The organism is Brevibacillus fortis (assembly GCF_003013395.1).
In the GTDB taxonomy this organism is placed as follows: domain Bacteria; phylum Bacillota; class Bacilli; order Brevibacillales; family Brevibacillaceae; genus Brevibacillus; species Brevibacillus fortis.
In genome coordinates this window covers 1-115343 of sequence record NZ_PXZM01000038.1, presented here as the reverse complement: position 1 = coordinate 115343, position 115343 = coordinate 1, and the positions used below count along the sequence as shown (strand labels likewise).

Below are 115343 nucleotides of genomic sequence, written 5' to 3'. Positions count from 1 at the left end.
TGAAGGTCAAACACATAAGTGCGCTCCCTCACTACCATGTTTGCCAATTTCCCTTTGTCTAAACCTACTCCAAAAAGAAATCATTCATTCCTTGGAATTCTCATCAGCTTCGGTCAAATCGACGGCGAGTTTCAGCGTGGCCTTCATCTTTTTTCCCTTGATGATTGTATACTCATCGACTTGTTTGGATTGCAGCTGATTAATGGCTTCCGCCAGCTCCTGTTGGTCTCTGTATGGTTCGATGGTCAGTAAGCATTCATCGTCACTAGCCTCTTGATAAATGAGAAAAAAACGTTCCCCTGCCATGGCAAGCCTCACTTTCGAAAGTTATCCACAATGTTATGCACAGGTTGTGCACAAAAACATTTGTTCGTGGGATATATTTTTTTTCCTTAGTCTGGTCATGTTTGGGGAGAGAATTACATAGGAAATGTATGGAATATAAAAGAAGGAAAAAGTTGATTTGTGTCGAACCTTACAAAATTGGAATTCATTTCATGATATTTAAGGGGTGTTTATTATGCTTCGCAAGTTTTCGACAATGATGCTGACAGCAGCTCTTCTAACAGGGAGTGTAGCGGCAACAGCTGCGTTTGCCCAAACTGCTTCTGCACCTGTACAGCAACAAAAAATCAAGGTTCAGCTAAACGGTAAGGAGTTCCCATTCCCACAAGAAATCGTTACTGAAAATGGTGTTGCGTATGTTAATTCGAGTACATTGGCGATTGCTTTGGGTGGTACTGCAGCATGGGATAGCACGACCAAATCTCTGCTGATTGCCAAAGACAACCAGTATGCACTGCGCATGTACGAAAACAAAAACTTTGCTTATAAAAACGGCAAAGAAACCAGTGTAGCAAATCCGCCACGTCCAGTGACCGGAGCAGTACTCGTTCCGCTCGTATTCATCGCTCAAGAACTGGGTGCAAAAGTAGAGTACAATGCAAAAACACTCACTTACAAGCTGAGCATTCCAATTAATTCCTAAATAAATGGTTTCTTCTCATCAAGATAGCCACTTCTATGCGTAGAAGTGGCTATTTGCTTCATGCAACTTGTGTTACACCTCTATTAGCAGACAGCGATAGAGGTTTTTTGATTGATTCTTCTTTCAATGATTTCTATTGCAAATTTTCTAAAATATCCTACAATAAGATTGTGATTCATAGTTTGCTCATAAATAAAGAGGGGGATGTTTTGCTATGAAAAAACAGAAATCATTGTCGATACTGGCTGCGACATTTGCTCTGAGCACATTGCTCGCGGGCTGCGGTGGAGGTACGGGTACTGGGAGCGCGACACCACAGCCGAGTAACAATAGCGGAGGAAGCACGGGCGGAGCTACTGAAAAGCTCGTGATTGCTGTAGTTGGTCCGATGTCTGGACAGTACTCCGATTATGGAAGCACAGCAAAAGCTGGTGCGGAATATGCCTTGAAAGAAAAGTTGGAGGCATTCAAAGCACTTGGCTTTGACGTTCAATTGTCCGCTCAAGACGACCAAGCTGACCCGAAACAAGGGGTAGCAGTCGCGCAAATGTTGATTTCGAATCCTGATGTAGTCGGAGTAGTAGGCCATGCTACAACAGGTGCTTCAATTACAGCAGCAGCGCAATACGAGCAAGAGAAGCTCGTGATGGTATCTCCTTCCGCAACGGGATCTGATTTGACTGAGCAAGGCAAGAAGATCGTACACCGCATTTGTGCGCGTGATGATCAACAAGGCTCCAAGGCCGCTGTTTTTGCCAAAAATCAGTTGAATGTAAAAACGGCTTTCGTCATGCATGATAAGGCTGCTTATGGGCAAGGTCTTGCGGAAGAAGTGAAAAAGCAATTTGAAAAAGACGGTGTACAAGTTCTCGGCTTTGAAGGGGTAACAGCAGGAGAGAAGGATTATAGTGCGATCATGACTCAAATCCTTGCGAAAAATCCAGAGATGATCTACTTCGGTGGATATTACTCTGATGCAGGGATCATCGTGAAGCAAGCACGTGAAAAAGGCTTCAAAGGTGTCTTCATGGGTGGCGATGGCTACGACTCCGCTGACATGGTGAAAATTGCTGGTGCGGACAATGCCAATAACGTAGTCTTTACTTCTACTGTTGGCGATATTGGTGCTACCGAAGAAGGTAAGAAATGGATCACTGACTTCGAGAGCGCGACTGGCAACAAGGTAGGGATCTTCACTTCGTTTGGTTATGACTCCATGGGCGTTATGCTGAACGGTCTGGAAGAAGCGATCAAAGCAAACGGTGGCAAAAAGCCAACTCGTGAACAAGTGCTGGAAGCTGTTCACAAAACCAAAGATTACAAAGGTAAATTCGTCAACGTAACGTTCAACGAAAAAGGCGACAACGACTTTGCTTCCGTATACGTGTACAAGTATGAAGATGGCAAGAAAGTATTCATGGGTGAAGCGAAGTAATTCTTCATTATGAATGAGCTGTTTGGGACATACTACGTTTGGCATGAAGACCAGAATGAAAAGGAAGGGATTCTGATGTCAAACAATCGAAATACGAAAAATGGCGGTAACCAAGGACACAGCAGCAAGACGCAAGGCACCCAGAAGCAAAAGTCCGAAAGAGATCGTAACCTGAATAAGCAAGATCCACAATAACAAGCAAAAAACCCACCTGGCCCGGGAGTGAGCCCGCAGGTGGGTTTTTGCTTGGTTATACTCGTTGCTTGCTAGGCAGACGCTGTTCCGGATGACCATAGCCTTGATGTTGTCTGTTTCGCAGGTTTTTCGCTTGGGATTCGCGAATTTTGGCCACGAACTCACTCGTGCTCATTTTTGTGAAATCCATAGGGCACCTCCACTGATGATGGGATGTAGACCTTTCTAGGATGACCCAATTTCGTCCTGTACAATCGGCAGTGTAATCTCTACCACTGTACCTTCGTGCTCTCTGCTTTTAATTTCCAGGCTGCCGTTATGGTCTTTCATGATTTTGCTGCTGATCATGAGGCCAAGACCTGTTCCGTTTTCTTTTGTTGTGAAAAAGGGGGCACCCAGCTTGTGAATCATTTCTTCGGAGATTCCACAGCCAGTATCTGTGAGCGAAATGAGCACCTGATGATTGTCTTTTAAAGAGGTGGCAAGATGAACCTCACCATGTCCTTCGATCGCTTCGATCGCATTTTTAATGATGTTGATAAAGACCTGCTTGAGCTGGTTCTCTTCTCCTTCAATGATTGGATGGTAAGCAAATGCGGTACGGAAATCGATGTTTTTCAAATTTGCTTCCGAGCTCAATAGTGCCAAGACGCTTTCCAGCAAAGGGATGAGCGGAAGATGCTTGATTTGAATGCTATGTGGCTTTGCCAAGACTAGCAATTCACTCACAATAAAATTGATCCGGTCCAGTTCAGAGAGCATGATATCAGCGTACTGTTGGTTATCATTCATGCTCGGATAAAGAAATTGGATAAAGCCCTTCAAGGATGTGAGCGGATTGCGAATCTCATGGGCGATTCCAGCAGCCAGCTCCCCAATCACGGACAGCTTCTCAGCCTTCCGAAATAACTCCTCGTTATTTCGGCGTTCTGTAATATCCCGCGATACGATGATAAAGCCATCACAATCTCCCGTTTTTGTCAGGATGGGGGTACCCTTTGATTCGAGAACGATCCATTTGTTATTTTTCGTTTGGAAACGGAACTCGCATATCTTTGGTTCTTGGGTCGCCAGCAAATGATGAAAGTGGTCAATGACAGTCTGGCGATCTTCTGGATGAATGTCAGCAAAGGTGAGCTGACGGCAATTTTCACTCGTTTCGATTACGCGTGAATGAGAAGGGGAGAGATAGAGGATATCTCCGTGTTTGTCTGTAATTAGAATGAGATCATCTGTGTATTCCGAGATGATTTTGTTCGTTTTCTCGCTTTTAAACAAGGCAGCCTCAGAGTATTTGCGTTCCGTGACATTACGCGAGACTAACATAATGTTTTGGACGTCCCCTTCCGCGCTTAGAATGGGGATACCACGTGTTTCGAAGGAGGCCTCACTTCCATTCTTATCCATACAGCGCATCTCGAAATGGACGGGTTGTTTTGTTGCCATGATCTCTTGAAATTTGTCCTGGAACAGAGGGATATCTTCTGGATGTGTGAGTTGCAGATTGTTAGGGGAGGTAACCTCGGCTGGAACAAATCCCAATTGCTCGATTGATGGGGATGCATAGATGCGTCGCATGGATAAATCATAAATCGTCACGATATCCTGGGTATGATCGATGAGGAGACGATATTTGGCTTCGGTTTGACGCAAGGCCTCTTCAATTTTTTTGCGATCGGAAATGTCACGGGTGATGCAGGAAGCTCCAATAATTTTTCCCGTTTCGTCTTTAATCGGAGCTGCAGACAGAATGACATCCATCTTACTGCCATCTTTTCGCTGCCTGATCGTTTCATAATTGGTTAATAAAACACCCATGCTCCTGACCGCATCAAATAACTGTTTGGTCTCACTTCTGTACTCGTCTGGAATAAAGCAAAGCGGTGAAGCGTAAATCTCCTCCATGGACCAACCGTAGTATTGCTCAAAAGCATGATTTACCAAGACGATATTGTTATCGAGATCACTAATCGAGATGGCATCCGTCGTAAAGTGAAAAAATGCTTTTAATATTTGATCTGGAAACAACACTTGTGTGAGTTCCTTTTTCGATCGTTTCTTTTTCCATGAGAAAGGGGTATTAAGCTTGTTCATCAGATTTCCCCCGCATAGTCTATCAAGTATTTGAATGAGATAGCGTTGTCGTAACTATTCGAGATATAGGAGCCATTTTCCTATCAATTAATTTGGAATAGTTTGTTAGTGCATAATGAATGGTTATGCATGAAGGTTCTGACTCGCATGGAAATCAGCTATAATGAGAGTTAGAAAAAAATCGGGGGTGTATGCATGACAACGGGTTTTATCGTTGCGTTGGTGCTTATTTTTATCATCATCATCGGTGCGACGATATTGGTTACAAACAAAGCTTATTCGCGTAAACCTGAACAAATAGATCCGATTCTGCCCAGTAAGGATACGGGGAATAAGGAACTCGATCAATAATGCCATGAGGCAAAAGAAAAGGAGTGGTTATCTTAACCACTCCTGCTTTATTGACGGTATCGGAAAGTATATTACCTACAGTTTGGAGAAGCGTTCTACGATGTCATCAACAAGTAGTTCAGCAGAAAGAATACCGCCGCCTACGTTCCAGATCACTTCGTCAACTTGGAATGCTTTGTTATTTTTCGCTACATTCAGCTTTTGATAGAGCGGATCTTTCATCCATTCCTCGGTGTATTTATTGGCAGATCCATCACCGGAATAATCGCCGATCCAGTAAAACATGACGTCGCCATCCATTTCAGCCATGAGCTCTTTTGGAATGTCTTTTTTAAACTCATCGATGTCTTGGGAGGCTGGTCGAGCAAAGCCGAGTTGACTCAGAACGACGCCAGAGAAAGTATCTTTCAAGTAAAGACGAGTTCTGCCTGCTACGAAACGAACGACAGAGACTTTTGTTTTCGTCTTGTCACCAAGCTTTCCTTTCGCATCTTCAATCTTCTTATCAAAATCAGCCATCAGCTTGTCGCCTTCAGCCTTTTTGTTCAGAGCTTCGGAGTAAAGGGCAAAGTTGATTTTCCATCTGCCTACGAGATCCTCAGAGAAGACGGTTGGGGCAATTGCGGAAAGCTGAGCGTATACCTTTTCTTGCCCTTGGCGTCCTTTTGTTCCCAGAATCAGATCTGGCTTCAGGCTGGCGATCAGCTCAACGTTTGGTTGGTTCTCGTCACCCAATTCAACTGCGTCCTTCATTTTTTCTTTAATATGTGGATGCCATGGATCACCAGGTTTACCCAGACCACTCATGACAGCCCCAACTGGCGTAATCCCTAATGCGAGAACGGCTTCTGTGCTTTCACTGGTGAGAGCGACGACACGCTGAGGAGTCCCTTTTATTTTTGTCGACCCCATGAAGTGTTTTACTTCTCTCTCTTCAGTCGCTGCCGGTGTAGGTGCTGGTGTAGTTGATGATGCCGCTGGAGTAGAAGAAGACGAGCTGGATGAAGGTGTTGCTTGTCCTCCGCAACCTGTTACGAGCATCACAACGGACAGCATTGCCCCCAGCATCAAACGCAAGGAAGTTTTGCGCATGATGGAAAATCCCCCTTTTAACTGATAATGATTATCATTTTTCTCCACTACTGTATATGCTTATATGACGATGTGTCAACATATTTTTCCAAGTATGATAATAAAAATCAATATCATTGACTTGCCTTATCTCCAAGCTTACACTGATTGGTGGGAGAAATTAACACCGTTCCTTACCATATATGAAATAGACAGAATAGGTAGAATGCAACTGAAAGAAGGGGACAGGCGTGAATGTGATTTTGTCCAGTTGTCTGCAAAAGACTACTGTACTCTTTATAGGATTAGTCGTCTTAGCTGTGGTGATGGTAGCTAGCATTCTTTTCGGAATCAATCAGTATTCGCTCACTACCGCAGTAGAGGCATACACCCAATTCTCAGGTTCGGAGGAACATTTGATTATTACGACTTCCCGAATGCCGCGTACACTGACAGCGGTAGCAGTGGGGAGCAGTCTCGCTGTAGCAGGTGTTTTGTTGCAGGCGTTGACTCGCAACCCTTTGGCTTCCCCATCGCTTATCGGTGTGAACGCTGGAGCTGCAGCAGCTATTGTGACGACAATTGCTGTTTTTGGCTCGCAATTCCCGGTGTCGCAAATGATGTGGGCAGGGTTTATCGGAGCGGGTGTAACTGCTGTGCTTGTGTACGGGTTGGCTTCCGCTGGGCGGGGAGGCATGACTCCGATCAAGCTGACACTTTCGGGTGCAGCAGTAGCTGCTTTTGCTTCGTCTGTGACTTCTTTGTTCATGCTGCTGCAAGAAAAGACGATGACCGAGGCGTTTTACTGGTTAATTGGTTCCGTGGAGGGAAGACAGCTCGATCATCTTTTCATGATTATTCCTTATCTGATTGTAGGCTGGTTAGGCGCTATGCTACTGACCGGCTCATTAAACTTGATGGTACTTGGTGATGATGTAGCGACTGGCCTTGGCCAAAAGATTATCTTGGTAAAAGCTACAGCGATATTGATCGTGGTGCTCTTGGCAGGTGGGAGTGTCGCGCTCGCTGGACCGATTGCATTTGTAGGCATCATCATACCGCATCTTTGCCGTTTTTTAGTCGGCCTTGATCATCGATGGTTGATTCCATATTCGCTTGTCTTCGGCGGAGCTTTTCTGGTTTGCGCTGATTTGCTTTCTCGTCTTGTATTGATGCCTATGCGTTTGGAAGTACCAGTAGGCGTAGCAACCGCCATGATCGGAGTGGCTTTTATCATTCCGCTGGTCAGGGGGAGGGCGTATGCATAGACATATAGTCATTCGGACCAAAAAACCGGCGCTCTCGTTTCATGTAAATAAGCGGGCGTTAGGAATTAATTTCATCCTATTTTTGCTGTTATCTGTTGTGATTGTATTGAGTATTGGCTTAGGAAGTTTGCATATTCCTGTGTGGGAAGTCATCAAAGCTTTTGTGGGAGCGGGCAGTGAACAGAATGAATTGATCGTGCTCGATTGGCGGTTGCCTCGCGTTGTCGTTTCGGTCATGGTGGGGGCTTCCCTAGCAGTATCGGGGGCCATCCTGCAGTCCTTGGTGCGAAATCCGTTAGCTTCGCCTGATTTGATCGGGACTACAGCAGGAGCAACGGCAGCAGCAGTTGCATTTATCACATTCGCAAAAGATGTAAGTGTCCAATGGATGCCATTAGTGGCCTTGATTGGTGGATTATTTACCGCTACGCTTACGTATCTAACTGCGTGGAAGGAAGGGGTCTCTCCTTTTCGCCTCGCGCTTGTCGGTGTATGTATCTCAGCAGGCATGGGGGCTTTGACCATCTTTTTTCTGGTGATCACCCAAACCCACAAAGCCTCAAACGCACTCGGGTGGATGACTGGAACGGTGTACGGTATGTCTTGGGTAAATGTCATGACGTTGCTTCCGTGGACGGTTTTGTTTCTCGTGGCTACGATTTTCCAAATTCGTTATTTGAATGCGCAGGAGCTCGGTGATGATATCGCCAAAGGCATCGGCGTAGCGATTGATAAGAAACGGTTGCTCTTGATTGCGATCAGTGTGGCACTGGCAGGTGCCGCGGTTGGTGTGGCGGGAGGAATCAGTTTTATCGGTTTGATGGCTCCACACATTGCGCGCAGGCTAGTTGGCTCTGCGTATGGCTACTTGCTCCCGGCTTCCGCTGTTTTAGGCGGGATGCTCGTCGTTTTGGCTGATTTAATTGGGCGAACGGTGTTTTTACCGCATGATTTGCCAGCAGGGATTTTTACCGCAGCGATTGGAGCGCCGTTTTTTGTTTATCTGTTGTATAAAACGAGGAATCATCAGTAGGTAATCGAAGTGTGTTTATCTATAGTTGAGTGAGAACCCTGGAGGAAAGTAATGCTCCAGGGTTTTTTCGTATTCACCATTCAGCAATTTATTACAAAATATTACAAATATCGAATTTACAAAACGCTTTAAATATGGTAAACATTAGTAGAGTTTACAATTATGATAATCGATGGAATTAATCGTGAAGGGATTTCTTGTGCATGGTCCCCCAAATATATGAGGAATAGCAAAAATCGATAAATGTCGAGTTTATTCTTGCTTAATCACCAAATTATTGCAAAATTTTACAAAACTAATATTTACAATTGAGTTATAAAATGGTAAAAAATAATAGTACCTATTATCACAGCTTTTGGAGGGATTTATTCGTGAAAAAAGTCGTAGCAAGTCTATTGAGCCTGTCACTCGTATTATCTGCTTCTGTATCTGCACTGGCTGCAGAACCTGTAAAAATCTCGAAATCATCTCAAAAAGCTGCCTCGGCAAATGATCCTTATGAGCCAAATGATGATCCTGCATTTGCTTCCTACATCAATTCGAATGTTTCATATACTTCAGCGATCTCTCACAATAAAGATTTTGACTATTATAATTTTTACGCAAAACCAGGTGAAATTAAATTTGCATTAAGTAAATTATCTTCTGACTCTAAGGTTGTAGATATCACTATCTTTACACCAGATATGAAGACGTTAAAGTATGTGAATGGGAAGGCAAACATTAACTTCTCAGCAAACCTCCCAGTGGAAGGAAATTATAAGATTCTAATTGCCCATTACGATGGAGGTTTTAATCCAACGATCCCAATTACGCCAATTCCGTACACATTCAAAGCAATATTTAATCAGTAATAAAAAGTTACTCGATTAATTGATAAAAGGGGAGCGATTGCTCATGAAAAAAGTTGTAGTTAGTTTGTTGACCCTCGCAGTAGCTTTATCCGCATCTGCTTCCGCATTTGCAGCAGAACCAGCTAAAAATATGAAGTCTTCCCAAAAAGCTGCTGCTTCGGTGACCGATCCATATGAACCAAATGACAGTCCTGCATTTGCTCCTTATATTAATGCGAATACCGCATATACTGCAGCGATTAATCACAATAGAGATGCTGACTATTTTAATTTTTATGCGAAACCTGGAGATTTTACATTGGCATTCAGTAGATTATCTGCAAGTAACCACACGATTGACATCTTGGTGAGAAAACAAGGCGGAGAGACAATAAAAAGCCAATTTCGTATTAAGGGCAATACAACTTTATCAGTAAATATCCCAGAAGAAGGGAGTTATTACATCTATATTGTATCCGCAGATGCAGCTTTCGATTCGACCCCAATAACTCCTATGCCTTATACATTTAAAGCCATTTTTAATCAATAAGATCACTTACAAATACTCACAATTCCGTACCAAGTTATTAGGAGGCAACATTCATGAAAAAAGTCGTAGTTAGCTTGTTGACACTCGCAGTAGCTTTATCAGCATCTGCTTCAGCATTTGCAGCAGAACCAGCTAAAAATATGAAGTCTACCCAAAAAGCAGCCGCTTCTGTAACCGATCCATATGAACCAAATGATAGTGTTGCATTCGCTCCATATATTAATTCGAATGTTTCATACACAGCTGCGATTAATCACTATAGAGATTCTGATTATTTTAATTTTTACGCAAAACCAGGAAAGTTTAATTTTGCATTCAGCACCCTGTCATCAAGTTCTGAGCCGATTACAATCTTGGTGAGAAAGCCAACAGGAGCGTTTCTACATAGAGTTGTTACCAAAGGTAATACATCTTTTTCAGTAGATATCCCGGAAGAAGGCCAGTACAGCATTTATCTGGGGACGCCAAATGCAATATTAGATAATAGACCAATAGAACCAATCCCTTATTCTTTCAAAGCTATTTTTAACCAATAAATGTAACGCAAGAAAAACAGTCCTTAATCGGGCTGTTTTTTTGTTTTCATCTGGGATTCAACATAAAAAAGCGACCTCTTGAAATCCAAGAGATCGCTTTTTGTTTGCACGTATGGTACGCCTGAAGGGAATCGAACCCCCGCACATGGTTCCGGAGACCATTGCTCTATCCACTGAGCTACAGGCGTATATTGTGACGACAACTTTTATTATAAAACATCGAGAATCTCAATGCAAACGAAAAAAAGTAGTTCAACGTAAAAAAACTAGCGATAAGGTAAGCGAGAGTGAAAAAGTCCTTTGGTGAAGATCTTTCGACATTTTTTGTGCTCTGCTTCATCAAATTGGCAGGAAAATTGCATGAGAGAACGAATATAATGAAAATAAAGAGTCATCGAGCAGCAAGAGCAAGTGCGAAGGAGGCGAGCTTCATGAACATGGGATTGGGGTTATTTCAAGAACAAACACTGAAATTAGTGATGACGCCGGAACTACGCCAAGCGATTACCATATTGCAGTATTCAGCCATTGATCTCATCTCCTATTTGCAGGATCAGGCAAATGAAAATCCTGTTTTCGACCTTGAAGTGGCTGGAGAAGTCGCTTCTGCAAAAGCAGAGAAACCAGCTCCTGAGATTGACTGGAAAGAAATTGTGGGCAATCGTGCGACAGGTGAGTACCCTTCGTCGAAAAATGAAAGCACTTACAATCCGCTGGATTACGTCCAGCAAGGTGCGGAAACGCTGTACGAACATCTGGAGCGACAACTCGGCTATGTAAAAGGATTCTCGTCGCTGCAAAAACAGATCGCTCTCTTTTTGATCGGGAACCTGGATGAGAAGGGATATTTGGAGATTACTCTGGAGGAAGCGAGTGCGCGCCTAGGTGCTGAAGTGCTCGAGATTGAGGATGTATTGTCCGTTTTGCAGCATTTTGATCCGGTAGGAGTAGCTTCACGCAGCCTAGAAGAATGTCTTTTGCTGCAGCTCGGGCATTTGGCCCTCGATGACGAAAAGATCGTTCAGGTCGTTCGCAACCACCTGCAAGATTTAGCGGACAATCGCTATCAGCGGATCGCAGACAAAATCGGCTGCACGCCACAAGAGGTGCAGGCGATGGCAGACCTGATCCGTACGCTGAATCCGCGCCCAGGGGCGGCCTTTTCCACCGTAGAGACAAGATATGTCATTCCAGATGTGACGGTAGAGAAAGTCGGGAATGATTATGTGGTATTGGTCAATGATGTCGCTGCACCGCGGCTGAAAATCAATAGCTTCTATGAAAAAATGCTGAGCCAACAAAAAAGTCAGGATGAAGCCAAACAGTTCATTCATGATAAGCTGAATGCCGCTATGTGGTTGGCAAAAAGTCTGGAGCAGCGCCGCATGACGCTCATGCGCGTAACGCAGGCCATTCTCGATATGCAACGGGAGTTTTTTGATCGGGGGATTCATTATTTAAAGCCGATGACACAAAAGGAAATAGCAGAGCGGGTTAGCCTGCACGAATCGACGATCAGTCGGGCAACCAGCAACAAATACGTTCAGACACCGCGCGGAATTTTTGAGCTGAAGTATTTCTTTACGTCAGCACTCTCTACTTCCAGCGGGGAAGCGACTTCTTCTGAGAGTGTGAAGCGCAGAATCAAAGCGCTGATCGAGCAAGAAGATCGTAAGTCTCCGTTATCTGATCAAAAGCTGGGTGAAATGCTGCTTACAGAAGGGATTGAAATCTCCCGCCGCACGGTTGCCAAGTACCGGGAAGAGATGCTGATCCCATCGTCTGCGAAACGAAAGAGGTTTTAATAGTAATGAATGAAAAGACTTTTGAAATTGTTGTGTACGGACGAAATAAATGCCATCTGTGCGATGAGGTGGGGCTCTACATCCGCAGTCTCGCGGAGGAGTTCCCCCTTCGTATGCGCATCGTTGATATTGAAAGTGATCCAGTCTTGCATGAGGAAATGATGTTTATCATTCCAGTAGTCGAGATTGATGGAGAGATTGTGTTTCGTTCCATTACACATGTGGTGACACTAGAGGAGCTACGAAACGAATTACATAGACGTGCCGCTCGATCATGAGTGGCTTGGGGTAACTTGCAAGATATTGTTAAATATGATACATTCAAGTTGTAGCAAGTGATCTTTTTTTTTGCACCAAGCGGGACAAAAAATGTATATACAGGGACAGAAAGAGTCCCGGAAAAACAATTTGTAACCAAGGAAGAAGGCAAAATGCGACGTTTACTGGAACTGCAACAAAAATTGTTGCCTGACTTGATTCAGGTTTTGCGTCAGCGGTACATGTTGCTTCGATCCATCTATCATTTGCAGCCGATTGGCAGAAGAGGTCTAGCTCAAGCCATGGATACCACTGAGCGTATTTTGCGGGCAGAAGTGGAACTGCTAAAAGAGACGGGGCTCCTTCATGTAACGGCTGCGGGAATGAGCCTGAGTGAAGAAGGACAACAAGTTTTGGACGACATGGAGCCTCTCGTCGGAGAGCTTTTCGGCCTTACTGACTTGGCGGAGCGCCTGCAAAAAAAGCTAGGCATATCAGAAGTCATTGTGGTGCAGGGCAATGCAGACCAATCGCCTTGGGTAAAGGAAGAGCTGGGACGGGTAGGAGCAAGAGTACTCAAACAGGTCGTGCAAGAAGGAGACATTGTAGCGGTAACAGGTGGTTCATCCATCGCCAGCGTAGCAAGTCATCTAACGCCTTCCGCTTCGTTCAAAAACGTTCAGTTTGTCCCTGCACGCGGTGGCTTGGGAGAACGCGTAGAGCTACAAGCGAATACGCTCGCTTCCGCCATGGCAGCGAAAACAGGTGCTTCTTATCGGCTTCTTCACGTACCGGATCGCCTCCATCCGGAAGCCTTGCAGACATTGGTCAAAGAGCCGCAAGTGCAAGATGTGCTGTCGCTCTTGGGCGAGACCCGAATCGTTTTGCATGGAATCGGGGATGCCGTCACGATGGCAAGAAGGCGGAATTATTCGGAGGAAGAACTCGAAGAATTAGTGGAGACGGGTGCTGTATCAGAAGCATTCGGCTACTACTTTAATGAAGCGGGAGAAACAGTCCACAGAATGCCGACCATTGGTTTACAGCTAGAGGAAGTGCACAAAGCAGAAAGGGTGCTCTCCATTGCGGGGGGCGAAAGCAAGGCAAAAGCGATTCTTTCCTTTGCTAAGCAATCGTGTCAGAATGTACTCATTACGGACGAAGGAGCAGCTCACACGCTGTTGTCCACACGATTGTAACGGAAGGAAGTCGGTCGCATGTCTATCACATCGGTCACACCCATCTTGGCAATGATCGCTGGCATCATTTTGAGCCTATCGCTCGGTTTTCCGATCGCATGGGGGATTGTTTTTGCGATCTTGGTCACACTGGTTAGTGTAAAAAGATTGGGTTATCCGTGGAAGCAGCAGTTCGCGTTTGGCTGGGAAGGTGTCCAAAAGGCAAAGCCCGTCCTTACGATTCTGTTTTTAGTAGGACTCTTGATTCCGCTACTCATGATGGGAGGAACCATTCCCGCCATCATTTACTACGGATTGTCGATTGTGAATGTCGAGTATTTGTTCGTTCTCTCTTTTCTGTTGACCGCAGGCGTCAGTTATTTGTTGGGTACGTCAATCGGTACGCTAAGTACGATTGGGCTGTCTCTGATGGGCATTGCACACGCAGCAGGGATATCACCTGCGATCATAGGTGGTGCGCTCATCTCTGGAGCGATGGTGGGGGAACGCTTCTCGCCGATTTCTAGCAGTCGATTACTGGTGCTTTCCAATGTTGGGATGACAGAAGAACAAGAAAGAAGAACAAGGCGTCCTGCTTTACTTGCGGTAGCGATATGCGCGTTACTTTTCCTGATCCTCGATCTTTTTCGACCGCAGGCGAACTCAACGGATACCATTCAGATGTACCAAGAGCTGTTAGTCAGTTATTTTTCGGTACATGGGAGCTTGATGCTGCCGCTCGTCGTGTTAATTGCTTCTTTTGCACTGAGAGTCAAGGCGGTCAAGGCATTGTTTTACGGTATCGGAGCCAGTGCGATTCTAGTCGGGATCAATGGGAATATGGATGTGAAGACGTTTTTTACATCGATGCTAGTCGGATTTGAGCTTCATTCAGGAACGCCGCTGGATCAACTGGTCCATGGGGGCGGGATGTTCGCCATCTTCAATGTTCTGGCGTTAATCATTCTCGCAGGCTTTTTAAACGGCATATTGAACAGAGCTAATTTATTAACCCCCATCGTAGACAAAATGATGGGACATACAAAAAATAAGACGATCTTGGTAGCGAAGGCAGCGGCATTGTCGTTGTTAGTGGTCATCATTAGCTGTAATCAAACCATTCCAATACTGGTTCTCGGCTCTACTCTTCTCGGGCGTTTCTCCCAATGGGAGGGAGGGCGCGAGCTGTTGGGCAAGACGATGCTAGACTCCACAGTTGTCATGCCTGTACTGATCCCGTGGAACGGACTCTCCATGATGATGGCGCTCACGTTAGGTGTTTCGACGATCCAGACATTACCCTTTGTGTTTTTTCCAATCTTATTACCGATTGTTACGATATTATCGACCCGCTGGTTTTCGCCAGAGGGCAGGTTTCTCACAATGAAGAATAAAGCTAGCTAATGAGCAGGAGGTATTCATTATGGTAAAAGTAGGTATTAACGGATTTGGTCGTATCGGTCGTAACGTATTTCGTGCAGCATTGAACAATCCAAATGTAGAAATCGTGGCGGTCAATGACCTGACAGATGCGCACACACTGGCGCACCTTTTGAAATATGACTCTGTTCATGGTGTTCTGAACGTGAGCGTAGAAGCTTCCGAAAACACGCTCATCGTTGACGGCAAAGAAATCAAGGTGTTGGCAGAGCGCGACCCAGCTCAACTCAAGTGGGCAGATTACGGTGTTGAAATCGTTGTAGAATCGACTGGACGCTTTACGAAGCGCGAAGATGCAGCGAAACACTTGGAAGGTGGCGCGAAAAAAGTCATCATCTCCGCTCCAGCAACTAACGAAGACATTACAGTCGTAATCGGTGTAAACGAAGACAAGTACGATCCAGCCCAACACACTGTGATCTCCAACGCGTCCTGCACAACGAACTGCTTGGCGCCATACGCGAAGGTTCTCAATGAAAAATTCGGTATCGTACGCGGATTGATGACAACCGTTCACTCTTATACCAATGACCAACAAATTCTCGATCTGCCGCACAAAGATTTGCGCCGTGCCCGTGCAGCTGCGGAAAACATTATTCCAACCTCTACAGGGGCAGCAAAAGCGGTAGCACTCGTACTACCTGAGCTGAAAGGCAAACTGAATGGTTTCGCGATGCGCGTTCCAACTCCAAACGTATCCGTAGTGGACCTGGTAGTTGAGTTGAAGACAGACGCAACAGTGGAAGAAATCAACAACGCACTGAAGGAAGCAGCAGAAGGCCCACTCAAAGGCATTCTGGGCTACTCCGAAGAGCCGCTCGTATCGTCTGATTACAATGGAAATCCTGCATCCTCCACAATCGACGCTTTGTCCACTATGGTACTGGAAGGAAACATGGTGAAAGTCGTTTCCTGGTACGATAACGAGTGGGGTTACTCCAATCGTGTCGTAGACTTGTGTCATTATGTTGCACAGCGCGGCTTCTAACACGTAAAATAGAACTGTTGTGGAAAAAAAGGGAGAGCGATCTCCCTTTTCCCATATCTGTTTTCCGAATAAAAAGCCAATGATTTGGGAGGATCGTTCATGAACAAGAAATCTATCCGCGATGTTGAGCTGGCAGGCAAGCGCGTATTCTGCCGTGTCGACTTTAACGTGCCAATGCAGGACGGGGTAATCACCGACGATACACGCATTCGTGCTGCTGTACCTACCATCCGTTTCATGATGGAGGCAGGAGCCAAAGTAATCCTGGCGAGCCATTTTGGTCGTCCTAAAGGCCAAGTAGTGGAAGAGATGCGTCTTACCCCTGTGGCAGCCCATCTATCCTCGTTGTTGGGCAAGGATGTTCACAAGCTGGAGGATTGCCATGGTGCGGTTGTTGAAGCGGCAGTGGAACGGATGGAGTCTGGCGATGTGATCCTGTTGGAAAACGTGCGCTTCCATGCGGGAGAAGAAAAGAACGATCCAGAACTGGCAAAAAGCTTTGCGGTCTTGGCTGATCTGTTTGTGAATGATGCATTCGGTACAGCTCACCGGGCACATGCTTCTACAGCGGGAATCGCTGAGTACATACCAGCAGTTGCGGGGCTTTTGATGGAAAAGGAAATTCGCTTCATGGGCGGAGCCTTGTCCAAACCGGAGCGTCCGTTTACAGCGATTGTCGGTGGGGCAAAAGTTAAAGATAAGATTGCTGTTATTGAAAATTTGTTGACCAAGGTCGATCATCTGATTATCGGCGGCGGTATGGCGAATACATTCCTCAAAGCACAGGGGTATGGCATCGGCGCATCCCTGTGTGAAGACGACAAGCTCGATCTCGCACGTACGTTGATGGATCAAGCAAAAGAGCGCGGCGTTCAATTGCTGATGCCAGTTGATGTTGTGGTAGCTGACCGTTTTGCGGCAGATGCAGAAAAGCAGGTCGTGGCAATTGATGCGATTCCAGATGGCTGGATGGCACTCGATATCGGGCCGAAAACAGTAGAACAGTACCACAGCGTCATCGTAGATTCCAAAACGGTTGTATGGAACGGCCCAATGGGTGTGTTTGAAATGGATGCTTTTGCAGGCGGCACGATTGGTGTAGCAAAGGCCATGGCAGCATGCAATGGTACGACCATCATCGGTGGCGGGGATTCTGTAGCAGCTGTAGAAAAAGCAGGTGTAGCCGAACAGATGACACACATTTCTACAGGTGGCGGAGCGTCTCTGGAATTCATGGAAGGCAAGGAACTGCCAGGCGTAGCTGTGTTGGCAGATAATCAATAAGAGCGAAGAGGGGGAGTTTGCATGCGAACACCAATTATCGCGGGGAACTGGAAGATGTTCAAGACGATGGCCGAGGCAAGAGCGTTTGCGCAGGAAGCCAAGGCAGATAACAATACATCCGGAGTACAAAAGGTCATTTGCGCACCTTTTACAGCGTTGGCTGCCCTTAAGGAAGAGCTGGCGGGAACGGATATTGCCATCGGCGCGCAAAACATGCATTTTGAAGAGCAAGGTGCCTATACAGGTGAAATCAGCGCGACCATGCTGAAAGAAATCGGTGTGGAGTACGTGATCCTGGGTCACTCTGAGCGCCGTCAATATTTCAATGAAACAGATGAGACCGTGAACAAAAAGGTGGTAGCCGCTTTAGCAGCAGGTCTCGTACCGATTGTGTGCGTAGGAGAGAGTCTGGAGCAGCGGGAAGCGGGCGAGACAGCTGAAGTAGTTCGTACGCAGACAGAAGGTGCCTTTGCTGGAGTAGACGCTGCACAAGTGGCGGATACCGTTATTGCATACGAGCCGATTTGGGCGATTGGTACAGGCAAGTCTTCCACGGCAGAGGATGCGAATGAAACGATTGCTATTATTCGAAGTGTAATAGGCGAACGCTTCGGACAAGCGACAGCTGAGAAAGTGCGCATTCAATACGGCGGAAGTGTAAAGCCGGAAAACATCGCAAGCTACATGGCACAGCCGGATATCGACGGAGCGTTGGTCGGTGGAGCGAGTCTCGTAGCGGATAGCTACTTGCAGCTTGTGGCAGGAGCTACGTCGCGATAGGAGGAGAAAGCAATGGCACAAAGACCAAAACCGGTTGCCCTTTTGATTGTGGATGGTTTTGCTCTGCGTAACGAAACGCATGGAAACGCAGTAGCTCAAGCCAACAAGCCGAATTTTGACCGTTACTGGAATCAATACCCTCACGCGACACTGGAGGCAAGTGGGCTGGCTGTTGGGCTGCCAGAAGGACAGATGGGGAACTCCGAGGTAGGCCATCTCAATATCGGGGCAGGGCGTGTCGTTTATCAGGATTTGACGCGCATAACCAAGTCGATTAAAGAAGGCGCTTTTTTTGAGAACGAAACACTGATCGCTGCTTTCCAGCACGCGAAGCAAAACGGCAAGCAGCTCCATCTGTTCGGGCTTTTGTCTGATGGTGGTGTACATAGTCACATTGACCACCTGTTTGCGATGCTCGAGTTGGCGAAAAAGCAGGACTTTGCAGATGTGTTCATTCACGGTTTCCTCGATGGTCGCGATGTATCGCCTGACAGTGCAGTGGGCTATATCGAACAGCTGCAAGCCAAAATGGCAGAGATCGGCGTTGGCCGCATTGCTACCGTACAAGGCCGCTACTATGCGATGGATCGGGACAAACGCTGGGAGCGTGTAGAGAAGGCGTATCGTGCCATGGTGTACGCAGATGCTCCTGCTTATCGTGATCCGGTTGAAGCGGTAAAGGAATCCTACGAAAAGTCCATTATGGATGAGTTCGTCATGCCAACCGTGATTCTCGATGAGGCAGGAAAACCAGTGACGACCGTTCAAAGCGGCGATTCGATTATTTTCTATAATTTCCGCCCGGATCGTGCGATTCAAATGTCGCAAGCATTTACGAATGAAGATTTCCGTGGCTTTGACCGCGGCGATGAGCGTCCGCGCGATCTGCATTTTGTGTGCCTGACGCATTTTTCCGAGACAGTTGACGGATATGTCGCTTACAAGCCTTCCAATCTGGATAACACGTTGGGAGAGGTGCTTTCCCAGCAAGGCTTGAAGCAGCTGCGCATTGCAGAGACGGAGAAATATCCGCACGTGACTTTCTTTTTCAGCGGCGGGCGTGAGAAGGAGTTTCCGGGTGAGGCACGTATCCTGATTCCTTCTCCAAAAGTGGCGACGTACGATTTGCAGCCAGAGATGAGTGCGCCAGAGCTGACAGACGCAGTAGTGGCTGAGATCGAGGCAGACAATTTTGATGCGATCATCTTGAACTTTGCCAACTGCGACATGGTTGGTCATTCTGGTATGATGGAGCCAACAATCAAAGCAGTCGAGACGGTTGATGCATGCCTAGGCAGAGTGGTAGATGCGATCGTGGCAAAAGGTGGCGTAGCCGTCATCACGGCTGACCACGGTAATGCTGACTTGATGCTGGATGAAGCGGGACGCCCGATTACTTCGCACAGTACGTATCCAGTGCCGGTAATCGTGACCAAAGAAGGGGCTGCTCTGCGCGAAGACGGTATTTTGGCCGACTTGTCGCCAACGCTTCTGGAGCTTTTGAACGTACCACAGCCGGTTGAAATGACAGGCAAATCGTTACTTGCAAAATAGGCTTCACTGGGACACACTGAAAAGGTGGCTAGGTGGTAGCAAAATACATGTAGGCAACCTACGTAATAAAAAGGAGATGGACGAGAAATGGCAATGATTACTGACATTTATGCACGCGAAATTATGGACTCCCGCGGTAATCCAACTGTGGAAGTAGAAGTGTATCTCGAAGATGGTTCTATGGGCCGTGCAGATGTTCCATCTGGAGCGTCTACAGGTGCATATGAAGCAGTTGAGCTTCGCGACGGTGACAAATCCCGTTACTTGGGCAAAGGCGTTCTGAAAGCTGTAGAAAACGTGAATGAAATCATTGCTCCTGAACTGATCGGCATGGATGCTCTGGATCAAGTCGGCATCGACATGGCGATGATTCAGCTCGACGGCACGCCAAACAAAGCCAAGCTGGGTGCAAACGCGATTCTCGGCGTCTCTATGGCAGTAGCGCGTGCGGCTGCAGATTCTCTCGGCGTTCCTCTCTACAACTACCTCGGCGGCTTCAACGCGAGAATGTTGCCAGTTCCTATGATGAACATCCTGAACGGTGGTAAGCACGCAGACAACACCGTAGATATTCAGGAATTCATGGTTATGCCAGTAGGTGCTACTTCCTTCAAGGAAGCACTGCGCACAGGTGCGGAAATTTTCCACTCCCTGAAAAAGGTATTGGGTGAAAAAGGCCTGAGCACAGCAGTAGGGGATGAGGGCGGCTTCGCTCCAAACCTGAAATCCAACGAAGAAGCGATCACAACCATTTTGGATGCGATCAAAGCAGCAGGCTATGAGCCAGGCAAAGACGTGTTCCTCGCGCTGGACGTAGCAGCTACAGAAATGTTCAAAGACGGCAAATACCACTTCGAAGGCGAAGGCGTTGTGAAAACAACAGAAGAAATGATCGCGTTCTACGAAGATCTGGTAAACAAATACCCAATCATCTCCATCGAGGACGGTCTGTCTGAAGACGACTGGGATGGCTGGAAAGCGCTGACTGACAAGTTGGGCAGCAAAGTTCAGCTCGTAGGGGACGACTTGTTCGTAACGAACACAGAGCGTCTGGCTCGCGGAATCGAGACCTCTACAGGTAACTCCATTCTGGTAAAAGTAAACCAAATCGGTACGCTGACAGAAACCTTCGAAGCAATCGAAATGGCGAAGCTGGCTGGCTATACTGCGGTCATTTCCCACCGTTCCGGTGAAACCGAAGACTCTACGATCTCTGATATCGCAGTCGCTACCAATGCAGGTCAAATCAAAACAGGTGCGCCTTCCCGCACTGATCGCGTAGCGAAGTACAACCAATTGCTGCGTATTGAAGACGAACTCGCTGATACAGCTCGTTTTGGCGGTCGTTCTGCATTCTACAACCTGAAGAAGTAAGCTAGCATAATGGATAGATAAAAAGAACGCGTGGCAGTCTAGGACACAAAAAAGTCCGGGACTGCCGCTGTTTTTATCAATTCATTGCGCGTCCAAGTTTTTGCATACGAAAAAAAGACTGCCCATACTACTCGATGGACAGTCTTTTTGTTGTTTGGAGCTTATGACATGGCGAAGGCTTTTGGTTCAGCCTGCACAATGCCCAAGCGGCTTTTACTGTACGGGATGCACATAGGAGTTCCGTAAAGCGGGTCTTGGGTAATCTGGCAATCCATATCGAAGACCGTACGGACAAGGTCTGTCGTCAGTACTTCGTTTGGATCCCCTTCTGCCACTACGGTCTGATTGTGTACGGCAACAATATGATGGGCATAGCGGCAAGCGAGATTCAGATCGTGGAGAACCATAACGATGGTACGCTGTTCTGTTTGATTCAGTTCAAACAACAGGTCCAAAATTTCAATTTGATGTGACATATCCAGATAAGTCGTAGGCTCATCCAGCAAAATCGTTTCGGTTCCTTGTGCCAGAGTCATCGCAATCCAGGCGCGCTGACGTTGGCCGCCAGAGAGACTGTCGACGGCACGGTTAGCCATATCCGTGAGTTGAGTAGCAGCCAATGCTTTGTTAACCATCTGCTCGTCTTCTTCTGACCATTGCTGTAGCCAGTTTTGATAGGGATAGCGTCCTTGCTTGACCAATTGCAGAATCGTCAACCCTTCTGGTGCGGATGGGCCTTGAGGAAGGATGGCAAGACGTTTTGCTACTTCTTTGGTAGAGCGTTTGGCAATCGATTCCCCTTCAAGCAGGATGGCGCCTTCCTTTGGTTTGAGTAAACGTGCCAGAGAGCGCAGTAATGTCGATTTGCCACTGCCATTACTGCCAATGAAAACCGTGATTTTTCCACGCGGGATGTTCAAATCTAACGCTTCAATGATATTGCGTTCTCCGTACGATAACGTAAGCCGTTGAGTTTCCAAAGCTTGCATATGGTCTGGACTCCTTTCAACGTTTAGGAAGTTAAAAAATATATTCAGGGCCGCATGTGGCTGTGGTGGGAGAAGAATATTTCCAGTCTAGGCTCCAGGCTACGTCCCACTGGAAGCGTGCACTGTCCACTCCGAAGGGATTCGCGGGGAAACGCAAAAGTGGTAGCCGCTTCGTAGCGCGAGCACGTTGCCTTTCTTTTGCCCGCGAATCCCTTCTCCGCTCGGTAGGACTCCACAAGTCGCTACGTCTGGAAATATTCTTCTCTGGCGTTACTGATCACATTCTTCAATCTTTTAAAGGCTTTTTAAAATCCGTATAGCACCAGCTCGTAGAGGAAACAGGAGAAATAAGCGAAGATCTTTGGTACGCCGACCGAGACGGAATGCAAAAAGCGAAACACGCTCTTAAGCGTCCACCTCTGAAAAACTTCCTGAAAGAACCACTTTGGACGCGGTTTTGCTTTTTGCATGGAGTCGGGCAGTGAATCCCTCAGTGGGTGGCCCAAGAAGCTGAGCGTTTTCTCCTGTTTCCTCCCCACCACCACAGCGGTCATAGTTCTTTACTATCGATTTCGGTTTTTATACAGCAAGTAGATGAAAAACGGAGCGCCGATAGCAGACGTGAATACTCCTACAGGCACTTCGATTGGTGAAAAAGCCATGCGTGCAATCAAATCCGCAAGCAATACGATAATGGCACCCAAGAAAGCTGAGAGTGTCATGGCACCGCCAAAGGACGGACCAATCAGTTGCTTGGCAATGTGTGGGGCCAGCAAAGCCACAAAGCTGATATCTCCTCCAACAGAGACGGCTGTTCCCGTCAAAGCCGCGCAAATCATAAGCAGGAAGAAGCGATCCAATTGCAAGGAGCTGCCGAGACTCGTCGCCAGATCATCGCCGAGCTGTTGAATGTTTACTCGTCTAGCAAGTAAGCCGGCTACGAGAATCAGACCGATGACCCACGGCAATATCATGAATACGTCGTTCCAGTCGACGCCGTAGATGCTTCCCGTCAGCCAGAGCAATGCTTTGTTTTGTAACAAAAACGGACTGAACATAATCAGCATGGTGACAATGGCACCCGCTGCGATTTTGATTCCAACACCGATCATGACGAGACGAAGCGGCGTGACGCCTTTTTTCCAAGAGAGGGCGTACAGCAGGAATGTCGTCAACGTTGCCCCCAAGAAAGCGATGGGAGGAAGCCACTTGATGCTCGCTGTTTCAAATAGGATTAAGAAGCCGACTGCAAAAACAGATGCTCCACCCGATACCCCAAGAACATCCGGGGAAGCCAACGGATTGCGGACGAGGCCCTGCATGATGGCACCAGCAACTGCGAGTGCGGCGCCTACCAGAATGGCAATGACGATACGCGGCAAGCGAAATTGCTCTACAATTAAAGCATTCTCTTCTGAACCTATTCCCAACAATACTTTCAACACATCGAGCGGGGCGATTTTCATTTCACCCATTCCGAGACTGACAATCGCCACTGCGATGACGATCAGGAGGGCGAGTAACGAAAACCAGATCGTTTTTTTATGTAGCTGAAACGAGGAAAAGCGCTTGCCGATGCGAAGAGACAGGTAGTCTTTCATTATTTATCCAGCCCCTTGCGTGCGACATAGATGAAGAACGGAATCCCGATCAGGGCTGTCATTACTCCAATAGGAACTTCAGCAGGCATCGCGATATATCGTGCTCCGATGTCTGCTAACAGCAGCAGGATGGAACCAAGCAGACCGCTGTACAAAAGCACCCAGCGCGTGTCGATTCCGACGAGATAGCGGGCCAGATGCGGAGTGACCAATCCGACAAAACCAATGGGTCCAGCAACAGCAACCGCACAACCGGATAAGAGAACAATGACGATACCAACACTGAATTTGACCAATAAGGTGCGCTGTCCAAGACCTTTTGCTACGTCATCACCCATCAACAACGTTTGAATCGGACGTGCGAGGACAAAAGCAGCGATCCAGGCGATGATCATATAAGGAAAGACAGTCGCTAGATACTCCAGCTTTCTTCCGCCGACGGAACCCGCCAGCCAGAAAAGCACCTCGTCTGTGGCCTTTTCATTAAGGACCATCATGCCGTGTCGGATCGAGGAAGCCAAAGCGGTGATAGCTGCACCCGCTAGAACCAGCTTCACAGGCGAAAGCCCATCTCTGCCGAATGATCCGAGCAAGTAGACGATCAAACCTGCTACAGCGGCTCCTAAAAAGGAAATCCATGTAAACTGGGTCAAAGAGCTGATCCCGACAAATGTAACGGCGAACACAACAAAAAGAGAAGCACCTGCGTTAAGACCGAACAGTTCAACGTCTGCAACAGGGTTTCTCGTCAAGGATTGGAGCAGAGTTCCGGCCAGGCCGAGGCAAAAGCCGACCGTAAGTGCATTGAGCACACGCGGTACTCGCACTTCTTTAATGACGATGTGTTCATTGGAGCCGTTAAAATTCGTATAGGCATCAATTGCAGTTTGCCAACTCGTGTCAATGACGCCAAAGATGAGGCTGGCATAACTGAGATAAGTCAGAAGGAGAATGGCGAACGCCACTCCCAGAATTTTACGAAAGTTGCTAGCTAATAAAGAGCTCATGATGGCTACATCCTTATTTCTTAGATGGTTTCATAGTTAAGTGTAGAGCTACACGGAGTAAGTGTCAATGACGTTGATAGTCATTATCATTTTGTGATTGACTTTTGACAAGCAGGGGAGTAGGATAGACTCTGTCATTGATATGAATTCTCATTATAGAAAAGGGAAAGGGGTCCTTTCATCATGTTTTCTCGTACATATCGGACCGCAGGCGGTAAAGCTTTCTTTGCTGTCTTAATGGCACTCTTGTTGGTCGTTACAGGTTGTGGAGCTCCGCAAGCAAGCGAACAAAAGCCAGCTGATCAAGCAACTGGCAAGTCGGAGGGTTCCGGCCAAAGCTACACAGTGAAACACGCGATGGGCGAAACTACCATTAAAGGTACACCAGAACGCATCGTCATGTTGACCAACCAAGGTACTGAAACTCTGATGGCTCTTGGTGTGAAGCCAGTAGGGGCTGTAGGTGCTGCTCATGATCCAACCCAATTCTACGATTTCACCAAGTCTTTCCTTGAGGGTACAAAATCTGTCGGTACGGAAGGACAACCTAACCTGGAAGCAATCGCAGCACTGAAGCCTGACTTGATTCTGGGTATGAAATTCCGTCATGAAAAAATATATCAACAATTGACTGCAATCGCTCCAACCGTATTCGTTGAAGAGCCACGCGGCGACTGGAAAGAAAACTTCTCCTTGTTCGCAGAAGCAGTAAACAAAAAAGCTGAGGGTGAAAAGGTCCTCGCTGACTGGAACAAGCGCGTAGAAGAATTCAAAACAAAAGCTGGCGACAAGCTGAACACGAAAGTATCCGTTGTGCGCTTTATGCCAGGTAAAGTTCGTATCTACTACAAAAACACCTTCACTGGCGCGATCTTCAAAGACCTTGGCCTGGCACGTCCAGCTTCCCAAGACAAAGACGATTTCGCAGCAGAAGTAACCAAAGAGCGCATTCCAGAAATGGATGGCGACATCATGTTCTACTTCACGTACGAAACAGGCAAAGGCGAAGCTTCCAAGCTGGAGCAAGAGTGGACAAACGATCCGCTCTGGAAAAACCTGAACGTCGTGAAAGCGGGCAAAGCAATCAAAGTGGATGACACCATTTGGAATACTTCCGGTGGCGTAATCGCAGCCAATAAAGTACTGGATGAGCTGGAAGGCCACATTATTGGTAAATAAAATGAGAAAAGACGGGACTGATGCTCCCGTCTTTTTTTCGTTCGTATGCGGTTTATCCGGCCATGTTGTTGAATGTACCTCGTGGGTAGTAAATGTTTACGTGATCGATGTAGAGGGTGTTTGCGTTATCGGTTAGGATGCCTGAGAAGATGATTTTCAGCTCGTAATCAGGGGTTACCTTGTAGGTGTAAATGGTTTGGCCGCCAGTTGTGGCTTTGCTCGCTGGTTTCCCAAGTGTTTCTAGCACTTCGGCAAGCGTGATTGCTTGCAGGCGTGGGTCATAGGAGCGAATATCCACGAGCTGCATTCCTTTGTTAAAGGCGAAGACAAGATTGAGATCCCGGTACGTATTGTATGTGATGCCATTGATGAAGGAGACGACATCTGGTTTGCCCAGTTGTTTTTCTGCCTCATCGAACACATCCTTTTCTACACGATACTGACTGCCAAAGATTTGGCCTTTTGGGGCGAGATCACGTACGCTTTGCAAAATCTCGGCATTGTCTGCATACAGCATGAGATTTTTGTTTCCTTGCGGGTAATACAGATGGTATTCAACAAGAATCAGATCTTCCTTGCTCGTGCTTTTCGTTCCCTGGAAGAGGAATTTCACCTGATAGCTGCTTGTGACATCGTAGGTGTAAATTGTTTGGTTGCCAAACTCGCTAAAACGCCCCGGCTTTCCCCAGCTCTGTTCGACGGCAGACAGGTTGACTTGCTGCAAACGAGGATCTGTACTGTGCATGTCCACGAGCTGCATGCCTTTGTTGTAGCCAAATACGACTTCTTTTTTCGGATAGGCGGAGTAGGTCAGTCCATTTGCTGTGTAGGTTTTATCTGGTTTTCCCCAGCCCTTTTCTACTTCGTCTACCGTTTTTTCCAGAACGAATGGGAGGGAGATGACTCTGCCTTCTTTCGCATTTGAGCGGATTTGTGATAATAGCTCCTCTGTCTGCGGAATAGGCTGTGTTGTTACGCTGTTGTTTGGACCCGGTCCCGGAGAAGCGGTAGGAGAGCCAGGAGTGGGCGCAACGGATTCTGGTGATGCGTTCTGCTGTTGGTTCGTAAGGAGCGCGGCTCCTAGCCAGACGGTTGCAGCGAGTACGGAGCAGAGGGCCAATCCCTTGCCAAGCGCAGAGAAACCACGAAAAGAAGCAGTCCCTCCAGATTTGCTCACAGTTGTTTGGCGAATAGCAGAAACGATCTCTTGTTTTTTTTCTCCGCTTATTTTCATATCCGGCATCCCTTCCAATTTAGCTAGTAAGTCATGGTCTGAATTAGATCGCATCGCCAATCATCTCCTTTTTCTCACGCTCAAGTATTTCCCGGACGGCTTTCATGGCACGGTGCAATGTCACGTTTACTTTGTTTTCCGACCACCCAAGTATTTCAGCTGTCTCCTTGGAGGACAGTCCCTTGATTCCACGCAAAATGAGTACCTCGCGAAACGCGGGTTTTACTTCACGAATTGCATGGTAAAGTGCTTGCTGCTCCTCATGTCCATACACAATTTCTTCCGGTGTTTTTTCTTCAGTCTCTACGTTCGCCAGCCATTTATCTGGTAGCCAATTACGAAGACGTTGCTTTCGTCTATGATCGATGGCGGTATTCCTCGCGATCGTCAATAACCATGTTTTCGGTTGCGATCTGCCCTCGAATGCATCCAGAGACCGAAGCGCTTTTAAAAAGACATCCTGAACGAGGTCTTCTACATCGCGGGTTCCTGTGTAGTAAATAAGAAATTTGTAAATATCATCGCCATAGCGTAGGAACCATTGCTCCATTAATCCGTTTTTGTCCATAGCTGAACCACCTTTTGTACGTTCTACTTGTAATTTGACGACTCAGGGTGCATTTCATTACAAAAACAAAAAAACTGCCGGAAGCAAAGGTCCGACAGTCTTGTATTTATGAGTGGAGCATGGAATCCTGTGTAAACCAGAGCTGATAGCTGAGCATGCTGATCAGAACCGCCGAAATGGCAGCAGAGGAGCTAAAGCTGAGCATAATGAGGATTTGGTAGCGCACGGCCTCGATGGGACTGGCACCAGCGACGATCATTCCAGTCATCATCCCTGGCAATTGGACCAGTCCGATTGTTTTCATCGTGTCAAAGGTAGGGATCATGCTCGCTTTGACAGCGCGCTTCAATACCACATGCACCGCTTGGCGTGTAGTGGCACCGAGACAAAGCAATGTTTCGATTTCCCCGCGAGAGGCTTCTACTTCTCGGTTCATATGCGAGAGAAAAAGACTCGTGACGATCATGGAGCTGCCAATAATCATGCCGCTCATCGGGATGAGGTACTGCGGCGTAGGAGAGACAAGTCCAAGTACAACCAACAGTCCCATGGTGACGACCTCTGTTATCGCAAGTGAAATGGCGATCCGCCAAAAGATCCCCGATAAATGCTTCGCTCTGCTAACAGCGTTCCACGAAGCGACCAGGATCATCATGAGAATGATCAATAAAATAAACCAGACACTATCGGCAGCAAAGACAAAATGAAGGACGTAGCCGATCGCGAGCAATTGAACGGTAGAGCGGATGGTACCAATCAAAATGTCCTTTTCCAAACCGAGCTTCTGCCAAACAGAGAGCAGGAGGGCAATGAAAACAAAGGCATAGGCAAAAAGTAGCCACATGTATGAAAACGTATAAGTATGGGTCATCGCTGCACCCCACTTAAGGCAGTATGGACATTTCCATCTTGCAAAAATTCACGAGCTTCAACAGATTGGGGCGAATGGAAAAACGCTTCACATTCCGCGTCTTCTGCTAGCTGATGGTTGGCCATAAACCAGATGCGCTTACAAGCGACTCGCGCTTCTTCTAAATCATGCGTGACCCAAAGTAAGGTCGTACCCGTTTGGTGGTGCAAATCGACGAGGAGCCGCTCTGCAGCCTGCTTGCTTTTCGTATCGAGTGAAGCGGTGACCTCATCCAGCAGCAGGACAGGTGGCTGAAGCAACAGGGTGCGAACGAGAGCGAGTCGTTGTTTTTCTCCGCCAGACAGTTGAGCGGCTGGTTTTGACCAATCGATCTCTTCCATATATAACTGCTCCATCAAGTCAGAGGCGAGCTTCTTATCAAAAGGACGCTGATGCAGGCTGCTCACTGTCCGCAGGTTGTCTTCCACGCTACCGGGCAGCATAACGGCCTGCTGTGCCACATAACTGATTTGCATTCGCCAAGCTGTTGCGTCCCACATAGACATTTCTTTATTCTCTAAGAGAACCGTACCGGCGTCAGGCTGCAAAAGACGCCCCAAAATGCGGAGCAAGGTACTTTTTCCTTGGCCTGATTTTCCCAGAATGCCAATAATCGTAGGCTCTTCAATGCTAGCATTTACGTCACGGAACAGCCATGTACTCGAGGGAGAGTGGATTTGTTTCCCCAAAGCTTCGATCTTGATGGTCATATGTAAAAGCCTCCCCATTAACGCGGAAAACACCGAAGAGGACGAGTCTTCGGTGTTTCTTTCCTACAGGCTATCTATGTACTTATTTCTTCTCCGACAGCCACTGTGAAACCGCTTGAATTTCTGGTTGTTTCTTCAGCAATCCAGGAGGCATGCCGCCTTTACCTTCTTTGATGATTTTGGAGATGTCGTCAGCACTGAGCGTCGCTCCAATCTTCGTCAGGTTTGGACCTGCAATGCCTTCGAGATTTTGACCATGACAGGAAGCGCAATTTTGTTTGAATACAGCAGCAGCGTCAATTTGTGCAGTTGGTGCGCCACCACCATTGGCTTCTTCGCCATGTTTTGGTGGGAAAATAATTGATCCTACAAGTGCAATGAGAAAAACAAGAAACAAGATACCAAACGAAGTGAAAAAGGCCTTCGCGGAATCAATTACATCGTTTTGATTCATGTCTTTTTTGTTGGACCCAGCCATCTGACATAGACCTCCCAAAGCAAATAATAAAGTTTCATGGTAATTTTACGGCAAAAGTTTGACAATATCAAGGCGACTACCAAACAAGACAAAGAAAGTACACAATTTGCCATTTTTTCGTAAAAACACGTTGCTCTTATTCTACCTTATAACGGTCAATATTATTTGAGAGAATTTCTCTTATAATGGAAGGGATAGCGGGTTGCTGTTACCAGACAAGTGTGATAAAGTTGTTGTATTGGTTTTTTCCGCCTTGGAAATACGTTTTGAGGTGAATGAAAATGGCATTGGCTGCGAAAATTTTACTTGTGATCGCAAGTATTGGCTTAATTATCGTCGTGTTGCTGCAATCGGGAAAAAGTGCCGGCCTTTCCGGAGCGATTGGTGGCGGCGCTGAGCAACTGATGGGCAAACAAAAAGCCCGCGGGATTGACGCACTTTTAGGGAAACTGACCGTTGTATTTGCGGTTGGCTTCATGATTTTTGCGATTTTGCTCGGGTATTTCTTGAAATCAGGAGCGTAATAGACGAATGGCCGAAAGACAGCGAGTGCAACTTGCTGTCTTTTTCTCTATTCCGATTGCGATATGCGGGAACGGTGAATACTACATAATAGGATGGTCATGGAGAAACGCGGGAATGCCACGCGAAAAAGGAGGTTTGTGAATGGAACATCAAGAAAAAATCCTCTCGTTCATGCGAGAGCAAGCGTATCACCCGATGACGGTGAGGGAGCTGGAAGAAGCATTTGGGGTCAAGGATTCTGCTACGTTCAAGGAGCTTGTCAAAACGCTGAATGCACTGGAAGCAAGTGGAGAGGTGATCCGTACCAGAGCGAATCGGTATGGTGTGCCTGAAAAAATGAATCTGGTACGTGGACGTCTGCAAAGCCATCCGAAGGGCTTTGGATTTGTGATCCCGGAAACGCAGGGCATGGAGGACGTATACGTACATGCGAATGATATGAATGGAGCGCTCCATGGCGATACGGTTTTTGTCCGCGTGGAAAAAGAAGCGGGCGGCAATCGTCTGGAAGGGCAGATCATTCGCATTGTCGAGCGCGGAATCAAGCAGGTCGTAGGGACATTCAAGGATGAGAGGCATTACGCGTTTGTCATCCCCGACGAAAAGCGAATCGGCAAAGATATTTTCATCCCGAAAGACTCCTTCAACGGAGCAGTAGATGGTCACAAGGTAGTCGTGAACATTGTTCGCTATCCAGAGGGGCGTGTGAATCCAGAGGGTGAAGTCATCGAGATTCTCGGACATAAGAACGATCCGGGCGTCGATATTCTGTCGATCATCCGCAAGTTTAACTTGCCTGAGGCTTTTCCTGAGGACGTATTAGCTGAGGCTGAGGCGGCACCAGATGAGATATCCGAGGAAGAGATCAAGGGTCGTCGTGACTTGCGTGATCGGATGATGGTCACCATTGATGGAGCAGATGCCAAAGACTTGGATGATGCTGTGTCTCTTGAGAAGCTGCCAAATGGAAACGTAAGACTCGGCGTGCATATCGCTGACGTGAGCTATTACGTTCGCGATAAGTCCCAGCTGGATAATGAGGCGTATCGTCGCGGTACCAGTGTCTACTTGGTTGACCGCGTCATACCGATGCTGCCACATCGCTTGTCCAACGGAATATGCAGTCTCAATCCGCAGGTGGATCGCTTGACGATTTCTTGTGATATGGAGATGGATGCAGGCGGGAACACCGTTAAGTACGATATATTTTTGAGCGTGATTCGTACAGATGAGCGCATGACGTATGCGGATGTACGAAGTATTTTGGACGAAAAGGACGAAGCGCTGATCGAGAAATACAGCCAGCTCGTCCCGATGTTCGAGGAAATGAAGAACCTGGCCCTGACGCTACGTAAGAAACGAATGCAGCGTGGTGCCATTGACTTTGACTTCCGCGAAGCGAAAATTTATGTGGATGAAGAGGGTACACCTACGGAAATCGGCTTCCGCACGCGATCAATTGCGGAACAGATCATCGAAGAGTTCATGCTCGCAGCCAACGAAACGGTGGCAGAGCACTTCCACTGGATGAAGCAGCCGTTCATGTACCGGATTCACGAAGACCCTAACGCTGAAAAGCTCATGGCCTTTATGGAGTTCATCACGAATTTTGGCTACTCGATCCGCGGGAAGGGCAATTCTGTCCATCCTCGTGCGTTGCAGCAGCTGTTGGAAGAGGTAAAAGGAACACCGGAAGAAATCATCATCAGTACGGTTATGCTGCGCTCGATGAAGCAAGCGCGTTATGACGCGGAAAGCTTGGGGCATTATGGCTTGTCTACGGAGTTTTATACACATTTCACTTCGCCGATTCGCCGCTATCCCGACCTGATCGTTCACCGTCGTATTCGCGAATGGATCGAGCTGGGGAATCAAATATCAGAAAAACGTCTGGGTTACTGGGCTGAGCAAATGCCAGTAATCGCAGAGCATGCGTCACAGCGTGAACGTCTGGCTGTCGATGCCGAGCGTGAAACAGACGATCTGAAAAAAGCGGAGTTCATGCAGGAGCGAGTGGGAGAAGAATTCGAAGGCGTCATCTCCAGTGTGACTTCGTTTGGGATTTTCGTCGAGTTGCCTAATACCATTGAAGGTTTGGTGCACGTCAGCTTTTTGACTGACGACTACTATCATTACCATGAGAAGATGTTTGCCTTAGTAGGCGAGCGGACTGGTAAGCAGTATCGGATCGGGGATGTTGTCGAGGTACGTGTAGCGAGTGTGAATGTGGATGAACGCACCATCGACTTCGAAATCGTGGGCATGCCAAAGGCTGCTGGATTCCGTGGCAGTCGCGAACGCACTCCTCGCGTAATTGATGGGCGCGGCGGAGATCGCAAGCCGACTCGTGGCAAGCAAGATCGTAATCGCACAGGTCGTCCAGATCGCCCTGGCCGTCCAGACAAGCAAAAGGACAAGAAGCATCCAGCGGAAATCCGTCAGAAATACAAGGATCGCCGTAAAACGGAAGGGAACACCCCTGCTCGCCGTGCTGGAAAGGGCCAGGCATCGAGCAGTGAAGAGGTGCTGCCAATCAGTGCAGGAGAAGGGGATACCCCAACAAAACGCCAGAAGGGATTCTGGGAAGATCTCGTCAAGTCCAAGAAAAAGAATCGCAAAAATGTAGCCAGCCAGGTGAAACGGAAACGCCGTTAAACGCTTGTTTAAGCCCCGAAAAGTAATCGGAACGCTCTGTTTCCCTTTTCGGGGCTGGCTATTTACCGGGTAAATGACTTGCCACAATGGGCAAAATTTGCTAGACTAACTGGTACGAAACGCAGTACGTACAAGTGAGGTGATCTCCATGTCAAAAGATAAGGCCGGAACCAAGACAATCGCCCAAAACCGAAAAGCGCGCCACGATTACCACATCGAGCAAGTGTACGAGGCAGGCATTGAGCTGACCGGTACGGAGATCAAGTCCGTGCGTGCGGCGCGTGTCCAGCTCAAAGACAGCTTTGCCCGTGTGCAAGATGGCGAATTGCTTCTGTACAACGTGCACATCAGTCCGTACGAGCAGGGCAATCGTTTCAACCATGAGCCAGAGAGGACCCGCAAGCTGCTGATGCGTCGCTTGGAAATCCTTAAGCTCAACGGTTTGATTCGTGAAAAAGGGTACTCGTTGGTCCCGCTCAGCATTTATTTGAAGGGCGGTTGGGCCAAGGTCGAGCTTGCACTTGTCAAAGGGAAAAAGAACTACGACAAACGCGAAGACCTCAAGAAGAAAGAGTCTGCGCGTGATATCGAGCGTGCTCTGCGCGAGCGCCAAAAGGGTTGATTGGATTGCACTGGCAGGCTTGGCAGCAATCAACGTTGAGTTTTGTCTATCACCTGTGCTATATTAATTAGGCAGCAAGCAATACACTTATGTTAACGATACAGTCTAGGTGCGGATCGAATGGCTCTTCACCTTTTTCTCACCTTATACCCTGGGGGCGTTCTGGATTCGACGGGGATGGTAGAGCATGAGAAGCGAGCCGGGGGGCTGCGGACCTCGACAACAACGCGGAACGCCATTAACTGGCAACAAACAACTTTCTCTCGCTGCTTAATAACCAGTGAGGCGCTACCATTCCATCGCCCATGTGGCATGACTAGCGCTCAACTTTAGTGGGATACGCCGGAGGCTTCCGCCTGGAGCCGAAGGAAGAAGATCAATCAGGCTAGGTAACGGGTCAGCGCGTCATTCCGCGAATCCGGTACCGAAATTTAAATGAGTGACTGCGCTCGGAGATGCTCATGTATCGCTGTTTTCGGACGGGGGTTCGAATCCCCCCGCCTCCACCAAATACATAAAAATGTTGAAGCACCTTTTTTAGGTGCTTTTATTATTTTTAATCCTAATATAGGCTTAGTATGCAACTTAATACCTATTAAGTCGTAAGATTAGATAGAATATTTAATGATAGGGGAATAGAACATGGAACATAAAATAATAACGTATTATATTAATGGATTAAGTAACCATAGACTAATTACTAAAAAGATAAAAAAATGGGTATTTGGGTATGCGTTGCTAAGTATTCTTTGGGCTTTTACATCTGTTGTTGCATTTTCAAATAAATTGTTCTGGGTGTTATTATTAGCATTTTTTTTAGAAGGGGTGGGTTTTTTTATAATAAATCATAGGATAAAAGTATTGTTGAGACAGGTTTACAATTGCCGACAAAATGGATTGCTTTGGGATGACAAAGAGTTGAATAATTTCAAAATGAAAAAATTGGAGCGAATATTAGCGAAGTATAAAATGGATACAGATACAGAAAAGTTGAACAAATTGGCTGAAGTTATAGGGAAGGAAGCAGAAAATTATAAGATAGGAAATTACATAGGAATAGGAATTATAGCACTGCTTTTTGTGCCGATTTGGTCAGAGTTTATAGGGTGGATTTACAGCAAGTCTGAAGATTTTTCAATGGCAGTACTCTCAATGGGTATAATGATTATAGTTGCCCTACTTTTATGGCAATTCTTGTGGATATTAAAAGTAGTTTTCGAAATATTCGATGGAAAAAGTCATAAAATGAAAGAATTAGCGCTGATGATTGATCGAATATGCTTAAAAAAATAAATATGTTCAGGGGCGTATAAAAGTTTGACAATAGGACGGTAAAAGAGTACTAAATCAAGTGGTTACAAAAGAACTTGAGGAATTGTCCAGAAACATGGATTTAGTAGGAAAATGTCCATTCATGTTGAAATATGTAAATGAAATTGTTTTTAGGAGGTACTTTCCTTGAAGGATGAGAGTGTTCTAGATAACTTTTCCTTGTTAGTTAGCTCATTAAAATTAGCGCAACGTGCTGAGTTGTTTGATGAAGGCCATGATAAAAATCTAATTGAAAAACTGTATGTTGATCCTCTCCCAAATAACGGTGTTTTTAAACAAATGATACAAGATAATACTGTGTTTTTAGTGGGACGTAAAGGAACAGGAAAATCAACGATCTTCGCTCGAGTACAAGAATATTATAGAAATAGCAAAACGGAAATTTCCGCTTATGTTGATGTAAAAACCCTATACGGTAAGCTTGCACAAGAGATTAAATTAGATCAGAATGATAATTTACGTGAAAGGATAATGCTTTTCGAAGGTTTTTTAATGGCTGTTATTACAGATTTAATTAGAGAGTTGTTAAAAAATCTAGAGCAAAAGAACGTTCTCTTAAAACTTTGGAAAAAAAGAGAGTATCAAACCCTAATAAAAAAACTTGAAGAGATTAAAAGTGATATTCAGGATCCAGATTTTAGAGAAGCAGATATAATCAAGAATTTAAAAAGGTCACAAAAAGTAACCGCCTCAAAAGAAGGTGAATCAACATTAAAATCAAACGCTAAAATATCTAAAAGTTCAGAGCTGAATATTGAGGGTTCTCTCAGAGAGAAAATAAATGGTTCAGCCGAGGAACATGATGAGTTTTCAGGTATATTGATACGGAACTTTAATTTAACAGAATTCATAACATGTATAACAGAAGCACTAGAATCTGTAGGTATTAGAAAACTCCATATATTACTAGATGATTTCTCTGAGATCGATTATGAAGCACAGCAGATCTTTGTTAACTATTTGCTAGCACCACTAAATAATTGGTCTAATAAATTTATTAGATTTAAAGTTGCTGCTTATCCAAAGCGAATTTTTTATGGTGACATTGATAAAGGTAAAATAGATGAGATTTATCTGGATTACTATGAATTATATAAAGTGAAGGATCTCCCAGATCTCGAAAAAAAAGCTAAGGAATTTCTTGATAGATTGCTTAAAACACGATTTGAGTATTATTTAGAGCAAAGCTTTGATGATTTTTTCCAAATTGATACTGAGAATTCTTGGGATGATTACTTGGAAACTTTGTTCCATGCTTCTATGAACATTCCACGTATTCTTGGGCATATTTTGCACTATTGTTATCAAAGTGCAATTATTTATGGGAAAAAGATAACAAAAGTACTTATTGAACAAGCAGCACAAAAATATTATAGAAATCAGATTAAGTATTATTTTGAAAAGACAAATTTTCTCAAAGAGGCATTTGACGAAAAATTAGATCGCTATTCTCAACAAGTTTTAGTAAATCTCTTAATTGAAAGAGCAAAAAATCTTAAAGCTGAATTAGGAACAGATTCAACAGAATTGTTTAGGGCATTACCAAAGGGAAGAATACCTACTAGTCACTTTTATATTAATAAAGAATATGAGAAATTTCTGCACTCATTAGAATTAAATTATTTTGTAAGTAAGTATTATGAACAGGCCGATAGAGATGGTGTTACTATCAGTATTTACTCGCTTAATTTTGGTTTGTGCCAGGAGCAAAATATAAACTTTGGTAGACCAAAAGGGGACACAAAGTACAGAAAATATTACATTTCCCGCCATTTTAATTACGATAAACTTTTACAACACTATTTGTTAGAACAAAAACAGTTTGTTTGTAAAAAATGTGGACATACCTATCTTTACTCTGATCATGAGATTCTTCAGAAAATTGGAATGATGTGTTATTTAGGCTGTAAAGAAAGTGAATCTGTTGGAGAGGTTTACAAATTTAAGGATGAGAAATTATTTGATGGAATTAGAAAAGAGAACTTACTTCCTGAAATAGAATTAGATATTCTGCATGTACTAAGTCAAGATAAAAAGGCAAGATTGTTTGCTTCTTTAATTGCTAGAGAACTAGATTGCTCTCATCAGTTAATAACTAGGAGATCTGAGAAACTAGAAAACATGGAATTGATAGAAAAGGATAATGAAACAATTGAGGGAAAACAGAGAAAGATTTATCGATTAACTGAAAAAGCTGAAAGGCTATACTTTAGTGAGTAAGAATTAACGTGCATATTTTTCTTGTCAAATAATGAAATATGCACTAGGGAAAGACAGATGCTAGAGTATGAGAAGCGAGCCGGGGGGCTTCATACTTCTTCAACAACGCGGAACGCCATTAACTGGCAACAAACAACGTTCTCTTGCTGCTTAATAAAAAGTGAGGCGCTCCCATTCCATCGCCTATGTGGCATGACTAGGGCTCAACTTTAGTGGGATACGCCGGGGCTTCCGCCTGGAGTCGAAGGAAGAAAATCAATCAGGCTAGGTAACGGGTCAGCGCGTCACTCCGTGTATCCGGTGCCGAAATTTAAATGAGTGACTGCGTTCGGAGATGCTCATGTATCGCTGTTTTCCTAAGGGGGTTCGAACCCCCTTGCCTCCATCATACATATCCACAATTTTGAGTTTGAAGAGTATGTCTACATTTTCTTGATAGAAGATTACCTTTTCTATATAGCTAGCGATGCAATTATTAATTTTCGGTAAATTTTTCTCAGCTATAAACGAATTAAACACGACAAACAGTTATTCAGGGCTTCCTCCTGTGATGACTGTTTTTTTTGTTGTTTTGTCCCAACTTTTTGATGCTCCGATATAACATTCTTTTTACGCTTCCAACAAGGCGAGCTTTTTGCGGATTTTGTGAAGCATTGAGTTGCTGTTGTCACGATATCGTCCAGTTGTTTGTTGATATCATGTAGCTTGGTTTGAAAGATGGGTAACTCTCCCTGTCTTAATGCGTTATGTGAATTTTGGTAATTTTAGCTGTAAAATAAAAAGGAAAATGAAGGGAATCACAAAGATGTTGTCGAACCATAAGACCGTAACTTCTAGTACAAAGGAAGTGAATTTATCATTGTATTCAAAAATGACTAAGCAGAAAAATGATGATACTAAGACTAAGTTAGGTGATATTTACCACTATTATGTGGTTCTTTTGTATTGCCTTGAACTCGAAGAGAACGAAACGATCTTAGTTGAAAAATATGGCGATATCTCCATCATCTCAGAAAAGGTTTCTAAAAACATCGAGGTCAAGCGTCACCAAGACGAACATATATTGAGTGACCGTCATCTTGATTTTTGGAAGACAATACGGAATTGGGTTACTTATCATCAAAATATGCGGGATTTTAAAAAGCTGATATTATATACTACCTCCACCTTTGGAGAAAAGAGTAATCTAAAATCATGGAATTCGGTTAAGGCTTATGAAAGATTAAGAATCTTGATGGAGATTGGGCAAGAAGTGAAGAAGGCTGAAGAAGGGTTTCGCCCAATTTATGAGTCGATTTTCAAGCAAGATGTTGAGAATATATTAACTATCCTAGAAAAAGTTGAGCTTTATAGCAACCAGACCGATATAGTAGACATTGAAAAAAAAATAATGAAGAATAGCTTTTTTAAAAGTATTAAGAAAAGTGAAAGGAAGCCTTTTATTAATAGCCTGATGGGTCACATACTTACCCTTCCTGTTGATAAACCACATAATTGGGAAATCTCATGTGAGGATTTTGAATCCCTTGCATGCGAAGTGCGGAATAGATTTACAAGTACATCTGGAGGATTACGTCTACCACCGAATACACCAGACAGTCCACAAGATAATGAGATTTTCAAGGATAGAAAATTTGTTAGAGAAATCAAGGATATTAAATATGACGGTAAGATTCCCAGTGCAATATCAAATTATTGGCGTACGCAACAAGCGATTTTCTATTCATCTATTGACAACCCCACTTTTAATCTTGACTTGGGTGAATTTCAAAAGGATATTAGGGATTCATTAATTGAGTTCAAAACTTCTTTTCAAGATGAATGTGATCATACGGATCCGGAGGATATAATCCATAAATCTAAAAGACTATATGACAAAGCGATGGAAATGCAAGCTAATGATTTTTATTCGGTAAAACCTAATCGCCCATTTTTTCAGAGAGGAATTATTCATAAAGTGGTGGAGGAAAGGGGCTTTTCATGGAACGTGATGAAACAATAACATATGAGGAATATGAATATATTGACCATATTCAGAACATTACCTTAAATCCATTTTACATGAGTAGAATTATCCATGCATTTATTTCGGGTTATGAAAAGTCAGTAGTTCCTTTTAATCTTTTATATATTGTCTTGCCAATTATCTATTATCGTCCATCTCGAAAATTATTAATAACAGCACAGAGTAGAAGTTCTTTACGAAGTTTGTTTGTCGATGATGTTAATAAGGCTGCTGCATTAGGTGGTCTCCAAGAGAGAGTGTTTTATTTTTATACCTTGACGAACCAGTCTTTTATTATTGCTGCAAATGAAGGGAGAATTCGACTGGGTTCAGAAGGAATAGAGCTTTCTCAAACCATTGATTACAAAGATACTCTGAATAAAAATGTAAGAGATTTTATTAGGGCAGCTCACTACTTGGGATTACTGTGTTCAAAAATGGAAGTCTCGAATGTATATCGTTTGCTGGGGGTAACGCTTTTATGAATGTATATATTAAATCAATTCTTACATTCAATAATGAAGGTGAGAAAAGGCATGTTGATTTAACTGATGGGTTAAATGTGATAACGGGTGAATCTAAAAGCGGTAAGAGCGCTTTACTTGAAATAATTGACTATTGCCTTGGAAGCTCAAAATCGACTATTCCAAAAGGCGAAGTTACAAAGTTTGGACATTTGTTTGCTCTTATTCTAAAATTTCCAAAGTACCATCTAGTTGTAGCTCGAAACCGATTGGATGATGATGGTAAAAAGCAAATGTATTTGTATCGAACTTCCCAAGATATTGTACCGAAAGAATTATCAATGGATCTCTTTACAGAAGAGAACAAGTTGAATTTAGAACAAGCAAAAATTGAATTAGGAAGAGAGTTTGGAATTACAGTAACTAGTTCGACTGAAAATATAGATGCCATAAAAAATGAACCAAGACCATCAGTAAGAAACATGACTTCATATATGTTTCAACATCAAAATTTAGTAGCAAGTAAATTTGCTTTGTTCTATCGTTTTGAAGATTCTCAAAAACGGGATCAGACGATTAAACAGTTCCCGGTCTTTGCAGGCTGGGTAGACCAGCAATATTATAATTATAGATTAGAATTGGATGAACTTATAAAACAACAGAAGCGTAATGAAAAGTTACAACAATCGTATAGCAAATCAACTGAGAAAATCAAAAGGGATTTGCTAAATACGTTTAAACGTTATTATATGCTAGTTGGTAAGACCTTGGATGATAATTTATCATTAACTAAATTGCTAAGTTTAAGAAAGAGCCTGCCTGACTTCACAAGAGAAAGTTATTTATCAGAAGAGATGGAACATAGACATGGTGAATTAAAAAAACAGCGTGAAGAACTGAAACAGCAAAGATATGATATCGAAATGAGTATAAGAAATTTAGAGCTTAGTCATGGATATGGAAAGAATTACTCTTCTAACTTAAAGTCGCTCAAAGCTATATTAAATCACTCGCTTCACCATAATGATTCTTATGATTGTCCTGTATGTGGGCAAGGAGTAAAAGTTCTGACCAAGAAAATTGTTTCATTAAAACATTCCAAAAAGTGGCTTGTAGAGGAACTTGCAAGCGTTAAAGTTCAAGGTAATGAGTTCCATTTACAGATTCACAATTTAAGCATGGAAAAAGATAAACTAAATGATGAAATCAGGAGACTTGGGAATGAAATTAGCAAAATTGAAGAAATTACTGACAGATGGAAGAAAACGAAGAAGCTTGATAATGAAGTTGTATATGCAAGAGCTGAAATTGATATAGAGTGCAAAAAAATTGAAGAGCAACAAGCAAATCTTCGTAAAAATGATAATGAATCAGATGTAAGGATTATAGAACTTAACAGGCTAATTGATGGATACAATTTAAACTCTTATTACTCACAAGCAGAAACATTCTTTAAAACAAATATAAGCAGAGTTATTGAAAAAGTGGACTTTGAAGAAGAGTTTAGACCAGCCGATATGAATTTTCTGTTAGATACATTTGATTTATATCATCACGATAAAGAAAGTAAGTCTAGGGTATATCTCAGTGAAATGGGGAGTGGAGCCAACTGGCTTGCTTGCCATGTAAGTCTGTTTCTAAGCTTCCTGCATTTCTTTGCATTACAGGAGAAATCAGCTTTACCTTCTATACTATTCCTTGACCAACCAAGCCAGGTTTATTTTCCTGAGAAAATATTTGTTAATGCAAAAGAAAAATCGAATGATGTCCAAAAGGTGGAGCAAATTTATAAGACGATTTTAGAAGAAATTGAGTTGATAAAAGAGACGACTCAATTCAAACCGCAAGTCATCGTTACGGATCACGTTGGGGAACTGGACATTGAGGGTTATAAATTCGAAGATTATCTCCGTAAAAATTGGAGAGGGAATGACAATAAATTTATTTAGTATTAAGTAAAGAAAAGTAGGTACCAGGGATATTAGAGCAAACCTTGTAGGGCACAGGTACGTCGTCGATATTTGTGTGCCGGTAAAACATATCTAGATATGCGTTTTTCTTTTACAAGAAGGACTGTCCCGATTCAACGATCGAGACAGTCCTTCTTTGTGCTACCATCCCATCGCTCATGTAGCGTGACGAAGCAAGCCTATTTCTTCAATATAACCCACTCAACAATAACAAAATTAAGAATAAGCCCAGCCCAAATGTTTACATGCAATACCTCTCCAATTACGGTTCCCATACCATGCGGAAGAGAAAAACCGTGAAAAATAAAGTACAGAAGGAGTAATGCTGGCACCAATAAACGCGCGCTTATGGCAACTAATGTCATTCCAAAACTGCGAATCATCCACTTTCGGTGTTCCTCATATTGCCTGTTGATGGCGGTACGATACCCTTTCCAGCAAGTGAACAGCCAAGCTAAAGATAAGACAAGGAAGCTGGTTGCCTTCATGAAATTTTCTGCATAAAAGATACCCCCAAAAGAGAGCAGTCCGCTGATAAACACACTAAACACATAAAGCCTCCCAAGAAAACGATGTATTCTTGGTTTCTTTAGGCGAATTCGGTCGACAAACTGGAAAAAACCAGTGAGAAGAGCAATGAAAGCAGAAACGATATGAGCGACTAATAAAGGATATTGAAGAGAACCGGAAATAATCGTTATTCGACTGTTTGCAGGATCTAATGTTAAATAGGGAGCCATAAATGGAAGGATAACCACGAGAGATACAAGAAATAACCCCCACCAAATTTTAGGAAGTTTCTCAAGCATGCAAAAACCTCTCCCATCTGAAAAATTTGTCTTACCCCCATCCTAAACGCAAGTTCAAAACAAACCCTAAACGATTTCTAAAAAAAGGATAAAAACTAGGGGAGGGGGAAACAAATGATTCAACAGCCTAACAATGAGTTGCAGAAGAGACAGGCTGATGTAGGGAGGGAGTAAAGAAGGATATCCCGTTATTGCATAAAAAAACAAAGACCAACATAGTGAATATCGCCGGTCTTTGACGCATCATCAGCTATTAATTTGGCTCTAACACAAAGTAATAGGGCTTGGAGAGAAGATTGTGTAAATGATCGCGTACTTCCACGTTAGGCAATCGGTTTAATGATTCGCTAATTTCTCGTTTCATGTCGGCGTACTGGATTTCATACTGCTCTTCCAGGCCCTCTTTTTGTTTCTCCTCGTGAATGACGCTAGCTAAACGCTTTGCTATCCCATATAGCTCTTGATTGGTCTCACCATAACCAGGTTCATTAGCGTTTGCCAAATATCCGCGCATTTCTGCCAACCGAGACATGGTATCACGCAAGTTCCAGACCTGAATATTCTTTTCTCTTGTTTGAGCGCATATCTCAACAAATGGATTTTTCGATAACAATTCCTCTAATGTACCCCATGAATCTGGTCGCAGAGATTCTTCGAGTTTTTGCAGGCAGTATGCATCAGGAGAGAGTAACTCTACCACTTCACGATACGCAGGAATCGAATTTCGTTGATAGCTTTTGATTCCCCACAAGCTATGTACTTGCAATGCAGTAGCAAATGACTTGCAGTAAGTATCGAGTTCTTGTAATTGTTCCTCATCTAGCTTATGACTAGCAAGAATCCTTGCTTTTACCCCATTCTCAGGGATGCTTTCATTAGCTTCGCCTAATTGCATGTTTCTTTTGATATATGTGCGAACTGTATCTTTTGATATCGACCTATCCTCGGGAGCACCAAGAATACCAAATCGATAAGAGATAAACTCCTCGAATCCTTTATTACTTCCGAATCCATCATCGATGGCATGCAAATCTGGTTGCACTTCCATCATTTCAGCGAGAACCTGCTCCTCAAGTCCATAAATGCATGCTTCGATATGTGTCCAGTAGCTTCTACATTCGTCTACGTTCCCCAGTACACGTTGATAGACGTCATGGAAGAATAGGATATGAGCAATTTCGTGGAAGTAATTTTGAAAAGGAAACTTGATGTGACTTCCTTCCAAATACGATCCTGCATTTTGATAGATCCGTCCATGTTCTGGTCGGAATAATGTTGGTAACGTCGAGTATAAATCTAAGTATAATCCAATCCCTTCATTGTAACTATGTGCCCAAACTGCTAAATAGGTTGGACTTAACAACAAAGCGATGGAATGATTGGTAATTTGAACAGGCAAGTTGAAATAGCCGCCGTTTATTTGAGACTGTAAGCTTAACCAGGTCATCCCAACTGCTAGAGCCTGATATAAAGGAAATTCACCATCCGCTGCTGCTTCTCTACAATAATGTTGAAATTGACGTATATCGCTTACAATTCCATGGTTCCGAAAACCGTAGGTACCCTCGAATCTCTCAAGTCCCTCAATAAAATCCTCTGGTGATACCGTTAAAAATACGTTAATTCCATCCACCCAAAGATCGGAACCGATCTCTGATTCTAGCCATGCGTCTTGATCCTCGGCAAGCTCTCTCAACTGATGATATCTTTCCAACAAATGCGCTTGATTCATAAACTGCACCATCCCGTCATGTTTGCTTACTGCCTAGAAAGCGAGACTTTTTCATAAAAAATTCAAGAGCACACGAGGTGCTCTTGAACAATCAATTACTTATGACACGCAGGCGTCATAATTGGAAGGGGAAGCAATTTCATTTCTTGAACGTTTTGATTGTTAGAAAGTTGTACTTTCACTACCTGTTTCATGAGAAATCCCGTCCTTTCCAAAATTTTTATATACGGTGATCATGCATGCTTTTTTGACTCTCTTACAAGCACAGATCAACAACTACACGCCATTTCAACGCTTTCATTTCTTGCACTTGTTTGTTCTTGTTTACTGCTACTTTTACGACTTTTTTCATGAGTTTACACCTCCTTTCCATAGGGGTGGAATTATATGAGTTTTCTATCAACAAAAGGCTTAGTTGTAATTATAAGGAAAATTGACAATTCATTTCAAGTTAAGAAAAATAAATATTTTCTGAAATATATAAATAATTGCGTGAGGTATCTAAGGAAGGTACTTCCTGCTGCGACATTGGGGGTGCTGGTAGTATACTGTATCAGGGATATAAGCTTGATTTCTGGCAACTTGGAGTAACTGCGCTCATAGCGATTGGAGTGTCTTTCTCTTTCGAGCGGAGCGGTACTTTGAGTTATGTGTGTTTGAAAAGAATGTTTATTTAGAGTATAGTATCAGAATGAATAAATGAGAGTTAGGTAAGTAACCATCTGAATGAACATTTATGAATGAGAGATATAGCACAATTAGGAGGATTGTTGTGTCACAGAAAGCGCCAGTTTCTTTTGTAGTTACAATAGGATTCATGTTATTTGCTTTGTTTTTTGGAGCGGGTAATTTAATTTTTCCGCCAATGCTTGGCCAATTAGCAGGAACAAATGTATGGATAGCCAATGCAGGTTTTTTAGTTACAGGGGTTGGGTTACCTTTGCTGGCGATCACAGCCTTTGTTTATTCGGGAGAAGATGACTTGCGCTCCTTAGCCAGTCGCGTGCATCCCGTATTCGGAATGGTATTCACGATCGTTCTATATCTAGCAATCGGTCCGTTTTTTGCGATACCTAGATCCGGCAATGTATCGTTTGATATTGGGGTAAAGCCTTTCTTATCAGAACAGGCAGGTTCGGCACCGCTGATTCTATTCACCATCCTGTTTTTCGCAATTGCCTGCTTCTTATCGCTCAATCCTATGAAAATTATCCATGTAGTCGGAAAAATCTTAACTCCAATTAAATTAACGTTTATCGGAATCATTGCAGTAACTGCTATTATTTTTCCAATTGGAGCCCTTCAAGCCCCGCAAGCAGATTACACATCCCATGTATTTTTCAAGGGTTTTCAAGAAGGGTATTTAACATTAGATGCTCTTGTCGCTTTTGTTTTTGGAATGATCATCGTGAATGCGATTAAAGAAAAAGGGGTTACTGCCAAAAAACAAGTTTTGGCTACGTGCGCAAAAGCAACAATGATAGCCGGTTTACTCCTCGCACTTTTCTATACCGCCCTTTCGTTTATGGGTGCCTCTAGTGTGGAAAAGTTGGGCCACTTAGAAAATGGTGCTGAAGTTTTGGCAAAAGTTTCGAATTACTACTTTGGTTCTTATGGTGGCATTTTATTGGGATTAATGATTACAGTGGCATGTTTGACTACAAGTGTAGGGCTTATTACAGCTTGCTCATCTTTTTTTCATGCATTGTTTCCGAAGATCTCTTATAAAAAATTTGCGGTTGTTTTGTCTGTTTTCAGTACACTCGTTGCCAATGTTGGTTTAACGCAACTCATTAAGGTCTCGGTTCCGATCTTAATGACCATGTACCCGATTGCGATCTCGTTACTCTTCTTGACGTTTCTGCACAAAACATTCAAGGGCAGGCCAGAAGTGTATCAAGGAAGTTTACTGTTCACTTTTCTGATTAGTCTGTTTGATGGCTTAAAGGCTGCCGGAGTAGACAACAGTGTTGCCCATCATTATTTTACTCAGTACCTTCCACTGTATGAGGTAGGTTTGGGCTGGCTGCTACCCTCTCTTATAGGGGCGGTATGCGGATACATGATCAGTGTATTCCGGAAGAATGTGTACCACGTTCAAAAACAACGGGAAGCATGAATCAGGAAAACAGGGAGTTACAGCAAAACCCGTCTCTTAACATTTGGAGACGGGTTTTTGGTCTTGTAAGATGTAAAAACTGTAAAAGTACACCGTAAAAATATTCGTATTTTTCTGAAGTTGTTTACATGTAAATAACCATTTTATGGTATTCTATTTTTCGTGATGGATGTCATATATATGGGGTGCATAACGATGATAGGGCACACGACAGAGAAAGAACGGACGATTTTTGATCATAGGGGAAATAGGATCAAGACAGAAGATCGAGAGATTCGAATTCTTGCTAAGTATGAGGAACCGCTGGTTGTTGTATTAGGAAATGTGCTTAGCGATGAAGAATGCGATGAGTTAATCGAGCATTCCAGAGAACGATTGCAACGCTCAAAAATAGGCGAAGATCGTGCGGTCAATACTATTAGAACGAGCAGCGGGGTGTTCTGCGAGCAGACGGAGACGATTACAAGAATCGAGAAGCGAATCTCTCAAATCATGAATATTCCGATTGAGCATGGTGATGGCTTACAAGTTCTACAATATACCCCTGGTCAAGAATATAAACCTCATTATGATTTCTTTGCAGAAACGAGTCGAGCAAGTACGAACAATCGAATTAGTACGCTCGTGATGTATTTGAATGATGTGGAGGAAGGCGGAGAAACGGTGTTTCCTTTGCTTCATTTATCTGTTTTTCCTACCAAAGGCATGGCTGTCTACTTTGAATATTTTTACAGAAATCATGAATTGAACGAGTGCACTTTGCATGCAGGGACACAAGTGATTAATGGGGAAAAGTGGGTTGCAACGATGTGGATGAGAAGACAAAGCTTTCGGGTCTCCTAGATAATGATGTACTACGGTTAGTATAGGGGGAATCCCCAAATACATATACGAAACTACCACCTGACAAAGGTGGCTTTTTTATGTCTCCAAGCTAAAAGTCGGCTGCTTGAACTTTCTTATATACTTGAAACGAATATTAACAAGTGTTAGACTATTTTTTATTTATTGCATAATAGCTACATGCAAAATATAAGGGGGCATCCGATGCCTGTCTTACAAAAAAATGCAAAGCACTCAAAAAAGATTAGTCTGGTGACACTTTTAACAGGACTAGTCTCTTTATCCGTTGTTCTGACTGTTACCATTCTCCTGATCTCTTTCTATCAATCCAAAAAAGAGGCACTGATTCACACGACGTTGACCTTAAATCACACAAGTGCACTCAAAATGAGTCACACCATAGACGCTTTGATAAAATCCATGCGGAGCAGCTTACAGCATTCGGCGAGCATCTTTTCCGATATGCACACGATGAATGCAGATGAAATACATGCAAAGCTTGAATTGATACGTCGTACAAACAACTATTTTAATTCGATTACTGTGGTGGATGAAACCGGACTCGTTCAAAGTGTGTCTCCCGAATCAATTGGTACAGCAGGAATATATTTGAGAACGGAAGCGGCGAAAACGGTCTTGGCATTAAAAAAGCCCTATATTTCTGTACCATATATGACTGCAAATTCGAAACGTCTCGTTGTGCTTATTAGCGAGCCTATTTTCGATAAGGGCGGAATCTACCGTGGTTTTATCGGAGGAACGATTTCTCTTCATGAAGAGAACATTTTAAATACGATCCTTGGGAGCAACCCAACGGACGAGCTAGGTTCATCTTTCTACATCGTAGGATCAGATGGTCATTTGTTGTTCCATCGTGATGCAAGTCGGATCGGAGAGGATATCAGTGCCAATCCAGCCGTGCACAAGCTCATTCAAGGGCAAAGTGGCTATGAACAGATCGTCAACTTGAGGGGACAGACGGAATTGGCCGCCTACGTGAAGGTTCCAGAGAACGACTGGGGTGTCGTTGTCGTGTCGCATATCAGTGTTGTTTATGAACAAGTAAATCGTGATATTCAACGCGTTTTGTTGTATACACTGCCTCCTTTTCTATTATTAATGCTAGTTGTGATTGGGCTTGCGCGCAAAGTAGCAAGACCTTTCGTATCTCTGGCCGACCTTGTGAGCAAAGCTGGGAGAGAAGAAATTGAATTCTCGGAAGGTAAACAGCATTGGAATCGAGAGGCTGAGCTGTTAACTCGAGCCATTCGCTTTACATTAAACGATATCAAAAAACAGACAGATCAGTTGGCTCATGATGCGCGAACAGATCCGTTGACAGGGCTAACAAACCGAAGAACGCTCGAGGAAACCATGCAAAAATGGATAATCGAGCAAATCCCTTTTTCTCTTATCATGATGGACCTTGATCGATTTAAAAGTATTAATGACACGTATGGTCATCAGTCTGGAGATGAGGTGTTGAAACATTTTGCGAAAATGATTTCTTCATCACTTCGGCCCGAAGATGTGAGCAGTCGCTTTGGCGGTGAGGAATTTGTTGTCCTTGTTTCCCATGCTGGCTTGGAGGAGGCCTATCAGGTGGCAGAACGAATTCGCCATGCCTTAGAAACAAGCTCAAATCCAATCGGGCATCCGCTAACCGTTTCACAGGGCATAGCGCACTATCCTTCCCATGCTGTTTCGGCTGAAGATCTGATGTATGTAGCTGACGAGGCCATGTACAAGGCGAAGAGATCGGGTAGAAACCAAACAGTGATAGCAGAAGTGAGTGAGCCGTGTTAAGAGCGAGGAGGCGAGAGATCGCCTCTTTCTTCGTAAAAGAAAGATTTTCTTCTCAGGTACTAAAAAATAAATTCGGAGATATATTATCTTGGGTTTTACATATGCATGTTACAAATGGATAATTAAGGAAAAATCTTTCGCTCACAAATGTGAAGCACATGATTCTTGTATCTCACTTTGAAAGAGGGGGATTCCAATGGAAAATGTTGTAACGCAAGAACAGTATGAGAGGGCAAAACGCTTGCATCCCGCCAATTATTACGACGCAGTATTCAATGCTTTTGTCAGGCCGCGTTGGATCAGTGAAAACAGGTTTTGGTACATCCGTGAAATCCGTCTGGAAAAGGGTACTGGTAGGCAATATGTTATCGTGGATGCTGAACAGAATACGAGTCAGCCCGCATTCGATCACGCACGAATAGCTGTATTGTTGTCAGAATGTTCAGGCGAAAGTTATGACGCAGAAACATTGCCACTTGGGGAACTAATGGTTACCGAGAATAAATCGGCAATCCAGTTTGAGGTGGGAGGTACTGTTTGGAATTGTGATTTAGAGAGATACAGCTGCAAGCCGATAGATAATGTTTTTAAGCCGTCGGCCGATGAACTGCCGTCTCCAGATGGAAAGTGGGTGGCGTTTGTATACGATCACAACTTGTATGTTCGGTCACTCGAAACTGGAAAGCGTTTCAGGCTGACCCGCGACGGCAAGGTATACTATGATTACGGAACCCAACCTGAATGTCGACTCTCGACCGTGGCGGAGCGATTGGCAAACATGAAACTCCCTCCAGTGGCCATTTGGTCACCTGATTCCAAGATGCTGCTGACCCATCGGCTAGACCAAAGAAAGGTGCGCAATTTACATCTGATCCAATCGGTTCCGAAAGGGGAAGAAGTCAGACCGGTACTGCACTCATACCGTTATCCACTGGTTGGTGATCCACACGTACCGATGGCAGAGCTGGTCATCTGTGATATGGAAAGGCGAACCACAGTTCGGATTGAAAGCGAGCCTTTACTAGCGTGTCCAGTTTCACCACTCACGCCGGGGATGCAAATGGCCGGATGGTCATCCGACAGTAAACAGGTATATATCACCCGGATGTCCCGTGATGCCCGCTCTGTCGAATTTTCCGTAGCTGATCCTTGCTCCGGTGAGGTTTGCACGCTACTGCGGGAACAAAGCGATACGTTTTTGAACCAAGACCTGCATAATCTCGGAGCAGCTAATCCCAATATTCGGTTATTGGACGATGGTTCGTTTATATGGCATTCAGAGCGCGATGGGTGGAGCCATCTCTACCATTGCGATGGCAAAACGGGGGAGATTCGCAATCCGATCACATCGGGTTCCTGGACGGTACGTAGGCTGATGGCAGTGGACGAGCAGCAGGGATGGGTGTATATCACCGGAGGGGGGCGTGAGGAAGGGCGCGATCCTTATTATCAACACCTGTATCGCGTTCGCCTGGATGGAACCGGTCTGTCGTTGCTGACGCCAGAAGATGCAGAGCATGATGTTATGTTTTCTCCTACTATGAAGTATTTTGTGGATACGTTTTCACGAGTTGATTTGCCGCCTGTTACTGTTCTCCGCTCGGTAGATGGCAGTCTGATTCGCGAATTGGAGCAGGCTGATGTGGAAATGCTGCTCGAGATGGGGTACCAAATTCCAGAAAGGATTACTGTCAAAGCACGGGACGGTGTGACCGATCTTTATGGAGTGATGCTGCGTCCATTCCCGTTTGATCCTTCACGCAAGTATCCGGTTGTGGATTACATTTACGGGGGACCACAGATCATCAATACGCCTAAAGCTTTCGCGCTCGATCCCGGCCGAAGTCATGACCCGCTGGGTGGTGGACAATCACTGGCGCAGTTGGGTTTTATCGTAGTAATCCTAGATGGAATGGGAACACCTTATCGTTCCAAATGGTTCCATGACATCTCAAACGGAAAATTGGAGGAAGCAGGAGGTTTGCTTGACCATGTGACAGCGGTAAGGCAATTGGCTGAGCGCTACCCGTATGTGGATGTTGATCGGGTAGGCATTTGGGGCTCGTCAGGGGGAGGCTACGCTTCGACAAGGGCCATGCTCTCGTTTCCTGAGTTTTACAAGGCTGCGGTTTCCACGAGTGGTAATCATGATCAACGGCTGTATATAGCAGCATGGGCGGAACGCTATCAAGGTCTGTATGATCCGGACCTGTACAAGGATCAAGACAATGCACGTCTGGCACCCAATCTGATAGGAAAGCTCTTACTGGTGAGCGGAGATATGGATGAAAATGTGCATCCTTCCCAAACGATTCGGATGGCGGATGCGCTGATTAAAGCGGATAAAGATTTCGACATGCTGCTTTTGCCCAATCGACATCACGGTTTTTCTTTGGAACCGTACTTTATTCGCAGAAAGTGGGATTATTTTGTACGGCACTTGATGAGAGCAGAACCTCCGTGGGGGAATCAAATAGACAAAAAAAAGGTCAGTGATAAAGAGCCGATAGAGAAGTAGCGTGAGAGAAAAGAAGACGGTGAAATGCGAAGAGGAGCCCTAAGAAGAGCTCCTCTTTTCATTTACCAGCCTCTTTGATGAGGAGTCTGGATCTGATTTGTTTCTTGATCGATGGTGCGGGCCATTTCTTTGATCTTGGCCAGTCCATCGTCAATTTGGCGCTTATTCGCTGCAATCCGATTCGCTAACGAAATTAATTGGGTAGATTGTGGTGGGTAGGGTGCATTTGCCAGTGTAAGCAACTCTTGTTGAGCACCGTCCAGGTTAATTGCTGCATTGGCTACCATATCCACTGCAAAGGAAATTTTGTCAGCGATATGGTCAACCTTGTTTGCCACGTGATTCGTATGCTGATTACCCCAACCGTTTGAATTGTTTATGTACGACATTCGATCACCTACTTTTGAACTTTGTCAGTGATGCTATCGATTTCTTTTACTTTTTGTGCAATTTTATCCGTATGTCCATCAATGGCGTCGGTCAGCTTGTCAACGTCTTTCACGTTCTTTTGAACCTCTGCCAGGTTGTTCAACGTATTTTTCACTTTACCTGTAATACCATCTGCAATGGTACCAACAAGCACTTTGATGTGATCAGGAGCATTTTGACCAACCTGAGCAACGAGGCTTTCGATCAGTGGCTGAATTTCACCCAGCGTTGTTTGTGCATTGATCAGCTCACGAGAGCAAGAATTCAATTCGTTGTCAATTTTATCAGAGTCGCGGTCGATTTCTGCCTGGATATCTTTAATATCTGCAAGAACCTTGTCGATTTGATTTCCGAGCTCGCGGACTGTTCCTTTCCCCATAAACATGTACATGCACCCCTCAAGAAATATTATATAGTAACTCTTTAGAATTAAGAGCGCTACCCGTAGTCGTGGAGGCAGAAAACCTAGTGGAATTCTGACCTGAAAATGAAAACTTATCGGAATGAAAATCCTAGAAAAATTTGGTTTCCTGTATTACTTTAACATTATATGTAAAGGAGGACTACCCTTCAATTATACATATAAACCACTTTTTTCAATCGTTATATGGTCCTGTCTACCACTAGGAGTAGAGTCCCTACTTTTTCTAAGGAGAAAAGCCACCTGAGGAAGGTGGCTTCTGTGTTCAGTCGCTATTTTACCTCGCGAAAACTTGCACTGACCTTCTGCAGCTCTTGCTTGAGGGACTCAAACCTTTTTTCTTTTGTCCAAGCCATGATTTGATGAAAATGTGTAGGCGTTTCGACCAATGTCACGATATAAGCGAGCTTAATGCCGTCTATTTCGCCTTTGGCATTGAATTGGGTAGCCACCTGGTTGTCGACTACAGTACGAATCTGTTTATCAATGGATACATTTTCTACTGCATCTTGAATGTTTGCTTCAATCACTTGCGTATAATCTTGCAGCGTGAATGAACTATCTAGATCCTGTTTCGATTCTGATAGTACCAATACATACTTGTCGCTGAAACGATTGGAGATTTCTATATCAGCTTCATCATGAAGGGATGAATCCTTGTCCCAATCGGAAGGGGCTGTTATTTGAATCTTTTTATCCTTACTATAGAAGATTTCTTCGGTAGGTGTTCTTGATGCGATATCGATAATCCCAAAAATCATGCCAATAATGGATAAAACGGCTGTGATGGAGAAGACAACAGCGAGTACGGTCGTTTGCTTTTTGCTGACGTTGTTCAGATCCTTCACTTTCACGACGTATGTATTCGCTGCTAGATCGCCTAACCGCTGTCTTTTGACGGAGGCCAACACAGTGATGCCGGCCGGCAACCCGCCTAGCAGAAATACATTCGCTTCGAATAGTCGAATGATGGAGCGAATGAATGATTTCCATAACCCCGGTGGCCGTCCTTCTGCATTGACAGCAATGATGCGGAAAGTAAACTTTCCGATCGTATATCCGGTAAGTCCTTCTAACAGTACATAATAAGAACATAGGATAATGGCGGCTAGGATGAAGAAGTAGAGGCTGTTTGCGTCTTTATCAATGGAAATCCCAAGTGAGAGCAATCCGATTAGAAAACAAGCGAGGAGAATATGATCAAGAACATGAGCTCCCCATCTCGTGAAAAAAATCGTCGCCCTGTCGTACGATTTCGATAAATCCCCGATGTTTTTTGGGGGCTCTTGCTGGGCAAGGGGAGAAAACTCTGTGGGTACTGATGGTGATGACGGTTGTTGCTCCAATTTTGTGCACCTCCTGAAAAATGTAAACATATTACATTTAACCACTTTGAAAATTGTATTGTCAATTGTAGACGATAGAAGCCCCGACATTTGCAACGGTCGGGTTTTTTCTGTTTGGATAACACGTTCATAAAAAATATCCACTAGGGATCACTTGGCTGTATCTTTAATCTGAGCAATATTTCCTAATCTTTATATGAGCGCTTTTTCCTCGTTAGCCAACCTCACTGTGCTTCAGGTCATCGATAGCAAGGCTTTACTTCTAGGCAGGAGATGCGTATGGATTTAGTAACGTACAGTCCACTTATCGCAACCAAGCTTCATGTTCCAAAGTATGGTTCAGACTTGTTGCTTCGGCATCAGATATTGAAAGAAATCGATGATGCTGGTGCTGCAAGATTGATTCTCGTATGTGCGCCAGCCGGCTTCGGTAAAACGACAGCAGTCAGTCAATGGACGCAAAGCTCCGGCAAACCAACCGGTTGGATCTCCCTGGATAAATCAGATAATGATCCCGTGCGCTTTTGGCGATATTTTGCTAGGGCAATTGATATGGCAGAGAAAGGCTTAGGTAAGGAATCCTCCTCGGTGCTTCACCCACAGTACACGGCTTCTGCTGAACAGTTGATGTCTGTGCTACTCGAAGAAATTGCAGGGTTTGAAAGTGATTTTTATCTGGTATTGGACGATTATCATCTCATAAAGGAGCCTTCCATTCATGAAGGATTGCAGACACTGATCCAGCATGCTTCCTTATACATGCATGTCATCCTGATTACACGGGAGGAACCTCCCTTCGTCCTACACCGTCTACGCGTTCGGAAACAGTTGAAGCAACTGGGCTCAGACACTCTTCGGTTCAACGAGGAGGAGTGCCGGCGCTTATTCTGCGACCAATTGGGTCCAAGCTCCAGGTAAAAAATTGGACACAAGCCATCGTCAGATTAAGAGAAAGTGAGATCGACAATTAGAATCACCTCGCCTTTACGGAGGTCATTGAAAAAGTCCACTTTTTCAGTGACCTCAGCCATTTTCGGGTGTTTGTTTTCTTTGCAAATCCATATCATGTACACACAACGGTCACATCAGCCATCTATACTCATCTTGTAAAAACAAGGTTGGCGGTCATAGGAATGGTGACGGCGAGATATGGATTCGTAAGTTTCACGATAAACTGGTAATCTATGCAATAAATGCACAACCACAAGTAAGGAGTGCGGAAATGAGACGGAAAGTGTTACTCGTAGAGGACGACGAGCTCATACGTGAATTTGTATCGGATTATTTTAAAAAAGAAGCTTGGGAAGTGTACGAAGCGCAGCACGGTAAAATGGCGATGGAGCTTTTCGCTCTGCACCCTGTCGATTTAGTTGTGCTCGATATTATGATGCCCGAGATGGATGGCTGGTCGGTGTGCAGAAAAATCCGCCAACAATCCGACATTCCCATCATGATCATTACAGCAAGAGTAGACGACGATGACCAGTTGATGGGTTTCGAGCTTGGAGCGGACGAATATGTCACCAAACCGTTTAGCCCAAAAGTATTAGTGGCCCGTGCCAAAGCTCTGATGAAAAGGGCAGAGGGGAGCATCGGGAGGGGAGATGATATCGCTCAGTTTGGAGCATTGACGGTAAACAAACGAGCTCACACCGTTACGATTGCAGGCGTCCCGATTTCATTGACACCAAAAGAGTATGAGCTGCTTCTGTTCTTCATCAAGCATGAAGGGACGGTCTTGTCCCGAGATAGCATACTGAATGGGGTTTGGGGGATGGACTACTTTGGCGACCATCGCACCGTTGATACCCACGTGAAAAAACTGCGTGCCAAGCTGGATACAGAGCAGCATCTGATTCAGACGATGATCCGTTTTGGATATAAATTTGAGGCAAAACGATGAAACGCCTTCGACTAAACGTTGTGACAAAATTATTTGCCGCCACTTTTGTTTTTGTCTTTTTGCTCTACGCTTTGATATTGATAGGGGAAAAGTTTTTCTTTGAGCGCTTTTATTTAAATGCGAAAGTAAGCGAGCTCTCGCAAGCAATGGCATCTTTCCCAGATGAGTATGCCAAACTCCCTCCCGACAAGCACAAGCTGGATAAGCTGGTGGGTACATTGATGAATCGCACAGATGCCAGCATCGCGGTCGTAGATGAGCAGCTCAGGCAATTGAATCTCGATCCCTATTTTCTAGAAGTAAAAGTAGCAAATAAAAATCAAGTGATTACCTTACCGCTAAAAGAAATGAAAAGCACCGATCTTCCTGAAGGACTCCATGTTGGAGACATGATTACCATCGACGGAATCTTTATGGATGAGAACGACACGATCATGAAGCCGATACGGATTGCAAGGCAAAGTCCATCCCCAAATGTGTCCGAAAATGGACTAACCCGGGTTACGGCTGTTATTTCTGAACTCATGCTGCCTAGTCAGCAGCGGGCACATAACCCTTTTTATCAGGATTCTCTCGTAGCGGATCAAATCGAACCGTGGCTGACGCAGCAATACGACGAGATTACACAGATGAAAAGCGGATCATTCATCCAGCGGAAGTGGACTGATCCGTGGAGTGGTGTAAACTATGCCATCGTGATTCATCGGTTCTCCTATCAGGGCGGGGCGAATTACATGCTGGCGGTGACGACGTTGCAACCAGTGAGTGATGCGGTAAGTATGCTGACTAGCTATTCCCTATACGCGACGCCAGTCATCCTCGTCATCTTACTGCTGCTGTCCTTTGTATTTTCGAAGATCATCACGAAACCATTAGTTACGCTGAGTCATTCCGCTTCACGCATGGCTAATCTGGACTTCACAGAACTTGCTTCGATTCATTCTCAGGATGAATTCGGTGAGCTCTCTCGCCATCTGAATACGTTAGCTGGCAAGCTGGATCAGACATTAAAAGACCTGACGAGTGCCAACGTCACTCTTCGCGAGGATCTAGAGCATAAGGAAAAAATGGAGCAGCTCCGCAAAGAATTGATTGCAAACATCTCTCATGAGCTCAAGACCCCGCTTGGCATTGTGAAGGGCTTTGCGGAAGGGTTAAAAGATGATGTCGCACATGAAAAGCGGGAGCGATACATGGACGTCATTTTAAGCGAAGTCGACAAGATGAACGAGCTCATTATGGATATGCTGGAGTTGTCCAAATTCGAAGCCAAAGCCATTTTGCTTCGTAGACAATCGTTTCCCGTATCGGAAATAATAGATCGTGTAGCCGCTTCCTTTCAACTACAGCTGGCAAACAAGCAGGTACGACTATGGCTCGCCTTACCTGAAGAGATCAACGTATGGGCAGATCCAAGACGTATCGAGCAAGTGATCGTGAATTTGCTCGGCAATGCAGTCCGGCACGCCAATTCATCAAGTGAGATTCGGATTACGGGGGTCCGCGAGCAGGAGTGCATCCGGTTTCGAATCGAAAATGAAGGAGCGCACATCCCAGACGATCAACTAACGCGGATATGGGAGCAATTTTATCGAGTAGATAGCTCTCGCTGGCGGAAATCTGGCGGCACGGGTCTCGGATTGGCGATCTGTAAACATATCCTCGATCTGCATGGCAGTGATTATGGTGCGGAAAATACCGTGAATGGAGTCGCTTTTTCCTTCACATTAGTTGAAAATAAAAACAAAGGTGGAAATGACAATGAATCTGAAAAAGAATAAAATGAAAAGCTTACTGGCTGTATTGGTCCTATCACTCGTTACTAGTGCTTGTGGCACACCGGTTCCTACAGAATCGACTGGTCAAGTGCCGCCGCAAGTTCCTCAGGAAAACAAAGAAAACAAGGAGAAACAACCGGAGAACGTTGCACAAGACATGGCCGCAGAACAGCAGGAAAAAGAAATTCTCGTCGTGGTCGATCAGGAACCGAAACCCATCGAGGGGAATAGCTTCGATTTCTTTATCGAACAGGTACCTGCCGGCTATTCGTTAACTAGCATGCAGTGGAAGTCTGAGAAAACTGACATCGTAAGCACGATAGAGCAAGCGATCAAAAACGACACAGAAGGTATCCCTGGTGGGAATGGCTTTTACATCAGTGGCAATGGACAGTTCACTGGTTTCTTTTACAAGGATGAGCTGAAGGGGGAAAAGGGGAAATTGATCTTGGTTTTTCAAAATGAGCAAGGCAAAGAAAAGACATGGGAGAAAGAGCTAACCCTTAAATAACGCCCGATCAATTGGAACCTCATTTTTGGGGTTCTTTTTGTTTTGTTTGGCACATGTTTACGAAGTGTTACTTTGGTATTTTAATGGTAGTATCATTGGGTGTAGGTGTGTATAACTTTTCCTAGAATGTTTGATAGGAAATGAGAGACGGTAAAAGAGACATTTTTTCCATCCTTGGCGTTAGGTAAGCTACGAAGCGAACCTAGCACAAGGCAGAAAAGATGTCTTATATTTTTTATGTGTAAAAATTTTCCAGTCCTAGTTTTCGATTAATCGAAGATAGGACAATAGCATCAGGTTTGACATAAAACCCAGACATGATATAATATCCTTAAATGGCAAAAGATTACATTACATACTTGTTATGGGTTATTTTCCGCCACTCCTTACCAACCAACTACTTTGCATGTCAACAAGTTTCTCTCCTTCGTAGAATCAGTAACTAGTTTAGTAACCACGATTCATTGATTACATACAACAACGTCCTCACTCTACACTCCACCTTTCATCATAGCAAACCAATCACTAGTGTATAAAGCACGACTACTCGTTCCGCTCCCACATTTTATTTCAACTGAAAAGCAGAGATGCCCCTCGGCGAGATTACAGTCGTGGGCTAGAAGTGTCGATTGCGAAGCCTTGTTATCTACTCCTAAATTTACTCCCATCACGATCCACCAAATGATCGAGCTTGTTATTCTTCCAAATACACTCTACTCTAGCGTGTCAGACCGACAAAGTCCGATCATCAGACGCTGTGCTGATTATTTCATATGCTGTGCGATGAAGCCACTCATGAATTCCTTTGCAGACATTGCTGAGAGGAGGGGAGGTGTCGTGTTGATTAATCAGAACAGGTGAGGAACTTCGCTCGTTTCGGAGATTCTCATCATTACCAAGCGCGAAAAGGGAGGATAAACATGTCCATGGAAGATCAAATGAACCATTGGCCGTCAGATTTAGCAGGAGAAGTTCCGTTGCTACAGCTACCGCTCGATATCTCCAGGCATCATCATACTGGATATGTGGGAGAGACTCAATCGATTGATCTTTCTGATACGGTGAGTCGGCAAGCTATGCAGATGGGCATACAAGAAAAGACCGATTTGTTTCCGGTGCTTTTAGCTGCTTACCACAGTTATCTTTACAGGTATACGGGGCAAAATGATATTCGGATTGGTTTGATGACAGATACTGTATTTTGGATAAATCGAGTCTTGGTTGATGGCACTATGAATGTTAAACAGTTAGTAACCGAGGTCAAGGATAAAGTCGGGAAGGAACAGAAATTCGCAAGCGATTCAGGAACCAAGCCATTCTTTCATACCTTATTGAGAGTTAAAAAAACCGGAAATGTAGACACGATGGACAAGCTTTCTATCGAGTATGACGGGTCACATGTAGATTTGCGTGTTGATGTAGAAGAGGGAGACGTCTTACGCATATCCTTCACCTACAATGCCAGGTTGTTTACACAAGAAACCATCCGAAGAATGCTGGAGAACTTTTGTAACTGGATCGAACAGGTTGTAACGAATAGGGAAACACCTGTCAACCAGTTGCGATTGATCACCAAAAGTCAGGAAAGCGAATTGCTAGACGTGTGGTGCAGGAATGACGAATCGAATGAGCTTCCTGAAACCATTTTGACTGCCTTTGACTACCAAGCCAATCATCATCCAGAGGCCATTGCACTCGTTTATCGGCAAGAGGAAGTCACCTACAGGGAATTGGATATACGCTCGAATCAATTGGCCCATCATCTTAGAAAGATAGGCGTTACGAGGGAGACGCTTGTTGGTATTTGCTTGGAGCGCTCTATTGAAATGATCGTGAGCATATTGGGTGTGTTGAAAGCGGGGGGCGCTTACGTCCCGATGGACCCTGCTTATCCTGTTCAAAGACTGCGCTATCTGATAGAAGATGCAGAGTTGCCAATCGTCATCGTGAATGAAGCATCCGTTGACAAAATACCTGACGGAGTAAAAACAATTAATTTATCTGATGATTCCGAAATCATTTCGAATGAAAGCATGAATAAGCCTGATTACCAAGTGAATGGTAACGATCTGGCCTATGTGATCTATACCTCGGGCTCGACTGGCAATCCGAAAGGGGTCATGATCGAACACCGCTCCATCATGAATTTTCTTCAAACGCTGGAAAGGCGTAGTGAGCTGGCGAATACAGATAGAATCTTGCAGAAAACGTCTATTTCATTTGATGCGTCTGTCTGGGAACTCTTTTGGTGGATGTTGAAAGGTGCCAGCTTGTACATCCTCCCTAACGGCGATGAGAAAGACCCCGCTCTGCTTGTAAAAGCAGTAGAGAGATATAGCATTACACATCTTGAGTTTGTGCCATCCATGTTAAAAGTAGTCTTGGATTATATCGAAAATGATGGTTCTTCCTCTGCACTAGCCTCTCTGAAATACGTCACTGCTGGTGGGGAAGTGCTTCCACCTCAAGTTGTCCAGAAATTTACGCAACGATTGACCATTCCTCATGGGACAACCCTCTATAACACCTATGGGCCAACGGAAGCTACCGTCGAGGTTGCCAGCTACAAATGTACTCCTGATGACCATCGCTCTTCGATCCCGATTGGAAAACCAAACTGTCAGACACTATTGTACGTGTTCAATGAGCATTTACAAATCCAACCTGTCGGTGTGGCTGGCGAGCTCTATATTGGTGGAGCAGGTGTAGCAAGAGGGTATTTAAACCGTCCTGAATTGACCGAAGAGCGCTTCATTTCCGATCCGTATCGTCCAGAATCAGATTCGCGATTGTATCGAACCGGAGATTTGGCTCGGTATGCAGCTGACGGTAATCTGGAGTATCTTGGTCGCAATGACAACCAAGTCAAGGTGAGAGGATACAGAATTGAGCTCGAGGAAATTGAAACCATTTTAAGCACTCATCCATCTATTGAACAATCCATTATCGTGGCCCAAAAGGATTCCTATGAAAATAACAAACTTATCGCGTATGTGATAGGGACTGGAAGCATAACGGAATGGCGTGATTATTTGAAGGCGCAGCTTCCAGAGTATATGGTTCCAGCGTATTTTGTGAAAATGGATGTTTTCCCGCGCATGCCCAGCGGAAAAATTGATATAAAGTCACTGCCAGAGGTAGGAAACAGTCGACCGCATATTTCAGCGGAATATAAAGAAGCAAAGACGGAATCGGAAAGGCAGCTCTTGGACATTTGGAAGGATTTGTTTGGATATGATGAGATTGGCGTAGAGGATAATTTCTTTGAATTAGGCGGACATTCGCTGTTAGGGACGCAGGTTGTAGCAAGAATCCGTGCGACCTTCAAGAAAGAACTCCCGCTGTCTACTCTGTTTCAATATCCGACGATCCGAAGCATCGTGCCGGTCATCAATGCCGCAGAGGATACATACTCGATGGATGCGTTTCCTGCCATAAGCAGGGCATCACGAGATAGAGATTTGCCGCTCTCTTATTCGCAAGAAAGAGTGTGGTTCCTCGAACAGTTAAGCTCCAATAATTTGGCGTATATCTTTCAGGCAACCATGAAAGTGCGAGGGATGCTAGATATCCCTATTTTGAATCGATGCTTTACGGAGATTGTACGTAGACATGAAATATTTCGAACCGTTTTTCTTGAGAAAAATGGACAGCCGTATCAGGTCATTTATGAACCATTCGATGTGAAATTGCCCGTTATTGATGTTTCACATGTACCTGAGAGTGACCGTGCACGTGAAGTACAGAGATTGATTCAAGAAGAGATCAAAAATCCGATCGATATCTCACAGCTGCCATTGGCTAGATGGCTGGTTTACAAGATCTCTGATCGGGAATCGGTCATCCTGTTTGTGGAACATCATCTGATTCATGATGGCTGGTCGTTCCGCAAATTCCTGAAAGAACTATTTACGCTGTACAGTGCTTATCTGGAGAATAAACCATCTCCGCTCGCGGATTTGCCGATTCAATTCGCCGATTATTGCGTATGGCAGAATGAAATGTTTAAACGAGGCAAGGAGAACAAGCAGTTAACGTACTGGAAAAATTTGTTGAGCAGAGCCGACGGAATTCTGGAGCTGCCAACCGATAGGCCACGCCCGGTGAATCAAACCTTTAACGGGAACATGTTCACCCATTTAATACCGGAAGAGTTGTATCTGCAATTGCGTGATTACTGCATGAAAACAAACACGACCTTATTCATGGTCATGATGGCGGCCTTTCAGACATTGCTGCATCGGTATTCGAATCAGGAAGATATTATTGTAGGCTCGGGTATCGCGAATCGTCGCTGGAGGGACACCGAGGATTTGATCGGGATGTTTGTTAACAATATTGTGATTCGGACGCAGTTTACCGATAAGATGACGTTTCAGGATGTTTTGCAAGCAGTCAAAATGTCAGCATTGGAAGCCTACGAGAATCAAGAAATTCCATTCGATCAGGTAGTCGATGCCCTAAAAATGAAACGCGATCAAAGCCGGAACCCTGTATTCCAGGTCATGTTTAGCTTTCAAGACACGAAAGTCACCCATTTACCTGTACCCAATTTGGATATCCAACTCACCGAAGGCATTAGCAACGGATCGGCAAAATTTGATATGAACGTGGTCGTGACGAACCACTCTGAGCTCTCCGATTCTCTTTTAACGAAGGAGGAATACGGGAGTATCAGCTTGGATTGGGAATACAATACAGATTTGTATGACGAATCTACCATGCGCCGCATGATTGAGCACTATATCGAATTGCTGAAAAGCGTTCTTACCCACAGTGACCAAACGCTGCATGCCATGCCAATGTTGACCGTTTCTGAGCAGAATCAAATACGCGAGAAGTGGAATGACACTTCGGTTGCGTTTGCGGATCAGAAAACGATTCATCAAATTTTTGAGGAGCAAGTTGACCGGACACCAGAGCAAATTGCGGTCATATTTGAAAACGAACAGTGGACCTATCGGCAAATTAATCATCGTGCCAATACCCTGGCAAGAAAATTGCGAAACCTTGGAGTGAAACCGGATACATTAGTCGGATTAATGACTGAACGTTCTCCCGACATGATGATTGGGATCCTTGGCATTTTAAAAGCTGGTGGAGCTTATATGCCGATGGACACGATGGCACCGAAAGAAAGAATGTCCTATATTCTTCATGATAGCGATACGAAAGTAGTCGTCATGCAAGAGAAATTCAGGACATCAATCGATTTCAATGGTCCGGTCCTATTATTTGGCGAGGATATGTCTGACCAAGAGGTGGAATGCGACAATCTTGAGCCAGTGGCCCAATCGACCAATTTGGCGTACGTCATCTATACCTCAGGCTCGACGGGAGCACCAAAGGGCGTCATGATTGAACATCGCTCTGTAGTCAATCGCATGAACTGGATGGTTCATCGCTATCCGATGGGCGAGCACGACACGCTCATGCAAAAAACTCCCTATTGCTTTGATGTTTCGGTAACCGAATTAGTTTTATGGTTTTTCACTGGCAGCAAGCTATGTTTTCTCGCTCCTCATGCAGAAAAAGACCCGGAGCTGATTGTAAAAACGGTCGCCCAGCACCAGATCACCTATATTCACTTTGTTCCATCGATGCTCAGCATCTTTTTAGATCATTTGCAAAGCAACGATTGTGCGAATGAAATCAAAACCTTACAGCGCGTGTATACGACTGGGGAGGCTTTGACTACGGAACAGGTGCAACGTTTTCATCGATTGATTCAGCAGCGGAATCAAACGACTCTCCACAATCTGTATGGACCGACGGAAACGACGATTGAAGTGACCTACTATGATTGTCATGGGGACAGTAAGGTCATACCTATTGGGAAACCGATTGATAATACGCAGGCATATATCATCAACAAAGAATGCCACTTGCAGCCAGTTGGGGTAATGGGAGAGTTAGTGATCGGGGGCGTAGGGCTTGCGCGAGGGTATGTAGGAAAGCCTGAGCTGACAGCAGAGCGTTTTATCCCGAATCCATATGGACGTTTATCAGAAGAAAAAATGTACAAGACAGGGGATTATGCGCGGTGGATGCCAGACGGAAATATTGAGTATATTGGCCGGATGGACAACCAAGTGAAAATTCGCGGGTATCGAATTGAATTGGGTGAGATCGAAGCGCTTATGAGGAAGCAGCAAGGCGCAGGGGAAGTCGCTGTGATTGCCCATGAGTTTGAGCCGGGAGATAAACGATTAATCGCCTATTACAGTGGTGCCACAACGGTCGAAGAGTACAAGCACCATCTCCAGAAGCAGCTGCCACCTTACATGATTCCTTCTTATTTTGTACAGGTGGAGAAAATGCCGCTCACATCAAGTGGCAAATTGGATCGCAAAGCATTGCCACTGCCTGACAGCCATACGGTAAGCCATCACTATTCAGCGCCTCGCAACACAACAGAGGAATTACTTGCACTTATATGGAGCGATATTTTGCGGATCGACCAAATTGGCGTATTTGATTCGTTCTTCGATTTGGGAGGCCATTCTCTATTAGCGACGCAGGTCGCCTCGCGCATACGAGAAGTGTTCGGTCAGCCGCTCCCTCTGCGAGATATTTTCGAATGTCCGACCATTGAGAGCCTGGCCAAGCGGATAAACGAATGGCGTCATGGCGGAAAAGCGACTCAATTGCCCGCATTGCAGCTAGTGGATAGGACGAAACCAATTCCGCTATCCTTTGGGCAGCAGAGGCTATGGTTTTTTGACCAACTGGAGCCCGGAAGCAACGTCTACAACATTCCGTATGTCTGGAGTTTGAGCGGTGCTTGGGATGTTAGCGGGCTGGAAAAAGGCTTCAACCGATTGATTGAACGTCATGAAATGCTTCGCACGGTATTCGCAAAACAAAATGAGACTGCTGTACAGCTCGTCAAGCCGTATCAACCGGTAGCGTTGCCTGTTATTGACCTCGGGGATCTCTCTGTGGAAGAAGAGGAAAGGCAGGTCGCTCATCATATTCAACGGAATGCGGAGCGCGTATTTGACTTGAGGCAAGGACCGCTGATTGAAGCTGTGCTGATGAAAAAAGGTGATTCGGAGTACGTTCTATTGTGCACCGTCCATCACATTGTTTTCGATGGCTGGTCAGAGGATATTTTGTTGGACGAATGGATGGCTTTCTACGAAGAAGCAGTTAGCGGCACGCCAGCCGATCTACCACCATTGGCTATTCAATACGGGGATTATGCAGTGTGGCAAAGGGATTGGTTAACGGATGAGACAGTAAACGAGCAACTGATGTATTGGGAAAATGAATTGGCGGGCGACCTTCCTGTGTTGCAGTTGCCATTTGATCATCCACGACCAGTCATTCAAAGCTATCGAGGAAATATGCAGCATATACAAGTGGAGCCAGCCTTATTGGCGAGTCTAAAAGCATTCAGCAAACAAGAAGGAACAACCCTGTTCATGACCTTACTGGCCGCTTACCAAGGCTTCCTCTCCCGATATACCGGACAAACAGACATTTTGGTCGGAAGTCCGGTTGCCAACCGCAATCGCAAAGAAATGGAAGGATTGATCGGGTTCTTTGTAAACACGCTTGTTTACCGGGCGAATGTAGAAGAGGGACCGAGCTTCAGGGAACTGGTCGCCCAGGTCAAGGAAAAAGCATTGCGCGGACAAGAGAATCAGGACGTACCGTTTGAAAAAATAATAGAAGCCATTCAACCAGAACGAAATACAAGTTACTCTCCTGTCTTCCAAACGATTTTTACAATGAATACTCATCTGAGAGACGTTAAGGAATGGCCGAATCGAAAAATTGAGCCTGTGACGACTGTAATCAAAGTCGCCAAATTTGACTTGTCTATTTCAATCGAAGTGATGAATGAGCACTCTGTATGGATTTCGTTTGGATACAATGCGGATTTGTTTGAGTATGCCACCATACAACGAATGATCGGGCATTTTGTGAATTGGCTTGAACAAGTGACGGCGTGCCCTGACGAGAGCATAGAAAACTTGCGACTCATTTCGGAGGATGAAGAAAAACAATTGCTAGAACTATGGAAGAGCAATTAGGAGGGGCTGTATGAACAAATCCATCACGGCATTCTTTGAGGAGCAGGTCGAGCTTCATCCTGACAACATCGCTTTGCTATGGAAGGATGCCTCACTCACTTATCAAGAGCTGAATAGCAGGGCGAACAAGCTGGCCCATTATTTGAAAAAGTGTGGGGTAGGAACAAAGAGCAAAGTCGGCTTGTATATGGATCGTTCGTTCGAAATGATCATCGGTATGGTTGCGATTGTAAAGGCAGGCGGGGCCTATGTCCCGCTTGATCCTGCCTACCCTCCGCAGCGAGTCCATTATATGCTGCAAGATGCAGACACTACGATTGTACTCGCACAAGAAAGCTTGGTATCGCGGTTGCCAGAAGGCTTGAAGGTAGTATGCCCTGAGCGCGACTATCTGGCGATCAGCATGGAATCAGATGCGAATTTGGAGCAGCATGCCACTTCAGAAAGCCTTGCTTATTTGATGTATACTTCCGGCTCGACAGGTAATCCGAAAGGGGTGCTCATTCCTCACCGCGGTGTCATCCGGCTTGTTAAGGATGCCTCTTATGTATCGCTCACAACGGCAGAAACGATGCTGCATATGGCGTCGATCTCATTTGATGCGTCGACTTTCGAAGTATGGGGCAGCTTGTTAAATGGAGCGAAGCTCGTTGTTTTTCCATACAAAGAGCTTGATCTTGGCGAGATGGGGCAGGTACTACGTGATTACCAAGTCAGTACGTTATTGCTAACGGCCGGAGTCTTTCATCAATTGATTGATTTTCATCTGGAAGATGTAAAAGGGGTTCGGCAATTGCTGGTGGGCGGGGATATTATGTCCCACAAGCACGCTCAAAAGGTAGTAGACAATTTGTCTGATACGTTATTGATCAATTGCTACGGCCCTACGGAAACCACGACTTTTGCCACCTTTTATCCAGTAACCGATCGAAACGCTATCCAACAATCCGTTTCGATCGGTCGCCCTATCAATGACACCGAAGTGTATATCTTAAACGACAAACAAAAGCTGGTGCCTGTTGGTCTTGTAGGGGAAATGTACGTGGGTGGTAAGGGACTGGCTCTGGGATACTGGAATCGACCCGAGATTAATCAGGAGAAATTCATTAAGCATCCCTTTGATCCAGACCCGGAAGCCAGATTATACAAGACGGGTGACATGGTGAAATATGTGCCTGATCGAGGACTTGAATTTATCGGTCGAAAAGACAATCAAGTGAAAATAAGAGGGTACCGTATAGAACTGGGCGAGATTGAGGCCGTCTTGAATCAGCCGGAAGACGTCAGGGAAGCCATCGTCATTGCACAGGAATACGGAGCAGACGATAAAAGGCTCATCGCCTATATCGCTGGAGATGGAGACGTCGAGCAGTGGAAAAAGTATGCGAGTACGCAATTGCCTCCTTTCATGGTTCCGTCCTATTTTGTGAAAATGGAAGCATTTCCGCTAACCACACAAGGAAAAGTTGACCGAAAGGCGTTACCATTGCCAGAAACCGTCATGCTGGAGGATGAATTTGTCGCACCACGTACTGCTACAGAGAGTAGGATAGCATCCATTTGGAGTGAGACTTTAAAAGTGGAACGAATGAGTATCCACTCCTCCTTTTTTGATTTAGGCGGTCACTCCCTGCTTGCGACACAGCTCATATCCCGCTTGGAGGAAGCTTTCCAATTATCTATCCCGTTGCGAATCTTGTTCGAATGTCCGACTATCGCGAGTTTCCATACAAGAATGATGGAGCTCAGTCAGAATGGAAAAAGAGAGCGGATTCCAACGATTACGATAGCGTCTCATACAGAAAAATTCCCGTTATCTCATGCACAGCAGCGCTTATGGTTTTTACAACAATTGGAACCGGAGAGCACAGCTTACAACGTTCCTCATATTTGGCGTTTGACTGGGCCGTGGAATGCAAGTGCGTTGGAAAAAGGATGGAATGCGCTGCTTTTGCGTCATGAAATATTGCGTACGGTTTTTCCGAATGAAAATGGTCAACCTTTCCAGGCTGTCCAACCGTATCAGTTTACTCCGTTGCCTGTCATCGACTTGAGAGAACAAACCGAAGCCTCGAAAGAAGAGCAGCTGACCGAGGTTATCGAGCAAGAGGCAGGGGGAAGGTTCGATTTGCATCGAGGCCCCTTGATTCAGGCAAAATTGATTGCAGTAGGGGAAGAAGAGTCCGTTCTACTATGTACGATGCACCACATCATTACGGACGGATGGTCTGAGGAAATCTTATTGAAAGAATGGCTGGCCTTCTATGAGAAGGCACAGAGTGGAAGTCTTGCTGAGCTTACTGCTCTACCGATTCAATATACCGATTTCTCTGTGTGGCAGCGTGAATGGCTGACAGATGATGTGATCGGTCAACAGCTGGATTATTGGAAAGCGGAGCTGTCTGGAGAGCTTCCTGTCTTGCAATTACCGATTGATCGGCCTCGACCAGCGGTTCAAGGCTATGCAGGAAGTATGCATAAAACCGTGCTGCCATTGACGTTGCTTGAGAAATTGAAAACCGTAAGCAGGCAAGAGAATGCGACTTTATTTATGACCATGTTGGCAGCTTATCAAAGCTTTTTATCCAGATATACCGGACAGACGGATATTTTGGTGGGGAGCCCTGTAGCGAATCGACATGTAAAAGAAATCGAAGGATTAATTGGATTCTTCGTGAACACGCTCGTCTATCGGGCAAATCTTCAAGACGGTCCTACCTTCAAACAACTGCTAGCTCGTATAAAAGAAAAAGCACTTCTGGCGCAGGAAAACCAAGACGTCCCATTTGAAAAAATCGTAGAGTCGCTCCAACTCGAACGTAACACCAGCTACTCTCCGGTTTTTCAGACCATGTTCACTTGGGCTGAATTGTCATCAGAAGTGTATGGTTCGTCAGCCGGAACTTTGGAAATCATGCCAGTTCGTCATAATGTATCAAAATTTGATATCGAGCTGTCCATGGGCGAGTCTGCAGACGGACTAGTCATGAACATGATTTATAACACGGATTTATTTGATCAAGCGACCGTGGAAAGAATGGCTATTCATTTCGAAAACTGGTTGCAAGCATTGGTGAATGCACCAGACGCTCCGATTGCATCGCTCGAATTGTTACCCAAGGATGAGCGTCACAAAATCGTAGTGGAGTGGAATCGGACAGATGCAACCGTTCCCGAGAATACATGCTTGCATGATTTGTTTATCGAACAAGCAAGAAAGACGCCGGAACGAATCGCTGCTGAAATGGGCAGTGAAACGATAACCTATCGGGAATTAGACAGGCGTTCTAACCAACTGGCGCATTATTTGATCAAGCTGGGCGTTCGGCCCAATACACCTGTTGGGCTATGCATGAATCGATCCCTTGAGCTGGTCGTAGCGATTCTCGGCATCGTAAAGGCAGGCGGAGCATTTCTTCCCTTAGATACTGAGCTGCCCGAAGCAAGGATGGCTCAATTGCTGGAAAGCTCCAAAACCAATGTTTGTATCACAGAGCAGGAATTCTGGCATCTTTTCGAGCAAGCGACGCATGTTCAATGCGTACAGCCAGATGCCGACAAGGAAATCATAGCAAGCATGCCTGAGGGATTGCCGGAGCAGACTGTAAAACCAACGGATTTGGTTTCGATTTATTACACGTCAGGATCGACGGGCATTCCAAAAGGCGTGGAAAACCTCCATGTTGGATGGGTCAATCGAATGCTATGGATGCAACGCCAGCATGGCTTGGAGCAAGGGGAAGCCGTTCTGCAAAAAACAACACTGACATTCGATGATGCAGCTGTTGAGTTTTTTTGGCCATTGTCTGTAGGGGGACGGATCGCACTCTTGGAGCCATGGTTGCATCGAGATCCAGAGGCAATTATTCAGGCGGCCATTCAGTACCAAGTGGCGTGCATTCAATTTGTGCCGAGTATGCTCAATATGTTTGTCGATGCCCTTACTCCTGAGCATGTCGCAAAATTAGGGACATTAAAAAATGTGATCTCCAGTGGTGAGGCGCTCTTACCGGAAACGGTAGGCAAGTTCTATCGAAATCTGAACGCCAAGCTCCATAATACATGGGGGGCAACAGAGGTCTCGATTGACTCTACCATTTATACCTGCGCGCCTGAGGACGCGTTTGAGAAGGATTGTGTCAGTGTAGGTAAGCCAATTGATAACAACAGAATTTACATCCTGGACAAAAATTTGAACCCAGTTCCGATTGGTGTCATAGGCGACCTTTATATCGGTGGTCTGGGACTGGCAAGGGGCTATCTATACAACCGCGAGAAAACGGAAGAAGCCTTTATGGAAAATCCATTTGTAGCAGGGGAGCGGATGTATCGAACCGGCGACAAAGGATATTACCTGCCTTCCGGAAATATCAAATTCGTAGGTAGAAAAGATAATCAAATCAAGATAAGGGGCATCCGGGTTGAATTAGGGGAGATTGAATCCACATTAAGCAGACATCCGTCTATTCGTGAAGCAGCCGTTATTTCCATTCAAAACGACAGGGGATCTACAGAGCTGGCCGCTTATATCGTGGGCGATGGCGATGTGAACGAATGGCGAGAATTCCTGAAGGGGCAATTGCCTGCTTATATGATTCCAACCTATTTCACGAAGCTGGACAGCATCCCGAAAACAACGAGCGGAAAGATTAATCGCAACGCACTGGAATTGCCGGTGATGAAACTATCTGATTCTACTATGATCGAACCGCGTGCGATTCCTGAGGAAATGATTCACTCCATCTGGTGCGATATTTTGCAGATGAATCAGATTAGTATCAAGGATTCTTTCTTCGACATAGGTGGACATTCGTTATTGGCTACACAAGTGATGTCTCGTATGAGAACAGTTTTGGGGCTGGACATACCCTTGCGAACCATATTTGAGTTTACGACGATCGAAGCGCTGGCAGCCCGGGTAGCCGAGATCAAGCAAGGGGCGGAGAAGAATACGCGTATTCATGAGGTTGTACGAGTGGAGAATCAGCCTGGACAGCAATTGTTTGAAGTATCCCACGGTCAAAGAAGACAGTGGTTCCATGCAAAATTCAGTGACCAGGAAGCGGTAGGAGGGGTGTACCTCTTTGAAGTGGAGGGCCCCGTTGATAGTCATGTCCTGCACAAGTCTATGGGTCTCATGTCTGAACGGCACAGAATAATGCGCACGACAATTATAGAAAAAGAAGGGCAATTGTATCAAAAAGTGTATGACGACCTGAAGGTGGATAACGAGTATGTGGACTTGTCTTCTTTATCTGTGACGGAAGGCGAGCAACGCATCCAAATGGATTTGGAATCTGCCTTGTACAAGCCATTTGATTTTTCTCGAGAGTCCTTCTTTCGGATGAAGTTATATCGAGTCACGCCAACAAAGCACTTCTTCCTCCTGGGCACTCATCATATTGGATTTGATGGCTGGTCGCTCGATGTGTTTATGAATGATTTGGCAGATGTGTATCAACAAGAAAAGAGTGGCGTTTATCGTCAGTCTTCCAAACCGCTGGATTATATTGATTACACTATGTGGCAGCAAGCCCGATTACAAAATGGTGAACTGAACCGGCAGCGAGACTATTGGTTAAAACAGTTGCAACAAAATGTAGAGGCACCGATCATTCCGCGAGAAGCAGATCCATACACTCGCGACAGCCGGATATCAAATGTAACAACGCTTTCGATTGAACCAAAGACTGTGCAAGCGCTCTCAGAATTGACTCGAATGGCAGGCGGCACCGGATATACCACCATTCTTACGGCGATAAACATCTGGCTATCGCTCATCACGGACCAAACAATCATTACTGTCGGCTCTACATTATCTGGTCGTACCCAGACAGACCTCGAAGGAATTATGGGCCCTCTGATCAATCCGGTCGCCATGCGTACAGATTTGTCCGGCAACCCGACTGTTTTGGAAATGTTGAACAGCACGCGAGAAACGGCGTATACGGCGTATGAGAATCAGGACTATCCGTACAATTTGGTCGTAGAGGATCAATTAGCCGCCAAGGGTCAGAAAAAGAATTTGTATTCCGTTGTTTTTATTGGACAACAAGCCTCGAACAATCTGCTTGAATCAGACGGTATCATCTACAGGTATTGTCCGTTAAGTCGTTTCCTGGATGAAACGATGGTCAAAACGTATGAAGGCAGCCATTTTGTTAAGGATGATCAATTGGATATGATGTTGTTTTTGTCGACGTATCATGACCAGCTCACTTTCACTGCACAATATAATGCGGATGTATTTAGCAGGCAAGCCATGGATACGTTTATGAGTCAAATCGAACACATCCTATGCCAAATGACTGAAAATCCACTTCAGCGTTTATCTCAATTGAAATTGGCGGAAGAATACGATTTCAATGAACTATTCAGCTAACCGATTGATTGCTTGTCGGGCATGCTGGTGAAAGCCGCATGCCCAACCATTTCGCAGTAAAATATCGGGGTGATCATGAATGACGCAGAGAACCTTTATGAAAACAATCGCTTTATCTGAAACGCAAAAGGATTACTTCATTCACTATTTGGTACATCCAACAAGTGCTTTTTATCATGAGCAGTTTCTGTTCAGATTCGAACAACGATTGGATGTAGCTGTGACGATACGTACGCTTACCGAGATCGTGAAGCGTCATGAAATCAATCGGTCCATTTTTGTGTTAGAAGACGAGCCCATACAAAAAGTATACAGCGAGCCTATCTTGGATTTTGAGCATGTGGCTTCTGCTGATTGGGACGATTCAACGATTCGAGCATATCTGAATCTAGAACTGAGCAAGTCATTTCAGTTGGACGAGGGGCCATTATTCAGTTGCAAATTGCTGGATTATAAAGAAGTAGGCAGTATTTTAAGCTTGAAGTACCACCACATCTGCTCAGATGGGTGGAGTGTTTCGCTCATGCTCGATGAATTTACGATGATCTATCAACAGTTGATAGCAGATCAAGAGCTTGTGATACAACCGTCCACACATCATTTTGCGGATTTTGTTGAGTGGGAACAGAATTATTTAGCCAGCCAAGAAGGCGAGGAAGCGAGAGCTTTTTGGAAAAAGAAGCTGGGTGGACCTCTTAAAAGGCTAGAGCTGCCGACTGATAAAAGTCGTCCCAGTACGCCGTCGTTTAAAGGCGGGATCTCATTCTTTACGTGCAAACACGAACTCCGCGATGAGATGATGGCCTACCGGAAAAATCATCACTATCAAACGGATGTTATTTATTTGTCTCTCTTCCTTGCTTTTCTTTCTCGTATCTCAGGCCAAGATGACATCATTATCGGTGTACCCAGATTTGGCAGACCCGAAAAAGAGTTTTATTCCATCATGGGACCATGTCTCGTGATGCTGCCACTCCGAATCAAAATCCCGAAAAATTGTTCGTTTCGCGAGTTAGCTCGACTTGTCCAAGAAGAGCTGTCAGTATGCTCAACGTATCAAAATTACCCACTTTCTTTGATCGCGGGAGAGCTGGATTATGATCGCGATAAAAAATATTCGTCTTTTTTTTCAACCGCTTTTGTCCATCAGAAAGCGATTAAGCAGGATGGGGCCATTTTTGTGGGCAATGCCCAAAATACGTTTCAAAGCAATGGGTTAACAATCAGTTCTTATCCTATTCATAAAAATATATCCCAGTATGATTTATGTTTTGTGGTTGAACGGGACAACCAGCAGGACATATTGGCAGGCTTTGAATACAATGCTGATATTTTGAATGAAGAAACGGTCGTCAAATGGGTTGCCGATTTTGAAGCAGCCAGTCTATTTCTTTTGAAAAATGACAGTGAAGATATCCTGATGCTAAAAAGCCAAGCGAATAAAGACTACTGGACGAAGAACTTTGCCCATTTGCCTTCCTTGAAGATATTGCCAGAGGAAGGAAGGAGTCTTTCTAGCGATGCCACTATGTTCGAACGAGAGAAGCTTGAAATAACAGGATTGCCGTCGACTCAAATATCCCGTCTGGCTCAATCTTGGGACAGCTCTTCGTTTGATATTTTCATGAGCACATTTCTGGTCCTCTTGCATGCTGAAAGCGAGAAGGAGGATATGGCCCTGGCATTTCGGGCGGGGTGGGATCAGTTGCATGAAATTTCATTCTTATGGCTGCGAACGGATCTATCAGGAAATCCACTTTTTTCCGAGCTGGTTCTGCAAGTGCAGCGCAAGGTAAAAGAAGCCTATCTATATAAAGACGGCTTGGAATCGTTGCTACATGGACATCATGAGCCGAGAATTTTGTTTGAAATGAACGAGGAAGAACCGCTCTCCACGATTGATTTTCAATTCCGCATCCACGAATTACGAGGTCAACTACATGGAACCATTACCTATCATGCACATGCATTCAAGAGGGAGACCGTGCAAAGAATGCTATCCCAATATGAATACGTATTGCAAAGTGTGATAGCCCAGCCGCATCAACGAATCCGTGAAATTGTCAGTCATCTAAACAGCCAATTTCTTACTAATGATGATTATGAGCAACTATTCCTTTAGCGAAAGAGGTGCACGGGCTTGCAGCATTTAACAAAAGAAAATGTAGGGGAAGTCATTGAGCTTTCCATGGTACAGAAGCAATTGTTAAGCCAAGACATGATGACAACGGTGCGCTATCTGATCGAACAGCCTATCGAACGAGAAAAAGCGCAAGAAGCGTGGAATGAATTAGTTAGTGAGACGCCGCTAATGCGAACGGTTTTTCGTAAACTAAAAAATAAGCATGTACAAGTGGTATTGAAGCATTTCCCGATTCCTATCGCCTGGCACGACCTGCGAGGATTATCTCCGGAACAGCAAGAGCAAAGGTATCTCTCTGAGATTGCGTCCCATCAGGAGCCTATTGCCTTTGAGGAAGGTCCATTACTCCGCTTATCCATGATACAGATGGAGGAAAATCAAACGGTCATCATTTGGACTAATCATACATTGTGTATGGACGATGTCAGTCGCGGGCTTCTTCTGGAGGAATGGCTGAAGAGAGCAAATGGCAATCATTCATCTGATTATCAGCGAACATCATTCAAAGAGTATTTCGTATGGGAGTCAAGCCAAGATGGCTCCAGAACCAAAAGCTATTGGATAGACAAAATCAATCACTATGATAACGAGTCAGTATTTTATCCAATACAGGGTGCGCAAAAAGAAGCAAATCAGCAGACTAGCTGCCATGCTGTTCTTTCCGAACCATTCTCCCAATCCATCAAGAGCATGTCATTCAAGCGGGGCGTCTCGATTGAAGCTGTCTTTCAGGCTGCTTGGCTGCTGTTAGTAAATATGTATAGTGGTGATGAAAAGGTAGCGACTGGTGTTACCGTCTCCGGGAGACCCGAATCACTGGAAGGGGCAGCTACCATTATTGGGCCATTAGCTCACAGCTTGCCTGTTTTCATGACAGTACATGCGAATCAAAACGTGTGTGATTTTGTAAAGAACGTTCAGGAAAGCTGGGAAGAATTGCAGCAAAATCAAATCATTACACGAGTGATGATTCGTAACTATGCGGGAGTCCCAGAAGATCATCCTTTATTTACAATGATCGTGACAGTAGTGAATGGTGTAGAAAATGATTATGAATCGGTCGTCCTTCATCGAGGTGGCCTTTCCTCACTCGAAATCATGGTGACGGTTGGACGGTCCATAAAGATTCAATTCATTCATCCCCATGCTACCACCAAGGACGATCTGGAAAGGCTACAGTCCCATTACATCCGTATGCTTGAGCAGGTTTGTTCGGATTTCGAAATGAAAATCAGCGATCTGAATGCCGTGACGGATGAAGAGCAAAAGACGATGACGAAGGTGATGGGCAATTTTACAAAGTCACATCGAAACATGGATCAACTGGTTCAGCAACTAATAGAAGAGCGGGTTAAGCAAAATCCTGACGCTGTCGCTGCTGTCTTCATGAACCACTCGATTACTTACAGAGAATTGAACGAAAATTCCAATCGTTTGGCTCATTGGCTCCGCAGAGAAGGATTTGGTAGAAATGATCTGGCTGCCATCTTTTTAGAGAGAGGCATTGATATGCTGGTTGGCATTCTGGCTGTGCTAAAAGCAGGGGGATGCTATGTTCCGCTAGATACCGCTCACCCCGATCAACGATTGGTTACGATTATGGAAAATAGCAAGGCGAAGGTCATACTGACCGAGGCGAGTTATCAGTCACGCAGCATGACATTGGCAACGGGAGTAGTGCAAAAACCTATCGTGTTTTGCTTGAACAAGGGCAACGGTGCAAGTCCGGATATCACTTCTTTGCAAACAGTGGATTCGAATGATCCTGAAATCATCAATGACTATAATGATTTGGCAAATGTTTTTTTTACCTCGGGCTCTACAGGTATACCAAAAGGAGCAATGATCGAGCACAGGGGAATGTTGAATCACCTATTCGCAAAAATAGATGTGCTTGGACTGAATCATGACAGCATTGTTGTACAGAATGCTTCCCATTGCTTCGATATATCGGTGTGGCAATTCCTGGCTCCCTTGATGGTAGGGGGAAAAGTGGTGATTTATGACAACGAGACGGCAACGGACCCGGAGTTATTGTTTCATTCCATAAGTCGTGACAAGGTAACCGTGATTCAAATGGTTCCGGCGATGATTGAAGCGGTGCACAATACTGCGCTGGCTCTCCCACCGGAACAACAAGCCTTGCAACATTTGCAATATATGATCTCTACTGGTGAGGGATTGCCGGTAACACTGTGTAAAAAGTGGCAAGCCTTGTATCCCGAAGGTACTGTCGTGAACACGTATGGAGCAACGGAATGCTCGGATGATACGATGCACGAAATCATAGATCGTTCTTATCAGCATGATAATTATCCGTATGTTGCGTTGGGCAACTCCATCGACCATATGAAGCACTATTTGCTGGACAAATGGATGCGTCCGGTTCCCACTGGTTGTGTAGGAGAAATCTACATTTCCGGGATGGGAGTAGGGCGGGGGTACGTAAATGATTTCGAGCGTACCGATCTCGCATTTTCAGAGAATCCCTTTTTGAAAGAGAAAAAAGAAAGACTTTATAAAACAGGCGATTTGGGACGTTATTTGCCAAGTGGGAGACTTGTATTCGTAACGCGTGCCGATTTTCAAGTAAAAGTACGCGGACATCGCATTGAGCTTGGCGAAATAGAAAATGCCCTTTTACGTCATGAGCGCGTTAGACAATGTATAGCGGTCGTAGGCGAAGACGGGAATGGAGACAATCGAATCATCTCTTATGTTGTCCTGCATGAAAAGCAGGATGAACAGGAGCTGCAGCAATATCTCAAAACGATTCTGCCGGAATATATGATTCCAGAGCGTATCATGATCCTCGATGCGATGCCTTTGAATCGAAACGGAAAGGTAGATAAAAAAGCATTGCCAGCGGTGGATACGGTGCAAACCAAGACAGAAGCATACGTCCCACCTCGTAACGATTTGGAACGAAGGCTAGCAACGATCTGGAGTACAGTGCTCAGCATAGATGACATGGGGATCGATGATGATTTTTTTCAACTGGGCGGGCACTCTATGAAAACGATTCAGGTTCGCTTGCGAATGAAAAAAGAGTTGGGCATAGAAGTTACGATCAAAGATTTGTTTGAGCATCGCACGATTCGCGAGTTATCCTCCCTGCTGGCTCACAGGGAAGAATCGTCAATGGGTCAGTCTCATACCAGGCATGATCGAGCAACGATACGCAAGGCAGAAGAGAAGGATTACTACCCGGTTTCACATGCCCAGCGGAGATTATTTTTTATTCAGCAGCTGGAACCTCAAAGCACAGCATACAATATGCCGACGATTTACCATATAACGGGACCCTTGAAGGAGCGTATCCTGCATAAGGCATTTTCGCTCTTGGTTCAAAGACATGAAGTACTGCGAACGAAATTCCTGGTAAAAGACGGCCACCCGGTGCAACAGGTGCTGCGGAATCATGATTTTACTTATACATTTGTTGACTTTTCCAAGCAGTCAGTAGCCTCGAGGCAAGAAGCCGTAAAGCTGGTCATGCAACAAGAGTCGGAGACGTACTTTGACCTTGAGAACGATGCATTGTTTCGCGTGAAGCTATGCAAGGTGGCGGACGAAAAATATACATTGCTGCTGAACATGCACCATATGATCAGTGATCAGTGGTCATGGGGGATATTACTGAAGGATTTCAGCCAGATTTACGAATCCTTGCAGCAAGGAATCGATCCAGTACTACCTGCTTTGAACATTCAGTACAAAGATTATGCAGTCTGGCAAAACCATGCAATCAATCACGGAGAGCTGGCAGAATCAGAAGCGTACTGGCTGAAGACATTCCAAAAAGAAATTCCCGTATTGGACTTGCCTACAGACTATCAGCGTCAGCCTGTACAAACATTTTTCTCGGCAGTGGAATCTTATCATCTTCCGGAAAGTATTTTCGGTCGTGTGCGAGAGATTGCCCAGCAGTATGATGCATCCATGTTTATGGTGTTTTTATCCGCTGTCAGCATATGGCTGTCCAAGCTGACCAATCAACAGGATATTATCATCGGTACTCCGGAAGCCGGAAGAAACAACATGGAGATCGAAGAGGTCATCGGCTTCTTTGTAAACACTCTTCCTTTGAGACTTGAAGTGAACATGGAGCACACATTTGTTGAAGCGCTACAGGCTTGCAGACAGCTGGCGCTGGACTCATACGCGCATAATGAATATCCATTCGATAAATTGGTCGAGAAAATTAACCCTGAGCGAGATGTGAGCCGCAATCCTATTTTTTCTTTTATGTTCCAATATATTGAAAAGTTAGAGGAAGACGGAAAAATTAGCAGTTTGGAAATGAAAGCAGTCGAATCCTATAATTCCATGACCAACTTTGATTTGTCGCTTGTATGTCTGGATCAAGAAGATGGGGCGGGCCTTAGCATCGAATATCGGACAGATTTATTTCAGCCAGAAACCGTTCAACGGATGCTTGGCTATTTGTGTAACATCATCGAACAGGTGGCGAATCTGCCAACGATTTTTCTCAAACAGATAGAGTTATTGTCCGTAGAAGAAAAACAGGCCACGGTAAGCGGATTTATAGACGTACAGTTTACCGATGGGGATGAAAAGAAAACGATCATTGAGCTGTTCGAAGAGCAAAGTGCGAGAACCCCAGATCATATTGCTGTCGTTTTCGAAGAGCAAGAGCTGTCCTATTCCACACTGAATAAACGGGTCAATCAACTAGCACGAACATTGGTAGCGGAGGGTGTCTGCGCCAATCAATTGGTGGGCATCATGGCTGAAAGATCGATGGAGATGGTCGTCGGTGTATTGGCGATTTTAAAAGCAGGCGGAGCCTACGTTCCGATTGATCCTGAATATCCGGAAGAGCGGATTCGGTACATGCTGGAGCATTCGGGAGCGGAAGTTTTACTGCTGCATCGGGCGATCAGAGAGAAAGTCGATTTTGACAAAAAAATAATCATACTCGATGACCATGAATCCTATCATTCTGTAGATACCAATCTGGGATTATCCACTCAGCTCGATCAGCTAGCCTATGTCATTTATACATCTGGTACTACAGGTAAGCCAAAGGGAGTCATGATCGAGCATCGACAGCTTCAAGCGCTTGCACAGGCATGGAAGCAAGAATACAAGCTGGACGAATTTCCGGTCAGATGCTTGCAATGGGCGAGCTTTGCTTTTGATGTTTTTACCGGAGATTATATACGGAGTCTGTTATACGGCGGAAAGCTGGTCATTTGCCCAGCAGAAGCAAGAATTGATTTGGAACGGATTTATCAGCTGATGGAAAAGCACGAAATCAACCTGTTTGAATCCACTCCGGTCCTTCTGATCCCTCTCATGAACGATATTTATGAGAAGGGCCTCACCATGGATTTTATGAAAATACTCATTCTGGGATCGGATCAATGCCCGTTGCATGTATTCCACAACCTTGTAGACAGGTACGGCCACACCATGCGCATCATCAACAGCTATGGTGTGACGGAGGCAACCATTGATGCTTCCTATTACGAGAAAGAGACACAGCAACATTACAAGTTTTTACCGATTGGCAAGCCGTTGCCAGGAGTGAAAATGTATATTTTGGATGCGAGCGGCAATGTAGTGCCTGTGGGGATTCCTGGCGAACTGTACATCGGTGGACGGGGAGTAGGAAGGGGATATTTCAAGCAACCAGATTTGACGAATGAAAAATTTGTTCAGAATCCATTTTGTATGGGTGAAAAATTGTATAAGACAGGGGATATGGCTCGATGGCTCCCCAGCGGAAACATCGAATTTTTAGGGCGATTCGATAATCAAGTCAAGATCCGTGGGAATCGCATCGAATTGGAAGAAATCGAAGCGGCATTGTTAAAAACAAGCAAAATTCGCGAAGCTGTCGTAATCCCCAGAGAGGATGAATCAGGTCAAAAGAGGCTGGTTGCCTTTTATGTGGCTGCGCAAGTGCTGGAAACAAGCTTGATGAGAGAGGCGCTACGAAAAGTGTTGCCGGCGTTCATGGTACCTTCTTATTTCGTTCAGCTAGATGAGATACCAGTGACCCCGAATGGAAAGATTGATCGAAAAGCGTTAACAGAACTCAACATAACGCTACACAATGATAGGCAATTTGTTGAACCCCAAACGGAGATCGAAAAGACATTGGTATCCGTTTGGCAAGGCGTTTTACATGAGAAGCAGGTTGGGATTATGGATAATTTCTTTGAGCTTGGCGGGGACTCGATTAAGTCCATACAAGTTGCCTCTCAATTATCCGCCTTGGGATACAAGATGGAAATCAGAGATCTCTTTAAATATCCAACGATAGCAGAACTGGGTACAAGACTGAAACCGATGAAAAGGAAAATAGATCAACGGGATATTGAGGGTGCTGTACAGCTGACCCCGATTCAGCATTGGTTTTTTCAGGAGCACAATCAGCATCCACATCACTATAACCAATCGTTTATGCTCTATCGAAAAGACCGTTTTGATGAGAGTCTGGTTCGCAAAGTAATCGAAAAGCTCCTACGACACCATGACGCTCTACGAATGGTATTCCGCGAAACGGAGACGGGCTATGAAGCCTATAACCGAGGGGTCAGCGAAAGCGACGACATGTACAGTCTGGAAGTTTGGGACTATCGAAATAGCACCGCGGAAAAGACACATCAAGTGATGGATGCGCAATGCACCGAAATACAATCCCGTCTTCATATTTTTGATGGTCCACTCATTCGGTTGGGGCTATTCCAATGTGCGGATGGCGATCATCTGCTGATGGCGGTTCACCATTTACTCGTAGACGGGGTATCGTGGCGGATAGTAATCGAGGATTTCAACAGAGCGTATCTACAGCTCCTCCAAGACAAAGCGATGACGTTGCCTCTAAAGAGCGATTCATACCAGTTGTGGGCGCAAAAACTGAACGAATATGCCCATAGCGAAAGAATCGAGGGCGAGCGTACCTATTGGAATCGTGTCGAGGAGATGGAAATACAATCGCTGCCAACCGATTACGTTGAATGGAAACCTCTGCGGAAGCAAACCAAGACAAAAACGATCATGCTGAATGAGCAACAGACCAGAGAATTGTTGAAGCAAGCCAATCGCGCTTATCACACGGAAATAGATGAGTTGTTGTTGTCTGCCATCGGGATGGCTTTTAAGAAATGGGCGAATATCGATCGATTCGCCATCAATATGGAAGGGCACGGAAGGGAATCGATTCTACCTGATGTGGAGATTAACCGCACAGTGGGATGGTTTACAAGTGAATATCCAGTGATTGTAGACGTTGGCAACGAACAGAGTCTGTCTGCTATCATCCATAAAATGAAAAAGGATGTACGCCAAATCCCTCATAAAGGAATTCACTACGGGATATTAAAATATTTGGCGGCAAATCGGCAAAAGAACAACATAACGCCTGAGATCAGCTTTAATTATTTAGGGCAGTTTGATCTGGAGCGAAAAGAAGAAGAGGGAGACATTCAATTGTCCGCATTTTCTGGTGGAGAATCTATGAGTCTTGATCAGACCCGAGAATGCAAGATCGATATTGAATGCGTCGTGTTACAGGGACGTTTTCATTTTATGGTAGCTTACAGCGAGAACCAGTATAAAAATGAAACCATAGACCGATTAGCGACATGCCTTCAGGAAAGCTTATGTGAAATCATTCAACACTGCATGACGAAATTACACAACAGCTCTGACCACGGATTCCCTGGAGAATCGGTAGATTTCGAGGGAGTAGTAGATGGATATTTTGATGCTTCCATGATGAATGATCTTCCGGGTGCCATCGTGGTTGTCGTCCATAATGGTCAAGTGCAACTAAAGAAAGCATATGGATATGCGAATCGAAACGAAAGAATGCTGATGAGTGCGGATGATACGGTCATGAAGGTAGGTTCGATATCCAAAATTGTCACAGTCGCTGCCATCCTCCAGCTCGTGGAGCAGGGGCTTATTGGATGGAACGATGATATCCAGCCGTATCTAGTTGATATGGAAATACCGAGAAAGGTCGAAGGACCACTGACAGTTGAGCATTTACTCAGTTACACAGCGGGATTTGATGAGCCATTTACGGGAAATGACCAAAGCTATCATTTCGGCGAGGGTGAATCCTTAACCTTGCGGGAATACATTCACCGCTATATGCCAACCGTTATTTATCAACCTGGGGAACAATACTGCAATGAGAATTTCTCCTTTATGCTGGCAGGATATCTAGTAGAAAGAGTGACTGGCGTTCCCTTCCATCGCTATGTCAGTGAGAAAATCTTTACGCCTCTCGAAATGAAGAAGAGTAGTTTTCTTTTGCAGCCAGAGTTGGAGTCGAAGCTGGCAACAGGCTATGATCTGGAAAACAATCCGATTCAAAGGTACGATTTTAGCCCTGCGGACTCTCCTGATGGCAGCCTGCTCTCTACTGGGCATGATATGGAAAAATGGATGCTGACTCTATTAAACAAAGGCGCTTATGGGACAGAAAGGGTGCTAGAAGAAGATTCGATTGCCAAAATGTTCACCAGTAAAGCGGTGCTACACCCACAAGGGGCTTATACAGGATATGGCTTCACTGCGAAATTCCATCCTGATTATGACCATGAAAATATTTTGGCCAAAGCAGGCGAGGTAATCGGATTTAACTCCTTCTTGTGGTTGCTGCCAGAAAAGAATCTGGGGGTGTTTATTAGTACGAATAAAAGTCAATTTAACAAGATGGAATTCTTTGATTATTTTATGAAGAACTATCATCCTGCAGAAACGATATCCATTTAATTGGGGGGCCTCTATGAGCATGATAAAGACGAGTTCCATTCGTAATTTTCCTCAAACAACAGACATAGGAATGGGTGCAGCCAACGGTACTTTTGGGGAGCTTCTGCAGGGTATTCTCGGGGAAAATAATCGGGATTTTCTAGTGACTTTGCCTATAAAAAATGCTTCCTATGCTACTTTTTATTCGATTCCAAGCTTACAAGAGATCGTCATCGTACCTCGTTCTAAGCAAAAATCGAAAAGCCTCGTAGAAAAAATAGTAAAACATTATGGCTTTCCGCCAGGCGGAATTTTAGAGATCAATTCTGAGCTCCCCGTAGGAAAAGGCATGGCAAGTTCATCAGCAGATTTGGTGGCTGCCGCAAGAGCGGTAGAAAATTGTTTTCATATAAAAATGGAGCCTGCTTTATTGGAGTTATTTCTATCTACGATAGAGCCGACTGACGGAGTTATGTATGAAGGGGCTGTTGCTTACTACCATAAGGAAGTCAAGCTACGAGAATATATTGGGGAGCTCCCGCCATTGTGCATTGTAAGCATTGATGAGGGGGGAACAATCGATACGATTGAGTTTAACAAGCAAACAAAACCGTATACCCATGCGGAAAAGATGGAATACAGTCTCCTATTACAAAAGATTTCGAAAGCGATCAGAGAAAGGGATGTCCACACGATCGGTGCCGTGTCATCCAGAAGTGCGATATTGAATCAAAAAATTCTGCCCAAAAAACGTTTGTCGGAAGTGATGGAGATCAACGAGAAAATCGGAGGGTTAGGTACCGTTGTTGCACACAGTGGGACCAGCCTAGGTATTTTATTGTTGAAAGAAGAACCTGACTTCTATAAAAAGCTGGAATGGGGGTATAGATGTTTAAGTGAATGGAATAAAGAAGTGCATGTTTACCACACGTAGAGGATCAGATCCAAGAGATGACTTCTGACATACTCGGGAGTCATCTTCCCCCAAAATTGATTCCGTTCTGAGTGGGAGAGGATTATCGAAATGGAACAGCCAGTAAGCGTTAATGAAAAGGTATCTTTTCGGGCGTTGCTTGGCTTGAAAAGTTATCGCTATTTAATCTTTTCGCAATTTGTCTCGAATATGGGAGATGGAGTGTATCGATTAGCGCTTATTTGGCTAATGAAGGTTTTGACGGAAAGTCCTTTGTTAATGGCGGTTTTATTGGCAGCGGAGACGATTCCCTTGATCATATTCGGATTGTTCGCTGGCGTGTTTGTTGACAGAGGAAATAAAAAGATGATCATGGTCGTTTCGCATGCATTGAGAGCAGTCCTCATTTTATGCATCGTCCTGTTGTTCCTGTTTAATATGCTACATCCTGCTGTACTAATCATCATTGCCGTTTTGCTGACCACGGTCAGTGCCTTCTTCAGGCCTGCACTCACGGTAGCTATACGGACACTGGTTCCCGAACAATACATGACGCAAGCCCAAAGTTTATCACAGATGATTCAAACGGTTGTAAATTTGGCGGCTCCGGCATTGGCAGCGGGGTTGATCGTGTTTGGAATGGAATATGCGTTTATTTTGAATGTCATCACCTATCTATTAGGTGCACTGATCATTTTATTGATTAACGAGAAGGAGCTTGTCCTATCTACAGTCAGTGAGTTTACAGCAAGGATGATCATGACGGATTTGAAGGATGGAATCCATGCGATTACAAAGCATGACTTTTTGCGAAACTGCATGATTTATTTTACCATCCTCAATTTTTTGACGGCTCCAGAAGCGATCTTGCTGCCACTGGTCGTTGCAAATGTTACCGAATTGGCTATGCTCGAGATCAGCTTTTTTATCGGAATTTTGCTTGGATCTCTATGTATTAATTATTTGAATCGATATGATGCGATTATTTACATTTGCTGTGGAATTAGTCTGTTCAGTATCGGAATCGGGATGTTTGCGTTTGGCATTCCGCTTGTTTGGCAAGTCATATGTGTATTCGTGAATGGAATAGGCTCGGCATTTGTCAATATCAAAATGAGTACGTTGATCACCTTGATGGTGCCAAAAGAAGTTTTGGGAAGAGCATCGAGCTTGATTAGTGTAATGGTTCTGTGCGCTATGCCAGTCTCTGTTTTTCTGGTCGGTCTGACTACTGGTATTGTTTCCATTTTTACGATATTTGGAATCATTGGCGGAGCGGGACTTCTCATTGTGGTTCTCATGCTGCTGAATCCACACTTGCGAATGAAGAAAGAACAAAGCTACGAATATACGGAACAGAAATCAGGAGGTATTTCTTTTTAGTACATTCTCTCACCTTTTGTCTCAACTCCAGGTTGTATCGTTACTCAGTCGGAAGCGAGGTGTATTTTTTGCATGAGTGTAAAATTAACGGGCAGAATTGCTTCGACACCAAGCCGCCTCTTGCATGATGAAGTATTGGAACCGCAGTTCAAATATGAACGCGATCATTTGTTGCCTGGGTATATTCAGATTGAATTCGCCATGCTTTTGGAATATGTCAGAATGGGCTTGATTACGCGACGAGACGCTTTGCATATCGCAAAAGCACTTCAGGCTGCTACACATGATACGGTAGCTCCTGATCCCGGAAGGAACATGTCTGATATCTCTTTTGCCCTCGAGCGACATATCGAAGGTTTGCTCCCAGGACCAGTACCGTGTTGGCATATGGATCGCAGCCGCAATGATGTCCAAGCATGCGCTCAGGTGATGTTTGGTCGTGCGCAATGGCTGGAGACCACGGGAGAATTGGGACAGCTTATCCAATCGATGCATACACTGGCTGTTCAATATCGTTCAGTTCCCATGCCAGGATATACCCACTACCAATCCGCACAAATGATTACTCCTGGATTCTATCTTTCCTCTATTAACGGTGAATTTTTGCAAGCCATGAATCGATGGATACAAATCTATGACGAAATGAATCAGTGCCCGCTTGGGGCAGGGGCTATGGCAGGTGTAGAACTGCCGTGGAACCGTCAACGGTTGTCCAAGCTGCTCGGGTTTCGACAGCCCCGAACGAATGCGCTGTCGGCGGTCGCGTCTCGGGAATGGGTTTTGAGAATAGCTGGTGAGCTGTCTACCTTCTCGGTACTGGTCTCGCGGTTTGTAACGGATTTGATTCAATGGGGCAGCAGCGAAATGAACTTCCTCCAATTGCCTGATGAGCTATCAGGAATATCTTCTGCCATGCCACAGAAAAAGAACTATCCGATTTTGGAACGAATTAGAGGCAAAAGTGCCCACCTGCCTGCGTTTTATATGGACATGCTCCTTGGGCAACGAAATACGGCTTTCACAAATTTAGTGGAGACATCGAAAGAGGCCGGTACTCATCTGCTGACGCTATTTCAACAGACGAAGACGTTGCTGCGCCTGTTAAAAGCGGTTATTGATCATTTGCAATTCAATGAAGAGCGGTTGCTCAGTATATGCCGAAGAGATTTTTTTGGCGGATTCACACTTGCGAATTTGCTGACTTTGGAGCACGAGATTCCGTATCGCACAGCGCAGGTAATCGCAGGCCGATACATCGTTCGCGCACTGGAACACGGTGTATCGCCGGAGCCGGGAGACCCACGGCTACTCAATGAAGCTTGCGCGGAAGCAGGCTTTCAAGTACCGGATACGGCTGCACTCCTCGCTGCTTCCTTCGATGTGCAGGGGGGCTTGTACGCCAAGAAATCAACGGGCTCTACAAATCCAGAAGAAGTACAGCAAATGCTGACAGCACAGAGGGAGCTTGCAGAGGAGCTTCAACTGGAGTGGCAAGATCGACAAGGGCAATTGCAGGCAATCGAAGAAAGGCGGGAGAGGGTAATGAAGAGGTTTCTTTCTGGCAAGCAAGGGAAGGACGTGAGCGTAGATGCGGTATGAACAGATGGCAGATACAATCGGGGACACCCCTCTGGTCAAGCTGAGACTTGATGAAAGGGCAGTGGGTTCCGTATTTGCAAAGCTTGAGTTAATGAATCCGTTCGGTATGAAGGATCGTGTGGCCAAGCAATCGGTCTTGGCGGCGATACAGTCAGGAGAACTTCAGGAGGGCATGCCGATTATCGAGAGCTCGTCTGGAACGCTGGCTTGCGGCTTGGCCTTGGTTGGGCGTCAGTTGGGGCATGACGTACACATCGTGACTGACCCGAGAATTGACCCTATTACCTATGCGAAGTTGACCTCGCTTGGCTGCCATGTTCACGTGGTTTCGCAGATGGGGAAACAAGGATGGCAAAGTGCCAGACTGGAACGACTCCAAGAATTAATGAGGGAGTATCCAGGAGCGTTCTGGCCTCGCCAATACGATAATCCGGAAAATCCGCGTGCATATGCTGCGCTGGCATCGGAGTTGATACAGGACCTCGAACGAATTGACGTGCTTGTTGGTGCAGTCGGCAGTGGAGGCTCCTTGTCCGGGACCGCCAGAGAACTGAAGCGTCATCATAAGGACCTTCACGTCGTGGCGGTTGATGCAACGGGGAGTGTGATATTCGGACAGCCCGATCAGCCTACGCGTCTGCAAGGTGGCTTGGGAAACAGTTTGGTCGCCAAGAATGTAGATTTTTCCATTATCGATGAAGTGCATTGGTTGAACGATGCTGAGGCATTTGCGGCTACGCTGCATTTGGCCCGTAACGAGCATATTTTTGCTGGCAACAGCTCGGGTTCCGTGTACGCAGTAGCCAACTGGTTAGCGAGCCAAGTCGGGAGTGAATGCAATATCGTAGCCATATTGCCGGATCGAGGGGATCGTTATATCGATACGATCTACAGCCATTCCTACCGAGAGAGCAAAGGTCTGATGCAAATGAACCTGCCAGACACACCGCAATGTGTGGAACCAAATACAGTTGTGGCGAGCTGGTCCTATTCTAAATTAATGGGGATGTATCCGAATGAACAAACACTTTCTGTTCGTTGAAGCAAATACGACGGGAACAGGTATGCTTGCTATTAAAAAAGCGCGCGAATTGGGGTTCGAGCCGGTATTTTTCACAGAAAATCCTGAACGCTACCACGGTTTGGATGAGTTGGAATGTCACGTAGTCGTGACCGATACGAATTCCCAAGCAGAGCTGACTGACCGTGTAGCACAAGTGATTAAGGAAGGCAGAGAGATAGCCGGAATCATGTCGACAAGCGACTATTACCTCGAATCGGTAGCCAAGCTGGCCCGAAAATTCGGGTGGACAGGCAATTCGCTGGAGGCGATTGTAGCTTGCCGCAACAAAGCGATTTTCCGGGAGAAGCTACATCAGCATCAGGTGTCACAGCCTGAATTTGTGGCAATAGGCTCTATGGAGGCATTGATGGAAGCTCGGTCTTCCGTCTCTCTGCCCTGCGTGGTGAAGCCCGCTGACGATAGTGGGTCGAATAACGTACGTCTGTGCTTTAGCTGGGATGAAGTGGAGCATATGGCAAGGGAAATCCTTGCAATCAAGTACAATGCGCGCGGCCAGGAAACAGCTCGAACAGTCCTTCTGGAGCAGTATGTCGAGGGTCCCGAATTTAGTGTGGAGACGTTCTCGTGGCAAGGACAATGCGTTGTTATCGGCATTACCCAGAAACGGTTAACGGGATATCCGTTTTTCGTGGAAGCAGGGCATATTTTCCCTGCACCGCTGTCTGTAGAAGATAAGCAGGAGATCGAGCGAACAGTGGAAAGGGCGTTAGCGGCGGTGAACTACCAGTTCGGTGCTGCCCATACAGAAGTGAAGTGGACATCAGCAGGTTGTGTTGTCATCGAAGTCAATGCAAGGCTTGCCGGTGGAATGATTCCAGAGCTGGTTCGCCGTTCAACAGGGATTGATCTGCTTTTGCAACAGATTCGGTGCGCAGCTGGACTTGCTCCTGAATTGTCTCAAACAGTCGAAAAGCAACAATATGCAGGCATTCATTTTCTCGTCTCAGAGAGTCAGGGAACCTTTAGCGGGATACATGGAATGGATACGGTTCGCAGCCTGCCGGGGATTGCGGAAGTGACGATTCAGGCGAAAATCGGGCAAAACGTCCAGCCTCCACAAAATTTCTCACATCGTCTCGGATATGTCATTGTCGAAGGCAAGCATTACAGCGAGACCGTTGAGCTGATCCAGCAGGTGAATGACTGCCTGAAAGTACAAGTAAGTCAGCAATTGGAAAGTGGGGTATGAAACCGTTGATAGAATTGAGAAGCGATACATTTACTTTGCCGACACGTCAAATGATGGATGCAATTCAAGAGGCGGTACTCGGTGACGATGTGTATGGGGAAGATCCTACGGTTCGCCAATTAGAGCAAGAAGCGGCCCGGAAGCTGGGCAAAGAGGCAGCCATTCTCATGCCGAGTGGAACGATGGCTAATCTGGCATCCTTAATGGCGCATTGTCCGCGCGGTTCCAAAGTAATTGTAGGGAATGAGACCGACATTTACATCTATGAAGCAGGTGGCGCGGCCGTGTGTGGCGGCATTATGTACGAACCGATTCCGACGCAGCCAGATGGAAGGTTGGACATTGCTGACATGGAGTGGGTATTTCCGCTGGAGCCAGAAGACCCACAATTCGCATTGCCTTCCCTGATCTGCCTGGAGAACCCGCATAACCGGATGGGGGGACGTGTCCTACCGTTGGCTTATTTGGAAGAGGTTCGCGCATTTGCAAAGGAAAAGGCTGTGCCCGTTCATATGGATGGTGCACGCTTGTTCAATGCGGCTGTTGCTCTTGACGTGGATGCGGCTGAGATTGCGCGTTATGCGGATTCCGTGCAAATATGTCTGTCGAAAGGATTGTCAGCACCGATTGGTTCCCTTGTCGTTGGAACAGAGGACTTTATTCAGAAAGTGTATCGTCTTCGCAAAATGCTGGGGGGTGGTATGCGTCAGGCAGGGATAATTGCAGCCCCAGGTCTGGTTGCCTTGCAACAAATGACGGATCGTTTGGCAGTCGATCACGCAAACGCCCTTCGCTTGGCACGAGGTCTGGCGGAGATTCCAGGAATCGTGACTCGTGTGGAGGATGTGGAGACCAATATTGTGTTCTTCCAGATTGAACACCCAGCCCATACTTGGCAGACCTTCATAGAAGCAGCGCATGCACATGGGCTGCACGTAGCAGAGCTCGGTCACGGTAGAATTCGAGCGGTGACTCATTCCGGTATTGAGACAGCGGATATCGACAAGGCGCTTAGCATTGTACGTGAACTTCTGCGGGACCAAACTGTGTAGGGCAGGCCTGTTCGCTCCCCCTTTATTAGAAGGGGGAGTTATTAAGGTTTATAAATGAATATAAAATCATCTGATTTTTTAAAATTTTTTAAGTTAAAAATATTTTCAAATAACAGAAAATTATTTAATATGAAAAAGACGGGCCTTGGAACAGATTGTACATTATGGAAAAGGCTTGAAAAAACATGGAAGAGGGGGATTTGCTTTGAAAAAAGGGAAAGGGTGGTTGAAGCCGTTGGCACTGCTTTCGTTAACCGGAGCACTGTTAGTCGGTTGCTCAAGCGGGAACAATGCTTCGCCAGGGACTGCAACACCAGCACCAACACAGAAAACGGTGGAACAGGTCGCTCCGCAGGCGACCAGTACGGATGATGAGAAGCCAGTAGACGGAGGGACGTTTACGCATTCTACGACTTCTGACATCGTCACAATCAATCCGATTTTCGGAAACGACACAGCTTCCGGTGACGTTATGGAGTATACGCAGGCGTATTTGTACAATCGAAACCCGTCTTTTGATTTAGCAGTTTACCCTTGGTCTCTTGCAGCAGAGCTGCCGAAAGTAAGTGAGGATGGCCTAACCTATACAATCAAGATGAAGAATAATGCGAAATGGTCCGATGGAACGCCAATCACGGCGGAAGATTTGATGTTTACCATTAATGCGATCAAAACTCCTGAGACCGGATCACCAGAAATTACGAAATATGACAAAGTTAAAGAAATGAAAAAACTGGATGACTACACACTGGAAATTAAATTGACGCAATTGTACGCTCCATTTGCCTTTGGATTAATGCAAAAGTTGGCACCTGCTCACGTGTTGAAAGACGTACCGTTTAAAGAATTGCAAGCACATTCTTACGGAAAAGATCCAGCCAAGACCCCAACTTCTGGACCGTTCAAATGGTCGGAGTGGAAACAAAAAGAATACCATGTGCTAGATGCTAACCCAGATTACTGGGGTGAAAAGAAGCCGCATATCCAAAAGGTTGTGTACAAAATCTATGCGGATCAAAACACACAAGTACAGGCTCTGATGAAAGGCGACGTTGACTTGGTCGATTCTATTCCTGTCACGCAGCTCGAAGCGGTGAAGGCGAAAGGAACGATCAACATTTCGACAGAGCCAGGTCCTAGCTATGAATACTTTGCCTTCAACTTCGACAAGAAGAACTTCCCGAACAACTACGGGTTGTTTGAAGGTCAAAAAACGCGTCAGGCCATCGCTCACGCAATCAATCGTCAAGGTATTATCGACAATATCTTGAAGGGAACAGGAAAAATTATGGATGCACCGTTCCTGCCAGGTACATGGGCAGATCCGGGCGATGCGGCAGTCCATTACGAATATAGCGCAGAGAAAGCAAAACAATTGCTGAAAGAAGACGGATGGGTAGCCGGGGCAGATGGAATCCTTGCCAAAGACGGCAATCGTTTCTCCTTTGAATTCATTTTCAACTCGGGGAACAGTCGTCGTGAACAGGCAGCAGTTGTTATTCAGCAAAACCTGAAAGAGATCGGAATTGAAGCGAAGCCAAAAGCATTAGACTTCTCGGCTCTTGTCGATCAATATGCCAACCCTGGTAAATTCCAAGTTCTGTTACTCGGATGGCAATTGTCTGATCCAGATCCGGATGGCATTTCTACTTTCGGTAAAAAGGCATTCCCGCCTGGCAACAACGCTGGCTGGTACGACAATCCGAAGCTGGATGCGCTCTGGGAAAAAGCTGTATCCACAGTTAAACAAGATGAACGCGCAGCGATCTATAAAGAAGTCGGAAAAGAAATTTCGACGAACTTACCATACGTATTCATGTATCAGTATGGAACGCCACGCGGCATGACTTCACGCGTGAAGTACAAAGATGAGTTCAAGCCGGTATCTATGATTCCTTACGGGGAGACTTTTGGTTTCCTGAACTGGTGGATCGATGATACAAAAAAATAAGCTTGGCTAGTAGCGGTTAGCAATAGGAAAAGGGGGAAGGGCAGCCTGATGTCCCTTCCCCTTTCAAACGAAAGGAGGATGCTGGATTGACTGAATATTTAGTACGCCGCGTACTACAAGCTGTGCTTGTCTTATTTTTGATCACCGTGGTGTCGTTTGGACTGATGCATGCAGCACCGGGAGGACCGTTAAAAGTCATGCTCTCACCGGGAATGTCCCCAGAAGCACAACTCATCCAGATGAAAAATATGGGGTTGGATCAGCCAGTTTACATTCAATACATGAAATGGGTTGGAAATCTGTTGCAAGGAGATCTGGGCCATACCTTTAAGAATAATGTTCCTGTTGGCGATATTTTATGGCCGACGGTCTGGAATACGTTTGTGCTCATGTCTGTAGCGTGGGGACTTTCCATGCTGATCGCCATCCCGTGGGGGATCTACAATAGCACAAAACAATATGGACTGTCTGACCAGATCGCCTCCATCGTTGCCTATCTCGGATTCGCGATGCCGACCTTCTGGTTTGGGATTATGCTGCAGCAGTATTTCGCGATGCAGCTGAATCTGCTCCCACTATCTGACATGTGGACGATGGGAAAAGAGGGACAATTAAGCGACCTCATTTTGCACTTGATTCTGCCTGTTACGGTGTTAACACTGGTGAACATTGCTGCCTATGTTAAATATACGCGCGCCAGTATGCTGGAGGTATTGGAGCAGGACTACATTCGGACTGCACGTGCCAAAGGGATGAAGGAAAGACGGGTCATTTTCCGTCATGCGCTGCGTAATGCACTGATTCCTGTCGTGACGATCATCGGATTGGATTTGCCGACTCTGGTAGCAGGTGCAGCATTGACAGAGAGTGTATTTAACTGGCCAGGCATGGGGCGTCTGTTTGTGGAAATGGCTGTAGCCCGCGAGTATTCGGTATTGATGTCGATCACGTTACTGATTTCACTTATGGTGATTATCGGAAACCTGTTAGCCGATTTAATCTACGCACTGGTTGATCCACGAGTGCAGCTTGGACGCAAAGGAGGTAGGGCTGCATGAGTCAAGTACAGCTTCAAGATGACACTGTCGTTGAAACGAACCGACCAGGTGGACAGCTTCCGACGAATCCTGTCGGCCAAAAACCTCCTGGACTCTGGACAACCGCGGGCAAAAAATTCATGCGCAATCCGTATGCCGTCGGTGGACTGATCGTACTGTTGTTTTTTATTGGGATCGCTGTGTTTGCCGATTGGGTTGCACCGCATGATCCGGCAAAGATTGACTTTATGATTACGAATCTGCCTCCTGGAACGGAAGGGTATGTGCTCGGAACGGATGAGCTCGGTCGTGATATCTTATCCCGTCTCATTCATAGCAGCCGAGTGTCCATGCTGGTAGGCTTCAGCGTTGCTTTTGCTGCGGTTGTCATCGGCACGCTGATTGGAGCCATTTCCGGTTATTTCGGAGGCTGGATTGATACCTGCTTCATGCGTCTCGTTGACGTGATGAACTCCATTCCGAGTCTGTTCTTTAACATTCTGGTTCTAGCTCTCTTCGGAGCGGAATTTATCTACATGATCTTGATTTTGTCACTGACGAGCTGGACAAGTGTAGCGCGTCTGGTGCGCGGGCAGTTCTTGCAGCTACGGGAAATGCAGTATGTGGAAGCAGCGAGAGCGATCGGTGTCTCGCACTGGGGCATCATTACGCGCCACCTGATCCGCAATGCAATGGCTCCTATCATTGTGTACGCGACTCTCATGGTTGGTTCGGCAATTCTGTCAGAGTCAGGTCTCTCTTATTTAGGCTTGGGGATTCAACCGCCTGAAACAAGCTGGGGATTAATGCTGAGCAAGGCACAGGAATTCATGCTGGTCGATCCTTTGCAAGCACTTTATCCCGGTCTTTGTATTTTGCTCGTGGTGCTAGCGGTTAACTTCGTCGGAGACGGCATCCGCGATGCATTCGACCCACGGAAGAAAAAGAAGAATCCGAAAAGGAGGCTGAACAAGTGGAACGCAACATCCTCGAAATAAAAAATTTGACCACTTGCTTCTTTACGGATGACGGCACTGTCAAGGCCACGGATCGAGTGAGCATCAACGTTGGCAAAGGACAGACGGTGTGCTTGGTCGGCGAATCCGGCAGCGGGAAGAGTGTGACGTCGCTTGCGGTCATGCGACTGATTGATTATGCGGGCGGATTTATTCAGAGTGGGAACGTCATGTTTCACGGACAAGACCTGGCGGCAAAAGAACTGGATGAAATGATGCACATTCGCGGGAACAAAATCGCGATGATCTTCCAGGACCCGATGTCGGCTCTCAATCCGGTGTTTACGGTAGGCGATCAAATTGCGGAGAGCTTGATGCTGCATCAAAATATGAGCCAGCAGGATGCGTTTAAAAAAGCGATTGAGATGCTTCGTATGGTTGGGATTCCAGCACCGGAAGTACGGGTGAAACAGTACCCGCACGAAATGTCTGGAGGGATGTGCCAGCGTGTGGTTATCGCGATGGCCTTGGCCTGCAACCCAGAAATGCTGATAGCAGACGAGCCAACGACTGCACTTGATGTAACGGTTCAGGCGCAAATTTTGGATTTGCTCAGACGGCTGCAAAAGGAATTGGGCATGTCGATTTTGCTGATCACCCATGATATGGGGGTAGCAGCAGAGATGGCAGATCGTATCGCGGTGATGTATGCGGGAACGATTGTGGAAGAGGGGACGGTCGAACGGATATTTGACGAGCCAAGGCATCCTTACACGATTGGCTTGTTGCAGTCCATCCCCGGATTTGAAGGGGAGCGCGGTAGTGAACTGTACACCATCCAAGGCACCATACCGAGCATTACTCAATTGCCGACGGGCTGCCGTTTTCACCCGCGTTGTCCGCATTCGATTGATAAATGCCGAAAAGAGGAACCTATCTTGCGCGAGGTTGTTACGGGACAACAAGTGGCTTGCTGGTTGAATGAAGATGTCAGCAATCACTTCAGAAGAAATCAGCGTACAAATTCAGTCGCTGGAAGCAAAGCAGAGGTGAACCGCCAATGAACCGGGAGTATTTGATCGAAGCAAAAAATATCAAAAAGTATTTTCCGATTAAGGCCGGCTTGCTGAGTCGTGTCGTCGGTCATGTAAAAGCGGTAGATGATGTATCATTCGGAATTCGGCCAGGAGAGACATTTGGACTCGTAGGAGAATCCGGCTGCGGGAAGTCGACGCTGGGGCGTGTCGTACTGAATTTGCAAAGGGCGACGAGTGGCGAAGTACTGTTTGACGGAACCAATATCCATCAGGTGAACAGACAAGAGAATTTGAAGCTGAGACGAGATATGCAAATTATATTTCAAGACCCGTTTGGTTCGTTGAATCCACGATTTTTGGTAAGCGATATTATTGGAGAGCCGTTACGGGTTCATCTGCGTGCGTCTGCAAAGGAAATAGATGAGCGGGTAGTCGAGCTGATGAGTCTGGTGGGACTCGATCCTACGAGGCGGAATCGGTATCCGCATGAGTTTTCCGGCGGACAGCGGCAACGGATCGGTATTGCGCGGTCGATCGCGCTCTCTCCACGGTTTATTGTGGCGGATGAAGCTGTTTCTGCCTTGGATGTGTCCGTACAGTCACAGGTATTGAACCTGATGATGAAATTACAAAAAGAGATGGGGCTGACCTATCTATTTATCGCGCATGGTCTGAATGTGGTACGCCATATTTCAGATCGGGTAGGCGTGATGTACTTGGGGAAAATGGTGGAGATTGCACGAACGGATGACTTGTTCGCACAGCCACTACATCCGTATACGGCGGCATTGTTGTCGGCGATTCCAAAACCTACTCCGCATCGCAGACAAGAGCGAATCGTCTTGCAAGGGGATGTACCATCTCCAGCCAATCCGCCGTCAGGTTGTCGTTTTCATCCTCGTTGTCCAATGGCGCAGGAGAGATGCAGCAAGGAGATTCCCGAGCTCATCGAGGTTGGGCAGGATCGGCAGGTCGCGTGTCATTTCCCTTTAGCATAGAGAGAAAGAGCCACCTATCATGGGTGGTTTCTTCTATTCTCAAAATAACTCGATAACGGTAATACTGACATTGGCTGTTTGGGGAGGGAATGGGGTATATCCAGAACCTGGAACGGCAGCTCCATTCATGCGAGAAACATGGCAGGAGGTGTGTTGTTCGTCCCATTGTTCATATATATTTGATTAATAATTTTCCTAAAAATTACATATATATCCAGAAAAAATGGATTTGTTTTGGTACATATAAATTAGTGTCTTCGGATTGTATATGAATGGGGGAAATCTCCGCTGTGCTTTATTAGGCTATGAACGGGAGGATGCATGGTGCAATATAAAGGCAAATGGATGATCATCATTGCGATGGCAGTATGTCTGATTGTGATCTTTGGTGTTGGAAATCAACGAACAATGGCGACTGCGCCAACCAAAAAGCCAGTGATAAATGTGTTGGGCAGCGATCCTGTCAATATCAATTCAGGCCGAAGCTTTGTTGCCGTTCAAGGAGATTGGATTTTTTATAACAACGATGGCTTATACAAAATCAAAAAGGATGGAAGCTCTCTTCAAAAGTTGAGCAGTGATTGGGCCCATAATCTGAATGTTGTAGGTGACTGGATTTACTATACGCGCAATAAGCCTTTTAAAGAAATCTATCAGCTGGAGATGCCCAATTACGATATCAATGGCACGTATGAAGATGTGACGGAGCTCATGAAAATCAAGACAGATGGCAGTTCGAAAACAGTCATCAAAAGCGGTAGTCTTGCAGAAGGGGATCGCAATAACGTATACAGATTGTATGTAGTAGGGGATATCATCTACTACGCAGACGGCTACGGTCCTTTGTACCGGATGGACACGAATGGAAAAAATCAGAAGAAGCTGCTTGACCAGTATGATGAAGTTTATTTCTATCAGGATTGGCTTTTCTACACCAATGAAAGTCGTCAATTATACAAAATGAAGGGGAATGGTACGCAGAAAAAGGTAGTAAGCAAAGAAAAAGAGATGACCCTTGTCGGTCTGTCTGGTGATTTCATTTACTACACAAAATGGGTAAACGATAAAGGCGTCGTTGATGTTTATAAAATAGGATTGAAGGATGGAAAGACTGCTCTAGTGAAGAAAGGGTTGCCACCAGCAGAGGATCCGATCATTATTGCTGGGAAGTATCTATACTACATCTCAGAAATAAAAGGGGAACACATGGTAGGCCGAATGAATATGACGGACGGCAAGACAACCCCGCTGTCTCCATTGGGTATATCGATAAACATCGGAGGAGATTTCATCTTTTTTTACGACTATCAAGCTTCCGATCGTGATAAAAAAGAACTATTCAAAGTGAAGATGGGCGAAAACAAAGTGGAAAAGGTAACCCCAAAGGCGAAGTAAGGATAAGAGCCACCCCAAGACGGGTGGCTCTATTGTTATGGGCTAATTCCTCGGGGCATGAGGCTGACTTCTTTTTCTCTCCCAGTTCTTGTACAAAAGCACGGAGCCAAACAAGAATATGGAAGCAACGAGCGCACTGAAGGGAAGCATGACCACAATTTCATCAGGGAAGACAAAAGGAAGCAGTGGAAAAGCGTATGCTGCCGGGACACGCATACCTAGGAAACGTAACAAAATAAGCATCAAAATCATATCAAGCAAAGTGACTAACATCCACGAATCAATCGCGAAGTATAGCAGCGTACCAACTGTCGCCGATATGGTTAACACCAGGCCCAGCTTGAAGGCCATCTTGCCGTTGAACATCGGCTTATGAAGCGATTCATATACAACGACGAGAATGGGCGGAATAACGGCCAGTTGTGGGTAACCAGCTATCCAACATAAACCAATCCACACGAATATCAAAATTAAGAACACGAGCATATACTGATACGGTATCTTCACTTTCTTCTCCAGGCCGCCATTCAGTTTGAAGGTGAGAACGCCGACCATGATGAGGAAGGAAAAAAGGACGACGGAGACCATAAAAGACCATTCAACTGCATTCGTAACCAGAGGCAATAAGCCAGTGGCAAGGGATGGTCCAAAATTCGATTGGAAGATTCGCAAAAAGAGCATCATGAGTACGAGTGTGATACTGACTTTTCCAAGGTACGGCAAGTCTATTTGATTCACTGCAAATCCGATTGCAGCTGTGATAGACGGAGCCACAAAAATTCTAGAGGGCTGTCTGATCCATCCCGGTTCTCGGTATACCCATATGCCAATCGCCATCGCTGCTATTTCGGGTAGAATCACTTCGGGATCATCGAGTATGACGGAAGCCGCTACCATGAGCAAGATAAGCGCTATGGCAATGATATAGGAAAGAATGGTTTCATTCTTTGATATGACTGGATTCATTCTGACTAACTCCTTTTCGTTCGGATTATCCTTTATTATTGCAAGGATTGTGGATGTGAATCGTGCCAATGGGAGCAACATTATCTGTAACAAAACCGTCACTAACAGTGGAAAAGCAGCACCCAGAAGAGGGGTCTAAACAAAATCAGAACGGCATAAGGTATGGGGTATTACCAAGACGGATGAAGGTCATGATGAGCATTTCGTGTTTGATAGAGGTGAAAAATGGGCAGACCAATAAAGGAGCGTTTCGTTACGAAGTACACCCAGTATACCGATAGGGGGAATATGCAATTGTTGAGTTCATTTAAACCGCTAAAGAGAATCGAAGAGAACAGCAAGATAATACAGCAGACGATACAGTACATAGGTAATCAAAAAGTAAGTACGATTACGATAGAAACGCCTAAAAAACTACCTAAATGTAGGTAGTTTTTTCCTATTTGTAGAATCTAAATATAATGTTAAAATAATGTAAAACTTTACCAGAAGGAGAGGTTTACAGGTGCTAAAGAATCTCGTGCAGAGCAATGTAAAAATTGTTTTTTCTGTTCTTGGCATCTTGTCCGTTCTGGTCTCCTGGCTCGTATTTGAAATTTTAAAAGGTTTATTGCCAGATTTGATAACAGTCATACATAAGTGGATGTTTCAACCGATCGAATGGCTGTTTATCCTGGCACCGCCAAATGAGGAAAACAAGCTAGCTTCATTAGGCTCTGTTCTAGGGCTGTCTATCTTGTATTCAGCCATTTTGGCAGGAATGGTATTCATCGTTTTGTTCATCTGCAACAAGGTGAGAGGGAACGACATCGAGTTCCAGATGGAAGTGAAATATTGTGAGAAAGAATTGGCCAATGCGATTTACAGCTTGGATGGCAGCGGTCAATCAACAGCTATTATTAATGCGAATGCGATCACATTTATGAAGGCATTTGAAATGGAAGTAAAGACGATTTATGGATTGAAACCGGACGAGCTATGCTGTTATTGGATCGTACCTACGAATAATGACAAGCAGTTTGAAGTGTTTTACTTAACCGAGCTGAAAGATTTTGACACAGTACGTACGCTACTACTGTCTTCCATGCTTCAAGATGATTGCAGAATTGCCGATAAACAAGTAAAGGGACGAATTCAAGACACGGATATTGAACAATTTGCGATTGTAAAAAATTTTGGCAAGTTCAGGCTTGGATTCGCGGTCGCTGTTTACAAGAATGACACATTTACTCCCGAAAATATGCAGGAGTTCGAGCGGTTGACTACGTATATGTTATTGTTGGGATTTGTTACCAAGTTTGTGAATAAGGTCAAAACCCTAAAGAGAGCTAGTTAGGAGTGGGATATGATGAAATTAGCTGAGTTCTTCTCGAAAAGAGGCAACGAAACTGCTGTTTACTCGAAAAATCTCTCTTCCAAGAAGAAGATTCCCAACAGCAAATTTACTCCTGGCTTCGCTAGCTTAAAACAGATTGTAGATGAACATAGTCCGAATGAGCGACATGATAATAAAGTGGTTGGAGGAAAATGACACTGCCTGTGAGGAGTGTTATTTTTTTGTTTCGGGGTACTTGGGATAGAGGAAAAGCCACCTGATGAAGGTGGCTTTAGTTTTGGGAGATCTCAACACTGTGTTTGCTCTTGCGGTGGGACCAGATCAGGACAGGGACAAGTAACAGCGATAGTACGCCTCCAGCGAGTGAAAGTGTTGCGTAGCTGGCATTGGCGACGACCATTCCAGACAGAGCTCCACCGGAAGCACCAGCCAAGGCAATCAAGACATCAACCGTTCCCTGCGTCTTCGCACGAGTGGCGGGCTGTGTTGCATCCACAATGAGCGCTGTTCCGCTAATCAGGCCAAAATTCCAGCCCAGTCCGAGCAGCACAAGAGCTGCGATGAGTAGCGGCATCGAATCGGCTGGTGCAAAAGCAGCAAGCATGCTGGCTGCAAGCAGTATGACACCTGAAGCATAAGCCATTGTGGAGCGACCGATCTTGTCAACGAGTACACCCGTCAAAAGCGAGGGGAGGTACATCGCACCGATATGAAAACCGATGACGATGCCTACTTCAGAGAGACCATGCCCGTGGTGCTTCATATGTACAGGCGTCATCGTCATAATAGCGACCATGACGATCTGCGTTAAAATCATGACGGTGGCTCCCACGATGATTCCCCGGTTGTTGCTTGCAAGCTGATTCTCATTCAGACAGGTTGGCGAGCTCTGATCCACCTGTTGTGCTTCGGCGATTGCTTTCGAAACGATGAATGGGTCCGGGCGAAGCAATACCCAAAATACGAGTCCAGCGAGGATAAAGGCTGCGGCACCCAAGATGAAAGGACCGGCCAGTGCGGGGACACCGATGGATGTAGCGAATCGTCCCATGACTTCCACCAAGTTTGGTCCTGCAACGGCCCCGAATGTAGTGGAGACCATGGCAATGCTCACGGCAGTCGCTCGTTGTTTAGGCTTTGCCAAGTCAGTACCTGCATAGCGGGCCTGTAGGTTAGTAGCGGTGCCAGCCCCATACAGAATTAAGGAAGCAAACAGAAGGACAATACTGTTTGCGACGGCTGCGATAACCACCCCAATTGCGCCAATACCCCCGGCTAAAAATCCGCTAGCGAGACCCAACCGGCGTCCAAAGCGTTGAGAGAGTCGACCCACCAGCAATGCAGCGACAGCAGAGCCAAACGTGAGTAATGCGGAAGGAATGCCCGCAAGACTTTCCGAACCGAGCATATCCTGAGCGAGGAGAGCCCCTACGGTGACACCTGCCGCAAGTCCTGCACCACCGAAAATTTGTGAGATGACTACAATCCAGAGCGTTCGTTTGTATAATCTTTGCTGTTTATCTGGGGAGTCGATGTAGCTTTGTAAATCTTCAGGTTTGAGTGACATCTGATCCACCTTTCTATGGAGAGAAAGCTTTCATGAAGTTATGAAATTTCAGTCAGTCCTTTGTATGGAAAGGACTGGGTAATTTGCATTCAGTATAGTATTGGGGAAGGGTAAACACAAGGGTAATCCAGTTTAAAAAATACTTTGCAAAAGAGCAAAAACACCGGACATTTTCTACCCGGTGTTTTTCGTTCATTTTCCCACGATAAGCAATAGCTCACGGAGGTTTTGTATCAGGATTTGATTTTCTTCCAACGTACCTACACTGATTCGAATATGCTCCGGTAACCCCCAAGTATCTCCGTAACGCAAAATGATTCCTCGTGCCAGCAGCTCTTGATAAATCCTACCCGCATTTGGCCCCAATTTTGCCAAGATAAAATTAGACATACTCACGGTATAGGGAATATTCATTTCATCGAAGGCATCATAGAGCTGCTTGCGGCCTTTGGTGTTTTCCGTGAGGGATTTTTCAAAATGCTCCACGTCTCCAAGGGCGGTAATTGCGGCTGTTTGTGCCAAAGAATTGACGTTAAACGGCTCTTTTACTTTCAGGATTTTTTGGATCACCGATGGGTGGGCGACACCAAATCCGGCTCGAATACCGGCAAGTGCATAAATTTTTGAGAAGGTTTGTAAGACGAGAACAGGGTATCCTTGGCGGACAAATTCAATACCCGTTGTGTAATCGTCAGCCGTTGCATAGTGACTGTAAGCCGCGTCGAGTACCACAAGCACCCCGTTTGGCAATTGGCCTAGCAATGACGCCAAGTCCTGACGAGACAAATAGGTGCCTGTCGGGTTGTTTGGGGAACAAAGGTAGACAAGCTTTGTTCGCTCCGTGATGGCTGCCAAAATAGCGGAAACATTGAAGGCATAATCAGCCTCAAGCGGAACCGTTTTGATGACCGCCCCCATAACATGTGCGCCGAATTCATATTCACTAAAGGTCGGGGAAGGCACGACGATTTCGTCCTCGGGCTCCAAATAGGTTTCGGAAATGAGCTTGATCAGTTCGTCCCCGCCATTCGTGACGATTAAATGCTCCGGAGTTAACTCAAGGTGATCGGCCAAGTGCTCTTTCAATGTCGTTGTATTGGCATCCGGGTAACGATGCAGTTCCGGAAGCGCAGCGAGAATGGCACGGATGATCTTGGGGGATGGGCCGAGTGGATTTTCATTTGAGGCTAATTTAATGATATGGGAGAGTCCGTACATTTTTTTTATCTCCCAAATCGGCATTCCAGGTTGATAGGATTGTATCTTTTCTAATGCTTTTCGCGATTGTGTCGTGGGCAGTTGTTTCATCTATATGGCCTCCAAAACTTCATGGTAGCACCACTGTAAGTGAAATCTTCAGCACTGTAACCAGCCAATTCGTGAAAGATGAAACATACCAATTACGGGGAAGGACACAAATTGGATGGTTCATAAAAGTCAAGATTGGATCATGAAGGAAGGAGCCGCTTATTTTATAATCAGCCCAGAAACATCACTCATTCAAACAACACGGAAGGATAGTGAGGTGGGAAAAATGTTGATTCAAGGGCAAACGCCGCTTTTTAACGGGTTGAGAAAGCATGCCCAGAAGAATCCAATCCAATTCCATATACCAGGGCATAAGAAAGGGAAAGGGATGGATCCTGAATTTCGATGGTTCATGGGAAAAAATGCACTTTCCATCGATTTGATTAACATTGAACCATTAGATGATCTGCATCAACCAAAAGGAATTATCAAACAAGCGCAGGAATTAGCTGCTGAAGCCTTTGGCGCTGATCACACCATATTTTCTGTTCAAGGTACGAGCGGAGTCATTATGACCATGATTATGGCGGTATGTAGTCCTGGCGATAAGATCATCGTGCCACGGAATGTACACAAATCCATCATGAGTGGAATCGTTTTATCGGGTGCGACTCCTGTCTTTTTACATCCAGAAATAGATCCAGTCTTCGGGATCTCCCATGGAATTACCCCACAATCTGTGGAACAAGCATTGGAACAGCATCCTGATGCAAAGGCAGTTTTAGTCATCAATCCAACCTATTTTGGAATTGCAGGTGACTTGAAGAGCATCGTTCAAATTGCGCATGCCAGAGGAGTGCCTGTACTCGTAGATGAAGCGCACGGCTCCCATGTGCACTTCCATCCCAAGCTTCCACTATCGGCGATGCAAGCGGGTGCAGATATGGCTGCAAGCAGTATGCATAAATTAGGAGGCTCTCTGACGCAGAGCTCGTTGTTGAACATTCAGGGAAATCTCGTTTCGATCCAGCGTGTACAAGCTATCTATAGTATGCTCACCACGACGTCCACTTCCTATTTACTGCTCGCTTCGCTCGATGTGGCGAGAAAGCGGTTGGTTACATCCGGGAAAGCGCTATTGGATCAAACGATTCAGCTGGCAAACGAAGCACGAGCACAAATCAATAAAATTAAACATCTGTACTGCATTGGTAGAGAGATTATCGGGACAAATGGAGCGTTTGCTCATGACCCGACCAAGCTGGTCATCTCGGTAAAAGACCTCGGCATTACGGGGTATGAAGCTGAAAAATGGCTCCGTGATCGCTATAACATTGAAGTAGAGCTATCTGACCTGTACAACATCGTTTGTATTATCACACCAAGTGATACGAAAGAGGATTTACAAATCCTTGTCTATGCATTGGAAGAGCTGGCTGCTGTGTTCGAGGATCAAGTAAACAGTAAAGGCAGCCCGAAAATGCAGCTTCCCAATATACCGGTACTTGCTGTCACCCCGCGTGATGCATTTTACGCACCGACGGAGATGATTCCCGTCGAACAATCCGTGGGAAGAATTATCGCGGAGTTTGTCATGGTATATCCACCAGGTATTCCGATCTTTATCCCGGGTGAGATCATTTCGGAAGAGAACCTCATCTATGCGAAGAAAAACATGGAGGCAGGCCTGCCGGTACAGGGCTTTGAAGATCCCACGCTACAGACCATTCGTGTCATCAAGGAATAACCATACAATCAGGCATTGGAGGCATGCTGTAGAGTTACAGCGTAGCTAGTTCGAGAAAGAAAGGCCGCCTTGTGGTGGCCTTTTTCTTTTGCTTATCCATGGTTTTCTACCGCTTTTCCCCTTTTGATCCAGAAGAGAATCAGCAGAAAGATCGGCAGCAGCAGGAGGACGTATCCATACTTATAATAGGCGTGATTGGTCTGCAAGAGTTGTTGATGATTGGAAAAGACGAGTAAAGACAGCAAAAGCGCAGCCAAACAGACGGGCAAGCTCAGTTTTTTGTAAGTGGTAGAAAAAAGAAAGGCAAGACATTCACAGATGGCGTATAAAAATACCGTTACCCGGATGAAACAGCCTGCTGTCATGGTATATAAGCCATAAATGTCTCCGCGGCTAATAAATCCCAATTTTATTTGCCTGACTGTATTTTGTACCGGCCAGTCCAGTTTTTCCGAAAGAGGTAGCCCAAATACTGCAATGGCACTCATCAGCATCGATGCGCCCAAAAAGACGTTAAATAAAATAAGAAAGGAGAAGCCGTTGAAATCATGACGTTTTCCGACCCATTTTGACTGAAGCAGGAGGACCAAGATCAATTCCCCCCACAATGCGATAAAGTAGAGCGAGCCTTCCAAAACAGGACCCCATCCATTGTCGAGGATGGGCAATATGCGGGTGTAATCTTTTTCCTGCATGAGTGTCAGGCCAACAATCGGTCCAGTTATCATCGTCATCAAAAAAAAGATCACTGCCATTCTGGCAATGGACTCAATGTTTCTTTGCAAGCTAAACCATATAAGAAACATGAAGCCCGTTCCGATTGCCCAAAGAGGCGTCTCGGGCAAAAAGGTAATTTTGACAAATTCCTCGAAGCCTCGCAGCGTCGTAACGGAAGCAAATGAAAAATAGGCGATTAAGATCACAGACAAGATCACAGCAGTTGCTCTGCCAGCGATCTCAAATGTTCCAGTAAGCAACGAGGTGTTGGGAATTTTGCTTCGCAGAATGGTTAAGAGAAGAACGAATAAGATACCTGCTGGAATGCTGATGAGAGCAGATATCCAGCCGTCTTTGCCAGCCGTATGAATCAGCGGTTCAATGAGGATGACGTGTCCCATTATGGGGAGGCTTAATACATGTATCGAGACCCACTGGAATCTTGAAATCGTGCGGACGTCCAACCATCCCACTCCTTATTTTTCGCCAAGTTGCTCAGCCAGAAGTCCATTTAAGAGGAGTTTGCTCTGAACATTCACCTTTACTTCTAGCTGTGAAAAGTGTTCTGGCCATTGTGGTTCCCAGACTTTCCATTCTTTTGGATACTTGCGATGCACATAGTCATGAAAACCGAAAATGTCCGCTTTGTTCTTTTTCGCTATAGCAACGGCCGCATTGATTTCCTCTTTAATGATCTGATTCACTTTCATCTGCAACCATTTATACGTCTCGGAGTCCATAGGAATGGGATGATCGAGGCTTCCGATTATTCCGTGTGGATGGACAGTTATCTGGATCGTTAGCTGATTATTTTCGAGAACGGGACGGATTTTTGCTTTGGAATCCAAAACCTCGATTGACCCGTATTGCCCAGGCTTCTTTAGGGGAACGATGACAATCGTGCTTTTTATTTTCCCTGTGACCCACAATAATCCTCGCACCTGTGTTTCATTTATGGAGGAGACAGCCTTTCCGTCTTTGATAATGACAGCACCGGCTTCTCGACTTTCTTTCAACGACTTAAATGGATGACTGATTGGTATATATCCCACTTTTTCTTTGGTAGCGAGCATGCGCATGAGGTCGAGTGAACGGACAGGTGGGTACTTGCCGACGGATCGACTTGCTATCATTTGTTCATTGATTTTCAGCGGCTGGATGTCGTTCGTATTTCCTTTTGTGCGCAGGAGAGATTCCGCTTTCCCTTCTACATAAAGGACCCAGTGACGTCCGGATAATTCTTGATCGCGAAAAAATAAGTCAAGGGGACCAATGATATCCTTTTTGGCTGCCTCGGTGCCAATGGCTAAGTACTGCATGTGATGATAGCTAAGCTTGTAACCCGAGTACTCAATCATATTTCGGGCTGCGTCGAATATGGTATAGCCTGTCGATTGGATAATCGTGCTTTTTCCCGAAGATCCCCCTGCATCTGCTTTTCCACTGCTTGGCTTCATGACGTTCACAGTAAGGACATAACGGCCTTCCTCGTTCAAGTCGATTCCGACAGCTGTGACAAATCTTGTTTCAGTGAGATCTATATTGTTCCAGCATCCCCCTAAACAAATGGCAATCAGCAAGCCCATCACAGCGGTTAGCGTCTTCATGATCGTTCTCCCTTTTGTTTCTTAAGTGAGGAAGGGGACCCACCAGAGCTTAGTTTGATTAACCAGAGAGGAAAGCGAATAAAAAAATCCTTCCAATCTTGCAGCTTCAAAGGAGCTAAAGGAGCCAGATAGGGTACCCCAAATGAACGGAGATCGCACAAATAGATAGCAACCATATAGAAGACAAGAAAATTACCGTAGAGTCCAAGCACCGAAGCGACAAAAATCGAAACGAAGCGCAGAATGACCACTACGTCAGAAATGGCAGGGAAAATAAACGAAGTGATGGCCGAAGCGGCAATGACAATAACGGTCGGCGCCCCTACTAACCCTGCACTAACGGCAGCCTCACCAATGACCAAGGCTCCTACGATGCTGACAGCCTGTCCAATGGGACGGGGCATACGTACCCCGGCTTCGCGAAGCCATTCATACACGATCGCCATAAGAAGCAGCTCGATGGGCAAAGGGAACGGAACGCCTTCTCTGGCATTGATAAAACTGAACAGCAACGTAGGTGGCACTAAATCCTTGTGGAAATTTTCGAAAGATATATAAAGAGATGGGAGAAATGCTGAGACAAAAAATGCTGCGTATCGAAGCAAGCGTAAAAAGCTGGCATAGAAGGGGCGAGAATAGTAGTCTTCTGGATTCTGGAAAAACTCTTGGAACGTAGCTGGTACCATGAGCGCAACGGGACTGCCATCCACCAAAATTGCAACACGCCCCTCCAAAATTTTGGCTACCAGAATGTCCGGTTTTTCACTGTTGTAGATCGTCGGGAAAATAGAAAACGGTTCGTCTTCGATCCATTGCTCGATATAGCCAGAATCCAAGATGGCATCCATTTTAATGACAGATAGACGCTTTCTCACCTCGTCGACCAATTCTTCCTTCACAACTCCTCGGACGTAGGCGAGACATACCCTAGTATCCGATTGTGTACCGATCCAATAGGTTTCAATTTGGAGATTGGGATTGTGATATCTTTTGCGAATCAGTGAGAGATTTGTGTCAATCGTTTCAATAAAGCCTTCGCGTGGACCGCGAATGACTGCTTCTTTAGAAGGCTCTTCCACACTTCTTTGTCCAAGCGATTTGGCTCCGATAATAATGCACTGTGCTTGGTTATGGATAAAAAGAACGATATATCCGCGGGCAAGCTGTTCGAGCGTTTTTTCAAGTGTGCTTTCCTTCCACGCCATCGAGACATGCAGTACAGCATTCATAATATGATCAACCATGCCCTCGTGGAGATCGCCAATGGTATTCATTAGCGGTCTAATGACATCTCGATCCATGACGTCTTGATTCGTCATACCTTTTAGGAACAGCAAAGATGCTTGATGTGATTGATTTGCCCCAAGCCAAAAGGTTCGGACGGCTAGGTCACTCGTAAACCCAAAATGACTGCGAACGGTGGTCACATTTGCTTGAAGGTCTTCCTGTAGGGGAGTTTCTTGTGATTCCTGGTTCTGTTTGATGTGATGAATCGATAGCTTTCTCCGAAACTTTTTGATCATGCAGCTTCACCTAATCAGCAATGAGATGGAAGTGCTCTTAGGGTACCCATCGATTTCCAATTCCATTCGGCTAGATAAGGACCTTCTTGATTGAGAAGGGTTTTTTTATGTCTAAAAAGTGAACAAAATGTAGCGGATTATTGAACATGGCTGGTTGATCCACTTTATCATTGGCTGGTGACACTCCAACGGTCCGGCTTTAGAGTAAGACTTGTTTCAATAGTACCCTGTGCATGGTGATAGGAGATGAGGACAAGGACATGAAGACGTCCAAGACAGTACGCTGTATGTCATTTTTGTTCATGTTCATCCTGCTGTTCTTGACGACCGGTTGCGCTGATAACTATATCGTGCTCGATCCGAAAGGACCCATTGGTGAACAGCAAAAGGACTTAATGATTTTATCCACGCTTTTAACGTTAATTGTGATTGTTCCTGTACTAATTCTTACTTTTGTCATTGTATGGCGATACCGTGACAGAGAAGGAAGAAAGGCAAAGTACACGCCTAATTGGGAACACAGCACGAAACTGGAAATCATTTGGTGGGGCATTCCCATCATCATTATTACGTTGATCGGGATCGTGACTGTTCGGTACACGTATTTTCTGGAGCCATCCAAGCCATTGGAATCCGAGAAGAAACCGATCACGATTCAAGTGACGAATTTGGATTGGAAGTGGCTGTTCCAATATCCTGAACAAGGTATTGCCACTGTGAACTATGTGCAGTTCCCAGAGGATGTGCCGGTACGCTTTGAAGTGACATCTGACGCTCCGATGAATTCATTCTGGATTCCACAGCTTGGCGGTCAGATTTATGCCATGTCCGGCATGTCTATGACTCTTTACCTGCAAGCAGATGAGCAGGGTGAGTACATGGGATCTGGTGCGAACTTTACCGGAAAAGAATTTGCGAAGATGTTCTTTACAGCGAATGCGACTTCCCAAGAAGACTTTGATCAATGGGTGAATCAGGTGAAAAATACTTCCCCTGAGCTGACGCTGGATGGTTATAAAGAGTTGACCAAACAAGGTACATCGGACGTACGTCATTTCTCCGCTTTCCCTGAAGGATTGTACGAGATGACGGTGACCAAGTATGCTGCTTCACACAATCACGGCTTATCTACGAGAGTGCAACCGCCAGCGCGGGTGAAAGAATAGTCGGTTGAAATTGAAAGAGGGAGGAGAGAGACAACGATGTGGGAGAGTGTGAAAGAATTCGCCTCTGAATTTTTCGTAACAGGCGATCCACTTATTTACGGTGCGGACGTCAGCATTGTGCTCAGTATGATCGCAATCGTATCGGTGCTGACTTACTTTAAAAAATGGGGATGGCTCTGGCGCGAATGGCTAACAACTGTCGATCACAAGAAGATCGGTATCATGTATATTCTCGCTTCCGTTCTCATGCTGTTTCGAGGAGGGGTAGATGCTCTCCTGATGCGGGCTCAGCTCGTCATGCCTGAGATGCAGTTTTTGAGTGGGGATCACTACAACCAGATTTTTACGACGCATGGCGTTATCATGATTCTGTTTATGGCGATGCCGCTCATGTTTGGTTTGTTCAATGTCATCGTGCCACTGCAACTCGGTGCACGTGACGTCGCTTTTCCGTTTCTGAATTCACTCAGCTTCTGGCTGTTTTTCTCAGGGGCGATGCTGTTTAACTTGTCCTTCGTCATTGGTGGATCACCAGATGCAGGATGGCTGGCGTACCCGCCTTATTCTGAGTTGGCCTTTAACCCGGGACCCGGTCAGGATTTTTATATTTGGGGGATTCAGATCTCAGGTATCGGTAGTTTGATGACCGGGATTAACTTTATCGTCACGATCTTGAAAGTACGGGCTCCTGGTATGACGCTGATGAAAATGCCGATGTTTTCCTGGTCGGTTTTGTCGAGTTGTATCGCGATTGTTTTCGCATTCCCGATCTTGACGGTTACATTGGCACTGCTGTTTATCGACCGCTATTTAGGAGGGCACTTCTTCACATTGGATGGCGGCGGTAATCCGATGATGTACATCAACCTGATTTGGATGTGGGGCCACCCGGAAGTTTATATTATCGTTCTGCCAGCATTCGGGATTTTCTCCGAGATCGTTGCTACGTTCTCACGGAAAAAGCTGTTTGGCTACAAATCCATGGTGTTTGCGATGATCATCATTAGCGTCCTCTCGTTCCTCGTATGGGCGCACCATTTCTTCACGATGGGCTCCGGAGCGGACGTCAATGCCTTCTTCGCGGTCACGACGATGTTGATTGCGATTCCGACGGGTGTGAAAGTATTTAACTGGCTGTTTACGATGTTCCGAGGAAAAATTACGTTTGAAACGCCGATGCTGTGGACGGTTGGGATTATCCCGAACTTTGTCATCGGTGGGATGACGGGTGTACTTCTGTCCGTAGCTCCTGCTGACTTTCAGTATCACAACAGCTACTTCCTCGTTGCGCACTTCCATCAAGTAATTATTGCGGGGGTTGTGTTTGGGTTCTTCGCTGGTTTGTATTACTGGTGGCCGAAGATTTTTGGCTTCAAGCTGAATGAGCGTATTGGTCGTTGGGCTTTCTGGCTGTGGAATATCGGGTTCTACCTGTGCTTCATGCCGCAATACGCGCTGGGCTTGATGGGAATGACGCGTCGTCTATATTCGTACGGCTGGGACAAAGGCTGGTTCGAAATGAACCTGGTATCGACGATCGGTGCCGTAATCATGGGAGCGGCATTCCTTGTGCAAATATGGGACATTGCACACAGCCTCAAGCACATGAAGAAAGATACAACAGGCGATCCATGGGATGCTCGTACGTTGGAGTGGTCGATTCCTTCTCCAGCTCCGTTCTATAACTTTGCTGTAATGCCGCAGGTAACTTCTCAAGATGATTGGCATGAAAGAAAGCTGCGCATCGAGCAGGGCTTGGAAAAGCCAGAGAAAGTAGAGCTGGAACCGATTCATATGCCGAAAAACTCGGGTATTCCGATTGTGATGTCTATGTTCTGGTTCTTTGTCGGATTCGGATTGATTTTTGACTGGCTATGGATGGCTGTACCAGGATTTATCGGTGTGATCGCATGTATGGTTGTTCACTCGTTTAACTACGACACGGACTATTACGTCACGGTGGAAGAGATTAAGCGTACAGAGGCAGCAGCAGGGAGGGTGATTACCTAATGGCTAATGTGAATGCTGGACATCATGATCATCATCCAGACCAAGAGGAATTGCGCACGTTTGCCTTTTGGATCTACCTCATGACGGATGTCATCTTATTCGCTACCTTGTTTGCGACTTATATCGTACTGCAAGGGAGCACGGATGGTGGACCAGGTCCAAAAGATCTTTTTCAGATGAGTGGTATTTACGCGAGTACGTTTATTTTGCTGACCAGTAGCTTTACGAGTGGTCTAGCGATTCTCGCTATGAATAAGGGTAATCGTCTTGCTTTGATGAACTGGCTCGGTGTGACTGTGTTTCTGGGAGCATCGTTCTTGTTTCTGGAAATCAACGAGTTCATGCACCTCGTAAGCGAAGGGGCAACGATTAGCACGAGTGCTTTCTGGACCGCCTTTTACACATTGGTAGGAACGCATGGATTGCACGTGGCGCTCGGATTAGGATGGATGATCATCCTGATTATGCAAATCGCGAAGCGCGGTATTACCCCAGTGACCAAGCGAAAAGTCAACATCATCAGCTTGTTCTGGCATTTCCTTGATGTTGTTTGGATTTTCGTGTTCACCATCGTATATGTGATGGGGGTGAATTAATTGAGCAAGCAATCTGTACAGGGAACGGCAGACCAACATGGCGGACATGGTTCTCTGAAATCGTATGTCATCGGTTTCGTCTTGTCGCTTGTATTCACAATCATTCCCATTTTGGCCTTAGAGAACGGGTGGTTGGATAGTGATAAGAGAATCATCATCTATTTAACAGCGGCTCTGTTCCAGTTTATTGTCCAGTTATTCTTCTTCATGCATCTGAAAGAAGAGGACAAACCAAGATACAACTTGATGTCGCTCTTACTCGGGCTCTTCATCGTATTCCTCATCGTGATCGGTTCCATCTGGATCATGATGTACAACATGGTCGCACTATAATGACGTAAATTCAATCGGGGGTAGGGAGATGCTAGCAGATTGGATACAGCTGACCAAGCCCCGCATTCTTCAACTCAATCTAGTAGCTGCATTCGGTGGGTATTGGGTAGCGAGTAAGTGGGAGCCAGATTGGATGCTCTTGTTATGGCTGATGATTGGGACCACACTCACAATGGCTTCGTCCTGCGTGTTGAATAACATTTGGGACTGGCAGCTTGACCAAAAAATGACCCGTACGAAAGACCGGCCACTTGCTTGCGGACGACTGAAACCTGGGGGCGTACTGCTGTACGCCCTGGTTCTCGGTTTTGTGGGAGAGCTGGTGCTATTTTATAAAGTCAATGCGTTGGTAGGTTGGCTCGGATTGTTTGGAATGTTCGTATACGTAGTCGTTTACACTATGTGGCTCAAACGAACATCGACCTGGAGTACGTCCATTGGTGGAGTTTCGGGAGCAATGCCGCCTGTGATGGGGTATTGTGCCTACACGAATGAGGTGGACGCAGGGGCATGGCTTTTGTTCGCTTTGCTTTTTTTGTGGCAGCCTGCTCACTTCTGGTCACTTGCGATCAGGCGTGTAGAAGAGTATAGAGCTGCGGGATTTCCTCTCCTTCCGGTAGTGAAGGGAATCAAGCGAACCAAGCTCCAAATGATTCCATATGTGGTGGTGCTGCTGCCAACCGTAACGATTATGTACTTGCTTGGTTATGTAGGGATTGTCTTTTTCGCTGTTTCCTTCCTGTTCGGAATGGTATGGATGGGACATACGATAATCGGGATTATGTCGGAGAACACGGAAAAATGGGCAAAGACAAACTTTTTCCTCTCAATTAACTATTTGATGATTGTTTTTGTGTGCATGGTAGTGGATACAGCAGACCGTCCCTTTTTGTAAGGTAACGTATATTCCCGTATGAAAGGCAGGGGGTTTCTGTGAAAGCCATCAAGTATCTCATGATTGGTTCGCTGTTCTTGGTTGCAACTGCATGCAGCAGTGGCGCAACGGAAGAGCAAACAGAAGTAGCAGATGCAGATAAAAGCGCAATGAAGCTATACAAAAATAATTGCATGAGCTGCCATGGTAACGATTTATCCGGTAGGGTGGGTCCAGGCTTGCAGCAAGTTGGCTCGAAAATGACGGAGGAAAAACTCGTTGAAATAATTACGGTCGGCGCAAATGGCATGCCTGGTTATGAAAATGTACTCAGCGCAGAAGAGATCGGCCAGTTAGCGAAGTGGCTCTCTGAGAAAAAGGAATAGGAGAGGGGCGGTACAATGAAAAAAACAGCTTGGTTGATCATGCTCAGTATCCTGATGGTTTTGGTAACTGCGTGTGCTCCAGCAAGATATGATTACAACTATCCGGTTAATGAATTTGCTTATACGGACCAGGAAGGGAAGCCTTTTTCATCGAAAGATCTGGAAAATAAGGTATGGGTTGCTAACTTTGTCTTTACGTATTGTGGAACCGTTTGTCCTACGATGACCGCAAACATGGCTGAATTGCAGAAAAAAGCAAAAAAAGCTGGCGTTGATGTGGAGTTTATTTCCTTCTCGGTTGATCCAGAAAGAGATACGCCGGAGGCATTGAAGTCATATCTGGGTAAATTCAATGCTGACTTCTCCAATTGGCATGCATTGACTGGCTATGGATTTGATGAGATCAAAACGTTTATTCTCAAGTCATTCAAGACTCCGATAGAAAAGGACCCTAATTCCGATCAAATCATCCACGACACGTTTTTATACTTGGTCGATCAAAAGGGAACAGTGGCTAACCGTTATGAAGGAATGACGGATGTGCCTTACGATAAAATTATCGAGGATATCAAACTGTTGCAACAGTAGGGGAGATTCTCGGATACGCCGAATAGTAGGAGAACAAGCGAATTTCTCTAGGAGAGCAGGGGAGGTCAATATGTCTAATCCGCAACAAAACGTTCGAGTTGCTGTTGTGCAAGCTGCTTCTGTCATCATGGACCTTGAGGCAAGTATGGAAAAGGCTGTTTCACTGACACTGGAAGCAGGAGAAAAAGGAGCAAAAATCGTTGTTTTTCCCGAAGCGTTTATTCCGGCGTATCCGAGAGGCCTTACATTTGGGACAAAAGTAGGCAGTCGTTCCCAAGAGGGGCGTAAAGACTGGTTTCGATATTGGGACAATTCGATTGTCGTCCCGAGTGAAGAGACAGACAAGCTCGGGGAGGCAGCGCGCAAAGCCGGAGTGTATCTCGTCATTGGTGTGATTGAAAGAGACAATGAAAATAGCGGCGGCACCTTATATTGTTCCGTCTTATTTTTTGGACCAGATGGCGAGTTGCTCGGCGTGCATCGCAAGCTGAAGCCAACTGCATCAGAACGGTTGATTTGGGGCGAAGGTGACGGAAGCACTTTGCCGGTATTTGAAACTCCTTACGGTAAGATCGGCGCCCTGATTTGTTGGGAGAATTATATGCCATTGGCAAGAGCAGCCATGTACGCAAAAGGTGTTCAAATCTATATCGCGCCAACAGCCGATGCGAGGGATGCATGGCAAGCCACCATCCGCCATATCGCATTGGAAGGCAGATGCTTCGTCTTATCTAGCAATCAGTACGTAACAAAAGATATGTATCCGACTGATTTGGCCTGCTACGACGATCTGGCCTCTTCGCCTGACGAGATGAGCAGAGGTGGAAGTGCGATTGTGGGGCCATTGGGTGACTATATCTTCGAGCCTGTTTTTGGTCGGGAGGAGATTCTCTATGCCGATCTGGACATTCGCGATATCGCCTATAGCCAATTCGATTTTGACGTCGTTGGCCATTACTCGCGACCGGATGTTTTTACGTTGTTGGTGAATGAAGAGAAAAAAGAGAATGTGAAGTGGATGAAATAAGTCGTTTGTAAAATGCAGAAGACCTCCATTGCTTGAAGTGCCCCCTGTCAAGT

The 115343-nt window shown here is 45.3% G+C and carries 84 protein-coding genes, 1 tRNA gene and 2 other RNA genes; 63 read left to right on the top strand and 24 right to left on the bottom strand.

From position 1 onward, the window contains the following. Positions 1–84 precede the first annotated feature (84 nt). Positions 85–306, bottom strand: a complete 222-nt coding sequence (locus C7R93_RS22800) for a hypothetical protein (protein WP_167402497.1) — start codon at positions 304–306, stop codon at positions 85–87. 214 nt (positions 307–520) lie between these two features. On the opposite strand from C7R93_RS22800, the gene C7R93_RS22795 reads away from it, so the two are divergent. Beyond that, complete coding sequence (locus C7R93_RS22795) at positions 521–988, top strand: copper amine oxidase N-terminal domain-containing protein (protein ID WP_106840963.1); 468 nt, start codon at positions 521–523, stop codon at positions 986–988. A gap of 214 nt (positions 989–1202) precedes the next feature. Then, the gene (locus tag C7R93_RS22790; RefSeq protein ID WP_106840962.1) at positions 1203–2423 is read left to right on the top strand and encodes a branched-chain amino acid ABC transporter substrate-binding protein; all 1221 of its coding nucleotides are present in this window, start codon (positions 1203–1205) and stop codon (positions 2421–2423) included. Positions 2424–2673: 250 nt separating this feature from the next. Here C7R93_RS22790 and C7R93_RS22780 read toward each other — a convergent pair whose 3' ends face one another. Both C7R93_RS22780 and C7R93_RS22775 read right to left on the bottom strand, forming a co-directional pair. Continuing rightward, on the bottom strand, positions 2674–2808 hold the full coding sequence (locus C7R93_RS22780) for a DUF4023 domain-containing protein (protein WP_106840960.1): 135 nt from the start codon (positions 2806–2808) through the stop codon (positions 2674–2676). 35 nt (positions 2809–2843) lie between these two features. Then, on the bottom strand, positions 2844–4712 hold the full coding sequence (locus C7R93_RS22775; RefSeq protein WP_106840959.1) for a PAS domain-containing sensor histidine kinase: 1869 nt from the start codon (positions 4710–4712) through the stop codon (positions 2844–2846). A 195-nt stretch (positions 4713–4907) separates the two neighbouring features. On the opposite strand from C7R93_RS22775, the gene C7R93_RS30405 reads away from it, so the two are divergent. Then, entirely contained in the window at positions 4908–5063 is a 156-nt protein-coding gene (locus C7R93_RS30405) for a hypothetical protein (RefSeq protein ID WP_167402496.1), read from the top strand. A 75-nt stretch (positions 5064–5138) separates the two neighbouring features. Here the strand turns inward: C7R93_RS30405 and C7R93_RS22770 are convergent, their stop codons facing one another. Then, a complete protein-coding gene (locus C7R93_RS22770; RefSeq protein WP_106840958.1) occupies positions 5139–6155 on the bottom strand; it encodes an ABC transporter substrate-binding protein in 1017 nt (338 codons plus the stop codon). A 230-nt stretch (positions 6156–6385) separates the two neighbouring features. Between C7R93_RS22770 and C7R93_RS22765 the strand changes: the two genes are divergently transcribed. The 5 genes from C7R93_RS22765 (at position 6386) to C7R93_RS22745 (ending at position 10354) form a co-directional block, all read left to right on the top strand. Beyond that, on the top strand, positions 6386–7402 hold the full coding sequence (locus C7R93_RS22765) for a FecCD family ABC transporter permease (RefSeq protein WP_106840957.1): 1017 nt from the start codon (positions 6386–6388) through the stop codon (positions 7400–7402). After that, positions 7395–8435 (top strand): FecCD family ABC transporter permease, encoded by a 1041-nt coding sequence (locus C7R93_RS22760; protein WP_106840956.1) that lies wholly within the window; start codon positions 7395–7397, stop codon positions 8433–8435. The genes C7R93_RS22765 and C7R93_RS22760 overlap by 8 nt, the downstream gene beginning before the upstream one ends. 371 nt (positions 8436–8806) lie before the next feature. Further along, complete coding sequence (locus tag C7R93_RS22755) at positions 8807–9289, top strand: hypothetical protein (protein WP_106840955.1); 483 nt, start codon at positions 8807–8809, stop codon at positions 9287–9289. A gap of 43 nt (positions 9290–9332) precedes the next feature. Then, positions 9333–9818: a hypothetical protein gene (locus C7R93_RS22750; RefSeq protein WP_106840954.1), complete on the top strand. Its 486-nt coding sequence runs from the start codon at positions 9333–9335 to the stop codon at positions 9816–9818. A gap of 53 nt (positions 9819–9871) precedes the next feature. Further along, positions 9872–10354 carry a hypothetical protein gene (locus C7R93_RS22745; protein ID WP_106840953.1) on the top strand — a complete coding sequence of 161 codons (483 nt, stop codon included), beginning with the start codon at positions 9872–9874 and terminating at the stop codon, positions 10352–10354. Between the two features lie 113 nt (positions 10355–10467). Here C7R93_RS22745 and C7R93_RS22740 read toward each other — a convergent pair. After that, a tRNA-Arg gene (locus tag C7R93_RS22740) sits at positions 10468–10542 on the bottom strand. Positions 10543–10785: 243 nt separating this feature from the next. On the opposite strand from C7R93_RS22740, the gene rpoN reads away from it, so the two are divergent. From rpoN to eno, 9 genes are all read left to right on the top strand, one after another. Then, positions 10786–12159 (top strand): RNA polymerase factor sigma-54, encoded by a 1374-nt coding sequence (rpoN, locus tag C7R93_RS22735; RefSeq protein WP_106840973.1) that lies wholly within the window; start codon positions 10786–10788, stop codon positions 12157–12159. A 5-nt stretch (positions 12160–12164) separates the two neighbouring features. Further along, a complete protein-coding gene (locus C7R93_RS22730) occupies positions 12165–12437 on the top strand; it encodes a glutaredoxin family protein (protein WP_106840952.1) in 273 nt (90 codons plus the stop codon). 153 nt (positions 12438–12590) lie between these two features. Next, positions 12591–13616 carry a sugar-binding transcriptional regulator gene (locus C7R93_RS22725; protein WP_106840972.1) on the top strand — a complete coding sequence of 342 codons (1026 nt, stop codon included), beginning with the start codon at positions 12591–12593 and terminating at the stop codon, positions 13614–13616. Between the two features lie 18 nt (positions 13617–13634). Then, positions 13635–14999, top strand: a complete 1365-nt coding sequence (locus C7R93_RS22720; RefSeq protein ID WP_106840951.1) for a Na+/H+ antiporter NhaC family protein — start codon at positions 13635–13637, stop codon at positions 14997–14999. A gap of 19 nt (positions 15000–15018) precedes the next feature. Next, positions 15019–16023: a type I glyceraldehyde-3-phosphate dehydrogenase gene (gene gap / locus C7R93_RS22715; RefSeq protein WP_048034950.1), complete on the top strand. Its 1005-nt coding sequence runs from the start codon at positions 15019–15021 to the stop codon at positions 16021–16023. Positions 16024–16122: 99 nt separating this feature from the next. Further along, the gene (locus C7R93_RS22710) at positions 16123–17307 is read left to right on the top strand and encodes a phosphoglycerate kinase (RefSeq protein ID WP_106840950.1); all 1185 of its coding nucleotides are present in this window, start codon (positions 16123–16125) and stop codon (positions 17305–17307) included. A gap of 21 nt (positions 17308–17328) precedes the next feature. Beyond that, on the top strand, positions 17329–18087 hold the full coding sequence (gene tpiA, locus C7R93_RS22705; protein WP_106840949.1) for a triose-phosphate isomerase: 759 nt from the start codon (positions 17329–17331) through the stop codon (positions 18085–18087). Positions 18088–18099: 12 nt separating this feature from the next. Next, positions 18100–19641 (top strand): 2,3-bisphosphoglycerate-independent phosphoglycerate mutase, encoded by a 1542-nt coding sequence (gene gpmI, locus C7R93_RS22700; protein WP_106840948.1) that lies wholly within the window; start codon positions 18100–18102, stop codon positions 19639–19641. Positions 19642–19728: 87 nt separating this feature from the next. After that, positions 19729–21015, top strand: a complete 1287-nt coding sequence (eno, locus tag C7R93_RS22695; RefSeq protein ID WP_007729436.1) for a phosphopyruvate hydratase — start codon at positions 19729–19731, stop codon at positions 21013–21015. Between the two features lie 161 nt (positions 21016–21176). Here the strand turns inward: eno and C7R93_RS22690 are convergent, their stop codons facing one another. The 3 genes from C7R93_RS22690 to C7R93_RS22680 all read right to left on the bottom strand — a co-directional run bounded on the left by C7R93_RS22690 (position 21177) and on the right by C7R93_RS22680 (position 24612). After that, positions 21177–22004 (bottom strand): ABC transporter ATP-binding protein, encoded by an 828-nt coding sequence (locus C7R93_RS22690; RefSeq protein WP_106840947.1) that lies wholly within the window; start codon positions 22002–22004, stop codon positions 21177–21179. A gap of 563 nt (positions 22005–22567) precedes the next feature. Continuing rightward, positions 22568–23605: a FecCD family ABC transporter permease gene (locus C7R93_RS22685; protein ID WP_106840946.1), complete on the bottom strand. Its 1038-nt coding sequence runs from the start codon at positions 23603–23605 to the stop codon at positions 22568–22570. Beyond that, complete coding sequence (locus tag C7R93_RS22680) at positions 23605–24612, bottom strand: FecCD family ABC transporter permease (protein WP_106840945.1); 1008 nt, start codon at positions 24610–24612, stop codon at positions 23605–23607. The genes C7R93_RS22685 and C7R93_RS22680 overlap by 1 nt, the downstream gene beginning before the upstream one ends. Before the next feature lie 183 nt (positions 24613–24795). On the opposite strand from C7R93_RS22680, the gene C7R93_RS22675 reads away from it, so the two are divergent. Next, the gene (locus C7R93_RS22675) at positions 24796–25791 is read left to right on the top strand and encodes an ABC transporter substrate-binding protein (protein ID WP_106840944.1); all 996 of its coding nucleotides are present in this window, start codon (positions 24796–24798) and stop codon (positions 25789–25791) included. Positions 25792–25843: 52 nt separating this feature from the next. On the opposite strand, the gene C7R93_RS22670 is transcribed toward C7R93_RS22675, so the two are convergent. The 5 genes from C7R93_RS22670 to C7R93_RS22650 all read right to left on the bottom strand — a co-directional run bounded on the left by C7R93_RS22670 (position 25844) and on the right by C7R93_RS22650 (position 29691). Beyond that, a complete protein-coding gene (locus C7R93_RS22670) occupies positions 25844–27079 on the bottom strand; it encodes a YjgB family protein (RefSeq protein WP_106840943.1) in 1236 nt (411 codons plus the stop codon). Further along, on the bottom strand, positions 27069–27593 hold the full coding sequence (locus C7R93_RS22665) for an RNA polymerase sigma factor (protein WP_106840942.1): 525 nt from the start codon (positions 27591–27593) through the stop codon (positions 27069–27071). Before C7R93_RS22665 ends, C7R93_RS22670 begins: the two co-directional genes overlap by 11 nt. 106 nt (positions 27594–27699) lie before the next feature. Then, the gene (locus tag C7R93_RS22660; RefSeq protein WP_106840941.1) at positions 27700–28464 is read right to left on the bottom strand and encodes an ABC transporter permease; all 765 of its coding nucleotides are present in this window, start codon (positions 28462–28464) and stop codon (positions 27700–27702) included. Further along, a complete protein-coding gene (locus C7R93_RS22655; protein WP_106840940.1) occupies positions 28461–29213 on the bottom strand; it encodes an ABC transporter ATP-binding protein in 753 nt (250 codons plus the stop codon). The genes C7R93_RS22660 and C7R93_RS22655 overlap by 4 nt, the downstream gene beginning before the upstream one ends. A gap of 82 nt (positions 29214–29295) precedes the next feature. Then, on the bottom strand, positions 29296–29691 hold the full coding sequence (locus C7R93_RS22650; protein WP_106840939.1) for a YqzM family protein: 396 nt from the start codon (positions 29689–29691) through the stop codon (positions 29296–29298). A gap of 281 nt (positions 29692–29972) precedes the next feature. On the opposite strand from C7R93_RS22650, the gene secG reads away from it, so the two are divergent. The 10 genes from secG to C7R93_RS22600 all read left to right on the top strand — a co-directional run bounded on the left by secG (position 29973) and on the right by C7R93_RS22600 (position 41463). Beyond that, positions 29973–30215: a preprotein translocase subunit SecG gene (secG, locus tag C7R93_RS22645; RefSeq protein WP_007728789.1), complete on the top strand. Its 243-nt coding sequence runs from the start codon at positions 29973–29975 to the stop codon at positions 30213–30215. A gap of 142 nt (positions 30216–30357) precedes the next feature. Then, a complete protein-coding gene (rnr, locus tag C7R93_RS22640; RefSeq protein ID WP_106840938.1) occupies positions 30358–32871 on the top strand; it encodes a ribonuclease R in 2514 nt (837 codons plus the stop codon). Between the two features lie 148 nt (positions 32872–33019). Beyond that, the gene (gene smpB, locus C7R93_RS22635; protein ID WP_106840937.1) at positions 33020–33493 is read left to right on the top strand and encodes an SsrA-binding protein SmpB; all 474 of its coding nucleotides are present in this window, start codon (positions 33020–33022) and stop codon (positions 33491–33493) included. 153 nt (positions 33494–33646) lie between these two features. Beyond that, positions 33647–34002, top strand: a transfer-messenger RNA (tmRNA) gene (ssrA, locus tag C7R93_RS22630). A 133-nt stretch (positions 34003–34135) separates the two neighbouring features. After that, positions 34136–34786: a hypothetical protein gene (locus C7R93_RS22625; RefSeq protein WP_106840936.1), complete on the top strand. Its 651-nt coding sequence runs from the start codon at positions 34136–34138 to the stop codon at positions 34784–34786. Between the two features lie 165 nt (positions 34787–34951). Further along, positions 34952–37045 carry a hypothetical protein gene (locus tag C7R93_RS22620; RefSeq protein WP_106840935.1) on the top strand — a complete coding sequence of 698 codons (2094 nt, stop codon included), beginning with the start codon at positions 34952–34954 and terminating at the stop codon, positions 37043–37045. A 46-nt stretch (positions 37046–37091) separates the two neighbouring features. Continuing rightward, positions 37092–37433: a transfer-messenger RNA gene (ssrA, locus tag C7R93_RS22615) on the top strand. A 471-nt stretch (positions 37434–37904) separates the two neighbouring features. Continuing rightward, positions 37905–39047, top strand: a complete 1143-nt coding sequence (locus C7R93_RS22610) for a hypothetical protein (RefSeq protein ID WP_158264046.1) — start codon at positions 37905–37907, stop codon at positions 39045–39047. Next, positions 39026–39535 carry a three component ABC system middle component gene (locus tag C7R93_RS22605; protein ID WP_106840933.1) on the top strand — a complete coding sequence of 170 codons (510 nt, stop codon included), beginning with the start codon at positions 39026–39028 and terminating at the stop codon, positions 39533–39535. Before C7R93_RS22610 ends, C7R93_RS22605 begins: the two co-directional genes overlap by 22 nt. Continuing rightward, positions 39532–41463, top strand: coding sequence for a DUF3732 domain-containing protein (locus tag C7R93_RS22600; protein ID WP_106840932.1), 1932 nt, complete (start codon positions 39532–39534; stop codon positions 41461–41463). The genes C7R93_RS22605 and C7R93_RS22600 overlap by 4 nt, the downstream gene beginning before the upstream one ends. Positions 41464–41663: 200 nt before the next feature. Here C7R93_RS22600 and C7R93_RS22595 read toward each other — a convergent pair whose 3' ends face one another. Together C7R93_RS22595 and C7R93_RS22590 are read right to left on the bottom strand one after the other, a co-directional pair. Beyond that, entirely contained in the window at positions 41664–42293 is a 630-nt protein-coding gene (locus C7R93_RS22595; RefSeq protein WP_106840931.1) for a DUF2306 domain-containing protein, read from the bottom strand. A gap of 253 nt (positions 42294–42546) precedes the next feature. Further along, positions 42547–44025, bottom strand: a complete 1479-nt coding sequence (locus C7R93_RS22590) for a hypothetical protein (RefSeq protein WP_106840930.1) — start codon at positions 44023–44025, stop codon at positions 42547–42549. 772 nt (positions 44026–44797) lie between these two features. On the opposite strand from C7R93_RS22590, the gene brnQ reads away from it, so the two are divergent. The 4 genes from brnQ (at position 44798) to C7R93_RS22565 (ending at position 51311) form a co-directional block, all read left to right on the top strand. Further along, a complete protein-coding gene (gene brnQ, locus C7R93_RS22580; protein WP_106840928.1) occupies positions 44798–46144 on the top strand; it encodes a branched-chain amino acid transport system II carrier protein in 1347 nt (448 codons plus the stop codon). Between the two features lie 195 nt (positions 46145–46339). Then, positions 46340–46987 carry a 2OG-Fe(II) oxygenase gene (locus tag C7R93_RS22575; RefSeq protein ID WP_106840927.1) on the top strand — a complete coding sequence of 216 codons (648 nt, stop codon included), beginning with the start codon at positions 46340–46342 and terminating at the stop codon, positions 46985–46987. Between the two features lie 204 nt (positions 46988–47191). Then, entirely contained in the window at positions 47192–48793 is a 1602-nt protein-coding gene (locus tag C7R93_RS22570; RefSeq protein WP_106840926.1) for a sensor domain-containing diguanylate cyclase, read from the top strand. Positions 48794–48989: 196 nt separating this feature from the next. Next, positions 48990–51311 carry a S9 family peptidase gene (locus C7R93_RS22565; RefSeq protein ID WP_106840925.1) on the top strand — a complete coding sequence of 774 codons (2322 nt, stop codon included), beginning with the start codon at positions 48990–48992 and terminating at the stop codon, positions 51309–51311. Between the two features lie 62 nt (positions 51312–51373). On the opposite strand, the gene C7R93_RS22560 is transcribed toward C7R93_RS22565, so the two are convergent. From C7R93_RS22560 to C7R93_RS22550, 3 genes are all read right to left on the bottom strand, one after another. After that, entirely contained in the window at positions 51374–51700 is a 327-nt protein-coding gene (locus tag C7R93_RS22560) for a hypothetical protein (protein ID WP_106840924.1), read from the bottom strand. An 8-nt stretch (positions 51701–51708) separates the two neighbouring features. Further along, on the bottom strand, positions 51709–52125 hold the full coding sequence (locus C7R93_RS22555) for a hypothetical protein (RefSeq protein ID WP_232030237.1): 417 nt from the start codon (positions 52123–52125) through the stop codon (positions 51709–51711). 308 nt (positions 52126–52433) lie between these two features. Beyond that, positions 52434–53507 (bottom strand): RDD family protein, encoded by a 1074-nt coding sequence (locus tag C7R93_RS22550; RefSeq protein ID WP_106840923.1) that lies wholly within the window; start codon positions 53505–53507, stop codon positions 52434–52436. A gap of 279 nt (positions 53508–53786) precedes the next feature. Here C7R93_RS22550 and C7R93_RS22545 point away from each other — a divergent pair, with 279 nt between their 5' ends. The 20 genes from C7R93_RS22545 (at position 53787) to C7R93_RS22450 (ending at position 97599) form a co-directional block, all read left to right on the top strand. Then, the gene (locus tag C7R93_RS22545; RefSeq protein ID WP_244191637.1) at positions 53787–54425 is read left to right on the top strand and encodes a MalT transcriptional regulator family protein; all 639 of its coding nucleotides are present in this window, start codon (positions 53787–53789) and stop codon (positions 54423–54425) included. 304 nt (positions 54426–54729) lie between these two features. Continuing rightward, positions 54730–55410, top strand: a complete 681-nt coding sequence (locus tag C7R93_RS22540; RefSeq protein ID WP_106840922.1) for a response regulator transcription factor — start codon at positions 54730–54732, stop codon at positions 55408–55410. Next, positions 55407–57191 (top strand): sensor histidine kinase, encoded by a 1785-nt coding sequence (locus C7R93_RS22535; RefSeq protein ID WP_106840921.1) that lies wholly within the window; start codon positions 55407–55409, stop codon positions 57189–57191. The genes C7R93_RS22540 and C7R93_RS22535 overlap by 4 nt, the downstream gene beginning before the upstream one ends. Continuing rightward, a complete protein-coding gene (locus C7R93_RS22530; RefSeq protein WP_106840920.1) occupies positions 57172–57699 on the top strand; it encodes a hypothetical protein in 528 nt (175 codons plus the stop codon). Before C7R93_RS22535 ends, C7R93_RS22530 begins: the two co-directional genes overlap by 20 nt. A 920-nt stretch (positions 57700–58619) precedes the next feature. Next, entirely contained in the window at positions 58620–65741 is a 7122-nt protein-coding gene (locus tag C7R93_RS22525) for an amino acid adenylation domain-containing protein (protein WP_106840919.1), read from the top strand. A gap of 10 nt (positions 65742–65751) precedes the next feature. Then, positions 65752–72123, top strand: a complete 6372-nt coding sequence (locus tag C7R93_RS22520) for a non-ribosomal peptide synthetase (protein ID WP_106840918.1) — start codon at positions 65752–65754, stop codon at positions 72121–72123. Between the two features lie 79 nt (positions 72124–72202). Beyond that, positions 72203–74245: a condensation domain-containing protein gene (locus tag C7R93_RS22515; protein WP_106840917.1), complete on the top strand. Its 2043-nt coding sequence runs from the start codon at positions 72203–72205 to the stop codon at positions 74243–74245. Positions 74246–74263: 18 nt separating this feature from the next. Beyond that, positions 74264–83026 (top strand): non-ribosomal peptide synthetase, encoded by an 8763-nt coding sequence (locus C7R93_RS22510; protein ID WP_106840916.1) that lies wholly within the window; start codon positions 74264–74266, stop codon positions 83024–83026. A gap of 13 nt (positions 83027–83039) precedes the next feature. Next, positions 83040–83939 (top strand): GHMP family kinase ATP-binding protein, encoded by a 900-nt coding sequence (locus tag C7R93_RS22505; protein ID WP_106840915.1) that lies wholly within the window; start codon positions 83040–83042, stop codon positions 83937–83939. 90 nt (positions 83940–84029) lie between these two features. After that, positions 84030–85301, top strand: a complete 1272-nt coding sequence (locus C7R93_RS22500) for an MFS transporter (protein ID WP_106840914.1) — start codon at positions 84030–84032, stop codon at positions 85299–85301. A gap of 72 nt (positions 85302–85373) precedes the next feature. Further along, a complete protein-coding gene (locus C7R93_RS22495; protein ID WP_106840913.1) occupies positions 85374–86900 on the top strand; it encodes an argininosuccinate lyase in 1527 nt (508 codons plus the stop codon). Then, a complete protein-coding gene (locus C7R93_RS22490) occupies positions 86890–87942 on the top strand; it encodes a PLP-dependent cysteine synthase family protein (protein ID WP_106840912.1) in 1053 nt (350 codons plus the stop codon). The genes C7R93_RS22495 and C7R93_RS22490 overlap by 11 nt, the downstream gene beginning before the upstream one ends. Then, on the top strand, positions 87917–89173 hold the full coding sequence (locus C7R93_RS22485) for an ATP-grasp domain-containing protein (RefSeq protein ID WP_106840911.1): 1257 nt from the start codon (positions 87917–87919) through the stop codon (positions 89171–89173). Before C7R93_RS22490 ends, C7R93_RS22485 begins: the two co-directional genes overlap by 26 nt. Continuing rightward, entirely contained in the window at positions 89170–90225 is a 1056-nt protein-coding gene (gene ltaE / locus C7R93_RS22480; protein ID WP_106840910.1) for a low-specificity L-threonine aldolase, read from the top strand. Before C7R93_RS22485 ends, ltaE begins: the two co-directional genes overlap by 4 nt. Before the next feature lie 205 nt (positions 90226–90430). Further along, positions 90431–92176, top strand: a complete 1746-nt coding sequence (locus tag C7R93_RS22475; protein WP_106840909.1) for a peptide-binding protein — start codon at positions 90431–90433, stop codon at positions 92174–92176. An 86-nt stretch (positions 92177–92262) separates the two neighbouring features. Then, positions 92263–93234: an ABC transporter permease gene (locus C7R93_RS22470; RefSeq protein WP_106840908.1), complete on the top strand. Its 972-nt coding sequence runs from the start codon at positions 92263–92265 to the stop codon at positions 93232–93234. After that, positions 93231–94211, top strand: coding sequence for an ABC transporter permease (locus C7R93_RS22465; RefSeq protein ID WP_106840907.1), 981 nt, complete (start codon positions 93231–93233; stop codon positions 94209–94211). The genes C7R93_RS22470 and C7R93_RS22465 overlap by 4 nt, the downstream gene beginning before the upstream one ends. Further along, complete coding sequence (locus C7R93_RS22460; protein ID WP_106840906.1) at positions 94187–95233, top strand: ABC transporter ATP-binding protein; 1047 nt, start codon at positions 94187–94189, stop codon at positions 95231–95233. Before C7R93_RS22465 ends, C7R93_RS22460 begins: the two co-directional genes overlap by 25 nt. After that, positions 95230–96204 carry an ABC transporter ATP-binding protein gene (locus C7R93_RS22455; RefSeq protein ID WP_106840905.1) on the top strand — a complete coding sequence of 325 codons (975 nt, stop codon included), beginning with the start codon at positions 95230–95232 and terminating at the stop codon, positions 96202–96204. Before C7R93_RS22460 ends, C7R93_RS22455 begins: the two co-directional genes overlap by 4 nt. Positions 96205–96525: 321 nt before the next feature. Continuing rightward, positions 96526–97599, top strand: a complete 1074-nt coding sequence (locus C7R93_RS22450; protein WP_106840904.1) for a DUF5050 domain-containing protein — start codon at positions 96526–96528, stop codon at positions 97597–97599. A gap of 42 nt (positions 97600–97641) precedes the next feature. Here the strand turns inward: C7R93_RS22450 and C7R93_RS22445 are convergent, their stop codons facing one another. Then, complete coding sequence (locus C7R93_RS22445) at positions 97642–98565, bottom strand: hypothetical protein (RefSeq protein ID WP_106840903.1); 924 nt, start codon at positions 98563–98565, stop codon at positions 97642–97644. 505 nt (positions 98566–99070) lie between these two features. Between C7R93_RS22445 and C7R93_RS22435 the strand changes: the two genes are divergently transcribed. Both C7R93_RS22435 and C7R93_RS22430 read left to right on the top strand, forming a co-directional pair. Then, positions 99071–99901, top strand: coding sequence for a hypothetical protein (locus C7R93_RS22435; RefSeq protein ID WP_106840901.1), 831 nt, complete (start codon positions 99071–99073; stop codon positions 99899–99901). Positions 99902–99910: 9 nt separating this feature from the next. Next, positions 99911–100096 carry a hypothetical protein gene (locus C7R93_RS22430; RefSeq protein ID WP_244191635.1) on the top strand — a complete coding sequence of 62 codons (186 nt, stop codon included), beginning with the start codon at positions 99911–99913 and terminating at the stop codon, positions 100094–100096. 76 nt (positions 100097–100172) lie between these two features. Here the strand turns inward: C7R93_RS22430 and C7R93_RS22425 are convergent, their stop codons facing one another. Together C7R93_RS22425 and hisC are read right to left on the bottom strand one after the other, a co-directional pair. Further along, positions 100173–101468, bottom strand: a complete 1296-nt coding sequence (locus tag C7R93_RS22425) for an MFS transporter (RefSeq protein ID WP_106840899.1) — start codon at positions 101466–101468, stop codon at positions 100173–100175. Positions 101469–101660: 192 nt separating this feature from the next. Beyond that, positions 101661–102776 carry a histidinol-phosphate transaminase gene (gene hisC, locus C7R93_RS22420; RefSeq protein WP_106840898.1) on the bottom strand — a complete coding sequence of 372 codons (1116 nt, stop codon included), beginning with the start codon at positions 102774–102776 and terminating at the stop codon, positions 101661–101663. 229 nt (positions 102777–103005) lie between these two features. Here hisC and C7R93_RS22415 point away from each other — a divergent pair, with 229 nt between their 5' ends. Further along, positions 103006–104463 (top strand): aminotransferase class I/II-fold pyridoxal phosphate-dependent enzyme, encoded by a 1458-nt coding sequence (locus C7R93_RS22415; RefSeq protein WP_106840971.1) that lies wholly within the window; start codon positions 103006–103008, stop codon positions 104461–104463. A gap of 92 nt (positions 104464–104555) precedes the next feature. On the opposite strand, the gene C7R93_RS22410 is transcribed toward C7R93_RS22415, so the two are convergent. From C7R93_RS22410 to C7R93_RS22400, 3 genes are read right to left on the bottom strand one after another with little or no spacing between them, the layout of a single operon-like run. Beyond that, positions 104556–105644 (bottom strand): GerAB/ArcD/ProY family transporter, encoded by a 1089-nt coding sequence (locus tag C7R93_RS22410; RefSeq protein ID WP_106840897.1) that lies wholly within the window; start codon positions 105642–105644, stop codon positions 104556–104558. A 12-nt stretch (positions 105645–105656) separates the two neighbouring features. Then, complete coding sequence (locus C7R93_RS22405) at positions 105657–106787, bottom strand: Ger(x)C family spore germination protein (RefSeq protein ID WP_106840896.1); 1131 nt, start codon at positions 106785–106787, stop codon at positions 105657–105659. After that, a complete protein-coding gene (locus C7R93_RS22400) occupies positions 106784–108310 on the bottom strand; it encodes a spore germination protein (protein WP_106840895.1) in 1527 nt (508 codons plus the stop codon). Before C7R93_RS22400 ends, C7R93_RS22405 begins: the two co-directional genes overlap by 4 nt. Positions 108311–108570: 260 nt before the next feature. On the opposite strand from C7R93_RS22400, the gene cyoA reads away from it, so the two are divergent. The 8 genes from cyoA (at position 108571) to C7R93_RS22360 (ending at position 115290) form a co-directional block, all read left to right on the top strand. Next, a complete protein-coding gene (cyoA, locus tag C7R93_RS22395) occupies positions 108571–109476 on the top strand; it encodes a ubiquinol oxidase subunit II (protein ID WP_106840894.1) in 906 nt (301 codons plus the stop codon). Between the two features lie 36 nt (positions 109477–109512). Continuing rightward, a complete protein-coding gene (locus tag C7R93_RS22390) occupies positions 109513–111486 on the top strand; it encodes a cbb3-type cytochrome c oxidase subunit I (protein ID WP_106840893.1) in 1974 nt (657 codons plus the stop codon). After that, positions 111486–112082, top strand: a complete 597-nt coding sequence (gene cyoC, locus C7R93_RS22385) for a cytochrome o ubiquinol oxidase subunit III (protein ID WP_106840892.1) — start codon at positions 111486–111488, stop codon at positions 112080–112082. The genes C7R93_RS22390 and cyoC overlap by 1 nt, the downstream gene beginning before the upstream one ends. Next, positions 112083–112415 carry a cytochrome o ubiquinol oxidase subunit IV gene (gene cyoD, locus C7R93_RS22380; protein WP_106840891.1) on the top strand — a complete coding sequence of 111 codons (333 nt, stop codon included), beginning with the start codon at positions 112083–112085 and terminating at the stop codon, positions 112413–112415. It begins immediately after the preceding gene. A 28-nt stretch (positions 112416–112443) separates the two neighbouring features. Further along, positions 112444–113310, top strand: coding sequence for a heme o synthase (gene cyoE / locus C7R93_RS22375; protein WP_106840890.1), 867 nt, complete (start codon positions 112444–112446; stop codon positions 113308–113310). Between the two features lie 38 nt (positions 113311–113348). Further along, positions 113349–113675 (top strand): c-type cytochrome, encoded by a 327-nt coding sequence (locus tag C7R93_RS22370; RefSeq protein WP_106840889.1) that lies wholly within the window; start codon positions 113349–113351, stop codon positions 113673–113675. Between the two features lie 15 nt (positions 113676–113690). After that, positions 113691–114263 (top strand): SCO family protein, encoded by a 573-nt coding sequence (locus C7R93_RS22365; protein WP_106840888.1) that lies wholly within the window; start codon positions 113691–113693, stop codon positions 114261–114263. A gap of 70 nt (positions 114264–114333) precedes the next feature. Then, positions 114334–115290: a carbon-nitrogen hydrolase family protein gene (locus C7R93_RS22360; protein ID WP_106840887.1), complete on the top strand. Its 957-nt coding sequence runs from the start codon at positions 114334–114336 to the stop codon at positions 115288–115290. Positions 115291–115343 lie beyond the last annotated feature (53 nt).

What these genes read in the sequence shown, in the direction of transcription:
- C7R93_RS22540 (WP_106840922.1), top strand. Translation starts at nt 54,730, where the DNA reads ATGAGACGGAAAGTGTTACTCGTAGAGGACGACGAGCTCATACGTGAA.
- cyoA (WP_106840894.1), top strand. Translation starts at nt 108,571, where the DNA reads ATGAAGACGTCCAAGACAGTACGCTGTATGTCATTTTTGTTCATGTTC.
- C7R93_RS22425 (WP_106840899.1), bottom strand. Translation starts at nt 101,468, where the DNA reads ATGTCACTCAAACCTGAAGATTTACAAAGCTACATCGACTCCCCAGAT.
- C7R93_RS22535 (WP_106840921.1), top strand. Translation starts at nt 55,407, where the DNA reads ATGAAACGCCTTCGACTAAACGTTGTGACAAAATTATTTGCCGCCACT.
- ltaE (WP_106840910.1), top strand. Translation starts at nt 89,170, where the DNA reads ATGAAACCGTTGATAGAATTGAGAAGCGATACATTTACTTTGCCGACA.
- C7R93_RS22390 (WP_106840893.1), top strand. Translation starts at nt 109,513, where the DNA reads ATGTGGGAGAGTGTGAAAGAATTCGCCTCTGAATTTTTCGTAACAGGC.
- cyoE (WP_106840890.1), top strand. Translation starts at nt 112,444, where the DNA reads ATGCTAGCAGATTGGATACAGCTGACCAAGCCCCGCATTCTTCAACTC.
- C7R93_RS22490 (WP_106840912.1), top strand. Translation starts at nt 86,890, where the DNA reads ATGCGGTATGAACAGATGGCAGATACAATCGGGGACACCCCTCTGGTC.
- C7R93_RS22520 (WP_106840918.1), top strand. Translation starts at nt 65,752, where the DNA reads ATGAACAAATCCATCACGGCATTCTTTGAGGAGCAGGTCGAGCTTCAT.
- C7R93_RS22710 (WP_106840950.1), top strand. Translation starts at nt 16,123, where the DNA reads ATGAACAAGAAATCTATCCGCGATGTTGAGCTGGCAGGCAAGCGCGTA.
- C7R93_RS22495 (WP_106840913.1), top strand. Translation starts at nt 85,374, where the DNA reads ATGAGTGTAAAATTAACGGGCAGAATTGCTTCGACACCAAGCCGCCTC.
- C7R93_RS22505 (WP_106840915.1), top strand. Translation starts at nt 83,040, where the DNA reads ATGAGCATGATAAAGACGAGTTCCATTCGTAATTTTCCTCAAACAACA.
- C7R93_RS22685 (WP_106840946.1), bottom strand. Translation starts at nt 23,605, where the DNA reads ATGAAAGACTACCTGTCTCTTCGCATCGGCAAGCGCTTTTCCTCGTTT.
- gap (WP_048034950.1), top strand. Translation starts at nt 15,019, where the DNA reads ATGGTAAAAGTAGGTATTAACGGATTTGGTCGTATCGGTCGTAACGTA.
- C7R93_RS22760 (WP_106840956.1), top strand. Translation starts at nt 7,395, where the DNA reads ATGCATAGACATATAGTCATTCGGACCAAAAAACCGGCGCTCTCGTTT.
- C7R93_RS22430 (WP_244191635.1), top strand. Translation starts at nt 99,911, where the DNA reads ATGATGAAATTAGCTGAGTTCTTCTCGAAAAGAGGCAACGAAACTGCT.
- C7R93_RS22730 (WP_106840952.1), top strand. Translation starts at nt 12,165, where the DNA reads ATGAATGAAAAGACTTTTGAAATTGTTGTGTACGGACGAAATAAATGC.
- C7R93_RS22400 (WP_106840895.1), bottom strand. Translation starts at nt 108,310, where the DNA reads ATGATCAAAAAGTTTCGGAGAAAGCTATCGATTCATCACATCAAACAG.
- C7R93_RS22565 (WP_106840925.1), top strand. Translation starts at nt 48,990, where the DNA reads ATGGAAAATGTTGTAACGCAAGAACAGTATGAGAGGGCAAAACGCTTG.
- C7R93_RS22600 (WP_106840932.1), top strand. Translation starts at nt 39,532, where the DNA reads ATGAATGTATATATTAAATCAATTCTTACATTCAATAATGAAGGTGAG.
- C7R93_RS22515 (WP_106840917.1), top strand. Translation starts at nt 72,203, where the DNA reads ATGACGCAGAGAACCTTTATGAAAACAATCGCTTTATCTGAAACGCAA.
- C7R93_RS22560 (WP_106840924.1), bottom strand. Translation starts at nt 51,700, where the DNA reads ATGTCGTACATAAACAATTCAAACGGTTGGGGTAATCAGCATACGAAT.
- C7R93_RS22450 (WP_106840904.1), top strand. Translation starts at nt 96,526, where the DNA reads ATGGTGCAATATAAAGGCAAATGGATGATCATCATTGCGATGGCAGTA.
- C7R93_RS22465 (WP_106840907.1), top strand. Translation starts at nt 93,231, where the DNA reads ATGAGTCAAGTACAGCTTCAAGATGACACTGTCGTTGAAACGAACCGA.
- C7R93_RS22795 (WP_106840963.1), top strand. Translation starts at nt 521, where the DNA reads ATGCTTCGCAAGTTTTCGACAATGATGCTGACAGCAGCTCTTCTAACA.
- cyoC (WP_106840892.1), top strand. Translation starts at nt 111,486, where the DNA reads ATGGCTAATGTGAATGCTGGACATCATGATCATCATCCAGACCAAGAG.
- C7R93_RS22405 (WP_106840896.1), bottom strand. Translation starts at nt 106,787, where the DNA reads ATGAAGACGCTAACCGCTGTGATGGGCTTGCTGATTGCCATTTGTTTA.
- secG (WP_007728789.1), top strand. Translation starts at nt 29,973, where the DNA reads ATGGCATTGGCTGCGAAAATTTTACTTGTGATCGCAAGTATTGGCTTA.
- rpoN (WP_106840973.1), top strand. Translation starts at nt 10,786, where the DNA reads ATGAACATGGGATTGGGGTTATTTCAAGAACAAACACTGAAATTAGTG.
- C7R93_RS22575 (WP_106840927.1), top strand. Translation starts at nt 46,340, where the DNA reads ATGATAGGGCACACGACAGAGAAAGAACGGACGATTTTTGATCATAGG.
- C7R93_RS22605 (WP_106840933.1), top strand. Translation starts at nt 39,026, where the DNA reads ATGGAACGTGATGAAACAATAACATATGAGGAATATGAATATATTGAC.
- C7R93_RS22655 (WP_106840940.1), bottom strand. Translation starts at nt 29,213, where the DNA reads ATGACCATCAAGATCGAAGCTTTGGGGAAACAAATCCACTCTCCCTCG.
- tpiA (WP_106840949.1), top strand. Translation starts at nt 17,329, where the DNA reads ATGCGAACACCAATTATCGCGGGGAACTGGAAGATGTTCAAGACGATG.
- C7R93_RS22660 (WP_106840941.1), bottom strand. Translation starts at nt 28,464, where the DNA reads ATGACCCATACTTATACGTTTTCATACATGTGGCTACTTTTTGCCTAT.
- C7R93_RS22745 (WP_106840953.1), top strand. Translation starts at nt 9,872, where the DNA reads ATGAAAAAAGTCGTAGTTAGCTTGTTGACACTCGCAGTAGCTTTATCA.
- gpmI (WP_106840948.1), top strand. Translation starts at nt 18,100, where the DNA reads ATGGCACAAAGACCAAAACCGGTTGCCCTTTTGATTGTGGATGGTTTT.
- C7R93_RS22595 (WP_106840931.1), bottom strand. Translation starts at nt 42,293, where the DNA reads ATGCTTGAGAAACTTCCTAAAATTTGGTGGGGGTTATTTCTTGTATCT.
- C7R93_RS22725 (WP_106840972.1), top strand. Translation starts at nt 12,591, where the DNA reads ATGCGACGTTTACTGGAACTGCAACAAAAATTGTTGCCTGACTTGATT.
- C7R93_RS22690 (WP_106840947.1), bottom strand. Translation starts at nt 22,004, where the DNA reads ATGCAAGCTTTGGAAACTCAACGGCTTACGTTATCGTACGGAGAACGC.
- C7R93_RS22360 (WP_106840887.1), top strand. Translation starts at nt 114,334, where the DNA reads ATGTCTAATCCGCAACAAAACGTTCGAGTTGCTGTTGTGCAAGCTGCT.
- C7R93_RS22530 (WP_106840920.1), top strand. Translation starts at nt 57,172, where the DNA reads ATGAATCTGAAAAAGAATAAAATGAAAAGCTTACTGGCTGTATTGGTC.
- C7R93_RS22675 (WP_106840944.1), top strand. Translation starts at nt 24,796, where the DNA reads ATGTTTTCTCGTACATATCGGACCGCAGGCGGTAAAGCTTTCTTTGCT.
- hisC (WP_106840898.1), bottom strand. Translation starts at nt 102,776, where the DNA reads ATGAAACAACTGCCCACGACACAATCGCGAAAAGCATTAGAAAAGATA.
- C7R93_RS22570 (WP_106840926.1), top strand. Translation starts at nt 47,192, where the DNA reads ATGCCTGTCTTACAAAAAAATGCAAAGCACTCAAAAAAGATTAGTCTG.
- C7R93_RS22525 (WP_106840919.1), top strand. Translation starts at nt 58,620, where the DNA reads ATGTCCATGGAAGATCAAATGAACCATTGGCCGTCAGATTTAGCAGGA.
- C7R93_RS22790 (WP_106840962.1), top strand. Translation starts at nt 1,203, where the DNA reads ATGAAAAAACAGAAATCATTGTCGATACTGGCTGCGACATTTGCTCTG.
- C7R93_RS22500 (WP_106840914.1), top strand. Translation starts at nt 84,030, where the DNA reads ATGGAACAGCCAGTAAGCGTTAATGAAAAGGTATCTTTTCGGGCGTTG.
- C7R93_RS30405 (WP_167402496.1), top strand. Translation starts at nt 4,908, where the DNA reads ATGACAACGGGTTTTATCGTTGCGTTGGTGCTTATTTTTATCATCATC.
- C7R93_RS22665 (WP_106840942.1), bottom strand. Translation starts at nt 27,593, where the DNA reads ATGGACAAAAACGGATTAATGGAGCAATGGTTCCTACGCTATGGCGAT.
- C7R93_RS22445 (WP_106840903.1), bottom strand. Translation starts at nt 98,565, where the DNA reads ATGAATCCAGTCATATCAAAGAATGAAACCATTCTTTCCTATATCATT.
- C7R93_RS22775 (WP_106840959.1), bottom strand. Translation starts at nt 4,712, where the DNA reads ATGAACAAGCTTAATACCCCTTTCTCATGGAAAAAGAAACGATCGAAA.
- C7R93_RS22485 (WP_106840911.1), top strand. Translation starts at nt 87,917, where the DNA reads ATGAACAAACACTTTCTGTTCGTTGAAGCAAATACGACGGGAACAGGT.
- C7R93_RS22625 (WP_106840936.1), top strand. Translation starts at nt 34,136, where the DNA reads ATGGAACATAAAATAATAACGTATTATATTAATGGATTAAGTAACCAT.
- C7R93_RS22780 (WP_106840960.1), bottom strand. Translation starts at nt 2,808, where the DNA reads ATGGATTTCACAAAAATGAGCACGAGTGAGTTCGTGGCCAAAATTCGC.
- C7R93_RS22750 (WP_106840954.1), top strand. Translation starts at nt 9,333, where the DNA reads ATGAAAAAAGTTGTAGTTAGTTTGTTGACCCTCGCAGTAGCTTTATCC.
- rnr (WP_106840938.1), top strand. Translation starts at nt 30,358, where the DNA reads ATGGAACATCAAGAAAAAATCCTCTCGTTCATGCGAGAGCAAGCGTAT.
- C7R93_RS22720 (WP_106840951.1), top strand. Translation starts at nt 13,635, where the DNA reads ATGTCTATCACATCGGTCACACCCATCTTGGCAATGATCGCTGGCATC.
- C7R93_RS22800 (WP_167402497.1), bottom strand. Translation starts at nt 306, where the DNA reads ATGGCAGGGGAACGTTTTTTTCTCATTTATCAAGAGGCTAGTGACGAT.
- C7R93_RS22650 (WP_106840939.1), bottom strand. Translation starts at nt 29,691, where the DNA reads ATGGCTGGGTCCAACAAAAAAGACATGAATCAAAACGATGTAATTGAT.
- eno (WP_007729436.1), top strand. Translation starts at nt 19,729, where the DNA reads ATGGCAATGATTACTGACATTTATGCACGCGAAATTATGGACTCCCGC.
- smpB (WP_106840937.1), top strand. Translation starts at nt 33,020, where the DNA reads ATGTCAAAAGATAAGGCCGGAACCAAGACAATCGCCCAAAACCGAAAA.
- C7R93_RS22680 (WP_106840945.1), bottom strand. Translation starts at nt 24,612, where the DNA reads ATGAGCTCTTTATTAGCTAGCAACTTTCGTAAAATTCTGGGAGTGGCG.
- C7R93_RS22455 (WP_106840905.1), top strand. Translation starts at nt 95,230, where the DNA reads ATGAACCGGGAGTATTTGATCGAAGCAAAAAATATCAAAAAGTATTTT.
- C7R93_RS22590 (WP_106840930.1), bottom strand. Translation starts at nt 44,025, where the DNA reads ATGAATCAAGCGCATTTGTTGGAAAGATATCATCAGTTGAGAGAGCTT.
- C7R93_RS22365 (WP_106840888.1), top strand. Translation starts at nt 113,691, where the DNA reads ATGAAAAAAACAGCTTGGTTGATCATGCTCAGTATCCTGATGGTTTTG.
- C7R93_RS22555 (WP_232030237.1), bottom strand. Translation starts at nt 52,125, where the DNA reads ATGTTTATGGGGAAAGGAACAGTCCGCGAGCTCGGAAATCAAATCGAC.
- C7R93_RS22770 (WP_106840958.1), bottom strand. Translation starts at nt 6,155, where the DNA reads ATGCGCAAAACTTCCTTGCGTTTGATGCTGGGGGCAATGCTGTCCGTT.
- C7R93_RS22545 (WP_244191637.1), top strand. Translation starts at nt 53,787, where the DNA reads ATGGATTTAGTAACGTACAGTCCACTTATCGCAACCAAGCTTCATGTT.
- C7R93_RS22670 (WP_106840943.1), bottom strand. Translation starts at nt 27,079, where the DNA reads ATGCGATCTAATTCAGACCATGACTTACTAGCTAAATTGGAAGGGATG.